Below are 85,613 nucleotides of genomic sequence, written 5' to 3'. Positions count from 1 at the left end.
TGCTCTACAGTCCTGCGCAAGACGGAAAGCACATTAAGTGCTTTCCTTTGCGTGCGGAACTCGCGACAAACTTAACCGCCCCGCCCGGCGGGCGAGCTGCGGAAACTCGGTCGGTCCAGAGCAATATCGTGCGAACGAAATTCTGGCTGATGATCTGTTCGCGACAAAGACTCGATAGGTGGTCCCCTCTATGCCCCTTATGTAAGTTGCGGTGAAATAGGGACTGAATTTGGGGTTGAATCGTTTAAACAGTCCCTATTTCACCGCAACTTATGGGAGGGACAGAAAAAAGGCGGGGGCTCCTGGTGGAGTCCTCGCCTTTCTGTACAGAGGGCGATGTTATTCGCGAGCTGGGGAATTAGACCAGGCGGGCGTTGATCGTCTTGGCGATCTCGGCGGCGTCGGTGGAACCCTTGACGGTGGCACGGAAGTCCTCGTCCATGAGCGCCTCGGCGACCTTGGACAGGATCTTGAGGTGCGTAGTGCCGGCCTGGGCACCGGGGATGAGCAGGGCGATAGCCACGTTGACGGGAGCGCCGTCCATGGTATCCCAACCGGTCACGCCGGACTCGTCCTTGACGACGATGACGGCAGCCTCGCTAATGGCGTCGGACTTGGCATGCGGGATAGCGAAGCCCTCCATCATGCCCGTGGTGCCCTCGGCCTCGCGGGCCAGGAAGGCGTTCATCACGGCGTCGGCGTCGCTGGCGATACCGGCCTTGACAGCCTGGTTGGAAACGAAGCTCAGAGCCTCGTCGCGAGAAGCGAAGTCCTCGGCGACAAAGACATTCTCGACCTTCACGAAGTCGGCGGCCTCGGCCTTGGGGGCCTCGACGGCAGCGGCCTCGGGGGCTTCAACCGGCTTGGCTGCAGGGGCGGCCTTCTGGTTCTTCTCGAAGTCGTACTTCTTGAAGGCCACGAACAGGATGCCACCGACCACAGCACCGATGAGGATCGCGAGGACCCACAGCGGACCGTTCTCGACAACGGGCAGGACCAGGAAGCCACCGTGAGGCGCCGGATCGTGAACGTCGAACATAATGGTCAGGATCGAAGCGATAGAGGAACCGAGCATCATGATGGGCATGACGGGCCAGATGTTCTTGGTCATGAACGGAATGGCGCCCTCGGTGATGTGGGTGCAACCAAGGATGAGGTTGACGACACCGGCGTCGTGATCCTCCTGGCTGAAGTACTTCTTGCCGACAACGACAGCGAAGGTGGTGATCAGCGGCGGAACGATGCAAGCGGCGGAGACGGCAGCCATGAAGTTGGTACCGAAGTTGTAGGTGTCGGTGCCAACACCGGCGGCCAGGGCCTCGGTGAGCATAGCGGTACCGGTAACGTAAGCAGCCTTGTTGACCGGGCCACCCATGTCAAAGGCGCACATGCAGCCAATGGCAAGACCCAGGACAACGGCGCCAGAGGCGGACAGGCCCTTGAGGAAGTCCATCATGGCGGTGTTGATGGCAGCCATGGGGCCGGAAATGCCGAGCATGACCAGGCCGACGATAGCCGTCGAGAACAGCGGGTACAGGAAGATAGCCTTGAGGCCGTCCAGGTTCTTGGGCAGGCCGGCAAAGACCTTCTCGAGCAGCAGGATGACATAGCCGGCGAGGAAGCCGCCGACGATGCCGCCCAGGAAGCCGAAGCCCACGCCGGCGCCACCGGCGTCGATCATGCCGGTCTCGGCGTTAACAGGCAGGCCCTGGATGGCGATCATACCGGCAACAAAGCCGGGGACGAGCGCCGGGCGCTTGCCGATGGATTCGGCGATGTAGGCGGAAAGCACCGGAACCATGAGGTTCATGGCGATGCCGCCGATGATCTTGAGCATCGCAGCAAAGCTGTTGTAGTCAGACGCCGTCGAATCGAAGGACGTAATGCCCCACAGGAACGAAACGGCGGTCAGGACACCACCGGCAACGACGAAGACCAGCATATGGCTGACGCCGTTCATGAGGTGCTTATAGATGACGTGGCCGATGGACTCCTTCTCCTCGACTTCGTCCTCGACATCGGCAGCGGCTGCAACCGTGTCGTCACCCTTAGCGGCGAGCGCGCGGTCAATCAGCTTACCGGCGGCCTCAACGGACAGGGCCTTGGAAACACCAACGGAAACCATAGGCTTGCCGGCGAAACGCTCAGCCTGGACATCCTTATCGGCTGCGACGACAACGGCCTTGGCGCCAGCGATCTCGCTCTTGGTGAGCTCGTTCTCGACACCGACCTGGCCATGAGTCTCGACCTTAATGGTCAGACCGCGCTCGGCAGCTGCCTTCTCCAGCGCTTCCTTCGCCATGAAGGTGTGCGCAATGCCGGTCGGGCAACCGGTGGCGGCGATGATGTCAAACTTAGCCATGTGTCCCTCCTTCTTGAGTACAGCGCCCGCGGGCGCTCCCCTACACGCGCTTAGATGCGCGTTTTTCCACAATTGAAAGATACCAACCTACCGTCCGCATGAGAAGAGACAAGGTGCAATTCTCCGGTGAAAGGTTCTTTCATAACCGTAAACGGTAGGTGAAAGTTTACCATCAACACTTGAAACGGCAAGGTGTATCTTGTAATTGGAAATGCCCGTATACTATGGCATTGCAAATCAAATTAGATTTTCATGCCAACCAGGAGCCATCCATGACCGATAGTAGCAAGAGCGCACTTTCCCTCATTAGTACCCATCAGGGATACAGCGAGTCCGAGCAGCGCATTGTCGACTATATATTGGAGCACCAGTCCGAGGCGCCGCGCCTCACGGCCGCTCAGCTCTCACGCGCCGCCGCCACGTCCGAGGCGACCGTTTCGCGCTTCTGCCGCAAGCTTGGCTTTGGCAGCTTCCGCAGCTTTCAGTTTTCGTTGGCGAGGGATTTGGAAAGCCAGCGCAACGAGGGCCTGACTGACGAGGTCTCGCTCGACAATATGGAGCAGAGCCTCAAAAACATCCTGGCTGCCAAGGTGAGCGAGCTTAATGCGACCATCGACGGAATCGACCACGATACGCTGGCGGCTGTTGTGCACGCCCTTAAGCATGCAGGGGTTATTGAGTTTGCAGCTGTGGGCAATACGAACGCGGTCGCGCTCGATGCGACGTTTAAGTTTTCGCAGCTGGGCCTGCGCTGCATGGCGAGCACCATTAGCGAGACATCAATCGGCTTTGCGCTCACGTTACGCCCGGGTGACGTCATCGTGCTAATCTCAAACTCCGGCAAATCGCGCCGACTGAATCGCATGGCAAAAGCGGCTCGCAACTGCGGCGCAACCGTAGTCGTCATCAGCAGCGACAGCAAATCCCCGCTCGCGCGTCTGGCAGACTACACTTTTAATACCGTCAACCACGAAGCGCTGCTGACAACGGGCGACTTTGCGTTCTCTAAGATCAGCGCCACGATGATCATCGAAGTCATCTACAACTTCCTGCTGCCCGAGATTGAAGACGCTCGCGAGCATATCAGCTACTACGAGGAGCTCATCCAGCCGGACAAGGTCGTTGAGTAAAACGCGTAGTGGGACAAAAATTTCAGTCTATTTTGTCCCACCAACACCGCTGTTACGACCTAACCTCGAGCTTCTTCGAGCATCTGCTTTGCGTGGGCCAAGCTTGCCTCGGACTGATCGCCGCTCAACATGCGGGCGATCTCGGCGGTACGCGCTTCGCCGGTTACCTCGTCCAAATGCGTCTGGGGGACTTCGCCCGGTTCCTTGCTGACAACATAATGCTTGTCGGCCATGACGGCGACCTGCGCCAAGTGGGTTACGACAATCACCTGATGCGTAGCGGCGAGATCTGCCAGCACGCCCGCGAGTGCACGCGCCGTGGAGCCACCGACACCAGCATCGACCTCGTCAAACACCAGTGTATCGACACCGTCCGCGTTACCGAGGACAACCTTGCTCGCCAGCATGACGCGGCTGAGCTCACCGCCCGACGCAATTCGACGCAAGGGGCGCGGCGTCAAACCGGCACCGCTGCGGTATAGCAGCTCGTAGCTCGAAGGACCAACGGGCGTCCACTCAGCACGGGGAAGATCACGCGACTCCCAGACGAGCTCGGCACTACCCATCTCCAGGCGAGCCATCTGGCGGCCCACCTCGTGACAGAAGCGCGGGGCCGCCGTATTGCGAGCGCGCTTAAGCGCCTTGGCGGCAGCAAACAGTTCGCGCTCCGCCGCGCCAAGCGCTTCACGCGCCTTTTTGATCTGTTCGTCGCCATCATCAACCAGGGACAGCAGCTCTTGCGAGCGATCGCGCATGGCAAAAACATCGTCCATAGTGGGACCCCACTGACGCAACAGACCCTTGAGGTCGGAATACCGCTCACGCATGCGAGCGAGCTCGCGCGGGTCGAAGGCGATGCCATCGCGATAGGCACGAAGCTCGTTCGCGCAATCCTCAAGGGAGATACAGGCATCCGAAAGTGCATCGGCGATGTCACCCAGCTTGCGATCGACGGTCGCCATGCGTGAAAGCTCGGCCACGGCGCCATTCACGGCATCGAGCGCTCCCCCTTCGGCGGCAAGCGATGCATGGGCATCGTTAGCCGTGGCAACCAGTACCTCGGCATGTTCGGAGCGCGGCAGCAGTTCCTCGAGTTCCTCATACTCGCCCGGCTTGGGGTCGACCTCGCCGATGCGCTCGAGCGCAAAGCGCGCCTCCTCGACGAGGCTCCCCTGCGCACGCGAGGCCTCTTCGACACGTCGAACCTCCTTAGCGGCAGCCCGCGAAGCCTTAAAGCAGGCGCGGTACGCATCCAGCGCCTCGAGCGCAGAGCGTCCCGCCCACGCATCGACCATCGCAACGTGATGCGCCGGATCGAGTAAGCGCTGGTGCTCGTGCTGGCCGCACAGATCCATCATCACGCCGACGCGCTCCGAAAGCTCGCGCACGCTGGCGATGCGGCCGTCAATCTTGACGCGGCTGCGGCCCTCGGCGGAAAGGCTGCGCTGGACCGTGAAGCCTTCCGTGTCGTGCGGGCCGTCAAACAGGCGCGCCTCGACGCTCGCCAGCGCCTCGCCCTCGCGCACCGTCGACGAATCCGCGCGCTCACCCAAAATAAGCTTGAGGGCCAAGAGCAGCGCGGTCTTGCCGGCGCCGGTCTCGCCGGTCAGGACAGTCAGGCCGGCACTCGGCACCAGCGTCGCCTCGCGAATGAGTGCAATGTTAGAAACCTGCATCTCATCGATCATGGCGGACTCCGTAGAATACGCGGCTCACCGAGTTGTAAAAACTCTCGGGGCCGTAGTCGAGCAGCAGCACATCGCCGGGGCCTCGGCGCACGGCCACGCTCTCGACCGTGCCGTCGCAGGTAATAAACTGTCCATCGATAGCGATCGCCGGCACGCTCGGACGGTCATCAGACATAAAGATTTCGACGACATCGCTCGGCGAAGTCAAGAAAGCGCGAGCTTGAATGGTGTGCGGCGCAATGGGTACGCAGACCATGCCCGTATAGTCAGGGCTCACGATGGGGCCACCGGCGCTGAGCGCGTAACCCGTAGAACCAGTCGCCGTCGAAACGACGACACCGTCACCGCGTAGGCGGTCGATATGGTGACCGGACACCGTGATGTCAAACTCGACCATATCGGACAGGGGGCCGCGTGTAAGCGCCATGTCGTTGAGGGCGAAGGTGCGCACAACATCCTTCGTACCATCTTCGCGCACGGACACGATATCCGCGGCGATGGTAGCGCGACGGCTCACATGCAGCTCGCCGGACAGGGCGTCGCTCACGACCTGCAGAATGTCGCGCTCCTCGGGACTCGCAGCAGTTAAAAAACCCAGGTGACCATAGGAAAGACCGAGGATAGGAATCTCACGATGGTTGAGGATGCGGGCAGCGCGCAGCAACGTGCCGTCGCCGCCGAGCGTAATGACCAGATCGGAGCCGTCAATATCAGGCGTGCTTTGAATCTTCGATCGCTGGTCGGCAGCCCATGCGACCTCATAGCCCTGGCGCGTCAGCCAAAGCTCGAGCATCAGGCCGCTCTCGACCGCCTCTTGCTTGTAGTAATTGGGAACCAGAAAGACCTTCATAGCGTTGCAGCTTTCTCGCTCATAACCGATACCTGGGATTGCAGCTCGTCTTGCGAGCGATCGCCGGGGTCAAATCTCGTGCCGTACAGGAAAAACTCAACGTTGCCCTTGGCACCATGAATGGGCGACACGCACACATCGACCGGGAACAGGCCCTTGGCAGCAAAGAGTTCAACCGCCGCCACGAGTGTATCGCGGCGCACGGCGGAATCGGTCACAATGCCGCCCTCGCCCACCAGCGCCGCCGGAGCCTCAAACTGCGGCTTTACGAGCGTGCAGAATGCACCCGTAGGCGCCAGGCACGCCAGTACCGCATCGATAATGTTCGCGATGCTGGTAAACGAGACATCACACACAGCCAGGTCGATAGTGCCGGCATAGCCAAGCTCAGGCAGCTGCGTCACGTTTGTGCGCTCATGCAGCGTCACGCGATCGTCCTGGCGCAACGACCAATCGAACTGGGCGCGACCCACGTCCACCGAGACAACGGTCGCAGCTCCGCGCTTGAGCAGACAATCGGTAAAGCCGCCGGTAGAGCAGCCCACATCCAGACAGGCAAGGCCCGTCGGATTGATGCCAAACGCATCAAGCGCGCCTTCGAGCTTAAGACCGCCGCGGCCAACATAGGGAATGCGCCCCTTCACATGCAGCGGCAGCCCCGGGATCACCTTAAGGCCCGGCGAAGTCAAGCGCTCACCGCCACTCGAGACCAAGCCGGCCATAAGAGTGCGAAGGGCATCCGCGCGATCGGCGCAGATGCCCTGTGAAATCAGTTCGTCATCAAGACGCACGCGTTTCATGAATGCCATCAACCATTCGTATCCGGAGATGCGGCCTAGCTATCCTGGGATTCGTTTGCCGCATCCTCATCGTATTCCTGTTCGAGCTTGTCGGCCTCACGCGGCGTCAGCTCAAACTTGTCGACCATATCGACCGCGCGGGAGCCCAGCTCAATCGCTTCGTCAAACAGATCGAGTGAACGCTCCAAGGACGTATCCTTGGAGCGAACGGTAGCGATGATCTGATCCAGACGGTCCGAGATCTCATCAAAGTTGCGGACGGAACCCTCTGGCATGGCTACTCCTCGACGGAGTCGGCCTCGACGGCCTCAGCAGCGTCCGCATCCTCGACCAGCGCACCAGCCTCAGCTTGGGCAACCGCAACCTTAGCGGCAGCCTCGGCAGCCTGTGCCTCCTCGCGAGCGCGATCCTCGGCCAGCAGCTCCTGGTATAGGTCCTCGCCCGGCAGCTCCTCGCTGCGAGCGATCTTACCCAGCACGCCGTTGACGAACGACGCGGACTGGTCGGTGCCATAGGCCTTGGCAAGCTCAACGGCCTCGTTGATCACGATGGCGTCCGAGACCTCCTCGTCGGTGAGGAAACGCATCTCATAAACGGCGATACGCAGCAGATTACGGTCGGCGCCGGGCATGCGCATAAGAATCCAGTTCTTGGCAACGGAGCGCAGAGCACAGTCGATGCGGTCGATATGCTCGTAGGCACCTCGGCACAGCTCCAGCGCATAGGGATCGAGGGGACCCTTCGAGATCAGGAAATCACCCTCGAGGACGCGCTCGAGCGGGCTGTCCGTGGCCTCGGCCTGGAACAGCAGCTGCAGCGCCTGACTGCGGGCAAGCGTACGCCCGCGATAAACCTTAAGGCTCAAAGGTTACTCCTTGGGGAAAACGAGGCCGTCGATGCAAACGTCAACGCGCTCGACCTCAACGCCAACCTGGGCATCGATGGCGGCGACCACGGCAGCGCGAACGGCCTCGGCGAGTTTCTTGAACGGATAGCCAAAGAACACCACGACGCGCACGGTGAGTGCGAGCTTGTCGCCGACGACCTCGGCCTCGACCGCCGGCTCAGAAGCCGGGGCCTTGGACGAGAGCATCATGGAGACAAGGTTGGTGGCAAGGTCCTTGACGCCAACGGAGGCGATGCCCTCGACATCGGACACGGCGCGCGAGACGATGGCGGTCAAAACATCGGGCGAAATGCCGATGCCGTCAATCTTGATTTCCTGGGGCATGAGTCCTCCTAGAAAAGTTGGTTGCTAGACGCGGGAGACGAACTTGCCGTCGCGGGTGTCAACCTTGATGACCTCGCCCTCGTTGAGGTACATGGGGACCTGGATGACAGCGCCGGTGTCGATCGTGGCCGGCTTGGTGGAACCCTGGACGGTGTCGCCCTTAAAGCCCGGGTCGGTCTGGACGATGGTGGTCTCGATAAACATCGGCGGGGTCACGCCCATGAGCTCATCGTCGGCGAAGAGCAGCTGGCAAATGTCGTTCTCGCGCAGCCACTTGGAGTTCTCGCCCACCATGTCCTCGGGAACGGGAACCTGCTCATAGGTCTCGTTGTCCATGAAGATGTAGTCGGCGCCATCGTTGTAGAGGTACTGGAACTCACGGGTGGTGAGCATGACGCTCTCGAACTTGGTGCCGGCGTTGCAGGTGTTCTCGACGACGCGGCCGCTCTTGATGTCGCGGGTCTTGTAGCGCACAAACGCGCCGCCCTTGCCCGGCTTGACATGCTGGAACTCGACGATGGTGTAGACCTTGTCCTTGATGCGGAGACCGAGGCCGTTCTTGAAGTCGGCGGTAGAAATGGTAGGCATAGCGACCTTTCTTGTTATGGGCAGGACGCACAAGCGTCCAAATTACATACGACCGAAATTATACACTTGCAGACGGCGCCTGCAGCGAGCGCATAAAAAGAGAACGCGGGGCGCCCGAAGTGCTCCGGACGCCCCGCCCCAAAAATCTATCGAAATGGGCTAGCAATCGATGATGTGCAGGTCGTGCGGGGTCTTGGTGAAGGGCTCGTAGCCGTTCTCGGTGACCACGCCGTAGTCCTCCAGGCGCACGCCGCCCACACCGGGCAGATACACGCCGGGCTCCATGGTGATAACCGAGCCGACCTCGATGGTGTTCTTGCTGCGGTTGAAGTTGGGCAGCTCGTGGATGTCGATGCCCACGCCGTGGCCCAGACCATGGTTGTAGTAATCGCCATAACCGGCATCGCCGATGATCTTCTTGGAAAGCTTAAAAATGTCGTTGCCCTCGACGCCCGGATGGATGGCAGCGACGCACTCCTCGTGCGTACGGCGCACGAGCGCGTACAGGTCAAGCTGCTCCTGGGTAGGCTCGCCCATCACGACGGTGCGCGTCATGTCGGAACGATAATCGCAGTAGCCCGCGCCGTAATCCATGAGGACGAAGTCGCCCTTCTCGATGACACGGTCACTCGGCACGGCATGCGGGTTGGCGGTGTTGGGGCCGCTCGCCACAATGGAGCCGAAGGCCAGGCTGTCGGCGCCGTTGGCGAACATAAAGTTCTCGAGCTCGTTGCGAACCTGCTTCTCGGTCATACCGGGCTTAATAAAGCCGAGCATATGCTGGAAGGCGGCATCGGTGATCGACTGCGCATGGCGCATGAGCTCGATCTCCTCAGCGTCCTTGATGGCGCGCATCTTGCGAATGTCGTCATGCATCAGCGGCAACATGCAGGCGACGGAACGGTCCTCCAGGCCACGCTGAATACCCTGGTAGAAGTTGATCTGCATGTCGTCCTCGACAGCACAGAAGCGGCACTTATTGGCTGCGATCTTACCGGCGACCCAACCAGGGATGGTGCCCTCGTCCATGTCGTAGACCCAAGGGCTGCCGGCGGGCGTGTTCTCCTCAAAGCTGTTGAGGTAGCGCGAGTCGGTATGGAACAGGCACTGGTCAGCCGTAATAAACGCCGCGTGCGGGAACTCGAAGGTGTAGTCGAAGACACCCTTCACGCCCGTAAGCCAACGAAGATTGGCCTCGTCGCGCACCACAATAGCGTCGTAGCCGCGCTCAGCCATCAGGGCACGGACACGCTCGATACGACCGGCAGGACCGGCAGCAAACTCAGACATGCAGATTCCTTTCTTGTTGTCTCAAAAAGTGCGGGACGGGTCTCAACCGAACGACGGAATCGCATGCAATCCGCAACCGATTGGAAACCCGCCCCTCAACATGATACGAAAGACGATGGATGTCAATAAAACTTAGAGGAGTTCTTTGCGAGAATCCAAGTAGGCGTGAGCATGGCGCTCAAGAACCTCGTCCTCAACGCCCGTTAGACGAATGGCGCCGAGTGCCGCGGGCAGCGGCAACATGCTGCGGTTCGAGCGGGCGAACTGCTGCTTACGGAACTCCTCGATAAACGTGGCAGGCTCCAGATCGAAGGCAAGCTCCTCGATACCAAAGTCCTCCAGGCAATCATCGACCTCAAAAACGTAATCGATATCGAAGTCGCAAGCATCGTGGGCAACGCGCGCTTCAAAACGCATGCCCTCGGACAACAGCTGGTAGGCAGGGATCTGCGAAGCGGCGTCGCCCAAGCAGGCGCGCAGGGTACGCTCCCCCATCTTGCCAAAATCGAGCGCATGGCGGGCGCTCGGGTTCGTGGCCATCAGTACGTCCTTGCGGGCAGTCTGAGACCACTGAATGGCATTGACAAGCGCGACCTCCTCGCCCGCGAGAATCTCGGGAACGGTCTCAGTAAACTGATTCCAGCGGGACTTGCTGCTCGAAAGCATGGTGCCAACAAGTACCGCATAGCCGAGCTTGAGGTCCTCGGGGTCCGCCTCGCGAACAAGGTCGAGGTCACACACGACCAAGCCCGGCTCGGGACGGAACGCGATAGCGGGAAGCGCATTCGCCGACGAGGCGACGAGCGGCTTCATGGTCGTCGCAACCGTGAGCATGGCGTCAAACGTCGTCGGCAGCAAGGCGCACTCGGTGCGACCGCACCACTGATTAGCGCACCAGGAAACGACCGAGCAGGTCGCCGTGTCGCCGACAGCGACAACGAGATCATCGCAGGTAATGCCGTTAGCCGACAGGGCGTCAAAGACGGTATCGGCAGCGGCCAGCGTAGCGCCGGCAGGAGAAACCTCGAGGACAAGCAGCGACACGGCAAAGCCGGCGTCGATCAGCGCATGCTCGACGACCTCGCCAAAACGCTCGGATGCGGCGTCGTTCCAAACCACCATTGCGCGCTTAGGCTTGCCCACAGCCGAGGCAAACATGCGCGGCAGCTCCTCGAACGCGCCCAATCCGACGCGGACATCGACACTGCGATTTTGGAAATTGATAAGTTGACGGCGAATCATAGCAGTCCACGCTCCAAAAGCTTCTCGGCACAAAGGTAGGAAACGTCCTCGAAGGACTTGTTGCGAATATCAAGGGTAATATCGGCGGCCTGGCGATACAGCGGACGTCGATGCTCAAAAAGGCGCGCAGCATGCTCGGGCGAGCGGAAATCGGGTCGGGTATCGGAGCGGCGGATCTGGCGCAACGAATCCTCAAAGTCGCCTTCGAGGTACACGCACGTACCCATCTCGTGCATCAGTTCAATGTTCACCGGGGTCTCGACAATACCGCCCCCGCACGATACCAGCAGGCTGCGCTCGCTTTGAAGCGAACGGAGTGCCGAGGTCTCGAGCTCGCGAAATCGATCTTCGCCCTCGGTCTCAAATATCTCGGTCACCGACTTACCGCATCGACGCACAACCAAACGATCGGTATCGATGAATCGACGCTTGAACATAGTGCCCACGTTGCGCGCAAGCGTCGACTTGCCCGCGCCCAAAAAGCCGATAAAGAAGATATGGTCGCAGCCGTGTTTGATGTGCTGAGACATGGCGAAACCTATTCCTCGCAGGGAAGGTCGCGCAGAGCCCGGCGCTCAAAGATACGGAAGATCTGCGTGTACCACAGGTCCTGGGTTGTCTGCGGCTTGACCAGAATAGTGTCAACGCCGGCAAAGTTACCGCTCCACACGTCCGTGTAAAGCTGATCGCCGATCAGCACGGCCTCGTCGGCCGTGGCGCCCAGACGCTTAAGTCCAGCCTTCAGAGCAAACGGGGCGGGCTTCATGGCGTGGCTGATGGCCTCGAGACCCAACTCGCGCGCCGATGCCATGACCTGGTCGCGATGCCAGTTGTTGGACACCATGCACAGCTTAAAGCCCTTGGCATGGGCGGCCTCGAGCCAAGCGGAAACCGCAGCGGGAACCTGCTCGGTATCGCGCGGCACCAGGGTGTTATCGCGGTCGAGTAGAATGGCGCGCTTGCCGTCGGCCCACAGGGTATCGAGGTCGATGCGGTCGACTGAGGCAACATATCGTTTGGGGCTAAAAATCCTCATGATCAATTCCAAGACTGTTGGTGCTCTTCGTAGGTCTTCGAGAAATACTCCTCGTCCTGTGTGATGTAGAAATACAGGTCATCGGAGTCGGTCGGCTCAAGGGTAGCCTTGAGCGCCTCGAGCGACGGAGAGCAGATGGGCGTGGGCGGCAGGCCCTCGTGCTTATAGGTGTTATACGGGCTATCGCTCTGCAAGTCATCGGCGGTAACCTCGCCGCCGGTGACATACATCATGGTCGCATCGCTATTGAGGTAACGCAGGCCATCGAGCTTGCCCGCCAGACGGTTATAGAAAACCGATGCCACATGCGCGCGCTGATCGGCATTGAGGCCCTCGCGCTCGACGATCGAGGCAAGGTTAACGATGTCGTAATCGGACATCTCCACGCCGTAGCGCTCCTTGATCTTGGCCTCGCAGCTGGCAAAGTCAAGCGACTTATACTCGGCGTTGAACTGATCAAGCATGGCGCGAATCACATCATCGGCAGACGGGTCCTTACCCAACGAATAGGTCTTGGGGAACAGGAAGCCCTCGAGCGAATCGTTCGCGGCGTCTTTAAGGAAAGCGTAATCATTCACATAATTGCTCGCCTTTGCCTGGTTAAGGAAGTCTTCCTTAGAAATGCTGTCGTAGGCCTTGGCGACGCGGTCGGCGACCTGATCGACCGTCAGGCCCTCAGGGATAGTCAGCGCATCGGAGCCCGCATTGGGCCCTTCCATGAGCTGCTGAACGACCTTGGTCGCGTCCATAAGCGTGGTGAACGAGTAAGTGCCGGGCTTAAGCGACATGTCGGCGTTGAGCTTTTTGACTGCCGCATAATAATCCTTGGGATTTTCGACGATATGGTTCTCGGAGAGAATCGAAGCGATGCTGTCACCCGAGGCACCATCGGGAATCGTGATAGTAACTTGCTGGCCAGCAGCGACTTTCGCATCGTCACCGGCAAAGAAGCCCTTGACGGCTGGCACGACAAAGAAAACGATCACGACAAGCGCAAGCACGGCGACGACGCCACCGATAATCATAGGCACCGGGGAGCTTTTCTTTTGGGCACCACGGCGGGCGTGCGTGTTATAGCTCGAACGCGTGGCCGGAGCAACGCCGTGCGAGCCATGAGCATGATGTGCGTGGGAGCGTGATTGCGGGGCCTGCCCCTGCGTGCGCTGGGCAGGAACCTGTTGCTTAAAACGAGCGCCGCCAGCGGGCTGCGCGGGACGAGCGGCGGGCTGTTGAGCAGCACGCTGAGTAGGCTGAGTCGAACGCTGCATCGGCTGCGCCGGGCGCTGGACAGCCTGAGCAGGGCGCGGCGCGGGCTGCCGTGTACGATTCGGCTGGCGCGGATCGGAAGCGCTAGGCATGCTGAACCTCCTCGTTTTTACGATCGAGCCATGTCTGCAAGAACAGGCTGGCGGCGATCATGTCAATCTTGCCCCTCATCTGTTTCTCGTTAAGCCCCTGCTCTCGCAGGATTCGTTTAGCCTCCTGCGAGGACAGACGCTCATCCTCAAACTCCAGCGGAAGTTCGAGCTCGTCGGCAATCTTTTGGGCCACGGCGGCGACGCGCTCGGCTTGGGGGCCGGGCTCACCGGCCATGGTCAAGGGACGTCCGCTTACCAGGATGTCGGGCTCATAGTCCTCGACCAGGTAGCGAAACGTCTTTGCCATGCCAGTGACCTCGGCAGCCGGAAGCACCTTGACAGGCATCGCCATCTTGCCATCACGGCTCGAGACGGCAATGCCAATCCTGGTCTCCCCTATGTCCAGTGCGAGCGCGACCACAGCGACTACTTAGGTTCTTAGGCGCCGAGCGCGGTCTTGGCGGCCGCGAGGGCATCGGCGATACCGGCGGCGTTCTTGCCACCGGCCTGAGCCATGTTGGGACGACCGCCACCGCGACCATTGACCAGGCCCGCGATCTGCTTGATCACGTTGCCGGCGTGGAAACCGGCCTTCACGGCGTCATCGGAGCCGGCGGCGAGCAGAGCCGGGGTGCCCTTCTCGGTCACGCTGGCAACAACGCAGGCGACGGGGCCGGCGACCTTCTGGTGCACGGTATCCCAAACGTTGCGCAGGTCGGCAGCCTCGAGACCCTGAAGCTCAGCGACAACGAGCTTGTAGCCATTCAGCTCGACAGCGCCGTCGATGGCGCTGGAGATCGCATCGGAGGAGCCACCGGTGAGAGCCTTCTTGAGCTTGCTGGAAGTCTCGCGCAGCTCGGCCTGCAGGTTCTCCACGCGGGCGGGAACCTCGTCGACGCGGCACTTGAGCGCAGCGGCGGCGGCGTCAACGAGCGCCAGGCGGTCGGCCATGTAGTCGAGAGCGCCCTTGGAGGTCACAGCCTCGATGCGGCGGACATTCGAGCCCGTGGAGGACTCGGAAATGATCTTGAACAGGCCAATCTCGGCGGTATTGGCGGCATGGGTGCCACCGCAGAGCTCGCGGGAGAACGGCTGGTCCTCGGCGCCCACGGAGACGACACGGACGACATCGCCGTACTTCTCGCCAAACAGTGCGACAGCGCCGGCGGCCTTGGCCTCGTCGATGCCCATGACGCGGGTCACGACCGGCTTGGAAGCGAAGATCTGCTGGTTGACCAGGTCCTCGACAGCCTTGAGCTGGTCGGAGGACAGAGCCTCGAAGTGCGTGAAGTCAAAGCGCAGGTGCTCGGGCGTCACCAGCGAGCCGGCCTGGGAGACATGCTCGCCCAGGACCTGTTTAAGGGCAGCGTCGAGCAGGTGCGTGGCGGTGTGGTTGCGGCGCAGGAAACCACGGCACTCGGCGTCGAGCGCGGCGGTCACGGTAGCACCGACGGCCAGCGTGCCCTCGGCAACGTGGGCGACGTGAGCATAGAGGCCGTTGTGGTTCTTGGTATCGGAAACGGTCAGCGCAACGCCCTCGGCAAAAAGCTCGCCGGCATCGCCCTGCTGGCCACCCATCTCGGCGTAGAACGGGGTGCGGTCGAGCACGACCTCGACGTCCTCGCCCGCGGCAGCGGACTCGACGGACTCGCCGTTGCGAACGATGGCAACAACCTTGGCGTCCTCGATGACGTCGTTGTCATAACCGTCGAACTCGGTCGCGGCAACCTTGTCCGAAAGCTCAACCCACACGTCGTTGAAGCTGCCCCAGGCATCGCCCTTGGCGTTGGCGCGAGCGCGGGCCTTCTGGTCCTCCATGCAGGCGGTGAAGCCGTCCATATCGACGTCATGGCCAGCAGCGCCGGCGATCTCGACAGTCAGGTCAATGGGGAAACCAAAGGTGTCGTGCAGCTTAAAGGCAACGTCGCCCGGAAGGACGGCGCCGTCGGCGAGCGCGGCCAAGGCCTCGTCCAGGTAAACGCGGCCGTTGTCGAGCGTCGTGGAGAAACGCTCCTCCTCGGAAGCGACGATACCCTTAACGAGCGCGACGTTCTTGAGCAGCTCGGGATAGGCCTCGCCCATCTGAGCGTTGACTTCGTCGATAAACTTGGTCAGGAAAGCGCCCTCGATGCCCAGTAGGCGGCCGTGGAACACGGCACGACGGAGCAGGCGGCGAAGGACGTACTCGCGACCCTCGTTACCGGGAAGGATGCCGTCCGAGATCATAAAGTCGACGGCACGGGAGTGATCGGCGATAATGCGCAGCGAGCGGCTGGCACCGGAGTAATCGTCGGCGTCATAGGTCTTGCCGCTGATCTCCTCGCCCAGCTTGATGAGATGCTGCATTAGATCGCCGTCGTAGTTAGCGGTCTTGTGCTGCATGATAGCAGCCATGCGCTCCAGACCCATGCCCGTATCGAGGTTGCGGTGCGGCAGCTCCGGCATGGAGCCGTCCTCCTGGCGGTCGTACTGGGTAAACACGAGGTTCCAGAACTCAAGGAAGCGGTCGCAGTCGCAGCCGGGCTTGCAGTCGGGGCTGCCGCAACCGACCTCCTCGCCCATGTCAAAGTAGATCTCGGAGCACGGACCGCAGGGGCCGGTGGGGCCAGCGGCCCAGAAGTTGTCGTCCTCGCCCAGACGCGAGATGTGGTCCTCGGCAACGCCCAGGGAGCGCCACACGTCGTGGGTCTCGTCGTCCTCGGTAAAGACGGTGAAGTACAGGCGGTCGAGCGGCAGCTTGAACTCCTTGGTGATGAGCTCAAAGGCCCAAGCGCAGGCCTGCTGCTTGGAGACGCCGCCAAAGGAGAAGTCGCCAAGCATCTCAAAGAAGGACAGGTGACGGCCGTCCTCGCCGATGCAGTCGATGTCGTTGGTGCGGACGCACTTCTGGCAGGAGATCGCGCCGATCTCCTTCATGGTCTTCTTGCCCTGGTAGTACTCCTTAAACTGGTTCATGCCGGCGTTGGCAAGCAGCAGCGAAGGATCGTCGGGGACGAGGGACGAAGAAGGATAGAGCTTAAGACCGCGCTCCTCAAAGAAGTTGAGGAACTTGGAGCGAATCTCGGCCGTAGTCATTGACGGGTAGTCAGCACTCATAGAGGGAATCTCCTCGGTTTCACATCGAAACAGTTCAAACGTAACGATATTACCATCCCACCGCGCCTGTGCAAAAAAGAGGGCCGCCAAACAGCGACCCTCCAGCGAAAGTGCATGTTATTTAGGACCAAGCAATCCTTTGAAAAAAATGGGTTTGGTAAAATGCTATATAAGAACCATCCGGAAGGAGCGATCGATGAAAAGCAAACGATTTGTCCTGAATGCACTTCTGGTAGTAGCACTTTTCGCGCTCTTAGCCTTCTCCCAATGGTACGCAAACCAACCAGCATTTGGCTACGTACTGTATGCAGTGACGTCCGGCGACAACGCTTATTGCCCTCTACGCGCAATTGACATTCTCTATTTCTATGTAGCCGGCCCCTTATCAGTCGCTTTGCTCGTGTTTCTTGTCTTTTACAATATCAAGAAACGTTAACGGAGCTTATTTGGAATCCGAATCATCCATGGAGCCGTCGATGCCGGTTTTGGTGTCGTCATTCGAGTCGGCGTCATCGTCCTTGGCGAAGGGGTTCTTAAAGAAACCTGTCGCGTCGGGCTGAAGACCCGACAGCTTAATCCAGGGATTCTCGAGCTCGGGCTTGGGCATTGCCTGGGCCTCGGGCGCGGTCTCGTTGCCGATGAGCTCGGACTCATAAATGAACGTATCGTCCCCAAGCGCGTCATAGGCGGCGACCGGGTTGCCCTCGGCATCGCGATACGGCGTGCCCTTAAACACGGCGCCATCGTATGCCACGAGCTGGCGGCCGGTCTCGTTCTCGAAGTAATACACGAAGATACCCTTCAGAGCCGCGCACAGCGGGATGGCGATGACCATGCCGATGGGGCCCATAAGCGCCGAACCGATAACAAGGGCCGTCAGGCTCATGATGGGATGCACCTGAACCGAGCTCTGCATGACCTTAGGCGAGATGACGTTGTCGGTGACATTTTGTGCCACCATGGTCACGATCAAGGTCCACAACGCCAGCATCGGGCTAAACATAAAGCCGAGCACCGTGGCAATAGCCGCGCTCACCCAGGGACCGACAACTGGGACCAAGTGCATGATGCCAGTAAAGATGGCCATGAGTGCCGCATACGGATGGCCAATGAGCGTAAAGCCGATAAAGGCGAGGATGCCACCGCAGATCGACGTTACGACCATCCCACGCATGTAGCCGCCGACCGAGCGCGAAAGAATCGCGACCATAAAACGGTACGAGGTCTCCTTTTCCTGACCAATGATGGTGCAGACCTCGTGGTGCATGCGGGGATAATCGCAGGCAAGCCAGTAGGCAAGCACCAAGCCAAGGAAGATAACGAACAGCTGCGACGCGGTATTGGTAATGAGCGGGAAGACACCGCGGCCAAGCTCGGCGGCAATCTGCGAGACATACTTGGACGCCACCGTGACGAGCGAAGAAAGGTTATCGTCCAGATACTGCTTGAGCGGCGTGTTGTTGAGCGTCTTGGCATGCGAGATCATCTCATTGAGGTCGCCACCCGCAACACGAAGCTGCTCAGGCAGACGGCTCAGGACTTCCATGATCTGACCAAAGAGAATCGGCGACAAGATGCAAACGACGCCGACGAGCACGGCAACGACCACAATAAGCGCGACAAGCGAACCGATGCCGCGATTCACGCCATGGTGCTCGAGCCAGTTGGTGATCGGCGACATCACAAAAGCGATGATGGAACCGACAGCGAGAAACTCGATGACCGGCGCCAGGATGCCCATAAGGTTAAAGATGACGGCGGCGATGACAATGCAGCCGACGACGCCCCAAATGCGCAACGTCAGAATACGGGTATCGCGCAGCGTGCGGTCGGTTTGTTGGGGGTGCTCATTCATGAACGAACCATCACTCCGTCGGGGTCGATCTTGTCCTGAATCTTCTTAAGGGTACGACGCAGCAGGCGCGAGACCTGTACCTGCGAGATGCCCAGCTTCTTGGCAATCTCGATCTGGGTCATGCCCTTCACAAAGCGCAGCTCGATTACCTCGCGTTCGCGCGGCGAGAAATCGCGGATGGCTTCCTCGATTACCAGGCGATCATCGGTAAAGTCGAGCTCGTTGTCGTCGTCGGCGTAACGATCGAGAATCGAAGGCGCATCGTCAGAGTCGGACGCGCCGGGAGCCTCGATGGGCACCGAGGTATAGGCCGAGGACGATTCCATGGCTTCGAGCACCTCGTCGACGGTCACGCCCAGGTAATCGGCGATTTCCTCAACCTTGGGCGAACGCTGCAGCTCGTTGGTGAGCTTATCGGTAGCCTGGTTGACCTTGGCAGAGAGCTCCTGCAGACGACGCGGCACGCGCACGCTCCAGCCCTTGTCGCGGAAGTGGCGCTTAATCTCGCCCAGGATGGTGGGCGTGGCAAACGTCGTGAACTCAAGTCCGCGTTCAGGGTCAAAGCGGTCGATAGCCTTAAGCAAGCCCAGATAGCCGACCTGCAAAAGGTCATCGAGCGGCTCGCCGCGATTCTTAAATTTGTTGGCAAGAAACCTTACCAGGTTCATATGGGACATGACGAGCTGCTCGCGTGCGTCCGGATCACCGGTCTCTTTATAGCGACGAAACAGCTCGCGGGTTTTCTCCTTGTCCCAAGCGGTCTTGCCGCTCCGGGAACGTTCGGTCATATTAGATATCCGCCTTGAGGTCGAGGGAAAGCGTTAAGGGCGCCGCAGTCTTTTCGTAGGAATCGCACACGCTTGCAAGAATGAGCTCCGCATACACGGCAGCCTGGTCATCCTCATCGACAGTCGCCTGGTCGCCAAAGGTAAAGGTCATGCCCACATGCGATTCGTCGACATCGAATTTGATCGAGATATCGTCGGAATCAACGGCCGTGCAGCCAAAGATGAAGGCTTCCTCGGCAGCCATACGGATGTCCTCGATTCGATCAACGGACATAGAGCACAGGGCGCCGACGTTGGCGGCCGTCATGCGCACCAAGCGCGCGAGACGCGGATCGCCGGCAACGCTCAGCGTAATGGGGCAGGTTGCTTCGCTACTCATCGCAGGACTCCTCGGAGGTCTCGGCGGGCGTATAGGTGTAATACTGAGCAGGCTTGGCTGCGGGCTTCTGAGCCGCATCCGCACCATCGGCGGCCTCATCCTCAGCCTCACCAATCAGAACGCGCTCGTTAGGCTGCTCGGCCTCGGCAGCAGCGGCGAGCTTGCGATCGGAGTCGGCTGCAGGAGCCTTCACCTTATTGAAGAGCTTCTGCACGGCACCAGCCGCAGAGTCGGTCACGCTCGACACGGCGTTGCTTGCTTCGGCCACGCTACCCGTGACCTCGGAAATGTCGCGAACCACGGCTTCGACCTCTACAAGATTGGAGGTAAGGGCGTCAACCGCGGTCTTGCTCGACCTGAGCAGCGGCTCCACCTGGGCAAGTGCCGGCGTAAGCTCGTCTACGGCGCCATCGAGCTTTGCCACCACAGGCTGTGCCTCGGCGAGTGTGTTGTTGAGGTCGCTCACCGTCTTGTCGAGCGAGTCGACGACAGTGCGGGTCTTGCGCAGCGTGAGCGCGAGCTCGATAACAGCCCACACGCCGGCAACGGCAAGTAGCAGCAGGGCGATTTGAATGGGACTCATACAAGCCTCCCAAAGGAATCGAAATACAGACGTTGTTCATGGTACCCCAAAGAAGGGGAAAGTTACCCAAAGGGAATGCGCGAGGCGCCAATGACCTACTTAGGAGCGTTGCCGCTACGATCGCGCTCGCTTTGCTCCACACGCCACTCTTCCCAACCGCGGCCGGCAGGCTGCCAGAATGCGCCACGCTCCAGCCCCTCGGGCAAATAGCGCTGGTCGACCCAGCCTTCGGGATAATCATGCGGATACTTATACACACCATATTCATCGCTGCCCGGGCGATGGCGATCGCGCAGATAACTCGGCACCTCGCGAAGCCCACTAGAATGAATATCGGCCAGCGCCGCATCGATCGAAGCCTCACACGCGTTGGATTTAGGCGCCAAACACACATAGAGTGCTGCCTGAGCCAGGTTAATGCGGCACTCGGGATAGCCAATGACCTCGGCAGACTTAAACGCGGCATGCGCCACCAAAAGCGCCTGCGGATCGGCGTTGCCAACATCCTCAGAAGCCTGAATCATAATACGGCGTGCAATAAACTTGGGATCCTCCCCTGCATCGATCATGCGCGCGAGCCAATAAATGGTGGCATCGGGGTCGCTGCCGCGCATGGACTTAATGAACGCACTGATAATGTCGTAGTGCATGTCACCGTTTTTGTCATACGAAAACCCACGGCGCGGATTGGCGATCTTCACATCGTCGACCGTGATGGGATACCGCTCCCCCGCCGCCGGAGCCGGCGTCCCCTCGGTATCGGGACGCGTGACGGCAATCTCGCTCGCCAACTCAAGCGTCGTCAAGGCCGAGCGTGCATCACCCGCTGCCAGCGTGCAAATGGTCTTGACCGTATCATCATCGGCCGAGAATTTGCCGTTCAGGCCCTGAGGTGCCTCGAGCGCACGCTCGATAAGCATGGCGATATCCTCGTCCTTTAAATGCTCAAGCTCCACGACTCGACCACGTGAGAGCAGCGCCGAGTTGACCTCGAAGTACGGATTCTCCGTCGTAGCGCCAATCATAATGACGGTACGGTTCTCAACTGCATGCAGCAGGGCATCCTGCTGCGACTTAGAGAAGCGGTGAATCTCATCGATGAATAGAATGGTGCGGCGGTCGTACGTATTCAGGCGCGTCTTGGCCTCGTCGATCACGCGACGCAAGTCCTTCACGGTGCCCGTCACGGCGCTGACCTCGACAAACTCGCTCTTTGTATGGTTGGCGATAATGTGGGCCAGCGTCGTCTTACCCGTACCGGCCGGCCCGTACAGAATCACGCTCGAAAGCACGTCGTGCTCGATCGCGGCACGCAACCATGAGCCCTTACCGACGGCCTTTTGCTGGCCCACATACTCGTCGAGCGAATTGGGGCGCATGCGCACCGCAAGCGGCGCATTCTGAAAGGAACGCTCGCGCGTCGAAGCAGAAAAAAGGTCGTCCATAGCCATCCCGTGCATCAATCAAAATCGTTGTTGCCCAACAGTATACCGAAAGGATACGAACTACCGTTCGTTAATATAGGTACGATGCGGAAACTTTAGACCCGGGAACAGCTTGCTCGTCAGCTCACAGAAATAACCGTCCGTCATGCTCGCGATGTAATCCACCACGGCTTGATCCTTGTCGTCCTGCCAGTCATAGGTGCGGTCGTAGTAGGAAAGCTGCTGCTCTATGCGCGAAACATGGTGCTTAAAGATGTAAGAGGACTCGTCGCCTTCGTTTATATCCTGCAGGCAACGGTCGTAGAGCTTTTCGAAGGCCTCTCGCAGCTCCGCTTCGGAGTCGCCTTCGATACCGCCCTTGCTATAGATCTTCTCGTAGTTCTCGCGCTTGGCTCGGCGAATTTCCTCAAACAGGTCCTCGCTCATCTCGATACGCGGCTTACCATAGCTGTGCTCAACGATATCGATGGAGGCATGCGTGAGGATCCAACTGTTGTAGGCACCGCCACGGCCATCATCAAAGGCGTCGGGTGACAGCAGGCCCGCCGCAATGGCGTCTTGGCGATCGCGCCCAACGTAGGCAAGGATATCCGAGATGCGAACCACGCAGCCCTCGAGCGTCATGGGACGCAGATGCTCAATTGCGCTATAGCCCGTGGCGATGCAGTCCTCGACCGCCTGATCGAACTGGTCAAAGGAGCTCATGTCCGAGAGCTCAAACACACGCTGCTCGTACTCGCCGTTATGGCATAACACGCCGTCGAGCGTCTGGAGCGACACGTTGCGGCCATACAGGGCATCGAGCACGCGAACCGACTGCACGTTATGGAAAAAGTAGCGACCCGTGCGCTCGTGGTAGATATCGTTGAGGAATCGCTCGCCCGCATGGCCAAAAGGCGTGTGTCCCAAGTCATGGCCCAGGCCAATCGCCTCGATCAGATCGCAGTTGAGCCCCAGGGCGCGACCGATATCTCGCGCAATGCGCGAGACAAGCTGCACGTGCAAACCGCGGCGCGACAGATCATCATTACTACGGAAGCTAAAGACCTGCGTTTTGCCTGCATAACGCGTGTACGCCGGAAGATGCAGAATCTTTTCGGTATCGCGCATAAATGCCGGACGCATAAGCGTGCCTTTGTCGGCAGCGCGATCAATACGACGAATGACCTGGTCGTCGTTGCAACGATACGGATTGACGGCACCCGAAGCGCGATCGGCAGAAATGCGCTCGACGAGTTCGGGCGACAACGCCGCGGGAATGCGGTCCATGCGCGCCTTAATAACGGCCGTTTCTTGATTAGTTGCCATGGCATGCTCCTTAAGAAGGATGCGCAATCGGTTACAACGTGCAGCCCACGACCTCGATTATGGCAAAAATCGGCACCAAAAACGGCAGCAAAGGCAGGGATCGCGATTTTGCGATGAGACAGGCGGCGGCAAGGGCCAAGAGCGCGACGGCAAATGCCACGATGCCGCCCATAGGGTCGAGCGTGCAAAGCGCGAAAAGCGCCTTGGCATCCCCCATGCCAATGCCGGGGGTTTGACGGAGGCGCCGCCAGAGCGATTCGGTCAGGACGAGAGTAAGATACACGATGACGGCAAGACCCGCGTGGTCAAGCACTGCGTTCAAACCGAGGTCGAGCCACACGCCTGCAAACGCCGCCACCGCACACGCACCGGCAAGCGCATTCGGAAACCGCCGCTCACGGGCATCGATTACCGCACCAGCAAAGACGCAGATCCAAAATGGGATATAGACCACAGGACACCTCCCGGGACAGCCCTCTCAAAAGCAAAAACCACCACAAAGGTGCCTGCCCCCTTTGTGGTGGTTTTAATGGTGGTTATTTGGCGCCTTGCATGACCTCGTCGAGGGTAACGTTGACGGCGTGCTGCGTCGGGACCCAGTCGACCTTTAGGAACAGTGCAGCCACCGTGATGGGGATATAGCTGAACATAAAGATCGGGAAGGTAAACAGGTTAGTCAACAAACGCCACTTTTGCGCGCAATGAATGTGTTTGTACTCGAAAATGGTCGTGAGCAGCGCCAGGATAAAGAAGGTCTGGTACATCATCGCGAAGGTCATAATAAGCGAGGCGGCACAAGCCTGCATCTCGACCTCGGTGGCCAAGAAGCCATGCGAAAGCCCGCCCACGATGAGAAAGGTAGCGTTGGCGAGCATGGAGATCAGGGACAGCAGCATGCCCGGAGCGATGGTCATAAACATGTCATATGCGGCAAAGCGATGATATCGGAACGTCGATTTGACAAGATGCTTGCCGTAGGTAAAAAAGACCTGGTAGAAGCCCTTGGTCCAACGCATGCGCTGTTTCCAGGACGCCTTAAACGTCACCGGCTGCTCGTCAAAGAACTCCGCCGGCGCATAACCGATGCGGATGCCGTGAATGGCGCAGAACGTGGTGAACTGGATGTCCTCGGTCAGTGTATGGAACTGCCAGCCGTGCATGCCCTCGATAACACTGGCGGAGATGAGGTAACCCGAACCCGAGACAGCGCAGGAAGTCTTGCAGATATTACGCGCGTTGTTGAGGAAGCGGGCCTCACGCAGATACCAGGTGGCGTTGGCAGATGAAATCCACGAGCTGCCAAAGTTCTTGGAGTTACGATAGCTCGTGACCACATGAAAGCCCTGGTCAAAGGCATCATTCATCTTGGAGACGTAATCGCGGGAGATAACGTTGTCGGCATCGAAGATAAAGTAGCCCTCAAACGTGTCGGGATACTCGTTGAGAATGCGATCGAAACCAAAGTCCATGACCCAGCTCTTGCCCTTACGGGCCAGGTCATTGCGCTCATAGACGATGGCGCCCGCCTCGCGCGCGAGCTGCGCCGTGTTATCGGTGCAGGCATCGGCGACCACGAAGACCTCGATAAGCTCGGACGGATAATCCTGGTCCTTGATGGAGCGAACAAGGTTGGCGATCACGGCCTCCTCGTTATGAGCCGCAATGAAGAAGGCATAGCGGTGGAGTTTTTTGGCCTTGGGAGGCGCGACCTCGCCACGAAGAGCGCCAATGACAAAGAAGACCACCTGGTACAGAAAGCAGACCGTGAGCAGCGTAACCACAATCTGGTTGAAGATCACGATGGGTGTGTTGGTTTGTAAAAAGGCGAGCATGCAGGCCCCCAGCAACGCGTTACGTAAACAACCGTATATCTTACCGCAGGCTAACCGAGTTCAAGAAACCACCTAATACTGGCTAGACTTCGAGCAGACCGAGCTGCGGAACGATTTCGTCGCCGGCAGCGGTGCGGCCAAGCGAGCGCGGGACCAGGTCGTCGAGAACCGCAGCGAGATCCCACGGCAGCTCATCGCGGCACTCAATACGCTCCCCCGTCACGGGATGGTCGAATGCGACGCGCCAGGAATGAAGGAATTGCCTGGTCAGACCCTGATCGGCGCGTGCATCGCACTTGCCGTAGAGCGGATCGCCTACGCAAGCGTGGTTGATATGACGCATGTGTACGCGAATCTGATGCGTACGGCCCGTAAACAGGTGGCACTCGACGAGCGTATAGCCGTCGTCAAAACGCGTGGAATCGTAGCGCTCAAGGACCTTAAAGGTCGTAATGGCCTGGCGCGCAAAGGGGTCATCAGAAACCGCCATCTTGACACGGTCGCGCGTAGACCGGGCAATGCCGGTGTTAATGGTGCCCTCATCCATAGCGATATGACCGTGAACGAGCGTAATGTAGCGGCGGTCGAGCGTGCGCGTACGGATAAGGTTTTGGAGCGCGCGCTGGGTGTCGTCGTCCTTTGCCGCAAGCATGAGACCCGAGGTATCGCGATCCAGGCGATGCACAATACCGGGGCGGTCCTCGCCCTGCACGGTGCCCAGATGGTCGATACCACAGTGATAGACCAGGGCATTCGCGAGCGTACCGCTCTCATGACCATGTGCAGGATGGCACACCAGGCCGCGCTGCTTGGAGAGCACAATGAGATAGTCGTCCTCATAGCGAATATCGAGCGGGATGGCCTCGGGAATCACATCGGTGGGATCGTGTGGCTCGGGCAGATCGACCGAAATACGGTCGCCGACTCGCACGGCGTACTTTTTGGACAGGCAGGTCTCGCCATTGACACATACGGCACCGCCCTCAATCAGATGCGCGCAGGCAGAGCGCGTGGGACAGCCATCGTTGGCGCCCAGATAGGCGTCAAGACGCTGACCAGCGGAATCATCGGCAACGAGAATATGGATGTCGGCCATTAACGCTCATTCCTTTCGCGAATCTTGCGGGCACGCTCCCCACGTTGTTTAGCCTTGCGCATGGCGCGGGCCTCGTCACGGGCGTTAAGCTCGGCGGTCGCATCGACCTCACGGGCCGCGGGACTCAAGAACATGTAGCCGAAGAGGGCGAGCACGACGCCCAAGGTAATGCCGATATCGGCCACATTGAAGACGGGGAAGTCGATGAAGGTGGTTGCAATAAAATCGGTCACGAAGCCAAAGGCCAAACGATCGATAGCGTTGCCGATAGCACCGCCGGCAACCATCGCCATGCCCACAACCTCAAGATGGGCGAGCTGGGGTGCACGAACGAGGTACACGGCAATAGCGATAATGACCGCCAACGCCAGCACGGCAAACGCGATGCCATGCCCCTCGCCCATACTAAAGGCAGCACCGATATTGCGGACAAACAGAAAGTCGATGACACCGGGGATGACAGTCACATGCAAAGCTTCGCCCACGGCACGAACCGCAAGCTTGGTCAGCTGGTCAACAAGCAGCACAACGAGCGCTACCCCACCAGCAACACCCAACCGCCAACGCAAAGGCGGCGTCATATCCCCAGCACGACCCAAATCAATCCCCTACCCTCAAGAACATCGAATTCCGTTTAACGCAAGTAATCATCTTATAGTGACAAACGCCAAACGCGCAGCATATTCACCAACGCTAGCGAAATAACCAGCTAAAAACGAAAGCGGCATTCCGAAAAACAGAATGCCGCTTGGACGTGACAAAAGTTGACGTTGGGGACGTTCTTGTTTGACAGTCGTTTAAGAACGTCCCCAACGGTTAGTTCAGCGCATCAGCGCAGCGCTTACAGATATGCGCGTGGCCGTTGTACTCGCCGACGGTGGTGCGGTAGTTCCAGCAACGGTCGCAGCACTCGCCCTCGGCAGCCTCGATGGCAACGGAAAGATCCTCGCCCTGGGTCAGCTCAACATCGGAGACGATGTAGAACTCGGCCAGGTCGACGGCCTTGTCGCCGGTCAGCAGCGCGTACATCTCGGCGGGAACGACCGCCTTGACGCGGACCTGCTGGCTCTTGGTGAAGGTGCCGGCAGAACGGGCATCCTCAAGGGCCTTGGTCACGGCGCTACGGAGCTCGAGCGAAGCCTCGAGCACGCCCTCGAACTCATTGGCCTCGTCGACCGTGATGGGCGACTTGTACCAATCGAGCAGCGCGGCGTACTTCTGGTGATCGACGCAGCCAGCGGGCGCATATGCCATGGCCTCGTCAACCGTGTAGGACAGGATCGGCTGCAGGTCGCGCATGAGCATCGAGAAGAGCTCGGCCAGCACGGTCTGGGCGCTGCGGCGCTCGAGCGAGCCGGGCTTGTCGCAGTACAGACGGTCCTTCAGGGCGTCGAGGTACACGTTGGAGAGCTCGGTAACCACGAAGTCGTAGAGCGCACGGTAGGCGCGCGGGAACTCGTAGCTGGCGTAGGCATCGTCGACCTCGGCCTGGACCTGAGTCAGGCGGGCAACCATGAGCTTGTCGAGCGGCAGCAGGTCGGCAAAGGCGACGCCGTCGGTCTCGGGCTCAAACTGACCCTCGAGCTCGGAGAGCAGGAAGCGCAGCGTGTTGCGGAAACGACGGTAGGCATCGGACGTACGAGCAAGGATCTCGTGGTCGATTGACACGTCGGAGCTGGTATCGACGGATGCAACCCACAGACGGATGATGTCGGCGCCCATCTCGTCGCAGACCTTGTTGGGGTCAATGACGTTGCCGAGCGACTTGGACATCTTGCGGCCCTGGCCGTCGAGCGTGAAGCCCTGCGAGACAACCGCCTTGTACGGAGCGTGGCCGTTGGCGCCCACCGAGGTGAGCAGCGAGCTCTGGAACCAACCGCGGTGCTGGTCGGAGCCTTCGAGGTACACATCCGCCGGATACTCCAGCTCGGGACGGTACTCGCAGACGGCCTTCCAGGAAACGCCGGAATCCCACCACACGTCGAGGATGTCCTTATCGGCCTTGAGGTGATGGCCACCGCACTTGGGGCAGACGCAGGCCTCGCCCAGGTAGCTCTCGGGAGCGTCGGTGAACCAGGCGTCAGAGCCCTTCTCGTGGAAGAGCTTGATGACAGCGTCGAGCGTGGCGTCGTTCATAACCTTCTCGCCGCAGTCGGTGCAGGTGTAGCTCGGGATAGGCACGCCCCAGTTGCGCTGACGGCTGATACACCAGTCGGGACGCTGCTCGACCATGGCACCGATGCGGTTGGCCGCGTGGGCCGGATACCACTTGACGTTCTCGCGGACCTCCTTGCCAGCCTGCTCGCGCAAACCGGTCTTGTCCATCGAGACAAACCACTGGTCGGTAGCACGGAAGAGCACCGGGTGCTTGCAGCGCCAGCAGTGCGGATAGCTGTGCGTGATCTTCTTCTCGAGGACCAGGGTGCCGCGCTCGCGCAGGAACTCGATGATGTGTGGGTTGGCCTCATCGGTGTCCATACCGCTGAAGGGGCCACCGGTGCCAAACTCCTCACCGGTGTAGAACTTGCCGTCGTCATCGACCGGCATGCAGATGTCGGTGATGCCCTCCTTGAGGCAGGCAAAGTAGTCGTCAACACCGTGACCGGGCGAGTTGTGGACAATACCGGTACCGTCGTCGACACCGACGTAATCGGCCAGCAGCGCCACGCCCTCGACACCGTCGAAGATCGGCTGCTTGTAGTGGATGTGGTGGAAGGTCTCGGCGGGAACCACGTAGGGCTTGCCGTCGACCATGACCGGGGTGTACTCCCAGTCAAACTCCTCGCAGCACTTGGGAGCCAGGTCCTCGAGCATGACCTCGGCACGACCATCGTGCTCAACGGCGACGTAGGCGGCACCGGGCTTGAGAGAAACTGCCTGGTCGGAGGGGATGGTCCACGGCGTGGTCGTCCAGATGATAAAGTCGACCGGGCCGTCGAAGTTCTCGAGGCCGGCAGGCTTGGAGGTCATCTCAAAGCGAACGAAGATGGAGGGGCTCGTCTCGTCGGAGTACTCGATCTCGGCCTCGGCCAGCGCGGTGTGGCAGTGCTTGCACCAGTGAACCGGCTTGTGGCCGCGATAGATCATGCCCTTATCGAACATGGCCTTAAAGACCTCGATATCAGCGGCGTCATGCTGGTGATAGAGCGTCAGATACGGATTGTCCCAATCACCGAGCACGCCCAGGCGACGGAAGCCGGCCTTCTGCAGCTCGATGTTCTCGACAGCGAACTTGTTGCACAGCTCGCGAATCTTGGCAGTGGAAGTCTGGTTGAACTTCTCGGTGCCGAGCTTCTCCTCGACCTTATGCTCAATCGGCTGACCGTGGCAGTCCCAACCGGGGACATAGGGAACTTCGCAGCCCTGCATCATCCAGTAACGGTTGATCATGTCCTTAGAGATCTTGTTCATGGCGTGGCCGATGTGGATCGGGCCGTTGGCGTACGGAGGGCCGTCGTGCAGCACGAACTTCTTGTGACCCGCGTTCTTCTTTAGAACTTGCTCGTAGACCTTGTTGTCCTGCCAGTCCTTAAGTCGCTTGGGCTCGGACTTGGAAAGACCGGCACGCATGGGAAATCCGGTTTTGGGCAGATTCATCGTCTGCTTGTACTCGTTTGCCACGGTACCCCTTTCTTGTCATGGGCGCGCACGCCCTCTGGGCACCAAAAAAGCGCCCGTCCCTACAAGCTGGGACGAAGCGCCACAAAACGGGCAGTCTGCCCGTAAAAGCTCTTCGCTTAACCACCCAGCTTAGATGCCCTCGCTCGCGTCGCCGCGCGCTCGCATCCGTTACTCGGCTGGTCTGTATCGACGACCATCTCGGCGATGTCTACTAAGACGAACCTGCGCGGCACGTCCGTTGGGACCGCAGCTCCGGGGTGATTTTCATCGGTCGCATGCACGGGTTCTCAGCGCTTCCCGCTCTCTGTAGCATGCGGACGGCCGACTACTCGTCCCCATCAACGCTTATGCGGAGTATGCTAGCACGTTCCGCGCCGGCGAAAAACCCTCAACACTGGTTTTATACGTTCGAAATTTCTCGCGGCTGTGGACCTTCTCTTGGAGCAAAATACCTGAAAGCACTTTATCGAACGAAAGAAGGTTGCTATGCGCACGATTGGAATGAGCGACTACACCGTTGGCGAGGATTGCTTTGACGAGCTGCCCGGCGCGCTGGCCGAGTACGGCGCGAAGAAGGTCGCGATCATCGGTGGCAAGCGGGCGCTGGCCGCAGCACTTCCCGGTATCGAAGCTGCGCTGGCGGGTACCGACGTCGAAATTCTCGAGACGCGCGTCTACGGCACCAACAGTACGCGTGCCAATATCGCCAAGGTCGTGAATTCCCCTGCCTGCCAGGAAGCCGACGTGCTCATTGCTTGCGGCGGCGGCAAGGCGCTCGACACCGTGAAGACCGCAGCCATCGAGCTCAAGAAGATCGTCTTTACGGTGCCGACGATTTGCTCCAACTGCTCCGCTGCGACCGCCATTGCCGTCGTGTACAACGACGACGGCTCGCTCGAGGGCTATTCGTACCCCAACCGACCGGCGCACATCTTCATCAACCCCAAGATCATCGCCGAGGCTCCGGCAGAGTACTTCTGGGCTGGTGTGGGCGATGCCCTCTCAAAGCAGCCCGAGGTCGAGTACGCCACGAGCGCCGGTGATTTGGAGCACACCGCCGGTCTTGGCCTGGCACTCGCCCACACCTGCTCCGAGCCGCTGTTTACCTATGGCGTCCAGGGTCTTGAGGACGTGCGCCAGGACCTGTCGAGCGAGGCCGTCAAGCAGATCGCGCTCGATATCGTGGTCAACACGGGCTATGTCTCGAACCTGACCAACCAGAACGATTACTACTACAACTCGAGCGTGGCGCACGCGTTCTACAATGCCACCTGCAGCATTCCGCGTGAGGGCACCTACCTGCACGGCGAGGTCGTGAGCCTGGGCGTGCTGGTACTGTTTGCCTATACGGGAGACACCGAGAACCTTGGGCGCTACGCCGCCTTTAACAAGCAGATGGGGCTGCCCGTAACGCTTGAGCAGGTTGGCCTTACCGAGGCGGATATCCCGGCCCTGTGCGAATACGCACACGCCACCAACGAGTGGAAGCAGGGAAACCCCGAGCCCTTCACCGACGAAAAGTTCGCCGCCGCCATCAAGGCCGCCGACGCCTACGGCCACACCCTCCTCGCCTAACCTACCAAAAAGGGACAGGTTTATTTTGGCAGGTTTTATCTGGGCAAACGCCATTGAACATCTGTTGAAATAGTTTAGCTTGCCAGTAAAGGGGGCGACCATCTACTCGATGGCCTCCCCCTTTCATTTGCTATTCCAACATACTGGGGTCAAATTCGCTGGCCGGAATCACGCGGTACCCGTGACGCAGCAGCAGGTCGACGAAAACACCGTTACCCGCGGTGAGCGTACCGCTAAAGGTGCCATCGTAGATGTGACCCGCACCGCACGAGGGGCTGCGGTCCTGAAGGATGCACGCGACTATCTCTTCCGGTCCGCCCGCCTGCTCACACATATCGAGCGCGCGCTCGGCACCCAGGCGAAACTCGCGATCGACTGAGGTGCCCTCGCAGGTACGGACCTCGCCGTTAACAATCTCGGACGGCTTGCGCGGCGTGGGCAGGCCGCCAAAGACCTCAGGGCACACCAAGAGGACCTCGGTCCCCGTGCGCTCGCAAGCCTCGACCAGCTCCCGATGATAGTTGTCGAGCCCGTTATACTTGCAGCTCTCGCCCATCAAGCAGGCACTCACCACGATCTTCATACATATCCCTCCCAAACAAAACGCCCCATTTGAGATAGAAACTCAAATGGGGCGATTGACACTGCGCAACTAGTATTACTGCTGCTTCGGCATCAGCGGATTCTCGCGCGTGAGGAGATTCATGAACTCCTCGCCCGTGATCGTCTCCTTCTTGTACAGATAACGAGCCAGCTCGTGGAGCTTAAACTTGTTCTCCTTCAGGATCTGCAGGGCGCGGTCGTGCGCATCCTCGATCAGCTTGGCGACAATCGCGTCCACGCGCTCGGCCGTACCGGGGGCGCAGGTGAGCGACGTGTCCTGGTTGAGGTACGCATTCTGAACGGTACCGAGCGCCATCATGCCAAACTCGTCGGACATACCAAAGCGCGTCACCATGTTACGGGCGAGCTTGGTGGCCTGCTCGATATCGTTGGCGGCACCGGTCGTCATCTCGCCAAAGATAAGCTCCTCGGCTGCGCGGCCACCGCAATAGACGGCGAGCTTATCCAGGACCTCCTGGCGCGTGGTCAGGAAGCGCTCATCCTCCTCGACCTGCATGGTGTAGCCCAGAGCACCGCTCGTGCGCGGCACGATGGTGATCTTGGTGACCGGCGCAGAGCCCTTCTGGCGAGCGGCAACGATGGCATGACCGATCTCGTGGTAAGAAACGACCTGTTTCTCGTGGTCGGACAGCACCGTGGACTTGCGCTGCTGACCGGCGATGACGACCTCCACCGACTCCTCAAAGTCGTCCTGCGTAGCGCGCTTGCGACCCTCGCGGACGGCACGCAGGGCGCCCTCGTTGATGATGTTGGCCAGGTCGGCGCCCGAGGCACCGGGCGTGGCGCGGGCAATCGCGGTCAGGTCGATCGGCGGCTGCGTCTTCACGCTCTTGGCATGCAACTCGAGGATGTTCTTGCGACCGGTCAGGTCGGGCAGCTCAACGGGGATGCGGCGGTCAAAACGGCCGGGGCGAAGCAGGGCCGGATCAAGGCTGTCGGGGCGGTTGGTAGCAGCAAGAACGACAATACCCTTGTGGTTATCGAAGCCGTCCATCTCGGTCAGCAGCTGGTTGAGTGTCTGCTCACGCTCGTCGTTGCCACTAAAGCCGCCGCCATCGCGCTTCTTGCCGATGGTATCAATCTCATCGATAAAGACGATGCACGGGGCCTTTTCCTTGGCCTGCTTAAACAGGTCGCGAACTTTAGCGGCACCGCGGCCGACGAACATCTCGACGAACTCAGAACCAGAAATACTAAAGAACGGCACGCCCGCCTCGCCGGCCACAGCCTTGGCAAGCAGGGTCTTACCGGTACCCGGAGGGCCGACAAGAAGAGCACCACGCGGCAGCTTGGCGCCGATCTCCTCGTAGCGCTGCGGCTTCTCCAGAAAGTCGACGACCTCCTTGAGGGACTCCTTGGCCTCTTCCTGGCCGGCGACATCCTTAAAGGTCACGCCCACGTCCTTGGAGGCGATCACGCGCGCGCCGGACTTACCCAGTCCGCCGCCGCCAAAACCACCGCCGCCAAAGTTCATCGACGGACCGTCATCGCCCATGGCCTTCTTCATGCGGCGGTTGAGCCACCAGCCGATCAGGAAGAAGATGGCTATGGGAAGAATGAGGGTGAGCAGGTAGTAGGTCATCAGACCCGAGTTCTTATCGGGAACGACCGACTCAAGCGAGGCGCCAGATTCAAGCACGCGATCGGTAAAGCCCGCGTCATTCGGCACACCGGTCGTCTTGTAGGCGATGTTCTCGTCCTCGCCCTTCTTGGTGTAATAAATGGTGTAATCGTCCGTGTTGTACTCGACCTTATCGACACTCTTCTTATCGAGCGCTTTGACAAACGTCGAGTAATCGGTCTTCGTAATCTGCTGCGTGTGACCGATGTTGGGGAACAGAACGGTCGAGAGCACGAGGTAGACGACGAAGGCGATGAGCACGTAGAGGATCATATTCCTTCTACGTTTGTTGTCATCCATCTCCATCTGCTTGAACTCCATCTACTGGGGTTGATAATGTTTTCTAGAATACCCAACCCGGACGGCGATAAACCGACGCCGGGCACGAAAGGACAGAGATGGCATCACTGGAAGTCGGCAAGGTTCAAATCTATACGGGCGACGGCAAGGGCAAGACGACGGCTGCGCTGGGGCTCGCGCTGCGCGCCACGGGCTATGGACTGAACGTACTCATGCTTCAGTTTGCCAAGAAGCTGCACTGCGCCGAACATGATGCGGCGCCGCGCCTGGGGCTGCGTATTGTGCAGGCCGATCGCGACACGCCCGAGGCTTGCGCCGCGCAGATCATGGAGCTTGCACGCGAGCAGATTAGCGAGGTTGACGTGCTCATTCTGGACGAACTCGGCGAAGCGATGCGTCGCGGCTTTGTGACACGCGAGGATATCGAAGCACTGATTGCGATAAAGCCCGCCACCACGGAGCTCGTACTCACCGGCCGTGGCTTGCTGCCCCTCGCCGACCTTGCCGACCTAGTAACCGAAATGCGCCCCGTCAAACACTACTTCGACGAAGGCCTCCTAGCCCGCCAAGGCATCGAATACTAGCCATTGCGGACGTCCCCAATGGCTAGGCGGTGGCGCGGCCTAGCCAGTTGCCGCTGTGGTGGTAGATGGTGAACATTATGGCGGTGATGAGCCAGGTTACGGGGTAGACCAGCAGCAGGTGCTCAAGCGACGGATCGAACGGCATAATCGCAAACACCCAGATCACCCTGAGCACGACGGTGCCAAAAATCGTGAGCAGCATGGGCTGCAAGCTCACGCCGGCGCCGCGGATGGAACCCGAGGCGTTCTCGATAATCGAGAAAATCGCATAGAACGGCGCAATGAAATGGAGGATGGTCGTGGTGTACGCCGAAATCGAAGCATCGTCGACAAACAGGCGCGACAACGGACCCGAGAACACCAGCAGCACGGCAGACAGGCCACCAATGAGCATAAACGACAGCACGAGCGACGTATGGTAGCCCTTTCGCATGCGCTCGTAGTTGCGCGCCCCAAAGTTCTGTGCCGAGAACGTGGTAATCGACACGCCAAGCGCCTCGGTAACCATCCAGACAATGCCATCCAGGCGGCCCGAAAGACCCCAAGCCGTGGTGACATCGGCACCAAACGAGTTGACCGACACCTGAATCAAAACGTTGGAAATCGAATACGCAGCAGACTGAAAGCCAAGCGGCAGACCACACGAAATCATGCTCTTACAAATACCAGGATCAATGCCGAGTTTGGACAGTGAAAGCCGCCACGCACCCGGTGCGTGCATCATACGAATCACGATCATCGTGGCATTGGAGCAAATGGTCAGCGCCACCGCGATGCCGCAGCCCAGAGCCTCCATATGAAGTACGGCAACGAAGATGACATCCAGCACCGCATTAACAAGGCAGCCGGAAGCGATGATCACAGCGGGCCCGCGCGTGTCGCCCACGGCGCGCAGCAATGCCGTTCCCATATTGAGCAGCAGCGCCGCAACCATGGCGGCAAAATAGCAACGGGCATAGGCCACGCCCTCGGCCAATAGTTCATGCGGCGTATTCATAAGCACCAGCATGGGCTCAACGAACACTATGCCAAGAATCGAGAAAACGATTCCGCCCACCAGCGCGAGCGTCATGGCCGTATGGACCGATCGGCTCAGGCGCTCGTCATCGTGCTGGCCAAAAAACTGGCCCGTAATGACCGCGCAGCCGGCACCGACGCCAACGCAAAAGCCAATGCAGAGCTCGGTGAGCACCATCGTGGCCTGAATGCCACCCAGCGCGAGCTTGCCGCCAAACTGACCGACGATATAGGTACCGATAAGCGTGTATGCCTGCTGAAAGAACGAACTAAAGAAGATGGGAACGCACAGCGACAGCAACTGCTGCCAAATGACACCCTGCGTTACATCGATAGCCGTAGATTTCTTAGCCACACGCCCTCCCCACTAGCGTACGTCATACAACAAAACGGCAATTTAAGACCAAAGCCGACACCAGCTTAGCACCGACCAGCGTCGGCCGAAACGCCCCGAACCACAGCCCGGTGCGAAATATCTGTTTAGTGATACAGCCCCGGCTGGTAGTGGTACTCGTTGCTCACATGCGGGCACAGCTGCCAAAAGGCGACAGCACTTGCCGCGGCCACGTTAAGCGAATCGACCCCGTGCGCCATCGGAATGCGCACGGCTCGGTCGCAGCCAGCAATGGTCTTGGCGCCTAAGCCAGCACCCTCGGTGCCCATAAAGATTGCCAGGCGGTCAATCTCCTGCAGCGCGGGATCGTCCAACGACACCGAATCATCCGTCAACGCCATCGCGGCACACGAAAAGCCGGCATCGTGCAGCGCCGCCAGCCCATCATGCGGCCATACGCGCGCCTCGCTGCCAATGCGTGTCCAGGGCACCTGGAACACCGTGCCCATGCTCACGCGGGCCGAGCGACGGTACAGCGGATCGCAGCACGTCGGACTGACCAAAATACCGTCGACATTGAGCGCAGCCGCCGAGCGGAAAATCGCGCCGACGTTGGTGTGGTCGACAATGCCCTCGAGCACGCACACGCGCACCGGGCGCTCCCCCGCCGCCTCGACGACGCCACCCAAGAACTCGGCTACCGGAATCTGACGCGGGCGACGGAACGCCGCGAGCGCACCGCGCGTCACGTTAAAGCCCGTCAGCTGCTCCATAAGCTCCATCGAGGCCACGAACACGGGAACCGGGCCCGCACCTTCGCGTACCGCCAGGCGCTCAAACAGCGGCATCATCTGGTCGAGCCAGCGTTCGCCCAAAAGAAAGCTCACCGGCTCGTATCCGGCACGCACTGCGCGCTCGATAACCTTGGCACTCTCGGCGATAAAGATGCCCTTTTGCGGCTCCAGCACGCAGCGCAGCTCACGCTCGGTCAGTCGCACGTAGGCATCAAGCCGCTCGTCCTCGAGCGAATCGATTCGCAGCACCTCAACGGCATCAGTCATAGCAGCCAGCCCGCACCTTTCTTTGCAGCACCTATACAAATATCGGGGCAACGCCATGCGCTGCCCCGCCACTCATTCCAACCCGATAATACCGAAGGGATAATCGAGTTTACGCATCAACGCGACGATACGTCACGAACTCATAATCGAGACCCTCGTCACCCTCGCCCGCGGCAATCGTGGCAACACCGCCACGCCGCGCAATCTCCCACGCGGAATCGGCATCCAGATCGGGAAAGTACGTATCCACGTCATGCACGCAATGGTTATGCGTAACCTCGGCCTCGACGCAATACGGCAAGAACTGTCGATACACCTCGCCGCCGCCAATCACCCACGCAATGGGCTCATCGGCCACGGCGGCCAAGGCCTCGACGACGCTATGCACCACGTCGACACCCTCGGCAGCAAAGCTCTCGTCGCGGGTGAGCACGATATTGCGGCGATTCTTGAGCGGTCGTCCGCCGGGAAAACTCAGAAGTGTCTTGCGTCCCATAATGACCGGGCAACCTTTGGTGCACGCTACAAAATGGCGCATATCGGAGCGATTGGACACGACCATGTCACCCTCGCAGCCAATGCCCCAGTCATCGCACACAGCGACAATGGCAGAAAGCTTACACGTCATGCGCGTCACCTACACCGCAATGGGGATGTTCTTGACCTGCGGGCCGTGCTCATAGCCCTCAACAATCAGATCATCGGTCGTAAACGCGTAGAAATCATGCACATCGGGGTTGAGCGTTACCTTGGGCGCGGCAAACTGCGGACGCTCGATAAGCTCGCGGACGATATCGACATGACGGTCGTAAATATGGGCATCGGCGATCACGTGCAGCAACTCGCCGGGAATCATATCGACCGACTGCGCAACCATCATCAGCAGAATGGCATACTGGCACACATTCCAGTTGTTCGCGGCCAAAATGTCCTGGCTACGCTGGTTGAGAATCATGTTGAGCGTCGGTTTGTCATCCTGCGGGCGCTGCGTCACGTTATACGTCACGCTGTAGGCGCACGGATACAGGTGCATCTCGGACAGATCGCTAAACACATAGGTGTTCGTCATAATGCGGCGGCTGTACGGCGTGTTCTTAAGGTCGTACAGCACGCGGTCCATCTGGTCAAAGTCACCCTCGGCATAATGGCTCTTCTGGCCAATCTGATACCCGTAGGCCTTGCCGATGGAACCGGTCTCGTCGGCCCACTCATCCCAGATATGGCTGTTGAGGTCATGCACGTTATTGGACTTCTTCTGATAGATCCATAGGATCTCGTCCATGGCAGATTTGAGGGCCGTACGACGCAGGGTAAGCGCGGGAAACTCCTCACGCAGGTCGTAGCGGGCCGTGACACCAAAGTTTTTAATGGTATAGGCAGGGGTGCCATCCTCCCACACCGGGCGGACCTTTTGGCCCTCGGTGGTGGTGCCATGGTCCAGAATATCGCGGCACATGGTTACAAACTGTTGATCAGCTTTGCTCATTGACCCTCCTGTCAGTCGCCTACAAGCGAGATTCATTGTAGCCCAGGCGCACGCAGCCCCACAGCCCAAACATAAGCCCTCATTTTCTGACATAAGCCAGAAATTCCTTGCGCAAATCTGTGCGTTCGCTATTCTATTGTTGACATATGTCAGATAAGGAGTGCACATGGCAGGAAGACGCGAGAAAATACGCCGCGTCGGGATTATCCCCGAATACCGCGGCTTTATCCCTGACGGCCTGGCGAGCGGCGATGCCATCGACATGACGGTCGACGAACTCGAGGCGCTGCGCCTGTGCGACCTGGAAGGCCTTAACCAAGAGGCAGTCGCACAGCAGATGGGCATTGCCCGCGCCACGGTGGCGGCAATCTGCAGCCGCGCGCATCGCAAGGTGGCAAACGCGCTGGTCAACGGACGAGCGCTCATCATCGAGGGCGGCAATATCGCGTACTCCCCCATCACCACAGTGACGGCCGTATGGCCAGCAAAGGAGGTCGACACCATGAGGGTGGCAACCACGTACGACAACGGCAACATCTTTATGCACTTTGGCCGCAGCGAGCAGTTCAAGATCTACGACATTCAAGACGGCAAGGTGCTCAACGAGCAGGTCGTGGGCACCGGCGGCACCGGCCACGGTGCCCTTGCGGGCCTGCTCGCCAACGGTGGCGTGGACACGCTCATCTGCGGCGGCATCGGCGGTGGCGCTATCAACGCGCTTGCCCAAGCCGGCATCACGGTATACGCAGGTGCCCAGGGCAGCTGCGACGCTTGCGTCGAGGCCCTTATCGCCGGCACGCTCGCACAGAACGGCGAGGCCACGTGCGGCTGCCACGGCCATGACCACGACCACGAGCATGGCGACTCCTGCAGCTGCCACGGCCATCACGAGCACGAGGGCCACGAGGGCTGCAGCTGCCACTAACGGCACGGTACCGCGAGCTCGGGGCGCGACGCTGAACGCAGCCCAACAATCAAAGCCAACAACAAAGGCCACCCGGTAGCTTCCGAGTGGCCTTTGCCATATCAAGCTGGAATTACAGCCCTATTTCTTATTGCGCATCTGCGCTTCCATCTGGCGCAGCAGCTCCATATCGGACTTGGGACCGCCCGTGCCCAGGCCGCCCATACCGCCCAGACCCATAGCGTCCAGGCCAGGGATATTGGGCATGCGCATCTTCTTGCCCTTCTTACCCTTTTTGCCCTTCTTGCCGCCGGCCTGCGCTTGATTGGCCATCGTGCGCATGCGGCCCATCATCTTGTTCATCTCGCCCCACTGCTTCATAAGGCTGTTGACCTCGGTGGGGGTTACGCCGGCGCCCCTGGCGATACGGGCGCGACGCTGGCCGTTGATAATGGAGGGGCGAAGGCGCTCCTCCTTGGTCATCGACATGATGATGGCCTCGTTCTTATCGAAGATGCCCTCGTCCAGGTTGCCGCCCATCTGGTTGAGGGCGCGCTGGCCACCGGGGAGCATACCCAGAATGCCCTTCATGCCGCCCATCTTCTTGACGGCTTTCATCTGGTCGAGCATATCGTTCATGGTAAAGCCCTCGCGCAGCATACGCTCGGCAGCCTCGAGCTGCTCTGCATCGGCTGCCTCCTGGGCCTTCTCGATGATGCCGACGACGTCGCCCATGCCCAAAATGCGCTTGGCCATGCGATCGGGATAGAACGGCTCCAGCGAATCGGGTTTCTCGCCCATGCTCACAAACTTGATGGGCTTACCGGTCACCTGACGCACCGAAAGTGCGCCACCGCCACGGGCATCGCCGTCGAGCTTGGAGATGATCACACCGTCAAAGTCGGTGCGATCGGCGAAGGTCGAAACGACGTTGACGATGTCCTGGCCGGTCATGGCGTCGACGACCATCAGCACCTGGTCGGGCTTGACGGCCTTCTTGATGTCGACGGCCTCCTGCATCATCTGCTCGTCGATCTGAAGACGACCGGCGGTATCGACGATGACCACGTCACGCAGGTGGTCGACGGCCTCTTGGATGGCGCCCTTGGCAATATCGACCGGGTGCGCGCCGTCACCGCGGAAGACCGGCACGCCGATCTCGCCACCGAGCGTGGCCAGCTGGTCGGCAGCGGCGGGACGGTAGACATCGCACGCGGCGAGCAGCGGCGAGCGGCCCTGCTTCTTGAGCAGGTAGGCCAGCTTTACGGCCGCCGTGGTCTTACCGGAGCCCTGCAAGCCCACGAGCATAATGACATTGGGAATGCGGTTGCTAAAGACGAGCTTGCTCTCGGTTGAGCCGAGCATCTCGGTGAGCTCGTCGAGCACGATCTTGACGACGTTTTGCGCCGGCGACAGCGACTCCATGACCTCGGCGGTCATGCAGCGCTCCTTGGTCTTGGCGACGAACTCCTTGACGACCTTAAAGTTAACGTCGGCCTCGAGCAGTGCCATGCGAATATCGCGCATGGCCGAAGTAATATCGGCCTCGGTCAGCTTACCCTTGCCGCGCAGGCGGTCAAATGTGTCGTTGAGGCGATCGCTCAGGGAATCAAACACTGGTTACTCCTTAGTTGGACTCGCCCACCAGGGCGCGGCAGAAATCTTTGGCGTTAAACTCCTGCAGGTCATCGACCTGCTCGCCCACGCCGATGCGCAGGATCGGGAGCTTGAGCTTCTCGGCCACGGCCATGGCAATACCGCCCTTAGCCGTGCCGTCGAGCTTAGTCATGATAATACCGTCCAGGCCCAGCGCCTCGTTAAACTCGAGCGCCTGGTTCAGACCGTTCTGACCAGTGGCGGCATCGATCACAAGCACGACCGAGACCGGCATGGGACCGGCGGCCATATTGGCGGCGCGCTTACGGGTCACATTGACCACCTTGGCGAGCTCGCGCATGAGCTCGGGACTCGTGTGCAGACGGCCGGCGGTATCGATGAGCACCAGGTCGCTGCCGCGCTTATCGGCCTCGTCGAGCACGTCATAGCACACGCTCGCAGGATCGGAGCCGCGGTCACGCTTGATAACCGGTACGCCGGCACGCTGACCCCACACATCGAGCTGCTCGATAGCGGCGGCGCGGAAGGTGTCGGCCGAACCGATAACCACGTTCTTGCCGCGGGCGGCCATGGCGCTCGCAATCTTGCCGACCGTGGTGGTCTTGCCGGCGCCGTTGATACCGACAAACAGCACGCAGCTCGGCGTATCGGAAAACGGGTCGCGCTCAACAGGCACAAAATGGCCCTCGAGCTGCTCGGCCAGGGCGCGACGAAGCTGCGGGGCGGTCTTGAGGTTCTTCTTGGCAGCGGCGTCGCGCAGGTCATCGGAGACCTGAATGGCGACCTCGGCACCCATGTCACCCATAACGAGGGTGTCCTCAAGGTCCTCCCAAAATTCCTCGTCGACCTCGCCGCCAAAGTAAAAGACCTCGTTGAGGGCCTCGCGGCTGCGCTCAAGTCCGCGCGAGAGTGCGTCAAAGAATCCCATTATGCATTCACGACCTTTCCGGTTTCGCGATCGAGTTTTTGCGAGACGACGCGACTGACGCCGTCGGCTTGCATCGAGACGCCGTAGAGAACGTCAGCATCCTCCATAGTACGGCGCTGATGCGAGATTACCAAGAGCTGCGTATCGGAACGCAGCACATCGAGAGCACCGATGAGCTTGGACAGGTTGGCGTCGTCAAGTGCCGCCTCGACCTCGTCCAGCACATAGAACGGCACCGTGCGCGTACGGTACACGGCAAAGAGCAGGGCGAGCGCCGTCAGGCTCTTCTCGCCACCCGACATGAGCATCATCTTGGTGATGCGCTTGCCGCGCGGCTGCGCCACGACCTCAATGCCCGTCTCGGCCGGATGCTCGGGATCGGTCATCTCAAGGTGAGCCTGACCGCCTGGGAAGAGCATGGCGAAGATCTCGCGGAAATTCGCGTCGACCTTCTCAAAGGTCACCAGGAACGCCTTGCGCATCTTGCGGTCGATCGCCACGGTGATCTTGGTGAGCGCCTTGCGCGCGCTCTCCAGATCGGCAAGTTGCTCCTCGATGTAATCGGCGCGGCGCTTGAGCTGCTCGTACTCCTCCATGGCAACCTGGTTCACGGGGCCCAGATTGTTGATCTGGCGCACGAGCTGGTTGAGCTCGCGCTCGGCGGCGTCGCGGTCGGTGGGCGCCGGCAGCATGAGCGCTTCCTCGAGCACCGTGGTACCGTCAGCGGTGATGGCCTTGATGGCAGCCTCGACCTGCACCTCGAGCTTGCCGCGCGCCACCTTGAACTCATTTTGCGTCGTGGCGGCAGCATCGACCCTCTCTTTGGCGCGGGCGACCTCGGTCTTGGCGTCCTCGATGGTCTTCTTAAGCGAAGCCGAGTCCGCTTCCTCGAGCGAAGCCTGATCGCGCAGGCGCGCAGCCCAGTCCGAGGCGCGCTCCAACAGGGCAGAATAGCGCTCGTGCATGGGATCGACGCGAAGGCGCAGCAGCTCAAGCGAGCGCGAGGCCTGGCGTGTTCCGCGGATACGGCGGTCGATGCCCTCCAGGCGATGCTCCAGGTCGGGCACGCGGCCCCTCAGAGAACGAAGACGCTCGCTCGTCTGAGCCAGGCGCACCTTAGCGTCGGCGAGCTTACCGGCGGCCTCGGAATCGTCACGGCGCACGCGATCGAGCTCGTCGTTGGCCTCGGCAATCTGCAGGCCCAGGTCGCTCGCCTGCGCACGAGCCTCGTCACGCGAACGAGTGAGCTCGTCCACTCGCGGACGCGCAGCGCGAACGGCCTGGGCAGCCTGCTCGCGGCGCTTGGAAATGCGCACGCGCTCGACCTCGGCATTGTTGGCACTCTGCTCCAGGCGGCCGATCTCGGACAGCAGGGAGCGGCGCTCGCCCTCAAGGCGGGCGATCTCACCGGCAGCATCGCCCTCTGCAGCACGGGCCTCCTCAACGGCCGCATTGGCCTCGACGACCTGATCAGAAACATACTCAAACGCGGCAGCAAGATCGGGCTCCAGGCCTTCCAGCTCGCGGATACGACGCTTGCGCTCCAGGGCGCCCGAAGCCTCACCGGCATCAAGCCCCACGCGAACCAGGCCGCCGCAGGCAACGCGTGCGCCATCGGGAGTCACATAGGTCACGCCATCAACGACCGGCGCGGACAGCGCGGCAGCCAAGTCATCGACCACGTAATAGTCGCCGAGCAATGCCTCGACGACCGGACCGTAGCCCGCACGCACGGACAGACGATCAACAAGACGGGTACCGGCGGCACCCTCGGCAGCCGCAGAGCCGCTCACGCTGCGCGCCACCAGCAGCGCCTCGCCCGAGGCCTTCTTCTGGTCCAGCGCAGCGCGACCGGCGCGCTCAAGTGCGGCAGCGTTATCGAACAACAGGGCATCGATATCGCCGGCGAGCAGCTGCTCAACCAGGCCCTCAAGCTCACGAGGTGCCTCGAGCACATCGCCCAGACGACCCGAGACATCGTCGCCCAGCGCGCCCACCAGACGGCTTACGAGCGGCGAGCTGTCGGCCATGCGAGCATCAAGCTTCTTTTGGCTGGCAAGCTCCGAGCGCACCTCGGACAGCTTGTTGCGTGCCTCGCCTTCGCGGGCACGCAGGTCCTTGAGGGCAGCCCGTGCCGTCTCGGTGGCCTCGCGCGCATCGCTCTGGGCCTGACGAGCCGCATCAAGGGCGCTCTCAAGCTCCTCAGCACGGTCGCGGCGGCTATCAAGCGATGCCGTGACCTCCTCGAGCTGTTCATCGATCTGCTCCAGGCGCGAGGCATACATGTTGTCCTCGACCTCGGCATTGGAAAGCGAATCCTTCACCTTGGCGAGCTCGAGCGCAGCATTATCGGCAACGCGCTGCACATCGCGCTGCTCGCGCGTAAGCTGCGAAATCTGATTGTCGAGCGCAACGCGACGCTCGTGGAGCTCGGCGGCGGCAGGACCAGCGGCGTCAACGTCCTCCTGGGCCTGCATATGCGCGCCGGTCACTTCCTCGAGCTGAGCACGTGCGTCCTCGAGCTCCTCGACCACGCGACGGCGCTGATGCTCGGAGCTCGAGATCTGGCCACGCATGTCGGACAGGCGCGACACCATGTTATGGCCCTTTTCCTCGAGCAGACGCATGTCTGAGTTAATGCGACCGACCACGTCTTGCATATGGCGGCGCTGCTCGCCCAAGTCGCCCACAAACAGGCCCTTTTCCTCGAGCATAACTTGGAGCTTCTCGAGCTCGCGCTCCTTTTCACCTAAGCGGTATTGCGCAAGCTCAAGCTCGGCAGCGCCCTCCTTAGAGCGGCTCTCAAGGTCGTTCCACTGCGATTGCAGCGAACGCAGCTCGTCAACGGCCAGCATCTGCGTAAGCTCGTTCGCGCGCGAGGACAGCTCTTTGTACTTGCGCGCGCGATCGACCTGACGCTCCAGCGGTCGCAGCTGACGGGCGATTTCCTTGTTGATATCGCGGGCACGGGTCAGGTGCTCGTCCATCGATTTGATCTTTTTGAGCGCACGCTCCTTGCGACGCTTGTGCTTGGAGATGCCGGCGGCCTCCTCAATAAGGGCACGGCGCTCCTCGGGGCGGCTCTGCAAAATGGCATCGAGCTTGCCCTGGCTGATGATGGAATGCGTATCCTTGCCCAGACCCGAGTCGTGCAGGATGTCCTGGATGTCCATCAGGCGGCACGGGCTCGAGTTGATGAGGTACTCACTCTCGCCCGAGCGATACATGCGGCGGGTGATGGCCACCTCGTCAAAGTCGACGGGCAGCATATGGTCCGAATTGTCGAGAACCAGCGTAACCTCGGCCACACCCACCGGCTTGCGCGCCGACGAGCCCGAGAAGATGACGTCTTCCATGGCCTGGCCACGCAGCTGCTTGGCGCTCTGCTCGCCCAGGACCCACAGGATCGAGTCGGAGATGTTCGATTTTCCCGAGCCGTTGGGACCGACGATGACGGTCAGGCCCGGCTCAAACGTCATATGGGCGCGGTCGGCAAACGACTTGAACCCTTTGAGCGTGAGGGACTTGAGATACACGGTTCCTCGCTTAAACAGGCTTCTTGTTCAGGATCACGCCGTTGGTGGTGTAACCCATGCGGTCGAGTGCCTCAAGCGCGGCAGCTCCCTCGGCCTCCTTCTTGGAGGAACCGGTGCCGCGGCCCTGGCGGATACCGTCGATGAGCACCACGGCGGTAAAGGTCGGTGCGTGTGCCGGGCCCTCAGAGCCAACGAGCTTGTACGCCGGAGGCTCGTGGCCGTCAGCCTGCACGCACTCCTGCAAAAACGACTTGGGGTTCGCAGGATGCTCGGCACGCTCGGAGGCCAAATGGGGCTTAAGCGTACGGTGGATAAAGTCCGCCGCAACGTCCCAGCCGGCATCCAGGTACAGGGCGCCCACGAGCGACTCGTAGACGTTCTCGAGCGCCGAATGCAGGCCGCGCGCGCCCGTGCCGGTCTCGGAGGCACCAAAGATGATGATGTCGTCGATGCCCAGCTCATGGGAGACATCGGACAGCGTGGCACCCGAGACGAGCGACACCTTCAGGCGCGTAAGCTTGCCCTCGTCAAACTCGGGATAGGACTCAAAGAGCGAGCGGGCAACCACGGCGCCCAAAATGGAATCGCCCAAAAACTCAAGGCGCTCATAGCTCGCCGAGACGGGCTGACCTTCCACGGCAGAGGGGTGCGTGAGCGCCGCGCGCAGCAGCACCTTGTTATTGAACTCGTGGCCCAGGATTTCCTGGGCGCGCGCGAGTCGTTGAGATAAAGCCAAGACTTAGGCCTCCTTGGCGTTTTCAATAGCGTCGACAGCGTCGGCGACAGAGTTGAGCGACAGCAGGGTCTCGTCATCGATCTCGAGGTCGAACTCGTCCTCGATGGCCGTCACCAGCTGCAGACGCTCGAGCGAATCGGCATCGAGATCGTCAAAGGTAGTCTCGTCGCTAATGTCGGCGACATCGACGCCCAGAACGTCAGCGGCGACTTCGGCGATCTTATCGAAGATTTCGGAGCGGTCCATAGCGCTTCCTCTCGTATTGCGTGAACAACAACGCGCTGGCGCCGCAAGTGCAGCACCAAGACACGGTTTTGATTCTACCCCACGACGAAGGCCGCGAGGCACATAACAGCGCTCTAACTCGCTCCTACAAAACGATGCCGTCCATAGAGTTGGCAACGTTCTCGACCAGCCCGGCGCGCACGGCCTCCGCCGCGGCGAGCGTACCGTTTTTGACGGCCTCGACCGAGGTGGCACCGTGGCCGATCAGCACCACGCCACGCAGGCCCAGCAGAATCGCGCCACCCTTAGCATCGCCCGAGAGCTTTGCCTTGATCTCGCGCATCTGCTTTTTGATGAGCAGCGCGGCGATCTTGGTGCCGAGCGAAGCCATAAAGGCACCCTTGAGCTCTTGCAGCAAAAACTTAGCGGCGCCCTCGGTTGCCTTGAGCGCGATGTTGCCCGACATGCCATCGGCAACGACGACGTCGAAGTTACCCGAGGTCAGGTCGGTGCCCTCGCAGTTGCCCACAAAGCCGGGAACGGCGGCCTTCATGGCAGGGAAGCACGCCTTGGTAAAGTTGGAGCCCTTCTCATCCTCGGTGCCGTTGCCGAGCAGACCGACGCGGGGATGCTCAATGCCCAAGACGACGCGTGCATAGGCGCTACCCATCTGGGCAAAACGCACCATGTCGTCGACCTCGACATCGGGGTTGGCGCCCATGTCGCACAGGACCGTCAGGCCGCCGGCGCGGTTGGGCAGTGCATTGGTGAGGCACGGACGCACCGGCTGCTTCTTGCCCTCTGCCAAATACCTAAACGGCGTCACGTAGGCGGTAGCGGCAGCGGTCATGGCGCCGGTGGAGCCGGCAGAGAAGAACGCATCCGCGTTACCCTTCTTGATAGCGCGGCAGGCAAGCACGATCGAAGACTTGCGCTTGGTCATCACGGCTCGAATGGGGTCGTCATCCATGGCGATGACATCGGGCGCCTCCAAGGCCTCAACGCGAGCGTGAGCCGCGGCAAAGGGGTTCACGATCTCTGCGGGACCGACGGCCAAGACCTCGATATCGGGATCCGCAGCAAGCGCCGCCTCGATACCGTCGAGGACAACCTGAGGCTTCTCGTCTCCGCCCACAACGTCTACACAAACGCGAACGTTACTCATATACATACTCCTTATACAAAAATGGCCGACTCATTGAGCCGGCCATTGTGGTTCCAGTTGGAACGGCATCGCATCCAGAGTATACAGTTACTCGGTAACGATAACCTCGCGGTCCTTGTAGAAACCGCAGCTGGGGCACACGTGGTGCGGGAGCTTGACAGCACCGCAACGGGGGCACGTGGACTGAGCCGCAGCCGAGATCTTCATGTTGGCGGAACGGCGGGTGTGAGTGCGGATACGACCCTGCTTTTGTTTAGGTACGGGCATAGTGACCTTCCTTATGAACTATCCAGTGTGGCGATTACGCGCAAGTAGCGATACTACCACAGTTTTACTCGTCAAGCTTGAGATTCTTCAATGCTGCAAATGGATTTTCCGTGGCAGCGGCCCATTCGGCCTCTGCTTGAGCGGCGCAATCGCATTGCTCGACGTTGAGATTGATGCCGCAGGTGGGGCACAGGCCGCGGCAATCGGGCTTGCACAGGACAACGAACGGCGTGTCCATGACAACCGCGTCGTTGATGGGCTCGCCCAGATCGACGATGCGATCCTCGCCCAGCAGCTCGTAGCCGTCTTCGTAGGCCTCGGGGTCCTCGGGCTCGTTAAAGAGATAGAATTCCTCAATCTCACCGGCGATATCAAACGAAGCGGGCTCCAGGCAACGGTCGCACTCACCGGTTGCGTGCGCGCGGACCATGCCCGTAAGCAGAACACCGGTGCCGGCATTGGTAAAGACCACGTCGTAGTCAATGCCGTCCTGCAGCTGGTACTCCTTCTCGCCCACCGTATAGGCGGTGACATCGACCTTGCCGGTCAGCGGATACGAGTCTCCGGGAAACTCGAGCTGCTCGGAAAGATCGACGGTAACGTTCGGGAACTCAGCCATTACCACTGACCATTCTGCTGGGCGGCACCCTCGTTAAGCTGCTGGCGACAACGGGTGACGGTGCCGGTCAGGCTCTTGAGGTTCTCCTCGAGGTGCGTAAAGACCTGCTCGGCGTAATCTTCGGCGGCATAGCGAGTCTCGCGCTCATACTGCTGGGCACGGTCGCGGATGTCGTCGGCCTGCTGCTGCGCTAAGCGAACGATCTCCTGCTCACCAGCAATGGTGAGGGCCTGCTGTTGAGCATCGGCGATGATGGAATCGGCCTGAGCGGCGGCGGAAGCCATAAGCTCCTCGCGCTCCTTGAGGATACGGCGGGACTTCTGCCATTCCTCGGGATAGCTCATGCGGATCTCGTCGAGGATGTTAAAGAAGACGTCGGCGTCGATAACCTTCATCTGGGCGTTCTTGCCGAACGGCGTCTTAGCCTCTTCGATGAGCCCCTCGAGCTCGTCGACAAGACTCACAATCCTGTCGCCAGGAAAATTCTCGCCCGGCATCCGGTCTCCTTTCATAGGTAACAAATCATCGTGTTAGTTTACCACATGCCACCAGGCATTAAAAAACGTCACGAAAAGCGATGTTTAAGCGCCTTGACCACATTGGGCGGAACAAAATTAGAGACGTCGCTACCGAGCGAGGCAATCTGGCGAACCACCGAGCTCGAGATATAGCCGTACTGCGGCGCACTCATGACAAAGATGGACTCCAGCTCGCTATCCAGGCGGTAGTTGAGGTCGGCCTGCTGCAGCTCGTACTCAAAGTCGGTCATGGCACGCAGGCCCTTGACCACGGCTCCTGCTCCCTGTTCGCGGGCAAAATCGACCAAGAGGCCGGTGAAGGGCAGCACCTCGACGCCGTCAATATCACCGAGCGCTTCACGGGCCAGCGCTACGCGCTCATCGAGCATAAACGTGGTGCCGACGCCGTTTTTGCCCTGCGACTCGGCAACGGCCACGATCACGCTGGGAAAGATGCGGCGGGCGCGGCGGATGACGTCGATATGGCCAAACGTTATGGGATCGAAGGTGCCCGGGACAATCACGCGGTTGATGGTGTCATTCATGGGCGTCCTCCAAAGGCGCATCCTCGTCATTGTCGCTGTCGTCGGCGTTGTCGGCCTCATTCGTGGCCGACCAGCGCAGCAAGTCAACCGAGGTTATGCCGTAGCGCTTCTCGCGCACGGTCTCAAAGCCGGCCGGGTGAGCGCCCGTATCGGCCGCGGCGTGCTCAAAGAGCGCGTAGGCGCCCTGTGCCAGCAAGCCTTGCTGAGCTAGGTTCTGTAGCAGCTCCTCGACCGGCTCGGCGCCAAAAGTATAGGGCGGGTCGAGCAGGACCAGGTCAAAGGGACCGCCCGGCATGCGGCCGCGCGAGGCGCTTGCCAGCACGTCACCCGTCACCACGCGCCAACGCGCACGGTCACGGCAGAGCGACTCGATATTCTTGGTAATCAGACGAGCAGCGTTGCGATCGATCTCGAACGTGGTGAGCGAGCGGGCACCGCGCGAGAGCATCTCAATGCCCAAGGCGCCGGAGCCGCCAAAGGCATCCAGCACGCGGACCTCGTCCAGATCGAAGTCGAATGCCGACATGACCATAGATGCGCACGCCTCGCGCACGCGATCAGTCGTGGGGCGGGTGACATCGCGACCACGGGGCTCCCCGATCTTACGACCGCGCCATTCGCCGCCGATGATTCTCATCCTCCGCTGACCTCCTTAAAGATGTGTCGATACCGCATGGCGACCGCATCGCGTAGAGGGCGCGTCGCCACAGAGTCAAGGTTGCAAGCATACCGCAAGAGCTCGACCGCGTCCAAATGGGCCCACTCGATCAATTCCTCGTCGGCATCGAGGTCAACAAAGCGCAAGGTCACGCCGCCATGCTGGCGGTAACCCAGGATTTCGCCCTCGTGGCGCAGACGCAGGTCCATCTGGGCGAGCGTAAAGCCGTCCGAGGTCTTCTCGAGCGACTGGAGGCGGTCTTGTGCCGCCGACGCGCCGCCGTTGCCCTTGGAGTGCGTCATGACCAGGCACGTACCCGACACGCTGCCGCGGCCTACGCGCCCGCGCAGCTGGTGCAAGGCCGCCAAACCAAAGCGCTCGCCATTCTCGATAACCATGACGGTGGCGTTGGGCACGTCAACGCCCACCTCGACCACCGTGGTCGAGACGAGCACATCGATCTCGCCACGCTTAAAGGCATCGATGACCCGGTCTTTCTCCCCCGCCGGCATGCGGCCATGAAGACGCTCGATGGTAAGCCCCGGTAATGCCAGACGAAGGCGATCGAGCTCGGTCGCCGTGTCATGTAACGGCACGGGCACGGTCACGCGGCCTTCGTCGTCGCGAGCGATGCCGGGTACGTCTTCGAGCTCATCGGCCGAATCGCTCGGCTCCACGAGCGGACAGATCACGTAGGCCTGCTGCCCTTTTTCGTGCGCCTCTCGAATGGCGCCATAGGCCAGGTCGCGACTCGACTCGGTGAGAACGCGCGTCGTCACGCCGGCACCCGGAACGGGACGATGGCGGATGATGCTCGTATCCAGGTCGCCGTACACCGAAAGCGCCAGCGTGCGCGGGATCGGCGTAGCAGTCATGACCAGCAAGTCGGCACCCGGGCCTTTTGCGCGCAGGGCGTTACGCTGACCCACGCCAAAGCGGTGCTGCTCGTCGATCACCACAAGCGACAAATGCTTGAACGTGACGTTCTCCGAAAGCACCGCATGGGTACCAAAGAGCACGTCGAGCTCGCCAGACTGGAGCCGAGCATGAATCTGTTCACGCTCGGCCGCCGGCGTGGCGCCCGTCAGGAGTGCCCAGTTCATGCCAGCTTGCGAGAGCAAGGGGCCGGTCTTATCGGCATATTGACGCGCCAGCACGCCCGTGGGCGCCATAACGCAGGCCTGAGTGCCGCTATCGGCCGCAACCGCCAACGCGCAGGCGGCAACGGCGGTCTTACCGGTACCGACGTCGCCCAGCAGCAGACGGTTCATCACACGACCGCCATCGCACATGTCATGCAGGATGTCTTGAAATGCAACCTCCTGCTCATCGCTCAGCGAAAACGGCAGGGCCTGTTTAAGCGCAGTCAAATGCTCGCCCGCGGCATGCGCATAAGGCACCACGTCGACCATACCGCCATCGTTGCGCAGGCGCAGCGCGAGCTGCAAGTAGAGACACTCCTCGTAGGCAAGACGCCGGCGCGCGATGTCGCGCTCGGCCATGCTCGAGGGAAAGTGGATCGAGCGCAGCGCACGGGCATTGCTCATGAGCTTCCGCTTTGCGCGCAGCGGCGCGGGAATGGGATCGAACGGATTGGCGACCACTTCGAGCGCACCGCTCACGATACGGCGCATCCATGCCTGACTCGCGCCGTCACTTACGTAGTGGACCGGCAAAATGGTACCGGCGGCGCGCCCGTCCTCGAGCTTTTCAAAGTGGGGCGAGGCCATCTGCTTAAAGCCATAGGCAAATTCGACCTTGCCCATAACGGCCAGGCGGTCGCCCTGCTTGAACTGCTGGGCAATCCAGGGCTGACGGAAAAAGGCGACTTGCAGCACGCCCGTCTCGTCCACGAGCGAGACCTCAGTCACCTGCATACGCGGACGGGGCTGCTTTTGAACGATACGGTCGACCGTGGCGATGATGGTGCACACGGTACCGATGGGCGCCATCTCGATGGACCACGAGCGAGTAAAGTCCAGGTAGCGATGAGGAATATGGAGAAGGAGGTCCCCCACCGTCCGAATTCCCAGACGGCGAAGGGCCTCCTCACGTTTACCCGAAACATATTTGAGTCGCGCGATATCCTCGTCGAGCGCATTGCTCTGGGCAAAGCGCTCCGAGACGCGCGGCACGGAGCACAGCTCGGACATAGGCAGAGCCTACTCGATCGAGAAGATCACGGGATAGAGCGGCTGCTCGCCACGATGGGCGTCGATCTCCAGATCGGGCTGAGCTTCCTCGATGGCATCGACGATCTCCTGGAAGGCCTCATCGGACAGCTCCTCGCCGGCCAGAATCGTCAGCGCGTCGCCCTCCTCTTCCTCCTGCATACGGTTGATGCAGTCGAGCGTGACCTGCTTCACATCGGAGCCGACCACGTCGATGGAGCCGGCTATGATGCCCATGACGTCACCGGAGTGAATCGGCGAGCCGTCGGAGGCGCTGGAGTCGCGCACGGCACGGGTCACCTCGCCATCGCGGACCTCGCTGATGGCGTCGACCATAGCGGCAACGGCATCCTCGAGCTCGGAATCGGGCAGGACCGCGAACAACGCGGAGAAGGCCTGCGGGACGGTCTTGGTGGGAACGACGGCGACCTTCTTGTCGGTGCAGGCAGAAGCGGCAGCCTCGGCAGCCATGCGGATGTTACCGTTATTGGGAAGGATGATGACCGAGGTCGCGTTGACCTGGTCGACGGCGCCCAGCAGGTCGGCGGTCGAGGGGTTCATGGTTTGGCCACCCGACACGATCACATCGACGCCGAGGGACTTGAGGATGTCAGCCTCACCAGAGCCAGCCGCAACGGCGACAAAGCCCAGGGCCTTCGCGGGCTCGGCGGCCTTCTCCTGGTCCTCATGGATCTTAGCGGTACGGTCGTGGGCCTCCATCTCCATGTTGTGGATAAAGACCTCATAGATCTGACCGAGCTGAAGCATGTGCTCGAGCACCAGGTTGGGGGTGTTGGAGTGCACGTGGATCTTGTAGTCGGGATAGGCACCAACGAGCAGCTCACAGTCGCCCATAGAGCCCAGGAACTTCAGACACTCGTCCTCGTCAAACGGGGCATCGGCCTTAAAGAGGAACTCGTTGCAGTAGCGGAACTCCGAGCCCTCCCAGTCGTCGTTGGCCTCGATCTCCACGCGGTCAAGAGCGGCGTCACGGGCAGAGCCAGCGGAATCGAACGTAGCGGAGAAATCCTCGACCACGGCGCTGCGGCCAAGGGCAGCGGCAACAAAGTTCTCCAAGAAGATGGCAAAGCCAAAGGCGCCGGAGTCGACCACGCCGTTCTCCTTGAGGACGGGCAGCAGGTCGGGCGTGCGGGCGACGGACTGGTAAGCCTCGACGACGATGGCGTCGAGAACATCCTCGGCAGAGAACTTCTTCTTCTCGCACTCGTCTGCCTTCGTCGAAACATCACGCAGGACCGTGAGGATTGTGCCCTCGATGGGCTTACGAACAGCCTGGAAGGCAACCTTGACGGCGCGACGGAAGGCGAAGGCGATATTGGCGGACGTAATGGGCTCATCGGCAGAGACAAGGCCCTCGGCCACGCCGCGCAAGATCTGCGAGGTGATGACGCCGGAGTTGCCGCGAGCACCCATCAGGGAGCCGTGGGTAATGGCGCCAGCAATGGCCTCCATGTCGGCATCGGCGGGAAGGGCGGAAAGCTCCTTGGTCACCGAGGCGAGCGTGAGCGACATGTTGGTGCCGGTGTCACCGTCGGGTACGGGGAAGACGTTGAGCTTGTTGATCTCCTCGGCCTTTTCGGAAACGGCAGCCGCAGCGATCGGAAAACAGGTGCGAATGGTCTTTGCAATCATGAGTGGTGAAATCTCCGTATTCGGATGCTAGTTCAGACGGCTCTTGAGCGCGTCGATGTGAATGCCGATCTTAAGGCTGGCGGGATCGATTTGGGCGATCTCCTGCAGGGTGAAGGCGACGGAGCTCGAAAGATTGTGGCAGACGGACTTCATGTTGACGCCGTTCTCGAGCACGACGTGAAGGTCGACCGTAAGGCCGTTCTCGTCGGCGGAAACAAGCACGCCCTTGCGGAGGCGCTGGCCGGCAAGCAGGCGCACGCTCTCGGCGCCCTGCAGCTGTTCGGCCATACCGACGACGCCGTAGCACGTCATCGCGGCATAACCGGCAATATCGGCAATAACGTCGTTCGAGACGCTCAGGCTGCCGTTAATGGTCTCAGACACAAGAATCTCCTTTTCTTGGTGCTCGCGGCACCATGTCGTGGGAGCAATCATTCCAACATTTTACAACGACCGCGCCATGTTAAGGCCATGGGGTTCGCGATTACATCCTCGACACGAAATGTTGATACGGTAACGTTCGCCACCGGCGATCGCGGCATGAAAAAACCCGCCGCATAAGCGACGGGTTTTAAAGCCTGGCTCCCCGGGTAGGACTCGAACCTACAACAGCGCGGTTAACAGCCGCGTGCTCTACCATTGAGCTACCGAGGAATTTAAAAGCCCAGCGAAATGGGCTGAGAAATTCTGGCTCCCCGGGTAGGACTCGAACCTACAACAGCGCGGTTAACAGCCGCGTGCTCTACCATTGAGCTACCGAGGAATAGGTGCGTGCTCTCAAGCAACGAAGTTTATTATACGGACGAATCAGCTCAGGGCAAGAACTTTTTTAAGAAATTTTCTCGCCATGATCCCTTGGGGACGGCCTAACTGCCGGCACCAGCAACGAAAACGCCGATGTTTTGACAATGCCAGCGAGCGGGCACCAGAGCGAACAAATTGGCATGAAAAGAGGACGGCATAGACCTTCTGGTCATGCCGTCCTCTTTGAATGACAAGTTGTCGCTCTGGTGTCCGCGCAGCGTCGACCAGTTACGGCGTTTGGTAAAACGCCGTAACTACTAAGACTCGATATAGTCTTTCAGCTTGCTCGAGCGACTCGGGTGGCGGAGCTTGGCCAGAGTCTTGGACTCGATCTGGCGGATACGCTCGCGCGTGACGCCAAACTCGCGACCGACTTCCTCGAGCGTGCGGGGATGTCCGTCGACGAGACCAAAGCGCAGCTCGATAACCTTGCGCTCGCGATCGGCAAGCGAGTCGAGCACCTGGGTGAGCTGCTCCTGCAGCATGGAGAAGCTGGCAGCATCGGGCGGAACGATAGCCTGGGAGTCCTCGATGAAGTCGCCCAGCTGGGAATCCTCTTCCTCGCCGATCGGGGTCTCGAGCGACACGGGCTCCTGCGAAATCTTCTGGATCTCACGGACGCGGTCGGCGCTCATGTCCATCTCGGCACCGATCTCCTCGGGGGTCGGGTCGCGACCCAGGTCCTGGAGGAGCTGGCGCTGGACGCGGACGAGCTTGTTGATGGTCTCGACCATGTGCACGGGAATACGGATGGTACGGGCCTGGTCGGCAATAGCGCGCGTAATGGCCTGACGGATCCACCACGTGGCGTACGTGGAGAACTTAAAGCCCTTCTGGTAGTCGAACTTCTCGACGGCGCGGATCAGACCGAGGTTGCCCTCCTGGATCAGATCCAGGAACAGCATGCCACGGCCGACATAGCGCTTGGCGATGGAGACGACCAGACGCAGGTTTGCGCTGATGAGCGCCTGCTTGGCCTCAAGACCAACATTCTCAATACGCGTAAGTCGACGCATCTCGGAGCGTGTGAGTTCAATCTCGCCTGCATCGGCAGCCTCGAGCTTCTCGGTAGCCTCGAGACCGGCCTCGATCTTCATGGCCAGATCGACCTCTTCAGATGCGGTCAGCAGGTCGACCTTACCGATCTCCTTGAGGTACATACGAACTGGGTCGCCGGTCAGCATCACCGTGGAGGCATCGATGCCGCGCACGCGCGAACGCGAACGGGACGTGCGCACGGTGCGCTTCTTCTTGCTCTTGGAAGAGCCCATCTCGGCATCAGCCTGGCGGGCCATCTTAAGCTCGTGATCGTCAAGCGAGCCGGAATCGTGCTCGTCATCGTCGAAATCGTCGGTATCGTTATCGTCATCGTCGACGTCCATCGGGGCGTCGTCGTTTCCGCTCGCGGAGATAATCTGGATGCCGCTGTTGCGCAGCGCGGAATACACCGCGTTGAGCTGCTCATCAGAGACATCGATATCCTTCAGGGCGACCTGAATCTCGTCCTCGGTTACCGAAGTCCTGTTTGAGCCGTTGCCCATGAGCTTTGCAACGTAGGATTCCAGCCCAGTACCCGTGCTCTCAGTCTTTTTTGGCACAGATTCTCCCTTCGTAGTCCACAGGACTCAATACTTTAGCACACACAAAGACGTCTATACCCAAAATAAAGACAGGGTATAGGCGAGAATACGCTGGTTGACCACAACATCTAGGCCTGATCGGCACCTGCGGTCTCCAAACCGATCAAACGGAACGGGTCGGCCACGCCACCGATCGACTTTTGGAGCTCGCGCTGGCGCTGTGAATCTTGCACCGCCTGCATAGTCAGCACGCGACGGGCCTCATCGTCGAGTGAACGGTCCTGACGCAACTTGGCCTGCGCGGCTCGCATGCGACGTTTGATGGTGTAGAGCTCGAGCGTATCGAGCATAAAGACGATGTTCGTCTCGGTCGGGTGCTTACTCGTTGCCGAGATGCGCCCGGCGCTGACAAGCGATGCCGCCTCGGGACACACCGCGCGTGCCGCATCCATGCATGCCGCAGGATCGGTTCCCGGCGGCGTTGCCAGCACGGCCCACGCAATGGACTCGTGACGCGGGTCGACCCACTCGATAGAGCAAATGCGATCGGCATACGTGCGGAACAGATCGGGGTAGCTCGTGAGCATCGTCAGCAGCTCGCGCTCTCCCGCCAGGGATTTCCGCTCCAGATCGGTCAAAACGATCGGCATCGACGGAGCTGCCGCCGCGCTTGAGCTATCGGCAACGGGCGCAGCGCTTTCCATCCCCGCCGGCACATCGATTGGCGGCAGATCCTCGTCGACCTCCACCGGCGCGGCCCCATAGGCATCAAGCGGAACGTAGTCGTACGGGTCCTCCTCGACCGGTGCGGACACCGGCGGCGTCGCACCCGCGGCCCAGGCACCGCGAGACGTCCCCTGCAAACCAGACGCCCGACCGCCCGCGCTGCCCGCGCGCTCAGCTTGCGCGCGTTGACGCTCGTAGTTCTGCTCACGCCGGCGCTCGGCATCCTCGCGCTTGGCGACATCGCGAAACACACGGCCCGAGCTCGCGCGCACGGTCTCCAGGTCCAAACCCAACAGATCGGCAATCTGGATAAAGTACGTGTCGATCATATAGCTGTCGCGCAGCGGATAGATAAGCGTCAGCGCATCCTCGAGCGCTTTGGCGCGACCGCCCGGCGTGGTAATGTCGCTCGACTCCTGCAGTGAACGGTACACAAAGTCCATGAGGGGCTCGGCGGCATCGATGCGCGCCTGCAGCGCCTCGCCGCCATGCGCCGTGATGAACTCCATGGGGTCGTTGCCGTCGGGAAGCACCACGCAGCGCAGGTCCATCGAATCCTGCTCGATAAACTGAATCGCGCGGCGAGCAGCCTTTTGACCGGCGGCGTCGCCATCGAACATATATACAATGCGCTTGGCAAAACGGGTGAGTGTCTTAACGTGATGTTCCGTCAGCGCCGTGCCCAGCGTGGCGACAACGTTTTTGATCCCCGCCTCCCAGCAGGCGATGCAGTCGGTATACCCCTCCACCACGATGGCGGTATCCTGCGCAACGATAAACTCCTTGGCCCAGTTAAAGCCGTAGAGGTTTCGCTTTTTATGAAACACGCTCGTCTCGGCGGTGTTGAGGTACTTAGGCTGACCATCGCCCATAATGCGCCCGCCAAAGGCGATATTGTGACCCTGCTCATCAAAGATGGGAAACATCACACGGTCGTAAAAACGGTCGGCAAGCTGTCCGCGCCCACGGCTCACGGCCACGTTGGCGTCAATCATCTCCTGCGGGGTAAAGCCCGCTTGAGACAGATGCGAAACCAGTGCGTTGCGACCCGGCGCAAAGCCCAGGCAGTAGCGGCGACAGACGTCTCCACCCATGCCACGGCTGGCAAAGTACTCGCGCGGACGGCTGTCCTTACCGCGCATAAGCATGGTGTGGTAGAACTGAGCCGTCTCGGCGCACAGGTCATAGATGCGGGCGCGCTTGGTGCCGCGATCGCGCTGCGCACCGGTATCGTGCAGTTCAATGCCCGCACGATCAGCCAAATAGCGGATCGACTCGGGAAAACTCAGGTTCTCGCGCTTCATGATATAGGTGAAGACGTCGCCGCCCTCGCCGCAGCCAAAGCAGTGCCATACCTGCGTAGCAGGGATAATGTGAAACGACGGGGTCTTTTCGCCATGGAACGGGCAGCAGCCCCAAAACTCATGGCCGCGGGGCTTGAGCTCGACCGTTTCCTGCACGATGGCAACCAAGTCTGACGCCGCGCGTACCTGATCTTTTTCCTCATCGCTAATCACGGATACTCACCCCCTGCTCACCCAAGTTATGACGGATATCGTCGATATTACCCTCGACGGTCGCGATAAGCTCGTCCAGGGAATCGAACACGCGAGACGGACGCAGCCAGCGCGTAAACGCCAGCGACACGGAAGCGCCATACAGGTCGCCCGCATAGCCGATCAAGTTGGCCTCGAGATGCGCCGAGGCGGCATCATCGGCATAGGTCGGCGGCAGGCCGACGTTAACGGCAGCAGGCCATACGGTATCGTCGACCAGCACCAGACCCTCATAGACGCCATCGGCAGGCACTTGGATGCCGTTGGGAACCTGGATGTTTGCCGTGGGAAAGCCCATGTCGGAGCCCTCGTGACGGCCAGCCGCCACAACGCCGCGCAGCATATAGGGACGGCCGAGAAGCTCGGCAGCCAGCTCCACATGACCCTGGCCCAGCTCATGGCGGATGCGCGTGGCGCAGATGGACTGCCCGTTAACGCAGAGCAGGTCGTGACCGTAAACGTCAACCCCACGCCCGGTGCCCCAGGCACGCATCTCGGCAACGCCCGAAGCCCCGCCGCGACCGAGCCTAAAGTCGCTGCCTACACGAATGGAGCGAATATCGACAACGCGCGACAACAGCGCCAGAAACCCGACATGGTCGAGTGCCGCCACGGCGGGCGTAAAGGGAACGGCCACCACCGCATCGACCCCGGTTTGAGCCAGGGCATGCAGGCGGTCAGCCGTCGTCATCAATTTTTGAGCGGGCAAAGGACTCACCACGACGTCCGGGTCAGGATCGAAAGTAATCACGACCGCTTTGCTGCCGTGATCATGCGCATCGCGAATAACCGCGTCGATCAGCTCTTGGTGCCCACGATGCACGCCATCAAACACGCCAATGGCGATCGACGCGGCGCCCAAGAACTCGCACCCATCAAATGCGTCGGCAAAAACGATACGGGCCTCATCCAACTCACCCGCGAAAAAGATACGCGCGAGCTCGTGGGGCGCCAGCATCATCGAACACCGCCGATCGCCTGCGGAAAGACATGCTCCATCACAAAGCGGCCGCCCTCGATACGAGCAAGCGCCTTCAGTCCACCATCGAGCACGAGTGCAAACGGCGCCTTCGCCATATCGAAATCCGCACGCGCGCGTTCAACGGGAATGCGGCGACCACAAAGCAGGTCGTCTGCAAGATTACCCGGCAAATCGACACGCGTGGCGCCAAGGGCGGCGATGGGATCCAGAGCGAAGCCGGCAGCGGACTCGGCAGAGAGCTCCTCTACCGCATGACAGGCGCCAATGGAAACCACGCCGGAGGCCGTACGGCGCAGCGCGGAAATATGCGCAGCACTATCGCAGGCGCGACCCAGATCGCGAGCAAGCGCGCGAATGTAGGTGCCCTTGCTTACCGAAAACGCCACGGTCCAGACGCACGTATCGCCCTCGCCGCCCACGGCGATCAGGTCGGCGGCATAGACCTCGACGGGCCGCGGGGGCAACTCAACCGCATTGCCCTCGCGAGCACTCTTATAGGCGCGAACGCCATTGACCGAGATGGCCGAAAACGCTGGCGGCACCTGCATCTGCGGGCCAAGCATAGCGGCGAGCTGCTCACGGGCGTAAGCGAGATCGCGCAGCTCGGGGGCAACGGGCACCGTGCGGACGGCCTCGCCCTCCGCGTCATCGGTATTGGTCTCGACGCCAAACGAAATGTCGGCGACATAACTTTTGGTATCGAGAGTTAGCATGCCCAGCAGACGGGTCGCCTGGCCCACGCCCACCACCATGACACCCGAGGCCATGGGGTCGAGCGTACCGGCATGGCCGACGCGTCGCTCATGGAGGGCGCGTCGGCACTGCGATACCACGTCGTGGGACGTACAGCCCACCGGCTTATCGACGGCGAGCAGCATATTCAATTGAGAAGGCGTACGACGAGCCATGTACCATCCAAAATGTTAGAGCTCGACGGTCACCGAAGCGGGATCCTCCCCTACCAGCTCGGCCAGCATGGGAAGTGCCACGGCGAGCGTCTCGCGAATCGTTCCGTTGTTGGAAAAGCCGGCGGCGGCATGATGCCCGCCACCGCCAAAGTTGGCAGCGATCTCGGACACATCGAGGTCACCCTTGGAGCGCAGGTTGCCGCGCACCTTGGTATCGCCCTCAATGCCCTTCAGGAACAGGCAGACCTCCACGCCCATCACCGAACGCACCACATCGACAAGGCCGTCGCACTCATCCGAAGTGACGCCGCAAGCCTCGAGGTCGCTCTGGTACGCATAGCTATATGCCACGCGACCGTGCGCCACGGTCTTGATACGACCCATAACGATGGACTTGAGATGCAAGAACTCTACGCGCATGCTCTGGTAGACCTCGAGCGCGACGCGCGCCGGATCGGCACCGTGCGCGACCAGGCGCGAGGCGGCGTGGAACGCAGCGGCATCGGCGTTTTGGTACTGAAAACGACCGGTATCGGTCACCAGGCCGCACAGCAGGCAGGTCGCGACACCATCGCGAGCCACAATGCCGCAATTGTCCAAAAAGCGGTCGATGATCATGGCGCAGGCCGCGGCGCCGACACACCTCAGGCTCAGCTCGGCAAATTCCTCGCGCGCCGGATGGTGATCGAAACACACCACATGCGACGAGCGGCGGAGCACCTCGGCTGAGTTGTTCAGACGCTCGACGACCGGCACGTCCACCGAGATGAACAGGTCCGGATTGCCGGTATACGCAGATGCCGGCACCAGACGGTCGGCGCCTTCCATAAAGCGGTAGATGCGCGGAACCGGGTCATCGTCTGCCAGCAGCAGGGCAATGTCCTTGTTGGGGAAAAACTTCATAAGTGATAAGCCCAAACCCAGCACGGAGCCCAGGGCGTCACCATCGGGAGACGTATGTCCCGAAATCGCAATGGAGGACGCACCCTCGATAAGCTCGAGGATGCGTCGCTGAATATCTGCAGACTCGCACGATGCGAGGTCGGCGGAATTACTCATCTAAAGCTGCCTCCTGGCGGCATCCGCAATTGGATAGCCGTCCTCGTCCTTTTCGATCGCAAGCGTGGCGGGAACGTTTTCCAGCGCGCGCGTGATGCGCTCGGCCTCATCGGTCGAGCGATCGATGCGAAAATCGAGCTCGGGCGTGACGCGCCAATCGAGCGAGCGGGCCAACAGGCTACGGATGCGGCCCTTGGCGCTGGCAAGCGCCTCCATGACCTCGTCGTAGCGGCTCGCGTCGCACGACACGTACACGCGCGCGAACGAACGGTCCACCGCGACCTCGACCGCGGTCAGGGTGACCAGGTCGAGACGCGGATCGGAAACCTCAAAGAGCAGGATATAACCGAGCTTCTCGCGAAGCTGCTCGCCCAGACGGCGGGTTGCCTGCGTTTGCTTCATAGCGCTACCCCCTACTCGGTACGGGCAACCTGGTCAATGCGGTAGCCCTCAATGGTGTCGCCAGGCTTGATGTCCTGGAAGTTCTCCAGGCCAATACCGCCCTCGGAGCCGCTCTTGAGGCTCTTGGCCTCGTCCTTGTAGTGGCGCATCGAGGCGATTTTACCGTTGAAGACCACGATGCCGTCGCGGACCAGGCGTACGGAATCGGTCGCGGCGATCTCGCCCTCTTCGACGCGGACACCGGCGGCGATGCCGACTTTGGGCACCTTGAAGGTGTCCAGGACGGTCGCAGTGCCCGTGGAGACCTCAACCTCGGTGGGCTTGAGCATGCCGATACGGGCAGCGTCGAGGTCCTCGAGGCACTTGTAGATGACGTCGTAGCAACGGATCTCGACGCCCTCGCGCTCGGCGGCGGAGCGGGCCTTGCCGTCGGGACGAACGCCAAAGCCGATGATGATGGCGTTGGAGGCGTCGGCCAGGACCACGTCGGTCTCGTTGATGGCACCAACGGCGGAGTGGATCGTGTTGATGCGCACCTCGGACTGATCCATCTTGTCGAGGGAGTCCTGAAGGGCCTCGATGGAACCCTGGACGTCGGCCTTGATGATCAGGTTGAGCTCCTTGACCTCGGCGTCGGCGATAGTCTCGAAGAGGTTCTCGAGCGTCACGTGCTTCACGCGGCTCTGCTCCTCGATACGGGCCTTGAGCGAACGCTCGTCGGCCAGCGCACGTGCCTCGCGCTCGTCCTCGAACACGCGGAACTCATCGCCGGCGTTGGGGACGGACTGCAGGCCCAAGATCTCGACGGCGTCGGAAGGACCGGCCTCGGTGACGGCGTTGCCCTTGGGGTCGAGCATGGCACGGACGCGGCCATAGGTGAGGCCGGCGACCAGCGTGTCGCCCACGCGCAGGGTGCCGCGGGTCACGAGCACGGTGGCAACCGAGCCGCGGCCCTTGTCGAGCTTAGCCTCGAGGACGTTGCCCGATGCGAACGTATCGGGGTTAGCCTTGAGCTCGAGCACGTCGGCCTGGAGCAGCACGGTCTCGAGCAGGTCGTCGATACCGATCTTCTGCTTGGCCGAGATGTTGACGAACATGTTCTGTCCGCCCCACTCCTCGGGGATGATGCCGTACTCGGTGAGCTCCTGGCGCACGCGGTCGGGGTTGGCACCCGGCTTATCGATCTTGTTGACGGCGACGACGATGGGAACGCCGGCGGCCTTGGCGTGGTTGATCGACTCGATGGTCTGGGGCATGACGCCGTCGTCGGCAGCCACGATCAGAATGACGATGTCGGTCACCTTGGCGCCGCGGGCACGCATAGCCGTAAAGGTGGCGTGACCGGGGGTATCGATGAAGGTGATCTTGCGGTCGTTGATCATGACCTGCGAAGCGCCGATGGCCTGAGTAATGCCGCCCGCCTCGCCGGCAGCGACGCCGGTGTGACGGATGGCGTCGAGCAGGCTCGTCTTGCCGTGGTCGACGTGGCCCATGACGGTGACGACCGGGGCGCGCGGTTTAAGGTCGGCGGGATCGTCGTAGAACGAGAAGGTGTTCTCCTCCTCGGGGGTGATGATCTTGATCTGACGGCCCAGGTCGTCGGCAACGAGTTCGACGAGGTCGTCGGACATGGACTGCGTCATGGTAAGCGGCGTGCCCAGCAGGAACAGGCGCTTGATGATGTCGTTGGCCGGAACGTCGAGCGCCTCGGCGAGCTCCTGGACGGTAACGCCCTGGGAGACCTTGATGGCGTCGAGGTCCTCGGGGTTCACGCCCTGGGCCAGCGCCTCCTCAATCTTGCGCTCTTCCTGAGCCTTTGCGGCCTCGCGCTCGCGCTTCTCCTTGCGCTTTTTGCGGCGACCAGTGGACTCGCGAGAGGCCTCCTCGACGGCAGCACGAGCCTCCTCGAGCACCTTCTCGCGGCTGTACTCCTCGGCCTCGCGAGCCATGCGGCTGTAGTGGTCCTCTTCGTTGTTGTGACCGCCCTTGCGCTTCTTGCCCTTGCCCTGCTTGTCGGGGTTGGGGAAGTCCATGCCGGCAGCGACGTTGTTGCTGGCGTTGGTGCGATGGCTGTGCGGACGGCTCTCGGAGGCATTGCGCTCGGAGTTGTTGTCGGAGGCGTTGCGATCGTTACGACGGCCACCGCGACGGTCGTTGTTGCCGCCACGACGGTTGCCGCGCTCGGCAGCGCGCTCGGCCTTGGCCTTCTCCTCGGCGTCCTTCTTCTCCTTGAGCACGGTCTCCTGTGCGGCGATCTGGTCGAGCAGCGAACGGAAACGCGAACCGGAATCGGAAGCGGGAACGGCGCGGCGCTGGGCCTCGCGGGCAGCCTCCTCCTTCTCGCGGGCAAGACGCTCCTGCTCGGCCTTCTTCTTAGCCTCGGCCTCGGCGCGGGCGGCCTCCTCGGCGGCCTGGGCGGCGGCGAACTGGCGGCGCTCCTCCTCGCGCGCCTTCTCGGCGGCGATGCGCTCGCGCTCTGCCTCGGCAGCGCGTGCTGCCTCCTCGGCGGCAGCGGCCTGCTCCTCGGCCAGCTTGGCGGCCTCGACTTCCTGGGCGCGGGCCTCGATCACCGAGGCGAGCTGCTTGCGGACCATGGCGACGTATGCGTCCTCCAGAGCGGAGGAAGCGGACTTAGCGGGAATCTTCATTTCGGCGAGATGACCCATCAGTTCCTTGGAGGTCATGCCGAACTCTTTGGCCAGGGTGGACACACGGACTTTTGCCATATGACTTCACCTACCCTTTCTGGCACCTTGGGTGCCTAGAGACTGAACGAGCGTGGGGTATGCGCTGGGACCCGCCCGGCGCGACCGCGCGCTAGATCAGGTCCTCCGCATCATCGAAGGCGTCGGTGTCGTGGACACCGCAGAAACGGGAGCCGGGACGGGCCTGGTTGCGGCACTGGATGCCGTCCTCGGACACGAACTCGCAGCGACGGACGTCCTCGTCCTCCTCGTCACCGATCAGGTCGGCGGCGGGCTCCTCGTGAACGGGAACATTCTTGAGGATGTCGGCGGCAAGGGTCTCGGACTTAATGTCGATGTGCCAGCCGGTCAGGCGCGCGGCGAGGCGGGCATTCTGGCCCTCCTTGCCGATGGCGAGGGACAGCTGGTCATCGGGCACGATGACGCCGGCGTAGGCCTTCTCCTCGTCGATAAGGACGCGGGTGACCTTGGCAGGCGACAGGGCGTTGGCGACGTAGACGGCCGGATCGGCATCCCACAGGATGACGTCGACGCGCTCGCCACGGAGCTCGCCCACGACGGCGCGAACACGGCTGCCCTTAGGGCCGACGCAGGCGCCCACGGGATCCAGGCGATCGTCGAGCGAGTGGACGGCGACCTTAGAGCGCTGACCGGGCTCGCGGGCGATCGACTTGATCTGGACGGTGCCCTCATAGATCTCGGGCACCTCCTGCTCAAACAGACGACGCATGAGCTCGGGGTGGGTACGGGAGATGACAATCGGCGGACGGCTGTGCTCGCCACGGACCGGCTGCAGGTTGGAGTTGGGGTCGCGAACGTCGATGATCACGGCCTTGATATGCTGGTTGTGCAGGTAGCGCTCGCCCATCGGACGCTCGTTGCGCTCGTTCTCGTAACGGCGCTGGTCGAAGTGCGGAAGCTCGGCCTCGACGCCCTCGCGAATCTTGACGATCGTGAAGTCGGGCGTGGACTGCAGCACGGTACCGCTGATGAGGTCACCGATGCGGCCGGAGAACTCCTCGTAGATCTGCTCGCGGGCGGAGTTGCGTACGATGGCGTTGATCTCGGCCTTGGCGTGCTGGGCGGCGATACGGCTCGTGTTCTTAGGAGTGACGTCGATCTCCTCGAACTCGGTGAAGTTGCCCTCCTCGTCCATGGAATCGTCGATCGGCTCCAGACGGTAGACGTAGATCTTGCCGGTGGTGCGGTCGATGGTCACCTTGGCGCCCCACTCAAGATGCAGGATCTCGGCATAGCTCTTGGCGAGCGACTGCTCCAGGCGGTCGATCAGGTAGAGCTGGTCGATGTGCTTCTCCTGGCAAAGCTCCATCAGGGCGGACATCATGTCGGATGCTGCCATCTTACTTTCCTTCCTTCGCGGGCTTGAAGTCATAGGTGGGCTTCAACTTGCACTTTTTAACATCAGAGAAATCGAGGGTGACGGACTCGCCGTCCTCGAGCTCGAGGGTCACGTTCGTCTCGGTGGCAGCGGCAATCTTGCCGGCGTACTTGCGACGGCCCTCGGTGGCGGTGGAGGTGAGCTCGCAGTTCTCGCCCACAAAACGGGCAAAGTCACTCGGGCGGCGCAGCGGGCGCGCCATACCCGGGCTCGACACCTCGAGCGTATAGCTCGAAGAGATGGGGTCGAGCTCCTCAATCACATCGCCGACCCATTTGGTGTTGGCCGTGACGTCGTTGAGCGACAGGCTCTGACCCTCGGCACCCTCGATACGCACACGCACGCAGGGGGCCTTGGTGGCACCCACGAGCTCAACGTCGACGATGTCGACATCGTGCTGGGGAGCAACGGCCTCGAGCGCGTCGATGATCGCCTGCTCGGTCTTGGTCTTGACCATTGCGGCACCTCCATCCATACAAAAAAGAAGCGGGGCCGAAACCCCACTTCTTTCAATTACAACTTCATTTGCAAGCAAACTATACCAATACCTGCACAAACGTGCAACCACAACACAAACCCGCAGGTCAGCGTGAGCACAGGTTCTCCACAAGAATAGAACAATTAACTGTAGGCACCAGGACAGGTGCATGAAAAACGAGGGGCGACCCAGCCGGATCGCCCCTCGCCTATAGCACGTCAACCATGCGCGCAGCGCTTACTTGACCACCAGGTTAACCAGCTTGCCAGGCACGCAGATGGCCTTGACGACCGTCTTGCCCTCGAGCCACTTGGCAACGGCTTCCTCGGCGGCAGCCTGCATCTCCTCGTTGGAGGCGTCGCGGGCAACGTCGATGCGACCACGGACCTTGCCGAGCACCTGTACGACGATCTGCACCGTGTCCTCGATGGACTCGGCCAGGTCGAACTCGGGCCAGGCGGCGGTGTAGGCATTGCCCTCACAGCCGAGTGCCTCATGCCACAGCTCGTCGGCCCAGAACGGGCAGATGGGAGCAAGGACGCTCACGATATCCTTGGCCACACCGTAGCACAGCGCCTTGTCACGGGAATCGCCCTCGGTGGCGTTGAGGTAGGCACTCGCGGCGTTGACGAGCTCCATGACGGCCGAGATCGCGGTGTTGAACTGGCCGCGGTCGAAGTCCTCGGTGCACTTGGCAATGGTGCGATGACGCTCGCGGTAGAGCTTCATCGCGGTCTCGTCGAGCGCGGACTTGTCAAAGGCCACGTTGGCGTCGCCGGACTGGACGAGCTGCCACACGATACGCCAGGCGCGCTTAATGAAGCGGTTGGCGCCCTCGACGGCCTTGGGATCCCAGTCGAAGTCCTTCTCGGGCGGGGCGATAAACAGGATCGCCAGACGCATGGTGTCGGCGCCGTAGGGCTCGATGACCGAGCTCGGGGGCACGACGTTGCCCTTGGACTTGGACATGGTGTCGCCGTTCTCGTCCTTGACCATACCCTGGCACAGCAGGTTGGTGAAGGGCTCGTCAACGCTCAGCAGGCCCAGGTCGCGCAGTGCCTTGGTAAAGAAGCGGCTGTAGAGCAGGTGCAAAATGGCGTGCTCGATGCCGCCGATGTAGTTATCGACGGGCATCCAACGGTCAGCCGCCTCGCGGGAGAAGGGCAGCTCGGTGTTGTGCGGGTCGGTATAGCGCAGGTAATACCAGCTGGAGCAGGTGAAGGTGTCCATGGTATCGGTCTCACGCTTGGCCGGGCGACCGCAGACCGGGCAGGTGGTCTCGTAGAACTCCTTGCACTCTGCGAGGGTCTCGCCGGCGCCCAGATCAAGGTTCTCGGGCAGCGTCACCGGCAGCTGGTCCTCGGGCACGGGCACGATGCCGCAGTGCTCGCAGTGGATGGCCGGGATGGGGTTGCCCCAGTAGCGCTGGCGGCTGATGAGCCAGTCGCGCAGACGGAACTCGACCTTACGACGGCCGCAGCCCATGGCCTCGAGGTCGGCCACGATCGCAGCCTCGCCCTCGGAATGCTTGCCGCCGCGCATGCCGGTGTACTTGCCGGACTGGACAAGCGTGCCCTCGGCAGCGTGGGCGCAATCCCAATCGACGGTCTCGGCATGGAAGGTATCGATGGTCTCGCCGCTGGCCTCGACGGCAGCGCGGTCGTCATCGTCCAGGATGATCGGCACAATAGGCAGATCGTACTTGCGGGCGAACTCAAAGTCACGCTGGTCGCCGCAGGGAACGGCCATGACGGCGCCGGTGCCGTAGTCGGCAACGACATAATCGGCAACCCACACGGGGACCTTCTCGCCGTTGACGGGGTTCACCACATAGCGGCCGGTAAAGGCACCGTGCTTCTCGAGGGTGCCCTGGGCACGCTCGACGGCAGAGATATGCTTGGAGTCCTCGACGATCTTGGTGACGGCCTCCTCGTACTCCGTGCCCTCGACGAGCTCGTGCAGGCACTCATACTCGGGAGCCAGGACAAAGAAGGAGACGCCGAAGAGCGTGTCGGCACGTGTGGTGAAGACGGTGATCTTACCCTCGTCGCCCTCGATAGGCTCGCCATCCTTGTCGCACAGGGTAAAGTCGACCTCGGCGCCCTCGGAGCGGCCGATCCAGTTAGCCTGCATCTGCTTGACGCGCTCGGGCCAGCCGGGGAGCTTCTCCAGGTCGTCGAGCAGCTCCTGGGAGTACTCGGTAATCTTGAAGTACCACTGCTCCAGGTCGCGTTTCTCGGGCTCGGTGCCGCAGCGCCAGCACTTACCCTCGGTGACCTGCTCGTTGGCCAGAACGGTCTTACAGGTGGGGCACCAATTGACCGGGTTCTTCTTGCGGTAGACCAGGCCCTTTTCCCACATCTTCTCAAAGATCCACTGGCCCCAGCGGTAATAGTCGGGGCTGCAGGTCTTGACCATGCGATCCAGATCGTAGGAGAAGCCCATGCGCTTCATCGTGGAAAGCGCCTGATCCATGTTCTTATACGTCCAGGCGGCAGCCTGCGTGTTGTGCTTGATGGCGGCATTCTCGGCGGGCAGGCCAAAGGCATCGAAGCCGATGGGGTGCAGCACGTCGTAGCCGCGCATGCGGGCCTGACGGGCCATGGCATCGCCGATGGTGTAGTTGCGCGCGTGACCCATGTGCAGGTCGCCCGACGGATACGGGAACATCTCGAGCACGTACTTCTTGGGCTTACTGTCGTCGGTGTCGACGGCAAAGAGGTTGGAGTCCTCCCAGGCCTTCATCCACCTAGACTCAATGGCCTGCGCGTCGTATGCAGGGATCTCGTCCTTATGATCTGTGCAATCGCACATATCAGCTCCTTTGTTATCTCGGTTGGGGCGGGGCGTTCTTACCTTTGCTCGCTGCTGCGGACAGTCCTGCTCGCACGAAGAGCACATTAAGTGCTCTTCGGCTCGTGCGGAACTTGCAGCGAGCAAAGGTAAGAACGCCCCGCCACATCGTTAACTCGCATGATGATAGCAAATACGACAAGCGAGATGCCTGCGACTTGCAGGCATCTCGCTTTATCTAAATAACGTGGTTGTGAATCAACCGCTATTTGTTAATCGTCCTAGCATGGACGGGTTTTCCAAGTACCGCAGATTGCCGTGAAAGAGGAGCGACGCGTACTTTGGTACGCGAGCGACGGTTTGAACGGCAAGGTGCGGTGCTTGGGAAAGCCGCTTAGCGGTAGCTGACGCTTTGCTGGGAGTCCTTGACGACAACGTCGTGGGCGCCGCCTTCGACGATGGAGGTGGAGCTGACCAGGGTCAGGCGAGCCTTTTCCTGGAGCTCGGGGATCGAGAGGGCACCGCAGTTGCACATCGTGGACTTAACCTTGTAAAGCGTACCGCCCACGCCGTCCTTGAGGGAGCCGGCGTACGGGACGTAGGAGTCGACGCCCTCGACGAAGCTGAGCTTCGCGGCGCCGCCCAGGTCGTAACGCTGCCAGTTGCGGGCACGCGCGGAACCCTCGCCCCAGTACTCCTTCATATACTGACCGTTGACGTTAACGCGCTCGGTCGGGCTCTCGTCAAAGCGGGCAAAGTAACGGCCCAGCATCATAAAGTCGGCGCCCATGGCAAGGGCGAGCGTCATGTGGTAATCGTAGACGATGCCGCCGTCGGAGCACACGGGCACGTAGACGCCGGTCTCCTCGTAGTACTCGTCGCGAGCACGGCAGACGTCGATCAGCGCAGTAGCCTGGCCACGGCCGATGCCCTTGGTCTCGCGGGTGATGCAGATGGAGCCGCCGCCGATACCGACCTTGATGAAGTCGGCACCGCAGTCGGCCAAAAAGCGGAAGCCCTCGGCGTCGACGACGTTACCGGCACCGACCTTGACGTCCTCGCCGTAGTTGGCGCGGATCCACTCGATGGTGCGCTTCTGCCACTCGCTGAAGCCCTCGGAAGAGTCGATGCACAGGACATCGGCGCCGGCCTCGATGAGCAGCGGCACGCGCTCGGCATAGTCGCGGGTGTTGATACCGGCGCCGACCATGTAGCGCTTGTCGCCGTCGAGCAGCTCGTTGGGGTTGGTCTTGTGGCTGTCGTAGTCCTTACGGAAAACGATGCCCATGAGGTGATCGTTGTCGTCGACGATGGGCAGGGCGTTGAGCTTGTTGTCCCAGATGACGTCGTTGGCAACCTTGAGGCTGATGTTCTTGTCGCCCACGATGAGCTGCTCACGCGGGGTCATGAACTCGGAGACCTTCGTCTGGTGGTCATCGCGGCTGGGGCGATAGTCACGGCTGGTGACGATACCCAGGAGCTTACCCTTGGGAGTGCCGTCGTCGGTGACCGGCATGGTGGAGTGACCGGTCTTCTCCTTGAGCTCGATGACCTGCTCCATGGTCATGTCGGGGGTCAGCGTGGAATCGGACTGAACGAAGCCGGCCTTGTGATCCTTGACGGCCTTGACCATAGCGGCTTCGGACTCGGCGCTCTGGGAACCGTAAATGAAGGACAGGCCACCCTCGGTAGCGAGCGCGACACCCATGTCGACGCCCGAGACGGACTGCATGATGGCGGAAACCATGGGGATGTTCAGGGTGATTGCCGGCTTCTCACCGCGCTTAAAGCGGGTTAGCGGCGTCTTAAGAGAGACGTTGTTGGGGATGCACTGCGAGGACGAGTAACCAGGGACCAGCAGATACTCCGAAAACGTGTGGGACTCACCGGGAAAGAACGTAGCCATGTTTCTCCTTTTTCCATGCGACCGGTCGGCTGCAGGCCTCGTAGGACCCAGCCCAACCTTGGGCGCCCAATACTGGGGAAGTATCTTAACGCACTTTGACTGCTACAATGCATGATTTAAGAAGAGCACACGAGGGTTTGACGCAGGCTTTGCGTTTGCCCAGCAAACACTTTAGCGGAGAGACGTGGAGCACATGGAGTACAAGACGACGGCAAAGTTGGTCATTCAAGCGTGCGACAAAGATCTACCGGGCGTGTTTGGTCACGGCTGCGTCTTGTTGCTGCAGGGTATTGCCCGCGAGCACTCGCTCAACCGCGCCGCCAAGAGCATGGGCATGGCGTATTCCAAGGCCTGGCGCATCGTGAACGAGGCCGAAGGTCAGCTGGGCTGCAAGCTCATCGAGCGCGACGGAGCCCGCGGATCCACCCTCACCCCCGCCGGCGAGCGAGCCATAGCGGTCTACGAGGAGCTGCAGGCCGACATCAACAACGTCATCGCCACCAAAGCCGACGCTCTCATCGCCAGCATCAATGCAGAGTAGTCCTTTTGGGGCTGAATTGTTGTCCACCGCACCCTCGGATTGAGGCTCGCGCCACAAAAACGGGCCCATCTACTACGTTTAGCTGAATACCCTCGACCATACCGGACATTATGAAATTAAAACCGCTGGTAGACAGCTTGGTAATTTTCAAAATAGGCGGGCATGGTCGACCCCTATGGCTTAAACGTAGTAAATAGGCCGTTTTCGTGGCGCAGGCCCCGATTAGCTACTTGCGGAGGGCGTTGTCTAGGGTGGCGGCCACGATCAAGGGGTTGTCGGTGCCGGCAAAGAGGCGGATGGTGCTCCCCTGCTTGCCACGCGGAGCCGAAAGGCGCGTTGTTGGGCCGCCTGCGGGTGATGTGCGGAATTCATCCGGCAGCATGCTGAAGAATTCGCCCGCGGTGCAGTCCATCAGGTCAAATTCAACTGCCGGGCCAAAGCCGTGCTCGAGGATTCCCGTTGCAACCGCATGGTCGGGATGCGAGGTCAGCCCAGGATAGCGCACGCCGTGCACCATCTCGTTCGCGGCCAAATACTCGGCCAGTGCACGCGCGCGGTCGACGTGTGCCTGCATGCGGGTGTCGAGCGTGTCGAGCCCGTGCTCTAGAACCTCGGCCTCATCGGAGGACAAGTCGAGCGCGGCCAATCCGCAGCCCTCGAGCAGCGCATGCGCGCACTCGGCCGCGGCGTCCACGCGATGGCGCTTGAGCTGCGAGCGCGCGACCGACGCCGCCACGAGCTTGCGCGGCGCCTCACCGGCACACACGCGGTCAAGTGCCTCGAGCGACAGCACGGCACCCAGCCGCAGCGGATCGCAGCCAAAGACGTCAGCCACGGTGTTGTCCACAACCAGCAGCGCATGGGCCTCACGCGCCGCCCGACCCAGCGCGCGCAGATTGGGCACACGCAGACCAAACCCGCCGATGGAGTTTAAAAACCACCACAGGTGCGGCCCCTCGGCATCAAACGAAGCATCAAAGCCCTTGGACGCAGCAGCAAACGCGGCAGCCGACGGCTCCCCCACCATAGCCACGTCGCAGGCATCAAAGCCGTGCGCAAACGCATCGGCAAAGTCGTCCGCAAACGCAACCAGGCGGTCACCGGGGCGCACAATCCCCAACAGAGACAGCGCCGCCGGCACATGCAGGGCCGCAACAAGACGCGCCTCACGCGAGCCGGCCCTCAAAGCCCAGGCCTCCTCTAGCTGCTGTACATCCACAAGGCACCGTCCCTTCATAAACAAAAACCCACGATGCGGGTGTTCCCCGCATCGTGGGCAACGGCTGCAGTATAGCGCCGATATGCGACGAATCGCCTAGATGTTGAGCGTGTGATAGGTCACGCTCGCACCTGCGGCGTCAACGGACACGCCATAGGTCGCAGGGTAGATACGCGTGGAGAACACAAGCGCACCGTCGTTGACAAACACCTCGACCGACGAGACGTCGCCAACAATGCGCACGTTGCGCACCTCGTCGACGGGCTCCCAGCGCACAGTACGACCGTAGCCGGCAGAAGCGCGACCCTCATCGGTAAATCGCATCTCAAAACGCGAGGGCAGTTCGCCCTCGGCGGGCACAAATACCAGCTTCAGCTCGCCATCAACAGTCGCGGTAAACGCGCCGTCGACACCGTCGGCAACAACGTCAAAGCAGGTATCGCCGGCAACCTCCAACGAACCCTCCCCCACACGCACCGAGGCATAATGGTGTTCAATCTCGCGCGCCGGCTGCTGCAGCACCACGCCGTCGGCACCGGCTGTAAGCTCACGCGGCGCTGTCATGCAGTGCTGCCAGCCACGCGCCACGGTGGGGCCGTTACCATAGGTCGGCTCATCGGGCATGCCCATCCAGCCGATCAGAATGTGGCGACCGTCCTCGGCCGTGAACTCCTGCGGAGCATAGAAGTCAAAACCGGCGTCCCACAGGCGGAACTCGCCCAGCTCATAGGCACCGTCACCACCGGTAATTTCGCCCGTTACAGGCATGTAGCCAGCAGCGTATACGTTGCCGCGGTCCCAACGGCCGCCCTCAAGGCCCTGGGGCGAGAATGACAAAAATGCAGCGGTATTGCCATTCGCATCGAGCTCTATATAGCCGGGGCACTCCCACATAAAGCCAAAACGCTCGGACGTAGACACACGGCTCTCGAGTTCCCAGCTCAGCATATCGGCCGAGCCGTACACCAAGATCTCGCCCACATCGCGACCGGCGCCCTCGCCATGCATGGCGCAAAAACGGCTCTCGACATGCGGCCCGTCAACGCGACGACGCGCGCCCAGCACCATGTGATAGCGACCGGCCTCATCGCGCCACACCTTGGGATCGCGCACGTGGCACGTCAGATCCTCGGGATAGTCCTCCGACGCCAGCACCACGCGCTTTTGGCTGAACGTCTGCCCATCGACACTCTCGACATACACGGTGTCGGCGCGACGGCCGGAGTTGACATAGTCAAAGACGCCGCCCGCATCGGGGAGCTTAACGTTGCCGGTATAGAGCACGCGAATGCGGCCGTCCTCGGCAAGCGCGGAGCCCGAATACACGCCATGGCAATCGAATGGCTCGTCGGGCAGCAGCGGGGCGCCAACGTAGTCCCACGTCATAAGATCGCGACTCGCCGCATGGCCCCACATCTTGACGCCGCCGTTCACATCAAACGGGGCATACTGAAAGTACGCGTGAAATACGCCATCTGCCTGGCAAAGACCGTTGGGGTCGTTGAGCCAGCCCGCCGGCGGCATAATATGAAAGCGCTGGCCATACGCGCCATGACCGCACTCAGAGGCGGCGGCGTCAACAGCGGCGACCAGCTTTGCAAGGTCGCGACCAAGTGCATTAGACATATCAAAGTCCTAACGGATCGAAAGTTACAAGGCGCCAGAGATCGGCGCCAAATACGGGAAACGCCCGCGAGCATACAGCCCACGGGTGTTCCTCAATCAAAAGCTCTTAGGCCTGCTCGGAAGCCTTGGGCTCATCCTTGTACAGGACAAACGAGACAGCAAAGGAAACCAGCGCGGCGACCGCAAACATGATCGCGTACTGCACGGGCTGGGCCAGGCACAGCAGGATACCGAAGATACCGGTAACGCCCGTGCCGGAGGCGGCCAGCGAAGTGAGCGCGCAGGCCAGGGCACCGCAACCGCCGCCGATGCAGCCGGCGATGAAGGGCTTAAAGAAGCGCAGGTTCACACCAAAGATGGCAGGCTCGGTAATGCCCATGAAGGCGGACAGGGCCGAAGGAAGCGCCAGACCCTTGATCTTGGCATCGCGGGTCTTAAATGCAACGGCGAGCGCGGCACCACCCTGGGCGATGTTGGCGGCACTGGCGATGGGCAGCCAGTAAGTCACGCCGTACTGGGCGAGCTGGCCCAGGTCGATGGCGGTGTACATCTGGTGGATACCGGTAACGACCGTGGGAGCATAGAACAGGCCGACGATAAAGGAACCGATGCCGAAGGGCAGGGTGAGCAGGGCCTGGATCAGACCGAGGATGGCGTTCTCAGCCCAGACAAAGATGGGGCCGACGGCAACGAGAGTCACGAGCACGGTCACGAACACCGAGACGAGCGGGGTCACAAAGAGGTCGAACATCTCGGGGACAACCTTGTGGAGGCGCTTCTCCAAGAAGGCGAGGATGGCGCAGGCGATAACGATGGGGATCACGTGGCCCTGATAACCGACCCACTCAAAGCTGTACATACCGGGAATGACGTTGACCATGGTCTGCACGCCCTCGGAGGCAACCGTGTAGGCGCTCTGCAACGAGGAGTTGATGAACGCACCACCGACGACGGCGCCCAGATACGGGTTGGCTCCAAAGGCCTTAGCGGCGGAGTAACCGATCAGGATCTGCAGGATGCCAAAGGACGTTCCCGAGACCAGGTCGGCAATCTTGTAGATAAAGTTATTGGTGTCGAGCGCGATAAAGCCGTTGGAGGCCATAAAGTTGAGGGCACTCATAATGCCCAGCAGCAGGCCCGAAGCCACGATGGCGGGGATGATGGGGACAAAGACGTCGCCGAGCACCTTAATGGCACGCATAAAGATGTTCTGCTGCTGCGCCGCGGCCTCCTTGACCTCGGCCTTGGTGGCAGCCTCGACGCCGCTGAGCGCAATGAACTCGTCGTAGACCTTGTTGACGGTGCCGGTGCCAAAAATAATCTGGAGCTGGCCTTGGGCCTCAAAGACGCCCTTGGCGCCGTCAATATTCTCGAGGGCCTCCTTGTCAACCTTCGCGTTATCGGCAATCACCAGGCGCAGACGCGTGGCGCAATGCGCGGCAGAGACGACGTTGTCGGCGCCACCGATGTTGTCGAGCACCTCTTGGGCTGATTTGCGGTAGTCCATGACTTCCCTTTCCTCCAACGGGCGCATGTGCACCCGGCCATCTTTGACACTTACACTGTAATCGTTTTCAGTTTCATATGTCTGTAATCGTTTTCACAGAAGGGCGAACGGTAGGAAAATGCCGGTGAATGGTAGTTTTACGGCAAAAACAGGGGCCTCAAAGGCAGGCAGACATGCCCAAAGCCTAGACATTCATAAGTTGATGGCCGAGTTTGAGCGTCTTGAGACCGCTCTCCCCCTCCACGCCATCGAGCGTGTTGAGCAACATATTGGTCGCCTCGACGCCACTGGTCAGGTAGCCATAATGCACGGTGGGAATGCCGCCCGTCAGCGCGCGCAAAAACGCGTTGTCGCCAAAACCGCTCACGCGGTGTATACCCTCGCCCATGCCGCGAACCTCATCGATGGCACGCAGCGCGCCCGCCGCCATGGTGTCGGTCGCGCACGCGATAAACGAAACATCGGGTACTTCGCCCAGCAGCTCGCGCGACGCACGATAGCCGGAATCGAGGGTAAAGGACCCGCGGCGAATCAGCTCGGGATCGAGCACAACACCCGCGGCGCCCAGACCAGCTTCAAAACCACGACGACGGTCGTAACCGGCGGCACGGTCTTCCTCGGTAACTCCAATATAGGCAATCTTGCCGTCCACACGGCCCGCAAGCGCATGGCCCAGTTCAAAGGCAGCCTCGAAATCGTCATGGTAGACGCAAGCCGCGCCCTCGACGTTTTGGCCGATCAGCACAATGGGCACGTGGCAAGACGCAATGGCCGCACGATGTTCGTCGGTGATCATGGTCGCCACGAGTACAATGCCATCGACCGGGTGATTTTGGAATAAATCGAGGTACTCGAGCTCGCGATCAGGGGCGTTGTCGGTATTGGCGAGCAGCATCTGGTAGCCACGGTGACCGAGCACCTGGCCAATGCCGGCGGTAATGCGGCTAACGGATTCCGAGTTAATCTTGGGCACGATGACGCCGATGAGTTTGGTGGAGCCGGTGCGCAGCGCGCGAGCCTGGCTGGACCGCACGTATCCGGTCAGCTCAATCGCCTGCTTAATGCGCGCGGCCTTATCCGCCGAGATATATCCACCGTTGAGGTAGCGCGAGACGGCGGCACTCGAAACGCCGGCCAGCTCGGCCACATCTTTCATCTTTACCACGAGCACCCCTGTCGTTGAAATCGCTTACACAATGATACCTGTTCGTTCCGGCGTTCTGACGAACGCCGGAACATAGTTAGCCGTGGTATTCGCCGTTGTATTGGATTAACGTCAGGTCCTCCACGCCTTCGAGCGCGCGAATGGCATCCGCATAGGGCATATCCACACCGTCTGAGAACACCTCGACGGCCATCTCCACCTTGTCGCCGCGCATGGTCTTAGACTTAACGGTGAACTTGGTGCGTCCAAATGCACGCACGATATCATCGCCGGTGGTCTGGCCCGTGTAGTGGATGACCATCATGTACACGCGCGCCTTGTCCTGGTGGCTCGCAAAGCTAGCGATCATCGCCACGATCACCACTGCCGTGAGCCCCACGAGCGCATACATGCCGGCGCCCGCCGTAATGCCCGTGGTAATGGCCCAAAACAGATACAGCAGGTCGAGCGGGTCCTTGACCGCCGTACGGTAGCGGACGATGGACAGAGCACCGACCATACCGAGCGAGATGACCACGTTGGTCGAGATCGCTAGCGTCACCATGCAGGTGAGCACGCACATGCCCACGAGCGTCACGGCAAAGCTGCGCGAGTACACCACGCCGGTAAAGAAGCGCTTGTACACGCAATAGATCAGAATGCCCATGGCGAGTGCCACGAGCAGCGACAGACCGATCTTGGCAGGGTCGACCTGGCCAAACGCCTCCAAGACGGAGTTCTTAAAAAAGTCCCTGGTGCTCATGGTCTAAATATCCCCTCGGTTCTCATAATCCGATTCCCAGTAGTTAAAGCCGCGCAAGTAGGCGGTCTTTTCGTAGCACAGGCAGTACTTGGAGACCGCCGTGAGCTCCGCCGCGCCCGGCGGTACCATATCACGCACCAGCTGCGGGCAAAACTCGGTAAACTTGACCTCCATCACCAGCTTGCCCGGCTCCAGCACGGGCAATGCGGGCAAGGTCGCGTCAAAAATATCGAAGCTTCCCACAGCCGCGCGCACGTTCATGTCAAACGTAACGCGCACGGTGCCCTCGTCCATCACCCACGGCTCGCGCTCGTAGTCCACGATGGTGCGCGGGCGCATCATGTTGCAGATGCACTCGATATAGAACTCACGGCAGAGCTGATGCGGGCTGCGCAGCAAAAAGTCATAGTCGCCGGCGAGGACCTGCTCAAACTCGTCGCGGGTGAGCGGCGCATCCTCCTTGTAGATCCAGCTGCCGTACTTCTTTTTACGCTCGAGCTTAATCACCTTGTCGCTGCCGTTATAGATGCGCACGCGATACTTTTTGCGCATCAGGATACCGGCGTCTTTTTCCTCGTAGGCCGAGTTGCAGTAGTCGTCAAAATACAGGCTGCGGATGGTGTAACCGCCCGCCCGTGCATGCTTGTCCAGCTTAAAGACCGGCGACATGCGACAGGCAAGCGCGGCGTGCTCGCCCTCGTTAATGAGATATTTGAGTTCGTGGCGGTAGCGCTCCTGCGTAGCACGCGCAGGCGGGGCCGCCAGGCGCTCAAGCAGCGCGCTAGCCCTCCTCATACGTGTCCTCCACGACCTTACCGCCGTCTTGCACGTAAAAACACTTCATCCCGTACTGTTTGCCGTCGTCGGTCACATAATAGTCAAACGCATCTTGCGTATAGCCGTCGGAGTTGATGGCGCGCACACGCACAAAGTACTGGCCGGCATCGGGCGCATCGCACGTCACCTCCGGCAGCAGCACATCCTCGGCCTTAAAGACCACGTCGCTAATGGCGTAATCGCGCGCCAGCTCGACGGTATAGCGAATGTCGCGCGCATCAAAGTCGTACGCGGCGTCCCAGTTAACGCGCAGCTTACCGTTATCGATCTGCGGCACACCAATGTAGAACGGCATGGGCTTCTTATAGCTCTCGCGATAGCTCTTGTAATTCTCCTCAATCTCGGAGGGGATGGCCGCGGCGATCTGCTCGTATTCGTCCTTGGTCACGGGCAGGTTATCGAGGTCGGGCGCAGCAAAGACGAGCGGCTCCGTGACCTCGCGATAATGCTCGACCATCTTGCTCAGACGCTCTTCGGTCAAATACGAGCGCAGGTCCTTGACGGCGCTATCGAGTTCGCTGCGGAACGACTTGCTGCGCAACGCGCGGTTAAATAGCACGTTGCCCCAGTAGTTGCTCACGCCGCGCTCCCAGCTCGCATAATCCGAGAACCCTGTCAGGCTCAACTCGAACTTGCGCAGCATGCCGTCGTTATCCCAATCCAGGATGTACCAGACCTTGGAGTTAAGCGGGCTGTACAGATAGCAGTTACGGTTCTGCGTATCGCAATTGCCCGTCAAGATCTGAAACGCCATCCAATAGGCCAGGTTCTCGGTATCGAAGTAGGTGTCGAGCACATCATCGATCTTTTGCGTATCGTCGTTGAGCGCATCGAGCATCTCGATTAACTTGGTATGGTCCGAATCGCCCTTAATCTCGAGCATGCCCTCAAACGCCGTCTGGTTATAGTCGGGGTCATCGGTGAGCTTAATAGTGTCCTCAAAGCGATGGAAATCGAAGCTGTTCACCTTATACAGATGCCCGCTCTTATCCAGACCGTGGGCCTTGAGCGCCGTTTTGTTGAGCTGCTCGACCTGCGTAAACAGACCGTAGTCCTCAAAGGTGTCGTTGGATTTTTCGGTCTGGTCGCACACCCATAAGTGCACAAACTGCGTGCGCAGGCCCATCATCTGGGGAATGCCACGGATCAAATCGTAGGCCATCTTGTTACGAAAGCGCATGCCCTCGCCCATATGCTTGTTGAGCGCAATCGCGCGCTGCTGGCGCCAGGTACCCTTTCCTTTTTTGAGCTCCACCTTGTAATTCTTCTGCGTATAACCGCTCGACGTCTGGCCGCGCACCTGCACGGTAGCATTGGGCGCTTCCTCGCCATAGCCAACCTCGCCGGCCACTGGGCCGTCTTCGTCGCCCGCCTGCAAAAGGCCCATAACCTGATAGCGTGCCACGCCCATGTCGGCGTAGTCATAAACCGAGTACGTATTGATCTCGGCCCAGCTATGATCAGTGTTCTCGGAGCTGTTGCCGCGCGAGACCGTCAGGTACATACATACGATGCCCGAGTCATCGTAGACCTCGTAGAGCTCGTCCTTGTCGCGAAGGTGCTTGGTCTCGCTAGACGCATCGGCCTTATTAATCTTGCCCTGCTTCTTGGTCTTTTTTGTCGAGGATTCGTCCTGCGCAGAGCAGCCCGAAAGCAGCAACGTGCCGGCAGCCGCCTCAATCAAGCGGCGACGCGATATCATCCTATCGGTCATCAGGACCTCCCCAACGATTGCGATACACACGGACCACCGTGCGCTCAAACGCACCATGTGGCTCGCCCTCTAGACGCAGCTCCTCATAGCGCTGTTCGGCACGGTCGAGCAAGCAGCCCAGCTCCGTAAAGCGACCCGTCTTGTCGGTCGCCACAATGGGCTGCTGACTCAGGATACGATACGGCAAGTTGGCGGTATAGGTATCGAGCCGCATGAGCGCCACAACAAAAAACACCGCCGCGCCGAGCAAAAATCCAAAGCCATAAAACTGTTGCGGAAAGAACAGCGAGACGATAGTCGCCAGCCCCGCCACGCCCGCGAACAGCCCGGAGGCAAGCACGGCGCCCTTGTAGTCGGTAAAGTACAGCAAGATGAGCATCACCGTATTGCCCACGGCATACAGGCCATAGCCCACACACAGCGTGCGGAAATACCCGTGCATCAGGTTGTTGAAGCCCAGTGGCAGGGCCGAGAGCACCGTGGTCTCGAGCGAGATGACCGCTGCCGTCACAAACAGCTGCTTGAGCGCGCAAAACCGCAGCTCCCGGTTGAGCGTGGCGAGCATTTCCTCCTCGGCCACCACGATGTCGCCCACCACGCCGCCGTCGTTAAACAGGCTGTAGTAGTCGCGGTAGCGCGGATAGAAGTTGACCTCGACCGACACCACAAAGTTGACGGTCGTGACCAGAATGGTCAAAAACGCAATGAGCGCCGGCACATCGTGGTAGGGTGCGCCATAAAACAAGCCCTTGACCTGCACGCCAATGGGGCCGGCCCAAATAATTACCAGATGTGCAAAGAGTCCCAGGTTGGTAAACAGGCCCGTGAGCGCGAGCCGCATAAATTGGTCAAGCCAGCGCAAAAAGAGCCAGGGGCTGCGGTCGCTCTGCGGAAAATACCGGTACAGCAGCACCACGTCCCAGGCGAGCATGACGCCATAGCCCAGGGCGATTGACGCCAACAGGCCCTCGACCGGCGGCAACCCCAGCACCAGCGCGGCCAAGGCACACAGGCACGCCATGCCAATGGCCGCGGCAAAACTGCACAGAATACCACGGTAATCCTTAATGGCCGTGAGGTAACTCATGCCGTTCCAGTTGACGATCATAATGTTGAACAGCCACAGGCACAGCAGCCCCTGCAGCAGCGTGGCGCCCGAAAACAGCAAAAAGATGCCGTAGAGCACCGTGCCCGCAATGAGCATGATGGCATTGGAGCCCCAAAACGAAGGCAAGACCTCTTCTTCGCGCTCAGCAAACAGCATGTCGGCCAAAAAACGCGTGACCGGCATGGAGAAAAAGCTCGTGAGCGTAAGCGACGCCAGCAGCGTATAGGTCACCATGCACACCAGCAGGTCCTGGTTGGCACGGCCCACACCCCACAGGCCGCATAGCACCAAAATGCCCACCTGCAGCAGCACGCCCAGCAGCATGGGGCCCGTGCACACAATGCCGGCGTAGCCATAGGCGCGCATCGTGGCAAACAGGCCCTTGCGCCCAAACAGGCGTTTGAGCTCAAAACCGATTCCGGCCACCGACTACTCCCCCTCTCTTGGCAGGTCAAACGCACGCGCCGTCTCGTCGTACAGCGCGCGATAGTTGGCGAGCATCTGCTCGTGCAAAAAGTACGTGGCAACGCGGCGCTGGCCGCGTTCCCCCATCTCAATGCGACGGGCGCGGCTCGCACACATGCGCTCCATGGCATCGGCCAAGCCCTTGCGATACATGGGCGGCGTCACAAAACCCGCCACGCCAAAGTCGTCGCCCGGGGCGCCTTCGAGCAGCTCGCGGCAACAGCCCACCTCAGTCGTCACGCAGGGACGACGCGCTGCAAGCGACTCCAGCACGCTGAGCGGCTGGCCCTCGGAGATGCTCGTCAAAATGGTAAAGTCGAGCTTTTCCATGTACTCGACCACGTTGACGCGGCCGGTAAAGATCAGGTCGCGCACGCCCAGGGTATCGACCAGCGCGTGACATTCGGCGCCGTACTCCTCGTCGTCCACGCCGCCCATGATGTGCAGGCGCACCTTGGGCAGACGCTCGTGCAGTTCAAAGAAGGCATAGATCATGGTCTTAACGTCCTTGATGGGCGCTAGGCGCACCACCGTGCCAATGTCCACCCAGCCATCATCGGGCTTTAAGGGAATGTCCTTAAAGCGGTCAAACTGAATGCCGTTGGGAATGACCAGGCATTTGTCTGCATCGCAGCCCATATCGATCTGGGTTTTGCGAGCGTTATGGAACAAGCTCGTCACGCGGAAAGCGCGGCGGTAGATCTCCTCGGAAAGAAGGTAGAAAAAACGGATCCAGCGGTCCTTAAACGACGGCACCACCCAGTCGGCGCGAATGATCTCTTCCTCGCGTTCGCGGGTATAGATGCCATGCTCGGTCAGCAGCACCGGCGCATGGTGAACGCTTGAGCCCAGGCAGGCGAGCAGACCGCCGTAGCCAGTCGAGATGGCATGGTACGCATCGGCCACCGGCACCTCGCTGCCCAGCAGGTAGAGCACGGGCAGCAACATGGAGCGCATGGTGTGGAATGCGTCGGCAAAAGGCGTATACGGGTACTCAGCCAGGCACACGTCGCGAAAGATATCCATAAAGGCGCGGCTCTGCAAAAACGAGAGCGGATGCACGCGGCGGCGCTGGAAGATATCGAACAGCACGTCCCAATCCGGATTGGAAAGCGACACCAGGCGACGCAGCGCCTCGCGCTCGCGGTCGTTATAGTCTGCCTCTTCCTGCTCGCCCGAAAGGCGCAGGGCTTCGTCCAGAAACACCTCGTGTACCTCGACCACGTTGCTGGGCAGCTCGTAGACAAACTTGCCGCGGTCGGCAGCATGAGCACCGATCACCCACAGCACAAACTCGTGCTCGGGCATGGCCGTGATGTAGCCGTGCATCCAGGTGGACACACCGCCGTGCACATAGGGGTAGCAGCCCTCGAGTACCAAGCAGATTCTCATTTGTCGCCACCCTCCTTGCGCGCAATGGTCACCGTCTTGTCCGTGGCTTTGACCAGGTACAGGTCGCCCGTCAGATGCGTAATCTCGCCACCCGTGACCGCACCCGGCTCGCCGTTGTTGGCGCGGAACATGAGCCACGCTTCGTCGTGGAAATTGCCCAGACTGAGCGTCCAGGCGTCGTCGCTCGTATCCACGCTCACCGTCACGGACGAAAAGCGCTGGATGGCACCCGAGCATTCCGAGCCGGTCTGGTGGCGCAGGTCGGGCGCAGACTTGGTAAGCCAGTCCAGGTAGTCGGTCAGGCCGCCCTTGTAGACCTCCCAGCCCTCCGTAGCGCCGCGATCGGGATCGAGCAGGTCGTCCGGGTGCATAAAGTGCGTGCTCACGTAGTGCATGTTGAGCTCGGACACGGCAGCCAGGCGCATATAGGAATCGTCGACCATGCCGCCCGAGACAATGCGCGGCTGCTCCACGATGCCGTCGCTCGCCACGCCAAACTCTTGCACGTACGGAAGATCGGTGCCGTCCTCAAAATACGTACTGGCGATGGTCTTAATGCGCGGCACGTCCTCGCCAATAATCTTGCGCGCGCGGGCCGAAAGGATGTTTGACGGCGGCACGTAGACCGAGCCGTGCGCGTTGGGCAGCACCTCGTCCTGAAAGGCGATAAGCTCGTTGAGCGATGCGACGAGCGTCTTCTTGTTCTTCCACGTCTTGTAGTCGTACAGCGTTCCATAGTCGGTATCCCAGAGCGCCAGCGGCTGATGGTTATAGCCATGAAAGCCCAGCTCTCCGCCCATCTGCAGCAGCATGCCGCCAAAGTAGCGGAACTGCGTGGTATCGGGCTGGCGCGCGGGCTCGGTCTGATTGACCGCGTCCTCGTAGTTTTCAATCATCACGCCGGTATAGCGAATGCCGTATTTTTGCGCGAGTTTTTGCAGATCGGGCCACCAGACCTTGGCATAAAAATCGGCAATGGAAAGGCCGTAGTCGCGCTTAATGTAAGTGCCGTCGCCCGAGGGCACGGGGCTGGGAAAGTCGTCCAGATAGAAGACGGCGCTGTTGATGACGGGGTAGGCCGTGGCATCGCCCAGCAAGCTGATCGCCGAGGCGTAAAAACCGCGCATGACCTTGTCGTAGACACCGATATTGCACACCACGGTGCGCCCGTCACCGAAATCATTGGACCAAATGATCGGGGCGCCCGCGTCGCCGGTCGTTGCCCACACGTGCGCCGTCTCGCGCAGCGATACCGAAAGCGACGAATCAAAGGGATCCGAGAGCTCATAGCGCTCTCCCCCGCCCAGCATAAAGTCATTGCTCGGCACAATGCTTTCGGCTTTTACATAGTCGTATCCGGCCGATTCAATGCCAAGCTTGGGGGCAATCACTTGCAGATAGCTCGAGTTATCCGGCGGCATGGCGAGCATAAGCGAACCACCGGCACTCACCCAACTCATAATGTCGGTCAGGTGCGTACCGAGCCTATCGAGAGACGGCATGAGCAAAATCACGCAATCAAAGGAAGTCAGCGAGGGGATGGCATCCGCGCCGTCCAGAGCAAGGTCCACATCGCGGTGCGCGATCTTCATGTCGAGCAGAATCTGGTCAAACTGCTCCTTTACATCCTCGACGCCCGCTTGGTCGGTATCGGTAATGACCAGGCACGTGGGCTTTTGGCCAAATATCGCCGAGGAGGCCGGCACCGCATCGTTGGCAGCAAGCATCCCCAGCTTATGCTGGCCCGCACTGTACTGCACGCCGGCACGCTCCACCAGCAGCACGGCGGCCATGGCAATAAAGACCACCCACACCACGAGCAGTCCCGTCCAGCGAAAATGGCCCGCACGGTCGCGGATATGCTGCACCACGCTCATCGGGCCTCCTCTCCGTTGCGCCAAAAAGCCAGCTCCTCGCGGTTGGCGGCACTTAAGTACACATGTTGCTTGTCGATCGCTTCAATCACACGATGGACCTCGTCACCGTCACGGCGCATCACCGCCAGGCGCAGGGAAAGCATCCACACGTCCTGTTCGTCTGGCGCATCGATCACCAACTGGCTCGCGACGTCCTCTGCCTTATCGATCACGCCGGCATCGGCCAGCGCCGTGGCATAGCGGATGCGCAGCGCCGGCCCGTCCTCGCGTTCGCAACGACGCGCGAGCAAGCGTGCATACTGCTGACGCTGAATCTGTGCCACACTGAGTAATCGCCTGCTTTAGCACTGCCGTTATTGCGAATCGGCACCGCTTCGGTATTTCCGCAATATTGCCCTCC

At 60.7% G+C, this 85,613-nt stretch carries 73 protein-coding genes and 2 tRNA genes; 5 read left to right on the top strand and 70 right to left on the bottom strand.

What is annotated here, in order from left to right; genetic code table 11:
- Window positions 1-358: 358 nt before the first annotated feature.
- Window positions 359-2,362 carry a fructose-specific PTS transporter subunit EIIC gene (locus ACEXKH_RS06425; protein WP_373573506.1) on the bottom strand — a complete coding sequence of 668 codons (2,004 nt, stop codon included), beginning with the start codon at window positions 2,360-2,362 and terminating at the stop codon, window positions 359-361.
- Between the two features lie 272 nt (window positions 2,363-2,634).
- On the opposite strand from ACEXKH_RS06425, the gene ACEXKH_RS06420 reads away from it, so the two are divergent.
- Window positions 2,635-3,492: a MurR/RpiR family transcriptional regulator gene (locus tag ACEXKH_RS06420; RefSeq protein WP_226790721.1), complete on the top strand. Its 858-nt coding sequence runs from the start codon at window positions 2,635-2,637 to the stop codon at window positions 3,490-3,492.
- Between the two features lie 59 nt (window positions 3,493-3,551).
- On the opposite strand, the gene ACEXKH_RS06415 is transcribed toward ACEXKH_RS06420, so the two are convergent.
- From ACEXKH_RS06415 to ileS, 25 genes are all read right to left on the bottom strand, one after another.
- A complete protein-coding gene (locus tag ACEXKH_RS06415) occupies window positions 3,552-5,180 on the bottom strand; it encodes a DNA repair protein RecN (RefSeq protein WP_373573505.1) in 1,629 nt (542 codons plus the stop codon).
- Complete coding sequence (locus ACEXKH_RS06410; RefSeq protein WP_035138200.1) at window positions 5,170-6,030, bottom strand: NAD(+)/NADH kinase; 861 nt, start codon at window positions 6,028-6,030, stop codon at window positions 5,170-5,172. Before ACEXKH_RS06410 ends, ACEXKH_RS06415 begins: the two co-directional genes overlap by 11 nt.
- On the bottom strand, window positions 6,027-6,830 hold the full coding sequence (locus ACEXKH_RS06405) for a TlyA family RNA methyltransferase (protein ID WP_161161452.1): 804 nt from the start codon (window positions 6,828-6,830) through the stop codon (window positions 6,027-6,029). The genes ACEXKH_RS06410 and ACEXKH_RS06405 overlap by 4 nt, the downstream gene beginning before the upstream one ends.
- A 35-nt stretch (window positions 6,831-6,865) precedes the next feature.
- Window positions 6,866-7,105, bottom strand: a complete 240-nt coding sequence (locus ACEXKH_RS06400) for an exodeoxyribonuclease VII small subunit (protein WP_006233978.1) — start codon at window positions 7,103-7,105, stop codon at window positions 6,866-6,868.
- 2 nt (window positions 7,106-7,107) lie between these two features.
- Entirely contained in the window at window positions 7,108-7,695 is a 588-nt protein-coding gene (nusB, locus tag ACEXKH_RS06395; protein ID WP_373573504.1) for a transcription antitermination factor NusB, read from the bottom strand.
- A 3-nt stretch (window positions 7,696-7,698) separates the two neighbouring features.
- Complete coding sequence (locus ACEXKH_RS06390; protein ID WP_006233982.1) at window positions 7,699-8,061, bottom strand: Asp23/Gls24 family envelope stress response protein; 363 nt, start codon at window positions 8,059-8,061, stop codon at window positions 7,699-7,701.
- A 24-nt stretch (window positions 8,062-8,085) separates the two neighbouring features.
- Window positions 8,086-8,649, bottom strand: a complete 564-nt coding sequence (gene efp / locus ACEXKH_RS06385) for an elongation factor P (protein ID WP_117806186.1) — start codon at window positions 8,647-8,649, stop codon at window positions 8,086-8,088.
- 159 nt (window positions 8,650-8,808) lie between these two features.
- On the bottom strand, window positions 8,809-9,939 hold the full coding sequence (locus tag ACEXKH_RS06380; protein ID WP_373573503.1) for a M24 family metallopeptidase: 1,131 nt from the start codon (window positions 9,937-9,939) through the stop codon (window positions 8,809-8,811).
- 132 nt (window positions 9,940-10,071) lie between these two features.
- A complete protein-coding gene (locus ACEXKH_RS06375) occupies window positions 10,072-11,181 on the bottom strand; it encodes a hypothetical protein (RefSeq protein WP_373573502.1) in 1,110 nt (369 codons plus the stop codon).
- On the bottom strand, window positions 11,178-11,711 hold the full coding sequence (locus ACEXKH_RS06370) for a shikimate kinase (protein ID WP_349089546.1): 534 nt from the start codon (window positions 11,709-11,711) through the stop codon (window positions 11,178-11,180). The genes ACEXKH_RS06375 and ACEXKH_RS06370 overlap by 4 nt, the downstream gene beginning before the upstream one ends.
- An 8-nt stretch (window positions 11,712-11,719) precedes the next feature.
- The gene (locus ACEXKH_RS06365) at window positions 11,720-12,217 is read right to left on the bottom strand and encodes a YqeG family HAD IIIA-type phosphatase (protein ID WP_373573501.1); all 498 of its coding nucleotides are present in this window, start codon (window positions 12,215-12,217) and stop codon (window positions 11,720-11,722) included.
- 2 nt (window positions 12,218-12,219) lie between these two features.
- Window positions 12,220-13,575, bottom strand: a complete 1,356-nt coding sequence (mltG, locus tag ACEXKH_RS06360) for an endolytic transglycosylase MltG (protein ID WP_373573500.1) — start codon at window positions 13,573-13,575, stop codon at window positions 12,220-12,222.
- Entirely contained in the window at window positions 13,568-13,996 is a 429-nt protein-coding gene (ruvX, locus tag ACEXKH_RS06355) for a Holliday junction resolvase RuvX (protein ID WP_152076975.1), read from the bottom strand. The genes mltG and ruvX overlap by 8 nt, the downstream gene beginning before the upstream one ends.
- A gap of 17 nt (window positions 13,997-14,013) precedes the next feature.
- Window positions 14,014-16,671: an alanine--tRNA ligase gene (gene alaS / locus ACEXKH_RS06350; protein ID WP_373573499.1), complete on the bottom strand. Its 2,658-nt coding sequence runs from the start codon at window positions 16,669-16,671 to the stop codon at window positions 14,014-14,016.
- Window positions 16,672-17,113: 442 nt separating this feature from the next.
- Window positions 17,114-18,526, bottom strand: coding sequence for an AI-2E family transporter (locus ACEXKH_RS06345; protein WP_373573498.1), 1,413 nt, complete (start codon window positions 18,524-18,526; stop codon window positions 17,114-17,116).
- Entirely contained in the window at window positions 18,523-19,314 is a 792-nt protein-coding gene (locus tag ACEXKH_RS06340; protein WP_117635146.1) for an RNA polymerase sigma factor SigF, read from the bottom strand. The genes ACEXKH_RS06345 and ACEXKH_RS06340 overlap by 4 nt, the downstream gene beginning before the upstream one ends.
- Window position 19,315: 1 nt before the next feature.
- Complete coding sequence (locus ACEXKH_RS06335) at window positions 19,316-19,693, bottom strand: ATP-binding protein (RefSeq protein WP_117798324.1); 378 nt, start codon at window positions 19,691-19,693, stop codon at window positions 19,316-19,318.
- Entirely contained in the window at window positions 19,686-20,276 is a 591-nt protein-coding gene (locus tag ACEXKH_RS06330) for a hypothetical protein (protein WP_373573497.1), read from the bottom strand. The genes ACEXKH_RS06335 and ACEXKH_RS06330 overlap by 8 nt, the downstream gene beginning before the upstream one ends.
- 95 nt (window positions 20,277-20,371) lie before the next feature.
- On the bottom strand, window positions 20,372-21,721 hold the full coding sequence (locus ACEXKH_RS06325; RefSeq protein ID WP_199579889.1) for a replication-associated recombination protein A: 1,350 nt from the start codon (window positions 21,719-21,721) through the stop codon (window positions 20,372-20,374).
- A gap of 60 nt (window positions 21,722-21,781) precedes the next feature.
- Window positions 21,782-23,029, bottom strand: coding sequence for a deoxyguanosinetriphosphate triphosphohydrolase family protein (locus ACEXKH_RS06320; protein WP_373573496.1), 1,248 nt, complete (start codon window positions 23,027-23,029; stop codon window positions 21,782-21,784).
- Between the two features lie 31 nt (window positions 23,030-23,060).
- A complete protein-coding gene (locus tag ACEXKH_RS06315) occupies window positions 23,061-23,483 on the bottom strand; it encodes a prepilin peptidase (RefSeq protein ID WP_373573495.1) in 423 nt (140 codons plus the stop codon).
- 82 nt (window positions 23,484-23,565) lie between these two features.
- The gene (locus tag ACEXKH_RS06310; RefSeq protein WP_373573494.1) at window positions 23,566-24,861 is read right to left on the bottom strand and encodes a glycosyltransferase family 2 protein; all 1,296 of its coding nucleotides are present in this window, start codon (window positions 24,859-24,861) and stop codon (window positions 23,566-23,568) included.
- Window positions 24,862-24,943: 82 nt separating this feature from the next.
- Window positions 24,944-25,957, bottom strand: coding sequence for an RluA family pseudouridine synthase (locus ACEXKH_RS06305; RefSeq protein ID WP_373573493.1), 1,014 nt, complete (start codon window positions 25,955-25,957; stop codon window positions 24,944-24,946).
- Window positions 25,957-26,556, bottom strand: a complete 600-nt coding sequence (lspA, locus tag ACEXKH_RS06300) for a signal peptidase II (protein WP_373573492.1) — start codon at window positions 26,554-26,556, stop codon at window positions 25,957-25,959. The genes ACEXKH_RS06305 and lspA overlap by 1 nt, the downstream gene beginning before the upstream one ends.
- A gap of 217 nt (window positions 26,557-26,773) precedes the next feature.
- On the bottom strand, window positions 26,774-29,554 hold the full coding sequence (ileS, locus tag ACEXKH_RS06295; RefSeq protein ID WP_373573508.1) for an isoleucine--tRNA ligase: 2,781 nt from the start codon (window positions 29,552-29,554) through the stop codon (window positions 26,774-26,776).
- 510 nt (window positions 29,555-30,064) lie between these two features.
- Here ileS and ACEXKH_RS06290 point away from each other — a divergent pair.
- Complete coding sequence (locus ACEXKH_RS06290) at window positions 30,065-31,153, top strand: iron-containing alcohol dehydrogenase family protein (RefSeq protein ID WP_373573491.1); 1,089 nt, start codon at window positions 30,065-30,067, stop codon at window positions 31,151-31,153.
- 130 nt (window positions 31,154-31,283) lie between these two features.
- Here the strand turns inward: ACEXKH_RS06290 and ACEXKH_RS06285 are convergent, their stop codons facing one another.
- Together ACEXKH_RS06285 and ftsH are read right to left on the bottom strand one after the other, a co-directional pair.
- Window positions 31,284-31,736 carry a DUF523 domain-containing protein gene (locus ACEXKH_RS06285; RefSeq protein ID WP_373573490.1) on the bottom strand — a complete coding sequence of 151 codons (453 nt, stop codon included), beginning with the start codon at window positions 31,734-31,736 and terminating at the stop codon, window positions 31,284-31,286.
- Window positions 31,737-31,811: 75 nt separating this feature from the next.
- A complete protein-coding gene (gene ftsH / locus ACEXKH_RS06280; protein WP_373573489.1) occupies window positions 31,812-33,704 on the bottom strand; it encodes an ATP-dependent zinc metalloprotease FtsH in 1,893 nt (630 codons plus the stop codon).
- A gap of 92 nt (window positions 33,705-33,796) precedes the next feature.
- Here ftsH and ACEXKH_RS06275 point away from each other — a divergent pair, with 92 nt between their 5' ends.
- Complete coding sequence (locus tag ACEXKH_RS06275) at window positions 33,797-34,282, top strand: cob(I)yrinic acid a,c-diamide adenosyltransferase (protein ID WP_373573488.1); 486 nt, start codon at window positions 33,797-33,799, stop codon at window positions 34,280-34,282.
- Window positions 34,283-34,304: 22 nt separating this feature from the next.
- On the opposite strand, the gene ACEXKH_RS06270 is transcribed toward ACEXKH_RS06275, so the two are convergent.
- The 4 genes from ACEXKH_RS06270 to thyA form a co-directional block, all read right to left on the bottom strand.
- On the bottom strand, window positions 34,305-35,654 hold the full coding sequence (locus ACEXKH_RS06270; RefSeq protein ID WP_329737974.1) for an MATE family efflux transporter: 1,350 nt from the start codon (window positions 35,652-35,654) through the stop codon (window positions 34,305-34,307).
- Window positions 35,655-35,779: 125 nt separating this feature from the next.
- Window positions 35,780-36,694, bottom strand: coding sequence for a TrmH family RNA methyltransferase (locus tag ACEXKH_RS06265; protein ID WP_152068073.1), 915 nt, complete (start codon window positions 36,692-36,694; stop codon window positions 35,780-35,782).
- A 109-nt stretch (window positions 36,695-36,803) separates the two neighbouring features.
- The gene (locus tag ACEXKH_RS06260) at window positions 36,804-37,322 is read right to left on the bottom strand and encodes a dihydrofolate reductase (RefSeq protein ID WP_373573487.1); all 519 of its coding nucleotides are present in this window, start codon (window positions 37,320-37,322) and stop codon (window positions 36,804-36,806) included.
- 9 nt (window positions 37,323-37,331) lie between these two features.
- Window positions 37,332-38,180, bottom strand: a complete 849-nt coding sequence (gene thyA, locus ACEXKH_RS06255) for a thymidylate synthase (RefSeq protein ID WP_117629294.1) — start codon at window positions 38,178-38,180, stop codon at window positions 37,332-37,334.
- Window positions 38,181-38,346: 166 nt separating this feature from the next.
- Between thyA and ACEXKH_RS06250 the strand changes: the two genes are divergently transcribed.
- Window positions 38,347-39,105 (top strand): DUF134 domain-containing protein, encoded by a 759-nt coding sequence (locus ACEXKH_RS06250; protein ID WP_373573486.1) that lies wholly within the window; start codon window positions 38,347-38,349, stop codon window positions 39,103-39,105.
- Between the two features lie 120 nt (window positions 39,106-39,225).
- On the opposite strand, the gene ffh is transcribed toward ACEXKH_RS06250, so the two are convergent.
- From ffh to ACEXKH_RS06115, 27 genes are all read right to left on the bottom strand, one after another.
- Window positions 39,226-40,701, bottom strand: a complete 1,476-nt coding sequence (gene ffh, locus ACEXKH_RS06245; protein ID WP_138374833.1) for a signal recognition particle protein — start codon at window positions 40,699-40,701, stop codon at window positions 39,226-39,228.
- A 10-nt stretch (window positions 40,702-40,711) separates the two neighbouring features.
- The gene (ftsY, locus tag ACEXKH_RS06240; protein WP_373573485.1) at window positions 40,712-41,629 is read right to left on the bottom strand and encodes a signal recognition particle-docking protein FtsY; all 918 of its coding nucleotides are present in this window, start codon (window positions 41,627-41,629) and stop codon (window positions 40,712-40,714) included.
- Window positions 41,629-45,165, bottom strand: coding sequence for a chromosome segregation protein SMC (gene smc / locus ACEXKH_RS06235; RefSeq protein WP_373573484.1), 3,537 nt, complete (start codon window positions 45,163-45,165; stop codon window positions 41,629-41,631). Before smc ends, ftsY begins: the two co-directional genes overlap by 1 nt.
- 10 nt (window positions 45,166-45,175) lie before the next feature.
- A complete protein-coding gene (gene rnc, locus ACEXKH_RS06230; protein WP_373573483.1) occupies window positions 45,176-45,901 on the bottom strand; it encodes a ribonuclease III in 726 nt (241 codons plus the stop codon).
- A 3-nt stretch (window positions 45,902-45,904) separates the two neighbouring features.
- A complete protein-coding gene (locus ACEXKH_RS06225) occupies window positions 45,905-46,147 on the bottom strand; it encodes an acyl carrier protein (RefSeq protein ID WP_035138134.1) in 243 nt (80 codons plus the stop codon).
- 124 nt (window positions 46,148-46,271) lie between these two features.
- Window positions 46,272-47,291: a phosphate acyltransferase PlsX gene (plsX, locus tag ACEXKH_RS06220; protein WP_373573482.1), complete on the bottom strand. Its 1,020-nt coding sequence runs from the start codon at window positions 47,289-47,291 to the stop codon at window positions 46,272-46,274.
- Between the two features lie 87 nt (window positions 47,292-47,378).
- The gene (rpmF, locus tag ACEXKH_RS06215; protein WP_022094017.1) at window positions 47,379-47,558 is read right to left on the bottom strand and encodes a 50S ribosomal protein L32; all 180 of its coding nucleotides are present in this window, start codon (window positions 47,556-47,558) and stop codon (window positions 47,379-47,381) included.
- Window positions 47,559-47,622: 64 nt separating this feature from the next.
- The gene (locus tag ACEXKH_RS06210) at window positions 47,623-48,177 is read right to left on the bottom strand and encodes a YceD family protein (RefSeq protein ID WP_373573481.1); all 555 of its coding nucleotides are present in this window, start codon (window positions 48,175-48,177) and stop codon (window positions 47,623-47,625) included.
- On the bottom strand, window positions 48,177-48,674 hold the full coding sequence (locus ACEXKH_RS06205; protein WP_022094019.1) for a hypothetical protein: 498 nt from the start codon (window positions 48,672-48,674) through the stop codon (window positions 48,177-48,179). The genes ACEXKH_RS06210 and ACEXKH_RS06205 overlap by 1 nt, the downstream gene beginning before the upstream one ends.
- A gap of 68 nt (window positions 48,675-48,742) precedes the next feature.
- Window positions 48,743-49,240 carry a pantetheine-phosphate adenylyltransferase gene (coaD, locus tag ACEXKH_RS06200; RefSeq protein WP_373573480.1) on the bottom strand — a complete coding sequence of 166 codons (498 nt, stop codon included), beginning with the start codon at window positions 49,238-49,240 and terminating at the stop codon, window positions 48,743-48,745.
- The gene (gene rsmD, locus ACEXKH_RS06195) at window positions 49,233-49,877 is read right to left on the bottom strand and encodes a 16S rRNA (guanine(966)-N(2))-methyltransferase RsmD (protein ID WP_373573479.1); all 645 of its coding nucleotides are present in this window, start codon (window positions 49,875-49,877) and stop codon (window positions 49,233-49,235) included. Before rsmD ends, coaD begins: the two co-directional genes overlap by 8 nt.
- Window positions 49,874-52,051, bottom strand: a complete 2,178-nt coding sequence (gene recG / locus ACEXKH_RS06190; RefSeq protein ID WP_373573478.1) for an ATP-dependent DNA helicase RecG — start codon at window positions 52,049-52,051, stop codon at window positions 49,874-49,876. Before recG ends, rsmD begins: the two co-directional genes overlap by 4 nt.
- A 9-nt stretch (window positions 52,052-52,060) precedes the next feature.
- A complete protein-coding gene (locus ACEXKH_RS06185; protein ID WP_373573477.1) occupies window positions 52,061-53,722 on the bottom strand; it encodes a DAK2 domain-containing protein in 1,662 nt (553 codons plus the stop codon).
- A 27-nt stretch (window positions 53,723-53,749) separates the two neighbouring features.
- A complete protein-coding gene (locus tag ACEXKH_RS06180) occupies window positions 53,750-54,106 on the bottom strand; it encodes an Asp23/Gls24 family envelope stress response protein (RefSeq protein WP_022093773.1) in 357 nt (118 codons plus the stop codon).
- A gap of 195 nt (window positions 54,107-54,301) precedes the next feature.
- Window positions 54,302-54,376, bottom strand: a tRNA-Asn gene (locus ACEXKH_RS06175).
- A 34-nt stretch (window positions 54,377-54,410) separates the two neighbouring features.
- Window positions 54,411-54,485 (bottom strand) — tRNA-Asn (locus ACEXKH_RS06170).
- A 298-nt stretch (window positions 54,486-54,783) separates the two neighbouring features.
- The gene (gene rpoD, locus ACEXKH_RS06165; protein ID WP_373573476.1) at window positions 54,784-56,124 is read right to left on the bottom strand and encodes an RNA polymerase sigma factor RpoD; all 1,341 of its coding nucleotides are present in this window, start codon (window positions 56,122-56,124) and stop codon (window positions 54,784-54,786) included.
- A gap of 110 nt (window positions 56,125-56,234) precedes the next feature.
- Window positions 56,235-58,349 carry a DNA primase gene (dnaG, locus tag ACEXKH_RS06160; RefSeq protein WP_161145272.1) on the bottom strand — a complete coding sequence of 705 codons (2,115 nt, stop codon included), beginning with the start codon at window positions 58,347-58,349 and terminating at the stop codon, window positions 56,235-56,237.
- Complete coding sequence (ribF, locus tag ACEXKH_RS06155; protein ID WP_373573475.1) at window positions 58,342-59,349, bottom strand: riboflavin biosynthesis protein RibF; 1,008 nt, start codon at window positions 59,347-59,349, stop codon at window positions 58,342-58,344. Before ribF ends, dnaG begins: the two co-directional genes overlap by 8 nt.
- Window positions 59,346-60,278: a tRNA pseudouridine(55) synthase TruB gene (truB, locus tag ACEXKH_RS06150; RefSeq protein WP_373573474.1), complete on the bottom strand. Its 933-nt coding sequence runs from the start codon at window positions 60,276-60,278 to the stop codon at window positions 59,346-59,348. Before truB ends, ribF begins: the two co-directional genes overlap by 4 nt.
- 15 nt (window positions 60,279-60,293) lie before the next feature.
- Window positions 60,294-61,337, bottom strand: coding sequence for a DHH family phosphoesterase (locus ACEXKH_RS06145; RefSeq protein ID WP_373573473.1), 1,044 nt, complete (start codon window positions 61,335-61,337; stop codon window positions 60,294-60,296).
- Entirely contained in the window at window positions 61,338-61,739 is a 402-nt protein-coding gene (gene rbfA / locus ACEXKH_RS06140; RefSeq protein ID WP_373573472.1) for a 30S ribosome-binding factor RbfA, read from the bottom strand.
- 11 nt (window positions 61,740-61,750) lie between these two features.
- The gene (infB, locus tag ACEXKH_RS06135) at window positions 61,751-64,465 is read right to left on the bottom strand and encodes a translation initiation factor IF-2 (RefSeq protein ID WP_373573471.1); all 2,715 of its coding nucleotides are present in this window, start codon (window positions 64,463-64,465) and stop codon (window positions 61,751-61,753) included.
- Window positions 64,466-64,556: 91 nt separating this feature from the next.
- Complete coding sequence (nusA, locus tag ACEXKH_RS06130) at window positions 64,557-65,804, bottom strand: transcription termination factor NusA (RefSeq protein WP_022094169.1); 1,248 nt, start codon at window positions 65,802-65,804, stop codon at window positions 64,557-64,559.
- A 1-nt stretch (window position 65,805) separates the two neighbouring features.
- A complete protein-coding gene (gene rimP / locus ACEXKH_RS06125) occupies window positions 65,806-66,300 on the bottom strand; it encodes a ribosome maturation factor RimP (RefSeq protein WP_118267782.1) in 495 nt (164 codons plus the stop codon).
- Window positions 66,301-66,558: 258 nt separating this feature from the next.
- Complete coding sequence (gene leuS, locus ACEXKH_RS06120) at window positions 66,559-69,135, bottom strand: leucine--tRNA ligase (protein ID WP_373573470.1); 2,577 nt, start codon at window positions 69,133-69,135, stop codon at window positions 66,559-66,561.
- Between the two features lie 373 nt (window positions 69,136-69,508).
- Complete coding sequence (locus ACEXKH_RS06115; RefSeq protein ID WP_055251158.1) at window positions 69,509-71,020, bottom strand: IMP dehydrogenase; 1,512 nt, start codon at window positions 71,018-71,020, stop codon at window positions 69,509-69,511.
- Between the two features lie 193 nt (window positions 71,021-71,213).
- On the opposite strand from ACEXKH_RS06115, the gene ACEXKH_RS06110 reads away from it, so the two are divergent.
- Window positions 71,214-71,561 (top strand): winged helix-turn-helix domain-containing protein, encoded by a 348-nt coding sequence (locus tag ACEXKH_RS06110; RefSeq protein WP_195362327.1) that lies wholly within the window; start codon window positions 71,214-71,216, stop codon window positions 71,559-71,561.
- 226 nt (window positions 71,562-71,787) lie between these two features.
- On the opposite strand, the gene ACEXKH_RS06105 is transcribed toward ACEXKH_RS06110, so the two are convergent.
- The 11 genes from ACEXKH_RS06105 to ACEXKH_RS06055 form a co-directional block, all read right to left on the bottom strand.
- A complete protein-coding gene (locus ACEXKH_RS06105; protein ID WP_195362326.1) occupies window positions 71,788-72,780 on the bottom strand; it encodes a PLP-dependent transferase in 993 nt (330 codons plus the stop codon).
- Window positions 72,781-72,876: 96 nt separating this feature from the next.
- A complete protein-coding gene (locus ACEXKH_RS06100) occupies window positions 72,877-74,406 on the bottom strand; it encodes a glycoside hydrolase family 32 protein (RefSeq protein ID WP_373573469.1) in 1,530 nt (509 codons plus the stop codon).
- 106 nt (window positions 74,407-74,512) lie between these two features.
- Entirely contained in the window at window positions 74,513-75,913 is a 1,401-nt protein-coding gene (locus ACEXKH_RS06095; RefSeq protein WP_373573468.1) for a PTS transporter subunit EIIC, read from the bottom strand.
- Window positions 75,914-76,097: 184 nt separating this feature from the next.
- The gene (locus tag ACEXKH_RS06090; protein WP_373573507.1) at window positions 76,098-77,069 is read right to left on the bottom strand and encodes a LacI family DNA-binding transcriptional regulator; all 972 of its coding nucleotides are present in this window, start codon (window positions 77,067-77,069) and stop codon (window positions 76,098-76,100) included.
- An 85-nt stretch (window positions 77,070-77,154) separates the two neighbouring features.
- Window positions 77,155-77,820, bottom strand: coding sequence for a DUF4956 domain-containing protein (locus ACEXKH_RS06085; protein WP_195361925.1), 666 nt, complete (start codon window positions 77,818-77,820; stop codon window positions 77,155-77,157).
- A gap of 3 nt (window positions 77,821-77,823) precedes the next feature.
- The gene (locus ACEXKH_RS06080; protein ID WP_373573467.1) at window positions 77,824-78,615 is read right to left on the bottom strand and encodes a polyphosphate polymerase domain-containing protein; all 792 of its coding nucleotides are present in this window, start codon (window positions 78,613-78,615) and stop codon (window positions 77,824-77,826) included.
- Window positions 78,602-80,371 carry a CotH kinase family protein gene (locus ACEXKH_RS06075; RefSeq protein ID WP_373573466.1) on the bottom strand — a complete coding sequence of 590 codons (1,770 nt, stop codon included), beginning with the start codon at window positions 80,369-80,371 and terminating at the stop codon, window positions 78,602-78,604. The genes ACEXKH_RS06080 and ACEXKH_RS06075 overlap by 14 nt, the downstream gene beginning before the upstream one ends.
- Window positions 80,361-81,905, bottom strand: coding sequence for an exopolysaccharide Pel transporter PelG (pelG, locus tag ACEXKH_RS06070; protein ID WP_373573465.1), 1,545 nt, complete (start codon window positions 81,903-81,905; stop codon window positions 80,361-80,363). The genes ACEXKH_RS06075 and pelG overlap by 11 nt, the downstream gene beginning before the upstream one ends.
- 3 nt (window positions 81,906-81,908) lie before the next feature.
- The gene (gene pelF, locus ACEXKH_RS06065) at window positions 81,909-83,336 is read right to left on the bottom strand and encodes a GT4 family glycosyltransferase PelF (RefSeq protein WP_373573464.1); all 1,428 of its coding nucleotides are present in this window, start codon (window positions 83,334-83,336) and stop codon (window positions 81,909-81,911) included.
- On the bottom strand, window positions 83,333-85,213 hold the full coding sequence (locus ACEXKH_RS06060) for a DUF2194 domain-containing protein (protein ID WP_373573463.1): 1,881 nt from the start codon (window positions 85,211-85,213) through the stop codon (window positions 83,333-83,335). The genes pelF and ACEXKH_RS06060 overlap by 4 nt, the downstream gene beginning before the upstream one ends.
- Window positions 85,210-85,536 (bottom strand): hypothetical protein, encoded by a 327-nt coding sequence (locus ACEXKH_RS06055; protein WP_373573462.1) that lies wholly within the window; start codon window positions 85,534-85,536, stop codon window positions 85,210-85,212. The genes ACEXKH_RS06060 and ACEXKH_RS06055 overlap by 4 nt, the downstream gene beginning before the upstream one ends.
- Window positions 85,537-85,613 lie beyond the last annotated feature (77 nt).

Origin of the sequence: Collinsella aerofaciens ATCC 25986, assembly GCF_964259375.1 — a bacterium.
Classification (GTDB): Bacteria; Actinomycetota; Coriobacteriia; order Coriobacteriales; family Coriobacteriaceae; genus Collinsella; species Collinsella aerofaciens_BO.
Note: the sequence above shows the minus strand (reverse complement) of the source record. Positions and strands in the feature narration are given on the sequence as shown.

Coding starts and splice junctions, on each gene's coding strand:
- ACEXKH_RS06310 (WP_373573494.1), bottom strand. CDS start 24,861: ATGCTCGCCTTTTTACAAACCAACACACCCATCGTGATCTTCAACCAG.
- alaS (WP_373573499.1), bottom strand. CDS start 16,671: ATGAGTGCTGACTACCCGTCAATGACTACGGCCGAGATTCGCTCCAAG.
- ACEXKH_RS06250 (WP_373573486.1), top strand. CDS start 38,347: ATGGCAGGAAGACGCGAGAAAATACGCCGCGTCGGGATTATCCCCGAA.
- ACEXKH_RS06325 (WP_199579889.1), bottom strand. CDS start 21,721: ATGGACGACCTTTTTTCTGCTTCGACGCGCGAGCGTTCCTTTCAGAAT.
- ACEXKH_RS06210 (WP_373573481.1), bottom strand. CDS start 48,177: ATGGCTGAGTTCCCGAACGTTACCGTCGATCTTTCCGAGCAGCTCGAG.
- ACEXKH_RS06405 (WP_161161452.1), bottom strand. CDS start 6,830: ATGAAACGCGTGCGTCTTGATGACGAACTGATTTCACAGGGCATCTGC.
- ACEXKH_RS06305 (WP_373573493.1), bottom strand. CDS start 25,957: ATGGCCGACATCCATATTCTCGTTGCCGATGATTCCGCTGGTCAGCGT.
- ACEXKH_RS06090 (WP_373573507.1), bottom strand. CDS start 77,069: ATGAAAGATGTGGCCGAGCTGGCCGGCGTTTCGAGTGCCGCCGTCTCG.
- ACEXKH_RS06205 (WP_022094019.1), bottom strand. CDS start 48,674: ATGCCGGGCGAGAATTTTCCTGGCGACAGGATTGTGAGTCTTGTCGAC.
- truB (WP_373573474.1), bottom strand. CDS start 60,278: ATGGCTCGTCGTACGCCTTCTCAATTGAATATGCTGCTCGCCGTCGAT.
- ACEXKH_RS06085 (WP_195361925.1), bottom strand. CDS start 77,820: ATGAGCACCAGGGACTTTTTTAAGAACTCCGTCTTGGAGGCGTTTGGC.
- ACEXKH_RS06365 (WP_373573501.1), bottom strand. CDS start 12,217: ATGAGGATTTTTAGCCCCAAACGATATGTTGCCTCAGTCGACCGCATC.
- plsX (WP_373573482.1), bottom strand. CDS start 47,291: ATGAGTAACGTTCGCGTTTGTGTAGACGTTGTGGGCGGAGACGAGAAG.
- ACEXKH_RS06095 (WP_373573468.1), bottom strand. CDS start 75,913: ATGGACTACCGCAAATCAGCCCAAGAGGTGCTCGACAACATCGGTGGC.
- pelF (WP_373573464.1), bottom strand. CDS start 83,336: ATGAGAATCTGCTTGGTACTCGAGGGCTGCTACCCCTATGTGCACGGC.
- ftsY (WP_373573485.1), bottom strand. CDS start 41,629: ATGGGATTCTTTGACGCACTCTCGCGCGGACTTGAGCGCAGCCGCGAG.
- rsmD (WP_373573479.1), bottom strand. CDS start 49,877: ATGAGAATCATCGGCGGCGAATGGCGCGGTCGTAAGATCGGGGAGCCC.
- rbfA (WP_373573472.1), bottom strand. CDS start 61,739: ATGAAGCAAACGCAGGCAACCCGCCGTCTGGGCGAGCAGCTTCGCGAG.
- leuS (WP_373573470.1), bottom strand. CDS start 69,135: ATGTGCGATTGCACAGATCATAAGGACGAGATCCCTGCATACGACGCG.
- ACEXKH_RS06080 (WP_373573467.1), bottom strand. CDS start 78,615: ATGAGGAGGGCTAGCGCGCTGCTTGAGCGCCTGGCGGCCCCGCCTGCG.
- ACEXKH_RS06425 (WP_373573506.1), bottom strand. CDS start 2,362: ATGGCTAAGTTTGACATCATCGCCGCCACCGGTTGCCCGACCGGCATT.
- ACEXKH_RS06345 (WP_373573498.1), bottom strand. CDS start 18,526: ATGAATGAGCACCCCCAACAAACCGACCGCACGCTGCGCGATACCCGT.
- ACEXKH_RS06390 (WP_006233982.1), bottom strand. CDS start 8,061: ATGCCCCAGGAAATCAAGATTGACGGCATCGGCATTTCGCCCGATGTT.
- ftsH (WP_373573489.1), bottom strand. CDS start 33,704: ATGGAGATGGATGACAACAAACGTAGAAGGAATATGATCCTCTACGTG.
- ACEXKH_RS06100 (WP_373573469.1), bottom strand. CDS start 74,406: ATGTCTAATGCACTTGGTCGCGACCTTGCAAAGCTGGTCGCCGCTGTT.
- efp (WP_117806186.1), bottom strand. CDS start 8,649: ATGCCTACCATTTCTACCGCCGACTTCAAGAACGGCCTCGGTCTCCGC.
- ACEXKH_RS06400 (WP_006233978.1), bottom strand. CDS start 7,105: ATGCCAGAGGGTTCCGTCCGCAACTTTGATGAGATCTCGGACCGTCTG.
- ACEXKH_RS06185 (WP_373573477.1), bottom strand. CDS start 53,722: ATGATTGCAAAGACCATTCGCACCTGTTTTCCGATCGCTGCGGCTGCC.
- rpmF (WP_022094017.1), bottom strand. CDS start 47,558: ATGCCCGTACCTAAACAAAAGCAGGGTCGTATCCGCACTCACACCCGC.
- ACEXKH_RS06110 (WP_195362327.1), top strand. CDS start 71,214: ATGGAGTACAAGACGACGGCAAAGTTGGTCATTCAAGCGTGCGACAAA.
- ACEXKH_RS06290 (WP_373573491.1), top strand. CDS start 30,065: ATGCGCACGATTGGAATGAGCGACTACACCGTTGGCGAGGATTGCTTT.
- ACEXKH_RS06420 (WP_226790721.1), top strand. CDS start 2,635: ATGACCGATAGTAGCAAGAGCGCACTTTCCCTCATTAGTACCCATCAG.
- mltG (WP_373573500.1), bottom strand. CDS start 13,575: ATGCCTAGCGCTTCCGATCCGCGCCAGCCGAATCGTACACGGCAGCCC.
- infB (WP_373573471.1), bottom strand. CDS start 64,465: ATGGCAAAAGTCCGTGTGTCCACCCTGGCCAAAGAGTTCGGCATGACC.
- ileS (WP_373573508.1), bottom strand. CDS start 29,554: ATGAATCTGCCCAAAACCGGATTTCCCATGCGTGCCGGTCTTTCCAAG.
- ACEXKH_RS06335 (WP_117798324.1), bottom strand. CDS start 19,693: ATGAGTAGCGAAGCAACCTGCCCCATTACGCTGAGCGTTGCCGGCGAT.
- ACEXKH_RS06370 (WP_349089546.1), bottom strand. CDS start 11,711: ATGTCTCAGCACATCAAACACGGCTGCGACCATATCTTCTTTATCGGC.
- ACEXKH_RS06285 (WP_373573490.1), bottom strand. CDS start 31,736: ATGAAGATCGTGGTGAGTGCCTGCTTGATGGGCGAGAGCTGCAAGTAT.
- coaD (WP_373573480.1), bottom strand. CDS start 49,240: ATGAATGACACCATCAACCGCGTGATTGTCCCGGGCACCTTCGATCCC.
- ACEXKH_RS06225 (WP_035138134.1), bottom strand. CDS start 46,147: ATGGACCGCTCCGAAATCTTCGATAAGATCGCCGAAGTCGCCGCTGAC.
- ACEXKH_RS06060 (WP_373573463.1), bottom strand. CDS start 85,213: ATGAGCGTGGTGCAGCATATCCGCGACCGTGCGGGCCATTTTCGCTGG.
- rimP (WP_118267782.1), bottom strand. CDS start 66,300: ATGGTCAAGACCAAGACCGAGCAGGCGATCATCGACGCGCTCGAGGCC.
- ACEXKH_RS06340 (WP_117635146.1), bottom strand. CDS start 19,314: ATGACCGAACGTTCCCGGAGCGGCAAGACCGCTTGGGACAAGGAGAAA.
- ACEXKH_RS06145 (WP_373573473.1), bottom strand. CDS start 61,337: ATGAGTAATTCCGCCGACCTCGCATCGTGCGAGTCTGCAGATATTCAG.
- ACEXKH_RS06330 (WP_373573497.1), bottom strand. CDS start 20,276: ATGAGTCCCATTCAAATCGCCCTGCTGCTACTTGCCGTTGCCGGCGTG.
- ACEXKH_RS06260 (WP_373573487.1), bottom strand. CDS start 37,322: ATGACGTGTAAGCTTTCTGCCATTGTCGCTGTGTGCGATGACTGGGGC.
- ACEXKH_RS06380 (WP_373573503.1), bottom strand. CDS start 9,939: ATGTCTGAGTTTGCTGCCGGTCCTGCCGGTCGTATCGAGCGTGTCCGT.
- ACEXKH_RS06410 (WP_035138200.1), bottom strand. CDS start 6,030: ATGAAGGTCTTTCTGGTTCCCAATTACTACAAGCAAGAGGCGGTCGAG.
- ACEXKH_RS06115 (WP_055251158.1), bottom strand. CDS start 71,020: ATGGCTACGTTCTTTCCCGGTGAGTCCCACACGTTTTCGGAGTATCTG.
- recG (WP_373573478.1), bottom strand. CDS start 52,051: ATGTCCGAGCTGTGCTCCGTGCCGCGCGTCTCGGAGCGCTTTGCCCAG.
- ribF (WP_373573475.1), bottom strand. CDS start 59,349: ATGATGCTGGCGCCCCACGAGCTCGCGCGTATCTTTTTCGCGGGTGAG.
- thyA (WP_117629294.1), bottom strand. CDS start 38,180: ATGAGCAAAGCTGATCAACAGTTTGTAACCATGTGCCGCGATATTCTG.
- ACEXKH_RS06275 (WP_373573488.1), top strand. CDS start 33,797: ATGGCATCACTGGAAGTCGGCAAGGTTCAAATCTATACGGGCGACGGC.
- ACEXKH_RS06415 (WP_373573505.1), bottom strand. CDS start 5,180: ATGATCGATGAGATGCAGGTTTCTAACATTGCACTCATTCGCGAGGCG.
- ACEXKH_RS06375 (WP_373573502.1), bottom strand. CDS start 11,181: ATGATTCGCCGTCAACTTATCAATTTCCAAAATCGCAGTGTCGATGTC.
- nusA (WP_022094169.1), bottom strand. CDS start 65,804: ATGGCAGCATCCGACATGATGTCCGCCCTGATGGAGCTTTGCCAGGAG.
- ACEXKH_RS06075 (WP_373573466.1), bottom strand. CDS start 80,371: ATGACCGATAGGATGATATCGCGTCGCCGCTTGATTGAGGCGGCTGCC.
- ACEXKH_RS06320 (WP_373573496.1), bottom strand. CDS start 23,029: ATGGCAACTAATCAAGAAACGGCCGTTATTAAGGCGCGCATGGACCGC.
- ACEXKH_RS06265 (WP_152068073.1), bottom strand. CDS start 36,694: ATGACTGATGCCGTTGAGGTGCTGCGAATCGATTCGCTCGAGGACGAG.